Consider the following 115,343-nt stretch of genomic DNA (forward strand, 5'->3'; position numbering starts at 1 on the left):
TGCCATGGCAGTAGACCCTAGTGAGGTCATGATTGCATTTGAAGACATGATGAAGAAAAAGATCGTCATGCCGGCGCACTTCCTGAGAGAATCTGGAGAACCTCAAGGTGGAGCGTTCGCCCATTTCTCGGATGCTGCTCAACGATTAGGCGTGTATACGGCCGTTGACTATGTAGATATCCTAAAAGAATTGATCAATGATTGGAAAATCGACCAAGTTTCCGGATTGAATGAACAAGGTGAGAAAGCTCGCGACTATCTCATGCGCCTACCAGATCGCTTATTGCGCCTGGCCGACCGCATGAAAGTCCCAGAGAAACAATATAACTTCAAGTGGATCTATTAATCCCTTGATTCAAAACCCAAAAGAGACCGCAGATTGCGGTCTCTTTTGGGTTTTGAGATATTTATTTGAACCAGGATCAAAGGGATGGGAGGATGGACCAAGATCATGGTATGAATATGGCTTCCTAGCCTATTTTGTGCCTCAATTCCGTCGGGGCGAATCGCATTTGCCCGCTTCATATTTTGAATAAACAATAGGTTTTTATTTGCGTACATATCTGCACATTTGGTTTCCGCCACGATGTCATTCTGGCGAAGGAAGGATCTCGGAACTATATAAAAATCCAATTTTGAAATCATTAAGTATTACAATGGCGTACAGGTCCTCAATCTTCGATCGAGAATGACAGGCAATTTTGGGAGGAGAACCGTACAGATTCCTCACTGATCGTTCAGAATCAAAATGCGCTAAAGAGGGATTCAGAGTGAAACGAAGAATCTATTGTTTTAATTTTTTTGAGATGGTTGTCATTCCGAAATCGTAAGATGAGGAAACCATTTCAAATAAAGAATGGATAGGTCCTAGACCCTTCGGGGAAAGCCCTCAGGGTGACACAAAAGATTTATTGAAAAACATTTCACCCACGCTTTGGGTTGGCCCAAAAACAAACCACCCTTCTACAAAGATTTCACCCCCTCTGGGGGTTTTAAAATTCTAAAAGCATCCATCCTTCCAAAGGAAGCCCTTTAGCCCCCCGGCTCATTTCCAATGGCGGAAAAATGGAATGAATGCCGTTGCCCGGTGCGATGGGATTGGCCTTGGAATGCTTCCTCAAGATCATCCCATCAAAAGGGAGGATATTGAGGAAGATATTCCTGACATCAAGGCATTCTTTTCATGTGAAGTGGATGGTGCGAAAAGCCATCTTAAATGAGCCGAAGCGTTTTGGTTACTTTTGCGCCTCAAAAGTAACGAAGAGAATTGGTATCCGTGAGCTCCTCCGTCGGTTTGGTTACTTTTCCGCGAAAAAGTAACGAATACCCCCCTTCTATCTTATTTATTACAGAGTTTATTTGAATTCCCTTTCGCAAATCCGTAATTTCAAGGCACATTACCTGGAATCACATAACATCAATACATGAAACCCAAATTTGACCGCATATTAAGTCAACTTGACAATGAAGTGTACAAATTCCGACACTTTAGCGATCAATTGTTTTCAACGAACTTCCATTTTCATAAAGAGATCCAAATTAACTATATACAAGAGGGTTCTGGGCAACGTGTGGTTGGGGACAATATCTCCAATTTTGAAAAGGATGAACTTACGCTTTTGGGGTCCAATCTACCACATGTATGGTACTCCAATCCATCCAGCCATCCAGATGATAAAAAGGCAATATCCATCACCTTGTTCATTGATGTGGACAAATGTTTATCCCTATTGGATCCCCTGCAAGAAACCCACTCCCTGCGGAATTTCTTTGATAAGATGGATCGGGGCGTAATGTTTCTGGGTAAAACAAAAAAAGAACTGACCAAGCTACTTTTTGCCATCAATGAAGCAGAAGATCTGCAGAGGACCATCTATTTCCTGCAGCTGTTGGAACGCTTGATCAAGGCGGAGGACTTCCGATATATATCGAGCTCATCCTATAGGAACCGGTATTCAACCCAAGAATTTAAGGGCAATCAGGTAGATCACATTATCCGTTTTGTACTAGAGAACTACAATAAGGAGATTAAACTGGATGAGGCAGCGGAGATGGCGAGCATGACTAAACAGGCCTTTTGCCGTTTTTTCAAAGCTAGGACCCAAAAAAGCTTTATACAATTCGTCAACGAAACCCGAATCAGCATCGCTTGTCAAGAGATTTTAAAAACCGATAGCCTGATCAGCAATATTGCCTATGATTGCGGTTTTTCAAGCCTATCCAACTTCAACAAGATATTCAAATCGATCAAGGGTGTTACGCCCCGACAGTATAAGGATCGGTTAATGGGAAGGCTGGAAGCTTAATTTCCCGTAATCAGAACTCCACAAGTGCCTTTATTACCATTGAATTCGGATCCAAAAGGCCTTGAAATTTATACCCAAGTTCTTCAAAACCAATTTTATGCGTAATAAAATGTGCTAGATTGATCTTTCTATTTTTCAAAAATGAAATGACCTCTTCAAAATCACTTCGATCAGCATTTCTACTGCTCATTAAGGTGGCTTCACGTTTATGAAATTCCGGATGACTGAATTGAATAGTCCCTGCTTGCAATCCTATCAAAACATACCTACCCGTATGGGCAAGGTACTGAAAACTGGAATTAATGGCCTCCAAATTACCACTAGCATCGAATACTACATGTGCCATAGTTCCCTTACTGAACTCTTGCAACTTCTCCACTGCAGAACCCGACCTCACATTGTAGGTTTCTAGTTCTTCTACCATTTTTTTAGCTGCAGCCAATCTATCCTCATGTACATCCAACAAAAGGACCTTAGCCCCTCTCTCTGTAGCAAAAATTGAGGTCGCAATCCCTATGGGCCCCGCACCAACAATGAGCACGAATTCTCTAGGCTCCAATTTTGCCCTTTTGACAGCATGCAATGCAATAGAAAAGGGTTCTACCAGAGCTAATTCTTCAGTTCTTAAGCCTTCTCCAGCAATCAAGGAACTATCAGGAACTTGGATCAACTCTTTCATTCCACCATCAATATGTACGCCGAACACCTGCAAAGAAACACAGCAATTCCCTTTCCCCTTTTGGCAAGCCACACATTCCCCACAATTAAAATAGGGCAATACCGTCACTGATTGTCCCTTTTGGAAATTAGGGTCCATTGTTTCTACGATTTCGGCTGCAATTTCATGACCTAGCACCCTAGGATAGGTAAAATAAGGCTGCGTTCCTTCAAAGGCATGCAAGTCAGTCCCACAGATGCCGATTGCCTTGACCTTTAACAGGGAATGTCCAGGTTTGATCCGATTACAGACCTCTTCTTTATATTCCAATTCTCCAGGTTTTTTACATGCTAAGATTTGCATAGATTTAGGATTTAGATTTCATAAAATTAATTATGTTTGAGAAAGGATTTTTGATCGATATTATCTTTAAATAAATAGATATTAACAAAAAAAAGCCATTCCAAAAAAACCAAAAATTTGAGTTCAATAAAATATTCATTAAACTCTGGCTCAACCATTTCATTTAAAATTTGATGTAAGTATACCACCAAGCTCCGACCTCATTCGAGACACATTCCGAATTTTCCGAACATGTCTCGAATGAGGTCAAACTGAGGTCCGAAGATTATTGACCTGGAGGAGTCAATGAAAATCGAATTTTGGAATTTTATCAATCATAATAATCATGTAATATTTCAGTCCAAATTCTTTGAAATGTTAAATATTGAGTAAATTTACTTGTTGTACTAATAGTTGTTATGCTAAAAGAAAAATTCAATCAATATTCCTTTATTCTAGACCGTACGGCTAGAAGGGTAAAGCAGTTTGCCCAGTCTTCCTTTTCGGCACATGGGATTGACCTTACTGTAGACCAATGGTCGGTGATAAAAACGCTATATGAGCAGGAGGACTTGACCCATAAAGATCTGTCAGAGAAATGTGGGAAAGACCAACCCACGATGACCAGGATCGTCGATCTATTATTGAAGAAAGGTTATGTACATCGCATTGTGCATCCTAATGATCGTAGGAGCCTGCATATTCAATTGACTGAGGCTGGACAGGCGCAAGCGAAAAGTTTAACTCCACTGGTAAAGGATTTTAGGATGAAGGCATGGGAGAATTTGACAGAAGAAGATTTCGAAAATTTCACGAGAATATTAAACACAATTTATAATAATCTAGAAACAAAATAAAAAGATATGATTACGACAGATATTTGCATAATTGGAGCTGGACCCGTGGGTCTATTCGCTGTATTTGAAGCTGGTCTTTTAAAAATGCGCTGTCATTTGATTGATGTATTGCCACAGGTTGGGGGCCAGCTATCGGAAATCTATCCACACAAACCAATCTATGATATCCCGGGCTATCCCAGTATTACCGCACAGGAATTGATCAACAATCAGATGAAGCAGAATGAACCATTCCAACCCACATTTACCTTGGGTGAGCGGGTTGATGGCTTGCAGAAGCAAGAGGATGGATCTTATATGGTAGTCGGTTCGGAAGGTACTCAGATCCATTGCCAAGTTGTGGTTATTGCAGGTGGACTAGGTTGTTTTGAACCTCGAAAACCGGAACTGCAAAACCTGAGCAATTTTGAGGGCAAGAATGTGCATTACATGGTCAAAAATCCAGAAAAATTCCGGGACCAACGCATCGTTATCGCTGGAGGTGGTGATTCTGCATTGGACTGGACCATCTTTCTGAGCGATGTCGCAAAAGAGGTGACATTGGTGCACCGCAGTGACAATTTCCGCGGAGCACCAGATTCAGCGGAGAAGGTCTTCAATTTGGCACAAACCGGTAAGATCAATCTTTTGCTATCACATAACTTACAGAGCCTCAATGGCAATGGCCATTTAGAATCTGTACTTATGACAAACAAAAGCAAGGAAGAGATTGTTGTTCAAACAGATCATTTCATCCCACTTTATGGATTGAGCCCTAAGTTAGGGCCGATTGCAGATTGGGGATTAAACATTGATAAAAATGCCATTGAGGTGGATACATTTGATTATTCGACCAATGTGGAGCGGATTTATGCCATCGGTGATATCAACACCTATCCGGGAAAATTAAAGCTGATCTTATGTGGTTACCATGAAGCAGCATTAATGGTTCAGAGTGCCTTTAAGTATGTCTATCCGGAGCAAAAACTAAGTTTTAAATACACGACAGTAAACGGTATCAATGCGTTCTAATTATGGAGAATATCATCACTATTAATGTAGAGGATCGAGACGGGACAAGGCAGGAAGTCATGGTCCCTACAGATGTAAACCTGAGCTTGATGGAAATCCTGAAAGCATCAGAATACGATATCTTGGCAACCTGCGGCGGTATGGCACTCTGTGCTACCTGTCATGTAGAAGTTCTTGAGGGGGCAGAAAATCTGCCAGAAGCGGAAGATCAAGAGCTAGATATGCTAGACACCTTACCTGATTCGGATGACAAGAGCAGGTTAGCTTGTCAGCTGAGGTTGACCGAATCGAATAATGGTTTGACCATAAAGATTAAGGGAAGTTTACAATAAGCTTCAATATAGTGTACTTACTACACTTAGTTCGCTATATTTAACTTATTGAAAACAAAGAGAATAGCACGAGTTTAAACATCAATTTCATGTTTTATCTAAATTAAATGCAAATTATTGATAAAATATGCAGGAAAATGTCAGATATTTGTGCCTTATTTTAAAATTCTTATAACAAGGAAGTATTATGTTACTAAATCGTTCTGAAAGAAACTTTCCCCGAGTTATCATAATTGGAGCTGGATTCGGAGGTGTGGAACTAGCTCGACAGCTGAAAAACAAAGAGGTGGAAGTTCTGTTGATAGACCGTAACAACTACCACACCTTTCAACCCCTGATGTACCAGGTAGCGACCGGTACCTTAGCGTCTGATTCTATTTCATTTCCATTGCGCAAGATGTTCAAGAACCAAAAGAACTTTCGTTTCAGATTGGCGGAGGTATTGAGCATTGACAGCAAAAATAAAATGGTCCACACATCGGTTGCCGACTATGATTATGATTATCTCGTGATCGCAACGGGAGCTACTTCCAACTTCTTTGGCAACAAACAGGTGGAGAAATATGCATTACCGATGAAGAACATCATCGAAGCATTAAATATCCGTAGCTATCTCCTACAGAACCTTGAGGAAGCGGTCTTGAGAAAGAACGCCTCTGATAGAGAGCGATATCTAAATTTCGTTGTTGTGGGTGGAGGTCCGACGGGAGTTGAACTTTCTGGTGCCATTGCCGAATATCAACAGCATATGTTGAAAAAGGATTATCCAGAACTATCGACCTATGAGATGAAAGTCTTCTTGGTAGAAGGAACTGGAAAAATCTTGGGTGCACTTTCTGAAAAATCATCCCGCGATGCAGAGAGATACCTGCATGAGCTAGGTGTAAAAACCATATTGAACACGGTCGTAACGGATTATGACGGTAACACCGTTACCCTTTCTTCAGGAGAACAGATCCCTACCAAAACGGTTATCTGGGGAGCTGGCGTGATGGGACAAATGCCGGAAGGTATCAACCCAGAGATTATCCAACGTGGTAACCGAATCAAAACCAACGAACAATGTATCGTGGATGGCGAAGATGTGGTATATGCCATTGGAGACGTTTCTGCCATGATCTCTGAAGAAAACCCTAGAGGTTTACCTGGTGTTGCTCCAGTAGCTCAACAGCAAGGAAAATATGTTGCAAAACATATCCTAAACAAACTGAACAACCAAGAAACAGAAAACTTCAAGTACTTTGATAAAGGTTCCATGGCCACTGTTGGTAGAAACAGAGCGGTGGTGGACATGGGAAACCTGCACTTAAAAGGCTTTATCGCATGGATGACCTGGATGTTTGTGCACTTGGTATCGATCTTTGGATTCAGGAACCGTTTGGTTACATTCGTCAACTGGTCTATTAAGTTCCTGACCAAAAACTCAGGCATCCGTCTGATTATCCATAAGTATATCCGACCTCAATCTGAACCAACCGTAAAGGGTGAAGAGGTAGCTCAGCAATAAAACAAACTATAATATTTTAGAGAAAGGTTGATCAAAAGTCAACCTTTTTTTGTGAAAGAGTATCGTTTGAACCAGGATGCCCTTCGACAGTTCATCGAGCGAAGTCGAGATTCCGCTCAGGGTACAGGACAAGGGGTTCGACTCCGCTCAGCCTCCGGATAGACCATGATTTTGATCAATTTGTCGCTGGAAAGTCTACGTTGCTGTAGGTCGTATAGGATACACCCGCCAAATACAAACCTTAATAATTTGTGCCAAACTGATGGTTTCCTCGAATTCTCTTCGTTTCTTTTGAAGCCCAAATTAACCAAACCGACAAAGGAGCTCACGGACACCAGCTCTCTTCGTTACTTTTGAAGCCCAAAAGTAACCAAAACCGACGAAGGAGCTCACGGACACCAGCTCTCTTCGTTACTTTTGAAGCGCAAAAGTAACCAAAACCGACAAAGGAGCTCACGGACACCAGCTCTCTTCGTTACTTTTGAAGCGCAAAAGTAACCAAAACGCTTCGGCTCATTTAAGGTGGCTTTTCGCACTGTCCTTCGCACATGGATAGAATGCCTTGATGTCGGGAATATCTTCCTTCAAAATTCTCCTTTTTGATGGAGAATTTTTTGAAAGCATTCCAAGGCCATTCCCATCGCGCGAGGCATCGGCATTCTTTCCATCTTTCCGCCACTGGAAATGAGCCGGGGGGCTAAAGAGCTTCCTTCGGAAGGATGGATGAATACTTTAAGAATTTTAAAACTCCTGGAAAGGGTGAAATCTTTGTAGAACCTAGATGTTTGAAATGGCCAACCCACAGCGTGGGTGAAATGTTTTTCTGTAATTTCCCTTTATTGGCATAATAACAATAAAAAATAGTTCCCTCATCTTACGATTCGGTATGACATCATTCCCATAAAAAAACAACAATAGATTCTTCGCTTCACTCTGAATCCATCTTTAACGTAATTGCGATTCTGAACGATCACTGAAGAATCTGTACGGTTCTCCCCCTCATGACCCTGTCATTCTCAATCGAAGATTGAGGACCTGTACAGCATTGCAATCCGTAATTAATTATGTCTGTAAAACTCCGAAATCCTTCCTTCGTCAGGTCGCCAACAAAGGAGGAAAGAAGGTGCAGGAAATTACATCAACGTATTCCTCAACCAATTTCTCGATTTGTTCTGTAATAATCCGAGATGTTTCGTTCCTCAACATGACAAAAAAGCGGTAACCGAAGGTGCAAGAAAACACAGCAATACGACTATTATTTATTCAAAACATGATGCGGGCTTACGCAATAAGCCCCTAAAGTTCTGGGGAATTTCCAGCGCCACATTACCAAAATGATCTTGGTCCATCCTCTCATCCCATGAATCCTGGTTCAAATCCAGATCTTGGTCTATCCTCTCATCCCATCCATCCTGGTTCAAAAACCCCAACCCCCCTAATCCCATTGCTTCCCAAAATCCCAAGGCCATCTTAATTACTTGGATATTTTATTATTCGAAAGCCAAGGTTACTTCCATTATAACCCAAGTAAAATAAATCCCTGAATTTACTGTTCGCCACATGGTCTTGATTTAAAAATGAACCTCCTTTAATAGCAGGATTTGACACAGCAACTTGACCAGGATCAACGACAGCGTTTATACTATAGGTCCTTATTTCGTCTAAGCAATATTCTATTACATTTCCATAGATATCGTACAGCCCCCATGGATTTGGTTTCAACAAGCCTACATCTTTTATTTCATAACCAGAACTTTCATCATACCATGCGTATTCCGCAAGTTCACTTTCATGGCCGGTTAAGGTTTCATGATCTTCCAGAAAGAAATAATCAGCTTTGGAGCCTGCCCTTGCAGCATATTCCCATTGCGCTTCGGTTGGGAGATCTCCACCTGCCCACTGGGCATATGCCCTAGCTCCGGCCCAAGTCACATCATAGACAGGTTTGTTTTCATTCCCTGGGACAACCTTCCATTCACCATTGTTTTTTATAAAAAAGTTATTGTTATAAATCCAAAAAATGCTTGGATTATTGGGATCCTGGACGACCGATTCGTTTAGGTCGGCATTTACATCTTTTAGGAATTCAAGGTATTGTGCAAGAGTAATCTCATATTTGCTCATCAGGAAATCTCTGGTCAGGGTTACCTGATGGGCAGGGTAAGTGCTTGTTGCAGTTCCAGGTTCGGTAGCTCCCGAACCCATGGTAAATGTACCGGCAGGGATAGGGACGAACTCTATTTCTGGGGCTTGATATGCCACAATTTCACCCGCATCAACCTGCCAATCCATCGCTGAGACCCTTTTGACCTCGACCGAACCTAGGTTGATCGTGACCTGGTATTCATATTGCTTACCGGAAACAAAATATTCGTATAAAGGCAGGTCATATTCCAAAACCTTTTCCCCGACCTTGAACCGAAATTGCTCTTGACCAACATTAAACGACTCATACATGATAGCTTCCCGCTGAGTCCCAAGGCTAATATCGGAGCTGTTTAACAAAAAAATTGAATTTAAGTAAAGTTTGTATCTCCAACCACTGGAGAATCCCACAAGGCTTATTTCGACGTCTCCTAAATCCTCAGCGCTCAAACCTTGGCCAGGCAATAGCGTGAATTTTAGCTTACTGTTCCTATGCCGTAAACTTATTGGACCAATAGGATTGTTCTTGTCGACATTGACCATTCTGAAATCGATAAGGTCCAGTTTGGCCTGATCGAGCTGATCGGTAAAGTCCATCATAAGTTCGCCATTAGAAACCTGCTGATAGGGACTGTACAGGAAGACATCTATAGCGCTACCATCTTGGGGGTAGGTTATCGGCGCACCTCCATCAGCTGGAAGCAGCTCTCCTGATTCATATATATACTTCCGGTTGTTCACCAGCGCACTATTCAGGTCCCTTGATCCGGTCGGGAGGACATAGACCCCAAATTCCTGTCCCTCGACAGGTGTAGCAACGTTCATCGCCGTGATACTGTTCGGTTTTGCCAGGACCAGTTTAAGTTCTTTGCCCTCGGATGGAATGGCTATTCCATCGTCGCGCCTACAGGAAAACAACAGCAGGAGCATGCAAAGTAATGGATAGATTATTTGATTTCTTTTAAACATAATATTGATTTGGCTATCAAAGGATTGATAATTTAAGTTAATCGAAAAGAATCGATAGGCTAATATATTAATTATTAATAAACAATAGAATGTTTATTGAGAAATTTAGTTATTGGATGGGAAATATTTATTGTTATTTAGGATTATGACGGATGTCTTTGACTAGGTACTCGATGTTCAGCCCGAAGGAAGGTAGAAAAAAAGCAAACCATCAAGTCCAAAAATATCATGGGTTTTATTGGCGTACAGTATCTTAACCTTCGGTTAAGAATGACAAAACTTTAGGGAGAAGAACCGTACAGATCCCTCACGAAATGTTCAGAATCAAAATTACACAAATTCGTATTCTTGCTCCTTGGGGTAGTTCCGCTTTGTTTTTTCATTAACTTAATGACAACCCCAGAAGTTGCGAAATCTTTGTAGAAAATGAATGTATTTAGGGTTAAGAAACTCCTAGGGGGACAGCTTTGTAGAATTTAGATGTTTTGTATAGCCAACCCACAGCGTGTGTGAAATATTTTTCAATATATCTTTCTCAGGAGAAAAAATGGTTTCCTCATCTTACGATAGCGGAATGACAAACAACTCCAAATAAAATAAAAAAAAATAGATTCTTCGTTTCACTCTGAATCCCTCTTTAGCGCATTTTTATTCTGAACGATCAGTGAGGAATCTGTACGGTACTCTATAAAAAATGGCTGTCATTCTTTACCGAAGGTAAAGGACCTGTACGTCAAAGCAAGTACTGATAGTATAGTTCCGAGATCATTCCTTCGTCAGGAAGACAGCTAGAGGGAAAGCGAAGATGCAGGAAATTATGCCAATACAATCATTGTTTGTATAGTTCCGAGATCCTTCCTTCGTCAGGAAGACAGCTAGAGGGAAGCGAAGGTGCAGGAAATTATGCCAATACAATCATTGTTTGTATAGTTCCGAGATCCTTCTTTCGTCAGGACGACAGCTAGAGGGAAAGCGAAGATGCAGGAAATTATGCCAATACAATCATTGTTAGTATAGTTCCGAGATCCTTCCTTCGTCAGGACGACAGCTAGAGGGAAAGCGAAGATGCAGGAAATTATGCCAATACAAACCTATTATTTATTTTATTTATTCAAAACAAAATGCGGGCTTATGCAATAAACCCCTACAGTCCTGGGGAATTTCCAGTGTTATATTGCCAAAATGATCTTGGTCCATCCTCCCATCCTCGTCGGGTGAGCGGAGCCGAACCCAATCCTGGTTCAAATCCAGATCTTGGTCTATCCTCTCATCCTCGTCCTCTGAGTGGAGACGAAGGGCATCCTGGTTCAAAAAACTACCCCCTTCCTTTCGTTAAAAAATGTTAACAAATCCTTCTTTGTGTACGAAATAAAATCCGACTGCGTTATAGTATTAAAGAAAAGCAAAAGAGTAAAAGAGTATATAATTTCATAATTTAGGTTAATAATTGGTTTGGTAAAAATCCTAAGCTTCCCCAGCTCAGGATTTTTTATTGAAATGGCTTTTAAGTCACCTGAATATGGTCTGATGTTCGATTCAATTTCCTATTTTTGATATCCCCATAAAAGAAAGAAGGAAATCATGACAAATAAAGAGATAGCTAAGGTTTTTAAATTGTGTTCGCAATTGATGGAATTGTACAACGAGAATCCATTTAGGACAAAAGCAATGGCCTCGGCATCTTTTCGGATCGATAAATTACCTTTTGCGGCGAGCCAATCTGATCTTGAAACCCTAAGTGAACAACCTAATATCGGTAAGAGTACTGCTGAAAAGATCATGCAAGTCATTACTACGGGTACTTTTCCAGACTTGGACAAACTCCTTGCAAAAACTCCAGAGGGCATTTTGGAGATGCTTAAAATCAAAGGCTTGGGACCTAAGAAAATCCAGGTTATCTGGAATGACCTGGAAATTGAATCGGTCGGAGAGCTATACTATGCATGTAATGAAAACCGGCTGATTGAAGCCAAAGGTTTCGGTCTGAAAACTCAGGAGGACATTAAAAAAGCCATTGAATTTTCGATCGCCAATCAAGGTTGGTTCTTATTTGCCAAGGTTATGCCGTCGGCGCTCGAAGTCATACAACATTTTGAGAAAGCTTTAGCACTGGCTCCCATCAGTTTTACTGGAGACTACCGCAGGAAATCAGAAGTTTTGCAACATGTGCAAATATTGATCGCAGCAGAACCAGCGGCAATTCATCAAGCGATCAAAAGTTTAGCATATGAGTTTGACATCAATAAAGAAAACCAAAGGATCAGTTTCAAGGACCAAAATGGAATTCCATTTGAAGTATTGTCCTGTGAAGCAGAGCAATTTGCCAAGAACCTTTTGATAAGCACTGGTTCGGAGGAACACATCAAACAATTGGAAGAAATCGGCGAGATCCAGAATTTGGAATCGGAAAATGAGATCTATAAATCTTTAGGATTAGCCTATATAGAACCTGAATTGAGGGAAAGTGGAAATGTGATCGAACTGGCAAAGGCCAATAAACTACCCAACCTGATCACTTACGCAGACCTTCAAGGATCATTGCACAACCACTCGACCTATAGTGATGGTGTACATTCTTTGAAAGATATGGCTTTGTATTGCAAGGAAGAATTAGGATTGGAATATTTAGGGATTTGTGATCACTCCAAGACAGCAGTTTATGCCAATGGCTTGAGTCTGGAAAGACTGGAACAGCAATGGGTTGAAATTGATGAATTGAATAAAAAATTAGCTCCCTTCAAAATCTTTAAAGGAATAGAATCGGATATCCTTTCAGATGGATCTTTGGATTATCCAGACGAAGTCTTAGCTAAGTTTGATTTTGTGGTGGCCTCCATCCATAGTAATTTAAAAATGGACCAAGACAAAGCAACTGATCGTATTATCAAGGCCATTGAAAATCCATATACCACAATTTTAGGTCACCCAACAGGACGATTATTATTATCTAGAGCGGGTTATCCTTTGGACTTCAAAAAGGTAATCGATGCCTGTGCTGCCAATAAGGTCGTTATTGAAATAAACGCCAATCCATTGCGACTGGACCTTGACTGGAGATGGCATCAATATGCGTTAGAAAAAGGCGTGCTTCTATCTATCAATCCAGATGCCCACAGAAAAGAAGGCTTTTTGGATATGGAATATGGAGTTTATGTTGGACGAAAAGGCGGTTTGTCCAAAGAGATGTGCTTAAATGCCTTTGATCTTCAAAAAATCGAAGAATATTTTAAAAACAGAAAGAAACATTAAAACCTACTTTATAAGACCGTTATGATAAGAACAAAATCAATTTTCCTCGGCATGTTATTATGTGCTGCAAGCTATTCAGCAGAAGCACAATTGATGAAGGCCAAAGAATTATATAGCAAAGCCGATTCATTACGTGGAGAATTGACTGCATTGCGCACCTGCTATGATATCCAATACTACCATTTGGACGTTAAAGTGGATATCGACAATAAGTTTATTTCAGGGAGTAACCTATTTAAGTTTGAAGCTGTTGAACGTTTCAACAAATTACAGTTTGACCTATTTGATAACCTTTCCGTAGACAAGGTAGAATACAAAGGCAAGAGTCTTCCCTTTACAAGGGAATACAATGCCGTCTTTGTTGATTTCCCAGAATATATAGAAAAAGGAAAGGTCGATTCTTTTACGGTTCATTATTCTGGAAATCCTATTCAGGCGACTAGAGCTCCTTGGGACGGCGGCTTTGACTGGAAAAAGGACAGTAATGGAAAACCATGGGTTGCTACGGCTTGTCAAGGCTTGGGTGCCAGCGTTTGGTGGCCAAATAAAGACCATCAATCGGATGAGGTAAAGAGCATGTTGATATCGGTGGCTGTACCAAATGGGGTCATGAATGTATCTAATGGAAGATTGGTCAAGACAGAAAAACTGAAAAATGGATATACCAAATATCATTGGAAAGTAGAGAACCCGATCAACAATTACAATGTGGCCCTTAATATTGGGGATTATACGCATTTCAAAGAAACCTATGCTGGAGAAAAAGGTCCACTATCTGTTGATTACTATGTCTTAAAAGAAAACGCAGGCAAGATCGATCACTTAAAAAAGAATGCGAATGAGACACTAAAGGCTTTCGAGCATTGGTTTGGACCTTACCCTTTTTATGAGGATGGGTACAAGCTTGTGGAAACGGCGCATTTAGGCATGGAGCATCAGAGTGCAGTTGCCTATGGCAATAAATACCAAAACGGATATTTAGGTAGAGACGGATCGAGAACCGGTTGGGGCTTGAAATGGGACTTTATTGTGGTCCATGAATCGGGGCATGAGTGGTTTGGCAACAATATTACTTCGAATGACCTTGCTGATATGTGGATCCATGAAAGTTTCACCAATTATTCAGAAGCCCTATTCATTGATTTCTTTTATGGAAAGGAAGCCAGCCAAGCCTATGTTAATGGCAACCGTCGCGGGATCCAAAACGATAGTCCTATCCAAGGACCATACAACGTAAATAAAGAAGGTTCAGGGGATATGTACAACAAGGGTGGTGTTTTGCACAACATGATACGGACCATGATTGATGATGATGACAAATGGCGTAATATCCTACGCGGATTAAACAAGAAATTTTACCATCAGACGGTTGATTATGGCGATATCGTAAATTATATGAGCAAAGAGTCTGGCATCAACCTCGATAAAACCTTTGAACAGTTTGTACAGACGAAAAGCATCCCGACTTTAGAGGTCATAGAGAATAGTCCAGGTGTCTTTATGATCCGTTGGATATCAGAAGTAAAAGATTTTCAAATGCCGGTCCATATCTTTGATAAGGACGGAAAAAGATTGAGAATAGACCCAACAGACAAATTTAAGGTGATGAGGTTGGATGGATTAACGAAGGAGAACTTTAAGGTGGATACTTATAATTATTATATTGGTACTACAATACAATAAAATAAGCCTAATTTCGTTCACAATATCATATTTAAAAATTTGAATATTTTCATCGACAAAAGATGTTTTTTTATAAGTAATGCTTTCATAAAAAACCATTTTTTTTCATTAGGTTTGCAATTAAATTACAAATAATACTTACACATCTAAATGGGGCTTTTTAATTGGTTTACGCAAGAAGTTGCAATAGACTTGGGAACAGCTAACACCCTAATCATTCACAATGATAAAGTAGTAGTAGATGAACCCTCAATTGTAGCATTTGACCGCACAACAAATAAGGTGATCGCAATCGGTCGTCAGGCAATGCAAATGGAGGGTAAAACTCACGACAATATAAAAACGGTAAGACCATTGCGTGATGGTGTGATAGCAGATTTCACAGCTGCTGAGCATTTAATCCGCGGTATGGTTAAGCTTATCAACAAAGGTAAGAGCTGGTTTTTCCCATCCTTACGTATGGTGGTATGTATTCCCTCGGGCATAACAGAGGTCGAGAAACGTGCTGTTCGTGATTCGGCAGAGATTGCTGGAGCGAAAGAGGTTTACTTGATCCATGAACCTATGGCAGCTGCTGTGGGTATCGGTATCGATGTGGAAGAACCTGTAGGAAACATGATCATCGATATCGGTGGTGGTACCACTGAAATTGCCGTGATTGCCCTTTCAGGAATTGTTTGTGACCAATCTATCCGTGTTGCGGGAGATAACTTCGATTCAGACATTGTTCAATATATTCGTCGTCAGCATAATATTATGATTGGAGACCGTACAGCGGAGAAAATCAAGATTGAAGTTGGCGCAGCATTACCAGAATTAACAGATCCACCTGAGGATTTCGCGGTTCAAGGTCGTGACCTAATGACTGGTATCCCTAAACAGATCACTGTATCCTATACGGAAATTGCGCACTGTTTAGACAAGTCAATTTCTAAAATTGAGGAAGCTATCTTAAAAGCATTGGAGATCACTCCTCCAGAACTATCTGCTGATATCTATCAAACAGGTATCTATCTGACAGGCGGTGGCGCCTTACTTCGTGGATTGGACAAACGTATTCAAGCGAAAACAAAACTTCCTGTTCACGTTGCGGAAGACCCACTTCGTGCAGTAGTTAGAGGAACTGGGATTGCACTTAAAAACATTGGACGTTTTAAGTTCTTAATGCAATAACAAATAATTAAAAAAATTTATGATTACGCGATATAACGTTCCTATAATGTTATATCGCGTAACTATTAAAAGAGAACAATAATGAAGAACCTTTGGCTTTTCTTGGTTAGATATAATGCCTTTTTTTGGTTTATTCTCTTTTTTGTTGCTTCTCTCCTATTGGTTGTCCAAAACAACAGGTACCAACGCTCAGCCTTTATCAATTCTTCCAATGTAGTCGTAGGATCATTTTACGATAAGTTGAATTCTTGGAAAAGCTATTTGGCGCTTGAAGAAACCAATAAAAACCTGGCGCTGGAAAATTCAGAGCTCAGGAAACAACTTCAACATTATCTTTTGACCGACACCTTGGATTCTGTACAGATCAATGATTCCATCGATATGAACAGGTACCAGTTCACGATGGCAGAGGTCGTTAACAACAGTGTACACCAGAAAAGTAATTTCATTACGATCAATAAAGGCTCATTGGCAGGCATTCAGAAAGGATTAGGTGTCATCACTTCCAATGGTGTTGTCGGTATTGTCCTGAATGTATCAGCACATTTTAGTACCATTCAATCTTTATTGCATCCAGATACCCGGGTTTCAGTGACCATGGATACCACAAATGTCTTTGGATCTTTGGTCTGGGGAAATACAACCGACCCGCAGTTTGCCATAGTCAAGGATATCCCAAACCATCTTAAAGTCCAAAAAGGACAAAAGATCTACACGTCAGGGTTTTCCCTGTTTCCGAAAGGTATTGAAATTGGATCGGTGGAGGAAACTGGTATAAGTTCAGGAGGCTCCTTCCTGGACATCAAGATTAAATTGAGGACGAATTTCAGCAATCTAAACCATGTGTATGTGGTGAAGGATCTGCTGGAGAATGAAAAAAATGAATTGGAAGCCGTAACGGAGGATAATGATGGGTAAGGTGATAATTTTCAATATTATTCGATTTATTGTATTGATCGCGATGCAAGTTGTATTGTTCAAGAATATTGGATATTATAACTTAGCGACTCCTTTTCCGTATATCCTGATCATCTTTTTGTTACCCATCGGTACACCAAACTTTGTATTGTATGTATTGGCCTTCCTAACAGGACTAACCGTAGATGCCTTTTATGATTCGATAGGTGTGCATGCTGCAGCCTGCGTAGCCCTGACCTGGTATAGGATATTTTTCCATAGAATTACCTTGGACGTTGATGTTCAGGATTCCTTTGAAACTCCTTCATTAGGCAATATGGGCGCCAAATGGTTCCTTTCCTATATTTCTATCGGAACGTTGATCCACCATTTCGTTCTTCTGCATGTAGAATATTTTAGTTTCTCAAACTATTTAAGCACGCTACTGAGCATATTACTAAGCAGTATTTTTACTATCTTGTTAATCATATTGATTAGTATACTTATTTACAAAAGAAAATCTCGCTTATTAAGTAATTAATAATTACGGTCTTATTCTCATGAACAATAGTTATTTCAACCGTAAATTCGTTATCCAAGGAATCTTCATTGCTATTGCACTCGTTATTGTAGCAAGACTCTTCTATATACAGGTCATCGACGACAAATACCTTCTTTCAGCCAACAACAACGTCATGCGGAAAAAGATCATCTATCCCGCACGAGGTGTTATTTTAGACCGGAATGGTAAAGTCTTGGTCCAGAATGAACCTGTTTATGATATCATGGTTACCCCTAGGGAAGTCAAGGATCTGGACACCCTGTTGCTATGTGACCTATTAGGGATCGACACGGTTGATTTCAATGTACGGATGAGAAAGGCGAAAGCACATTCACCCTATCGGGCATCACAATTTATGAAGCAGGTTTCATCGACTGTCTATGCCAAATTTCAGGAACACCTGTATAAGTTCAGGGGTTTCTACCCTCTGAACCGTACCGTTCGTAGTTATCCTGATAGTATTGCCGCGCAGTTTTTGGGTTATATCCAGGAGGTGAATGAAAGAGATATTGAAAAATCGAATGGCTTTTATCGCCCTGGAGATTATATTGGAGCATCTGGAGTAGAACGTGCCTATGAAGAACTTTTGAGGGGTAAACGTGGGGTGGAAAACCAAATGGTTGATGCCCTGAACAGACCTCAGGGTAGTTTTATGGATGGTAAATATGACACCCTTGCTGTTACAGGGGATGGACTTGTTTCTTCCTTGGACAAAGACCTTCAGATATTGGCTGAAAAGCTGATGAAAAACAAACTAGGTTCTGTGGTTGCCATCGAGCCTTCCACGGGTGAAATCTTGAGTTTTGTAAGTAGTCCATCTTACAATCCAAATATGATGGTTGGACGTGAATTAGGAAACAATTACATGAAATTGTTGAATGATGAAACCAAACCTATGTTTATCCGTCCCATTCAAGCTTCTTATCCTCCGGGTTCCGTTTTTAAGGTTGTCTCCGCATTAACAGCCCAGCAAGCTGGTGTGATCAATGATCAGACTGTGTTTTATTGTCCAGGTGGATATCGCTATGGTGGTGGACGTGCGATAATGCGCTGTACTCACGTTGATGGAGCAACCGGACTGGTAAAATCCATCAAGATGTCCTGTAATACCTATTATGGGTATGTATATGCCAAAATGATCGACAGCAGAGGTATGAGCGGTCCGAAAGCCTATGACCTCTGGAAGGAAGCATTGGGAAAATTTGGTCTCGGCCATAAATTGGGGATAGACCTTCCAGGCGAAAAACCGGGACTTGTACCTACATCAGACTTTTATACCAAAAGATATGGGAGCGGAAATTGGAGATCTAGTTTTAATATCTCCTTATCTATCGGTCAAGGTGAACTAGGGATCACCCCATTGCAAATGGCCAACATCATGGCCATTGTGGCAAATCGAGGATTCTATTACCGCCCCCACCTCATTAAGGGAATTGGCGAAAAGCAGATCGTGAAGGAAGAATTTACAGAGAAGATCTCTGCTGGTGTTGATGCCAGACACTATGAGCCTGTCATTGAGGGAATGAGCCAAGCAGTGAACCAGGGTGGTACCGGCGCGGCCTCAAGAATAGCTGGAATTGAGATGTGCGGAAAAACGGGTACCGTTCAGAACCCACATGGTGAAAACCACGCCGTATTCTTTGCTTTTGCACCAAGGGATAATCCTAAAATCGCCATTGCGGTTTTCGTAGAGAATGCTGGTTATGGAGGTACATGGGCGGCTCCGATCGCGAGTATGATGGTTGAAAAATACCTGAAGGATACCATCTCCTTGCCTAAATATATTCAGGACAGGATCTATAATGGTAACTTAATGCCGAAGCCAAAAGTGAAGAAAGAGGAAAGCATCAAAAAGGACAGTACTAAGAATAACAATAAACCACAAACGGTACGTACCGCAGCAGTAGACCCAAAGAAAAAAACGGAATCTGCGGTATTAGTGCACCATAGCCAAGTGAGGAGAAACCATGAATAACCTACATAAGAAAAGTTTTTTCGGTAGAATTGATTGGTTGACCATTGGATTGTGGTTGGCTTTATGTTTGATCGGTTGGTTCAATATCCACGCTGCAGTATACGATGCTGAGAATCCAGGTTTATTTAATCTGGCGACCAACTACGGAAAGCAATCCATTTATATCTTTACGGCACTGATCATTGGTATCTGTATCCTGATCATTGATTCCCGATTTTTCATATCCTCGGCCCCTATTATCTATATCATCGTCATTCTGCTTTTGGTGGCTGTATTGGTGGTTGGTCGAAATGTTGGGGGTAACCAGGCATGGATACCTTTAGGTAGTTTTAGGTTGCAACCTTCTGAGTTTGGAAAGTTGGCAACCTGTCTATTGTTGGCCTATTACCTCAGTAACCAGACGAACAAAAACCCCAATATGAAGACCTTGTTCATAGGTGCATGTATTGTATTGTTTCCTGTTGCTTTGGTTATGTTGCAACCTGATACGGGTTCTGCCTTGGCTTTCTTTGCCTTGATCTTTGTGTTCTACAGGGAAGGTTATGTGAGCACTGGATTATTGATCATTGGTGGATTGGCGATTTTCTTGTTCGTCTTGGCATTATTGGTCAATCAATGGATCCTGATCGGTATATTGGCCTTGGTCTGCGGATTTTTCGCCTTTATGATGCGCAAAAAACGAAAGAACCTGATCAATATGGCGATCCTATTTGTGGTTTCCAGTGTGTATGTGCTCTGCGTGGACTTCGCTTATGAGCAAATCCTACAACCGCACCAAAGAAACCGTATCGACATTATCTTGGGCAAAATGGATGACCCCAAAGGTCAAGGTTATAACTTGAACCAATCGATGATTGCCATTGGTTCCGGTCAGCTTTTTGGAAAGGGCTATCTCCAAGGTACCCAAACCAAATATAACTTTGTGCCGGAACAAAGTACCGACTTTATTTTCTGTACGGTGGGTGAAGAATGGGGTTTTGTAGGTTCTGTGGTACTGATTTCGATCTATGTTGCCTTGCTGGTAAGACTTGTGAATATTGCGGAAAGACAACGTACCGCCTTCGCCAGGATCTATGCATACGGGGTAGCTTCTATCCTATTCTTCCACTTCTTTATCAATATCGGAATGACCATCGGAATCGTCCCTGTAATTGGTATCCCATTGCCTTTTATTAGTTATGGAGGATCCTCATTATGGTCCTTTACCATATTGTTGTTTATTCTGTTGAAGTTTGATTCGACAAGGAAAGGGACGGGGTAGCTTATATTCTCTCTAACACCAATCTTATTGCCTTATCAACAATTTCTTGGGGATTGTTACTAAAAGATTCACTCACTCGACTGGCAAGTATTGCGTTGATGGAAATGGCATGGTGACCAAACATATTACTGAGCGCATAGATCCCCGCAGTTTCCATTTCTAGATTGGTGATGTTTCTTCCTGAGATTTCAAAACTGTTGGCATTCTTGATGAGGTCCGGATAGATATTGTTGGACCTTACATTCCTGCCCTGGGGGCCATAGAAACCTGGGGCTGTCATGGTTATTCCCTTTGGAAGGTCGAATGCAAATTGATCCAAAAGCTTTTGGGACGCCCGGCCTACATAGGGTTTGAATGTTAGGCTATCAAAGTGCTTGACTACGGCATCCTGCAATTGGACTTCGGGCTCGGTATAAGGTTTTCTATAGTATTGCATTAAGGTATCGAATCCTATTGCAAATTCGGAAGCTAATACGGTACCCATGGAAATATTCCCTTGAATAGACCCGGAGGTTCCAATTCGGATAATATCTAAGGATTTGATTTCAGGCTTTAGGGTTTTGGTCTGGAAATCGACATTGACCAAAGCATCCAATTCATTCAGGACGATATCAATGTTATCTGTTCCAATCCCTGTAGAAATAACGGTGATCCTTTTTCCATTGACGGAACCAGTATGGGTAATAAATTCTCGTCTTCCTTTTTTGATCTCGATATCATCGAAGTATTTGGAAACTTCGGGAACACGGTCAGGATCTCCGACGAAAATTACAGTATCAGCAATATCAGATGGCAATAAATTCAAATGGTAAATACTTCCATCGGAATTAATAATTAGTTCAGAATCGTTAATCATATGGTTCGCAAGTAATTGATCTCTACCCCCTCAATCTTTTCCATTCTCCCGATCACTTCATTTACCTGTAATTTACGGATTTCGAAGGTAATTTTACAATTTGTATCAAAATCTTGACTCAAAACGACTAGATCTGTTTCCTTAACAATCCGCATGACATCATTCATCTGTAGGTAATCGAACTTCAATTCGTAGACATCATTTACGGTCTTTTCCACGACTTCTGCTTCTGCAAGGGCTTCTTGGGTTGCTGTCTTATAGGCATTGATCAAGCCTGGTACTCCCAATAAGGTTCCTCCAAAATAACGAACGACCACCACCAGGATATTTGTGACATCCATGGAGAGCAAAACATTCAATATAGGTCTCCCTGCAGTCCCTGAGGGTTCTCCATCGTCATTTACCCGGAACACTGCACGGTCTGGGCTAAGCCGATAGGCATAACAATGGTGGCGGGCTTTGGGGTGCATGGATTTCAATTCAGCGATAATATCCTTAAGCTTACTTTCGTCCTTGAGGGGATAGGCATAGGCGATAAACTTGCTTCCCTTGTCCCTAAAAATTCCTTCTGAAGGTGCTTCAATAGTTTGGTATGTATCTTCGAATAAACTCACAGCAATGCAATTAATAAAACTGAAATAATGGCCAAAAATAGCCCAATTTTATTGTAAACGCTAAGTTTCTCCTGAAATAGTATCACTCCTGCCATCGCTCCCACCGCAATCACGCCAATATTCATCCCTGTGAAAACTAGGGATGGACTATCAGGCAGTGCTTTGTGCGCTTTCATGTAAAAGACTATGTTTCCAAAATTAAAAACGCCTAATATAGCGCCGTAAAGGAGGGATTTTTTGTCAAAGTCCTGTTTTTTGACAAATAGGAGGTAAACTAGAAAGAGCAATGCAAATCCTAAAGCCAGGGTAAATACTATCCAAAGGGAGGACATGTAGGTTATCTGGCTGTTTAAGGCTATCTGCTTGAAAAGAATATCAATGATACCCATCCCGAAGAACACCAACAAAGGGTATATCCAAATTTGCTTTCCCTGAACTCGATCATTCTTATTCCAACCTATAGAAAACACGATAGCAAGCAATCCTACTGCGATACCAATAAACTTATTGGCTGCAAATTCTTCATTCATCCAGAAATAGGCTGCTAACAATGGAATAAATAGGGATAATCGCTGAGCAACCTCCGTTTTGACAATTCCTCCATAACGGATTGAAAGGGCCAGACATATGAATATAAAGGGTAAAAGGAACCCCAAAGGAACATAGATAGCCCAAGGAAGGTTGGAAGTCCAAGGAACAATTTGGGGTTTCAGCACCAGATAGGTTAGGAAAAGTGCAATGGGATAATTCCAGACCAGGAGTTGTAAGTAGTTCACTCCACGCTGTCTGGCCAATTTGATAATGATGGCAACAGTCACTGAACAGAGAACCGAAATGAGGATATAATGCATTTTTGTACTATTCTTCGAAATGCTACAAATATATCCTTTTCTAGATAGCAAATAGAGTAGGAAAAGGATCAATCAAGCATTGAGAAATCAGAAATTGCTTCAAAACATCATTTTTTTGACTGAGAAATGAGCTGATTTTTGTTAAATTTTTAAATATTTTTTCACCATTTTTTAGCGCTATTTTTTGGCGTTTTTTAGGCTATTTTTTATACGAATTTTATAAGTCAAAATTTTAACAAAACCACATTAATTTGTTTTAAAGGCATATTTTAATATATATATAGACATATTACTCATAATTTACGACTATTTTTTAGGCTATTTTTATCGTAAATTTTAATGTATTTTTACGCTATTTTTGATTAGTTTTTATAGCATAAAACAATATTTTTTAAAAAATATTTTGCACTTAAATAAAGAAGCTCTATATTTGAAAACAAATAAACGGGAAATGAACATACAATATACATATACCAACTTTTGGTTCTTTTATTTTAAAGATAAGAGCTGGGACTAGTATATGGTATTTAGAAAATATTGAAGGGTCCCAGCTGAAAAGTTTGGGACCTTTTTTTTGACAAAAAAGTAAAGCATAATAAAGATAATGAGTGAGAAAATAAAGATTGCCATCCAAGGAGTAAAAGCTTCATTTCATGAGGAAGCTGCCTATAAATATTTCGGCAAGGACATAGAAACGCTTGAATGTTCATCATTTAAGAAAACATGTGACCTCCTGAAGCAAGGAAAAGCAGACTATGTCGTGATGGCGATTGAAAATTCAATTGCGGGAAGCATTCTACCTAATTACAATCTTTTAAGGGACTACCGCTTTCATATCATCGGCGAAGTTCATCTTAATATCCAACAGCATCTTTTGGCATTGCCTGGAGTTAAAATTTCAGATGTACAATTTGTCGAGTCCCACCCTATTGCCATTAGGCAGTGTGATGAGTTCCTAAGTGATCACCCTGAGTGGACCATCAAGGAAGGAATGGATACGGCAGCTTGCGCCAAAAAGATCTTGGATGAGAAATTGACCCATACCGCCGCTATCGCAAGCGAAGCCGCCGCAAAACTGTATGGTTTAGAGATCTTGGAAAAGAGAATTGAAACCAATAAAAAGAATTCTACTCGCTTCCTGATCCTTTCAAACGAATTAGAAGAGCAGAAAAATGCTAACAAAGCTTCATTATCTTTCCAGACTTCCCATGCTATTGGTGCATTAGCGATGGTCTTACAATGCTTTGCTGAACAAAATGTCAACCTGAGCAAAATACAATCCATGCCCGTTGTCGGCAGAAGAAATGAATATGATTTCTATGTGGATGTGGAATGGAAAAAACAAGCTGACTATGATGCTGCCATCCGTAAGGTCCTGAAGCACACCGTGAACTTCAGCATCATGGGTGAATACCTGAAAAACGAAAAGATCTAAATCAAAAAATAATTTAACAAGTAAATAATCAAACTAAAATACAATGAAACATTCATTAGACATTCTCCCTTTAAAATCTTGGTTGGATACAGGGGATAAACCTTTAATCATTGCCGGACCATGTAGTGCTGAGACAGAAGAGCAAGTGGTATCTACAGCACATTTATTAGCCAACACTGGAAAAGTGAATGTTTTGCGTGCAGGTATCTGGAAACCTCGTACTAGGCCAGGAGAATTCGAAGGAATTGGCAGCATCGGTTTGGAATGGATGAAGAGAGCTAAAGAAGAAACCGGCTTGTTGACCGCAACAGAAGTAGCTACGGCAAAACATGTTGAGGAAGCATTGGCCGCTGGAATTGATATTTTGTGGATTGGTGCTCGTTCTACTGCGAACCCATTTACAGTTCAAGAGATTGCAGATGCATTGCAAGGTGTTGATGTTCCTGTATTGATTAAAAACCCAGTGAATCCAGACCTTTCTCTATGGATTGGTGCATTGGAACGCGTAAATAGAGCTGGAATCAAGAAATTAGCTGCTATCCACCGTGGATTCTCTTCTTTCGAAAAGACAGCTTTCCGTAATGAACCAATGTGGGATATCGCTATCCAATTGAAAGCGATCGCTCCTGAATTGCCTATCATCAATGACCCTAGCCATATCTGCGGTAACCGTGAATTAATCCCTTACGTTACGCAAAAAGCAATGGATATGGATATGCAAGGTTTGATCATCGAGTCGCATATCGATCCTTCAGTTGCTTGGACAGATGCTAAACAACAGGTTACCCCTGCAGCTTTGTCTGAATTATTGGATAATGTAGCTGTACGTAAGCCTGAATCTAACAATCCTGCATTCGAAGATAAATTAGCTGAATTGCGTGGACAGATCGATAAGTTGGATGACCAAATCATCAAACAGATCGCTGACCGTATGAAAATTGCTGAGAAAATCGGAGAGTTCAAAAGAGATAACAATGTAACGATCCTTCAGATCAACCGTTGGGATGAAATCGTTCAGAAACGTATTCAATTAGCGAAGGCCCTTAACCTAAGCGAAGAGTTTACTTCAAAATATTTAGAGTTGTTGCATAACGAATCGATTCGTAAGCAAAACGAGGTTATGAACACTAAACCGGTTGCGGAGGCTTAAGAATGACGGCGAAAAGCTTAATTTTAACCCACCCTTCGCAAGAAATTAAAGGCACGGTTCAACTTACTGGTTCAAAATCAGAGAGCAACCGTGCTCTTATTATCAGAGCATTAAGTAAAGGTGCTGTACGCGTTGAAAATCTTTCTGAAGCAGCTGATACCGTAACTTTAAATGCTGCCCTGAACCAAGCTTCTAATCCCAATCCTGGAATCAACAGCATCGATATCGGTCCTGCAGGTACCGCAATGAGGTTCTTGACTTCTTACCTGAACTTGATCAAAGGAAACTTTATCTTAACGGGAACTGAAAGGATGCAACTGAGACCTATCGGGATTCTCGTGGATGCCCTAAAGGACCTGGGTGCTGATATCCATTATGAAAACAAGGCGGGTTATCCACCATTAAAAATTGAAGGTGGAATGATTCAAGGCAAAGAACAAATTTCAATTCAAGGTAATATCAGTAGCCAGTATATTTCTTCGCTATTGCTGATCGCTCCTTCCTTAAAGAAAGGTTTGATCATTGATATTATAGGCGAATTGACTTCTAGGCCGTATGTAACCATGACTTTGGAAATGCTGAAGGAATGTGGAATCCAATACAATTTTGAAGATAATAAAATCCAAATTGCTAAACAGGATTTTTCTGAGTCAGTGATCTATGTTGAACCAGATTGGAGCGCAGCTTCATATTGGTACTCTATCGTTGCTCTTTCCCAAAACGGGGAAATTGTATTGCCTGGATTAAAAGAACATAGTTTGCAAGGCGACATGGCAATCATTGAAATCATGACGCATTTTGGAGTGGAGTCAAGCTTTGAAAAAGATGGTCTCCATTTGAAAAAAGTGGACAGCAAGTCTGAAAAACCTTTATTCGACTTTAAAGAATGTCCTGATCTAGCTCAAACAGTTGTCGTTATTGCTTCAGCTTTAAAAAAGGACGTTTCATTTACAGGGTTAGAAACCTTGAAAATCAAGGAAACAGATAGAATCCTTGCCTTACAGACTGAAATCGGTAAGTTCGGAGCAAAACTGATCGCAGATGGTGAAACTTATCACTTGAAGACCGCTGATGTACAAGATCCAGGAAACCTTACAATAGCAACCTATGAAGACCACCGCATGGCAATGGCTTTTGCTCCACTAGCATTAGTATTCAATCAAGTTACCATTGAAGAACCTATCGTGGTTGAAAAATCATATCCTATGTTTTGGCAGCATCTAGAAGAACATGGCTTCCAAATCACTGAAAAATAATATTATTATAAGCTAAGCAATTTTCATATCTATTTTTATATATTTACGGGCATTATCGAATTATGGCAGGAAATACTTTTGGAGATTTATTTAAGATAAGCACTTTCGGGGAATCACATGGAAAGGCAATTGGGGTGATAGTGGATGGATGCCCAGCGCTGGTTGAAATTGATGAAGAATTCATTCAATCAGAATTGGACAAACGCCGCCCTGGCCAATCCAAGATCACAACCCAAAGAAAAGAAAGCGATACTGCACAAATTCTATCCGGTACTTTTGAGGGAAAATCTACAGGCACGCCCATTGCCATCGTAATTCCAAATGAAGACCAACGCTCTAAGGACTATTCTCACATTCAAGATAAATTCAGACCCTCTCACGCAGATTTCACCTATCAAATGAAATACGGCATCCGCGATTACCGTGGTGGTGGTCGGTCATCAGCAAGAGAAACTGCAGCTCGTGTAGCAGCAGGAGCAATTGCAAAATTATTCTTGAAACAATACGGAATCGAAATATTTGCCCATGTTTCTGCCGTAGGGAATATCCAAGCTCCTAATCTGGAGCTAAATGATTTAAATGGATTGTTGGAAACCAGGGAGAGCAATATCGTAAGATGTGCTGACCCTGCCAGTGCTTCCGAAATGGAAGAATTCATCAATCAAGTCCGTAAAAATGGAGACACAGTTGGGGGTGTTATTTCCACTGTCATCAGAAAGGTTCCAGTCGGACTTGGAGAGCCAGTATTCGACAAACTTCATGCAGACCTAGCCAAGGCAATGATGAGTATTAATGCTGTTCATGGCTTTGAATACGGATCGGGATTTGAAGGTTCAAAAATGTTAGGCTCAGAGCACAACGACATCTTTGTAAAGGAAGATAATCAAGTAAAAACATTAACCAATTTTTCAGGAGGTATTCAAGGAGGCATTTCTAATGGAATGGATATTACTTTCCGCACTGCATTTAAACCTGTTGCTACGATCATGCGTGATCAGAACACAATAAATGAAGAAGGAAACGAAACAACCATTTCAGGAAAGGGACGCCATGACCCTTGTGTTGTACCTCGTGCAGTTATTATCGTGGAAGCCATGGCTGCCCTTGTAATAGCTGACCATTTATTAAAATATAAGGCCTATTTAAAGAATGCAGAATAGCAATTATATTCTTTCATGTGATATTGGCGGGACACATATCACTTCAGCGATCGTTGAGAAGGATTCTTGGAGAATTCTTAACGAAACCATTACCCGTTCGCATGTAAATTCATTGGAAAATGCTAAATCGATTTTTCTTGACTGGACCACTAACATGAAATCCTGCCTAGAAAAAACTGATTTAGAAGTAGTTAACATTGGAATTGCTGCTCCAGGCCCCTTTGATTACGATAAGGGAATTGCCCTCATGAAGGGTCAATCAAAATACGATAGTATTTATAATATCAAAGTTACTGAGCCTATTTTAGAAGGACTTGGTCAACAAGATTTCAAAATTCTATACATCAATGACGCTGCTGCCTTTCTACAAGGCGAGGTCTTTGGATGTGGATTAGACCATAAAGAAAGAATTTTAGGAATTACTTTGGGAACAGGTTTAGGGAGCGCAGTTTGGAGTCAGGGAGAGAAAGCATTCGATGCTGATCTTTGGGATACGGTCTATAAGGACTCTATCTTTGAAGAATACCTGGTAACAAGATGGTTTGTAAAGCGATTTGAGGAATTAGCAGGATTTAAGGAAAGCGGATTAAGGGAGATCCTTGAAAAACATGCTGAAACCAAAGAAGTAACTCAATTGCTTTCAGAATATCAGGAACACTTACTGCGTTTTATGGAGTTTTTTAGCCAAAAGCATGATTGCAAGTCCTTTGTAATTGGCGGGAACATTGTAAAGGCTTGGGACCGTATTTTCCCAGACAAATCTGTACTGGAAGGATTTGAGGTTCAGATTGGTCAATACCAAGAGCATGCAGCGATTATCGGAGCGGCATCCCTATTCTCAAACGGTATATAATATTCAGGAACATTTCCTCCTAGAAGATAGGAGGAAATGTTGTTGGATTACTGTCAGACATCATTTGATAAGCCGTTTCCACGACATCATCAACAGCTGGTTTAGTAAAATAGTCACCATCAGAACCGTAAGGCGGACGATGAGCTTTTGCAGTCAAGGTTTTAGGTTGTCCATCCAAATGGTAATAACCACCTTGTTTTTCCAATATTTCATGGGTGATATAAGAAGAGGCTCCTCCAGGGAAATCTTCATCCACCACTAATAATCTATTTGTTTTCTTTAAGGATTCAACGGAAATCTTGTCTCTATCGAACGGTTGCAAACATTGAGCATCAATGATTTCTATGGAAACACCCAATTTATCCAATTCCAAAGCAGCTTCTTGCACAATCCTAAGTGTTGATCCATAAGACACTACCGTAATATCAGCACCTTCCCTTATCTTTTCAGCTTTCCCAATCGGAACGGTAAATTCACTGATATTGACCGGCATTTTCTCTTTCAATCTATAGCCATTCAGACATTCTACCACTACTGCAGGTTCATCGGATCTAAGAAGCGTATTATACATTCCAGCAGCTTGGGTCATGTTCCTTGGCACACAGATATGCATTCCTCTCAAACCGCCCAAAAGCACTGACATCGGTGATCCAGAATGCCAAATACCTTCCAATCGATGACCACGGGTCCTTACGATCAAAGGAGCTCTTTGCCTTCCTTTTGTTCTATAACTCAAACTCGCTAAATCATCGCTGAGAACAGGCATTGCGTAAATCAGATAATCCAAATATTGAATTTCAGCAATAGGCCTAAAGCCACGAACAGCTAAGCCTATCCCCTTTCCAATTATTGCAGACTCCCGAATTCCGGTATCGAAGATCCTCTGGCTCCCAAATTCTTCTTGCAAGCCTGCGAATCCTTGATTTACATCACCAATCTTACCAACATCTTCTCCGAATGCCAACAGTCGCGCATCTTTATCAAAATTAGCTTTGAAGCAAGCATTCAGTACCTCACGACCATCCACTATAGGAGAATCCTGATCAAATTCAGCAGGAACGGTTTCCACTAACAGTGGAGAATATTTAGTATCAACGAATAGCTTATCGTTAAATCGATCATGGTTAATTTTCTGTTTTTCGCGGAACCAGGATATCAACTCTTCTTTCCCTAAAACATCCACTCCACGAAGCTCCCTAATGACGCGTCTGACATTTACATAAACCTCCTTAAGAGAAGGCTCTGTAGTCGACAACAAGGTTTTTAAAGGTATCTCAGCAGCATGATGATTGATCCCTTCCAACTTAGCAATAGCTTCCTGTAGGTCCACCTGAAGCGTTTTTCTATAATCTGCCCAGGCACGTTTCTGTTCTTTCCTCACGAAATCCTTTGCTTCCGAATCGAGAGCTGCCAATTCTTCCTCGGTAGCCATTCCAGAATCTATCAACCAATCCCGCATTTTCTTATTGCAATCAAACTCGGTTTCCCATTCCAATCGTTCATGGCTTTTATAGCGTTCATGCGATCCGGAGGTGGAGTGACCTTGCGGTTGGGTCATTTCGACAACATGCACCAGGCAAGGTTTACTGTTGTTTCTGGCAAAATCCGCAGCTTTCTCATATACCTCGCAGAGACCGGCATAATCCCAGCCTTTCACGCGAAATATTTCAAATCCAGGACCAGCTTCATCCTCCTGAAAACCTCTCAGCAGAGCAGAGATATCACCTTTGGTGGTTTGGATTTCATTAGGAACGGAGATTCCATAACCGTCATCCCAAATGGAGATCACGACAGGCAGTTGCTTCACACCGGCAGCATTCACCGTTTCCCAGAACACCCCTTCCGAGGTCGCGGCGTTTCCTATCGTACAGAAAACCACCTCTTGTCCATCATTGCTAAACTTATCTTTATGGGAGAGATTAGGATTGTTTTTATAAAGTTTCGATGCCAATCCTAAACCAAGGATCCTTGACATCTGTCCACCGGTGGTGGAAATATCAGAAAAGCAGTTAACCTGCTTGGTTTGGTCGATCCACTCACCGTCCTCATTCAGAAGAGGCGTGGCGAAGTGGGCCACCATTTGTCTTCCCGCAGAAGATGGATCCGCTTCTACATCAGGATTAGCATACAATTGCGAAAAGAAATTATAGACATTGCTGATCCCTAGGGCGAAAGCCAAAGTTTGGTCCCTATAATACCCTGATCGCCAATCCCCAGGTTTAAAAACCTTGGATAGAGCAATCTGAGCCAATTCCTTACCATCTCCGAAAATTCCAAATTTAGCTTTGCCTGTAAGCACTTCCTTTCTTCCCAATAGACTGACAAATCGGCTTTGCGTGGCTAGTTTATAATCTTCTATGAGTACCTGGCGGAATTCCTCGTAGCTTATTTTTGATGTATTATATTGCACTGATCGTGTCGTATTTAATTCTGACATTAAAGTGGTTCCTTTTTTAACAAAAATAAGAAAATAAACGAGTTTATCTTACCCTAATTGTCCTTTAAATCCCATCATTTTTGAATAAAACACTTTACATTAAGACAATAATCCTTACTTTTAGCCGTATTTTCAAAGGACTTATGAGTAACATACATTTTTTTGATGCTAATGCGGGATCCGGGAATTTAGGAGATCTTGAAAAAACACTAGTCATTAACAACCTGCTAACAATCCCTTTAGAAAAGAGGAACAATGATTGGGTAGCGGAGTTTATCGATAATATTGCTGAAGCAAACCTAGCGGTATCCGAACCAGAGATCATCATGAGTACGGAGGGCTTTCCCTATTTCAACCTTCGTTCGGTAGAACCGGGAGAGAACTTCCAAGCCTATGTCATTAAGAATAAATTAGGCAACCTTTTACAGAATGGTTTTGGGGTGGCATTGAATACCAGGAAAGAAAATCCTGACTGGATGTTCAGCTATGGAGATTTATTGAACTATGCCTTGCGCCATGAGTTTTATACCGACGAGCACCATTTCTCGATAAACAACCAAGATTTTGTAATCGGCAGTGATGAAGAGCTTTTGGTCGGACAACCAGCCCAAGAGATTTTACCTGATTATGCACGTCGTCAGATCCGCGAATTCCTACAGTATTCAGGAGTGAAGAACCCGATGGTCATGTTGATCGCTAGAAATTATACGGATGAAGAGAAGGTCACACAAGATCTTGTATTCAACATCACTCCAAAAAACTTTTCGAACGAAAAAGAGTACAAACAAGCGATGAATACCATTTCTTGGTTTTTACCAAAACACTACTCCTTGGTTGGCTTAGAAACAGAATCCGTGGATTCTGGTTTCCAACCATTATAATATTGATGGTGAAGGCAGGGATACCCTACCTTCACCTTTTACCAGACTCAGAATTTACAAATTACTACATCTAGATTTTGCCCCTTCCAAGGCAAGATCCAATATTTTTAACTATGTTTTTATTTAATGTTAGGGTTTATGGCATAATGATCAACGAACGTAATGAAGTTTTGATTAGCGATGAACGAACGGAGAATGTATCCTTCACTAAATTCCCTGGTGGCGGGTTGGAATATGGAGAAGGATTGATCGATGCATTAAAAAGAGAATATCTGGAAGAAACCGGGATGGAAGTTGAGGTCATCAAGCATATTTACACCACAGACTTCTATGAAAAATCAAGTTTTAATGATAGTCAAATTATTTCCATATACTATCAAGTAGAGCAAAAAAACAGCGTAGAATTAAACATTAGGACAAAATCTTTCGACTTTACCGAAAAATCCCTAGAAGGAAAACTACAAGCGTTTAGGTTAATTCCTTTAAACGAACTGCAAGAAAATGACTTAACATTTAAAACTGACCAGGTTGCGTGGGTTGAATTTTTAAAAAGTACAGATAAAATTCAATTATAATATAAATGTTGCAACTTTTATTTGATTTTATAATAAAAGGTTTTTACTTTTACAGTGGGTCTTGGAGATAGACTGAAGTCTAGTCTAAGATCTATGTTTTGAAAACACCTAGTTCTATAGGGTTTTATTAATAGTTAGTGTGATTTTAAGGCGATACTCCCCGTATCGCCTTATTTATTTATACCCCCCGCACATCCTTTACTGAGCTACGTCTCCCCTAGAATCATTAAACCTTGTTACAAGAACCCAAATAAGCCTCTGGGGACACAAAAAAAGCCTTATCCATTAAATGATAAAGCTTTTTGAAAACCTTTAAAGTTTTTTAACCCGAAACTGTCTTTTTTACTTTCCTTTTTAGAACACTTTTTAATTCATTTTGGTTATTTAATCCAACATAAGGATTAGTCAAAACTAAGCGCTCCTTGAAGTTCAATGGTAGATCATTCAGGGATTTATCATCATCAAGGATCAAGACTTCCTCCGGTTTTAATTTATACCTGCTAATCCAATCAATTATCTCCGTTTTTCTACTGACCGTTGAAGTAATTATTTATAAACATACCTTGACTTGAACAGTCTTATATCCAATAACTATTCTGGGCAATAAATTCTTCAAATCTATCCCTTGTCAACTCTTCAAATTCTTGCAAAACAGAATAATCTGCCCTCCTATCTCAACAGATAAGCCAATAATATCACTATTGCTCCGCCGATGATAATGATCCATTTATTGATCCCACCACCATGAGCACCCTCTTGGCTCTTAAATTTATAGTCCCTTTTAAATTTATTATCGTCCATGTTTTCCTTTACTTTTAATATATGATGCTTTTAATATTCAATTTACATAAAATTATTCGTGATGATAGGGTTCACCTCTCATTATCGTATAGGCGCGATAGATCTGCTCCACAAAGAACAATCGGACCATCTGATGGGAGAAAGTCATCCTAGACAGCGATATCTTCGCATTGGCGCGCTGATAGACTGACTCATCAAAGCCATAAGGGCCACCGATCATAAAAACCAAATGTGTCACACTGGATACCATTTGCTTCTCTAAAAACGCAGAAAACTCAACGGAGGTATATTCCTTTCCTCGTTCGTCCAGTAGGATGATAAAATCCTGGTTACTGCAATTCTTAAGCAATAGCTGAGCTTCTTTCTCTTTCTGCTGGCTTTCACTTAAGTTCTTGGAGTTTTTGATATCAGGGATGGTCACAATCTGAAAGTTCACATAATGTTTCAACCTTTTTGTATAGATCTCAATCCCCTTCACAATATGTTGGTCATCTGTCTTCCCGATACAGATCAGCGTAATTTTCATTGGCAATGAATTAATTGAATTACAAAAATAAGATATTAAGTCTGTTCCCGAGGGAGAAGCTCACAAAAAAAGCCTTTGATCCATGACCAAAGGCTCTTATTATAGAATTAAATAAAATTATTTATTTGCAACTAAGGTAATGTCGAAGTTGATTTCTTTAGAGATCAAATCATCAGATTTTCCTTCATAAGTTACACCCCAATCAGCTCTAGTGATGTTGAAATTAGCAGTAGCTTTCACTGCAGTTTCAGTAGATTCAACAACTTTTGCATCAAATGTAATGTTCTTGCTAACACCTTTGATAACCAAGTTACCAGAAATGTTCAGGTCTGCATCTGTCGCACCTGGTTTAACCTCAGTTATCGTGAAAGAAGCTTCAGGGAATTTTTCTGTTGCAAAGAAATCATCAGACTTCAAGTGTCCATCCAATTTTCCTTTGAACTCACCTTCTAGGTCAGTCGATCCAATTGTAGTCATATCCAATACTACATTAGCACCAGTTAATTTACCGTTATCAACGTTTACTGTACCAGATTTAACAGTTACTGTACCTGTATGTTTACCGGTAACCTTTGTACCCGTCCATACTACTTTGGATGCAGCTGTATCAACTGTATAGGCATCTCCTGTTACTTCAGTTTGTGTGATCGAAACTGAATCCTTGGTTTCAGCTTTTTTACCTTCTGGGTTTCCAGCGCATGAAGCCAATACTAATGCCGCAACTGCTGATAATAATGTGATTTTTTTCATCTGTGTGTTTGAACAATTAATTTGAGTACAAAATTATATAGACTTAGTAGATTATCCAATTCTGATTCCTTTTTTAACAATAGGCAGACAATTCAGGTTTAATGCCCAGCTGGCTGTGCCTCAACCCTTCTGATGTCTGCACCTAATGCTTTTAAGCGTTCCTCGATATGCTGATAACCTCTTTCTATCTGCTCGATATTATAGATTACGGACTTACCTTGTGCCGATAATGCAGCAATTAATAATGATACACCAGCACGGATATCTGGAGAGGTCATCTCAATTCCACGAAGTTTATTTTGCTTGTTCAAGCCGATAACCGTCGCACGGTGAGGGTCACAAAGAATAATCTGTGCTCCCATATCGATCAATTTATCGACGAAGAACAACCTGCTTTCAAACATCTTCTGGTGGATCAATACATTTCCTTTGGCCTGGATCGCTGTCACCAAAACGATACTCAAAAGATCCGGTGTAAAACCTGGCCATGGAGCATCAGAAATGGTCAATATCGAACCATCGATAAAGGTGTCGATTTCATAATTCTCTTGAGCAGGGATAAAGATATCATCACCTCTCAACTCAAACTTGATTCCTAAACGGGAAAATACCGATGGAATAATCCCCAATTCCTGGAAACATACATCCTTGATGGTGATCTCAGACCCAGTCATGGCAGCTAAACCAATGAAAGAACCGATTTCGATCATATCTGGAAGCATTTTATGGCTTGTGCCACCTAATTGCTCAACACCTTCAATTGTCAAGAGGTTTGAACCGATCCCAGAGATCTTAGCTCCCATCCTGTTCAACATCTTACATAACTGTTGAAGATAAGGCTCACATGCAGCATTATAGATCGTGGTTACCCCTTTTGCAAGAACGGCAGCCATCACGATATTGGCCGTACCCGTAACTGAAGCCTCATCCAATAGGATATAGGTCCCCTTCAACTGGGTTGCATCCACATTGAAGAAATGGTTCTCTGCATCATAGACAAATTTAGCCCCTAACTTTTCAAAACCTAAAAAGTGGGTATCCAGACGGCGTCTACCGATCTTGTCACCTCCAGGTTTAGGGATAGCAGCCTTTCCAAATCTTGCCAACAATGGCCCAACGATCATGATCGATCCGCGTAGGCTTCCCCCTTTTTTCTTGAACTCCTCCGATTGAAAATAATCTATATTGATATTCTTAGCCTCAAACTCATAGGTATCGTCACTGATTCTGTTTACTTCGACACCCATTGCTGCCAAAAGATCGATCAGTTTATTGACATCCTTAATGTCGGGGATATTGCTAATGGTCATTTTCTCAGCAGTCAATAGTACTGCAGAGATAATTTGTAATGCTTCGTTTTTTGCTCCTTGCGGAACGATTTCTCCTTTTAATGGTTTGCCACCGTAAATTTCAAATGCATTCATAGTTTTTTCATATCAACCATACCTCAGGAATGATAATGCCCAAAGGTCTGTTCAATTCATATCAAGCCCACATGAAAAAAGCAATTGTCCCGTTGCGATTCAATTGCTTTCTTCATCCGGTCTTATTTATAACTTTTTTTCTGTCTGTTATTGTTGTTGTTATTGTTGTTCGAGGGCCTCTTATTGTTATTGTTGTTGTTATTGTTGCTCCTCTTGTTGTTATAGCTGTTTTGCGGCTTGTTCTGCTGCTGATGGCCAGTGCTGCTGCCTGAGGATTTAACACGGTTCCCTGGAGGCGGAGTTTTGAAGTCTAGCTTGGTCAGGACTGTATCGCCCGGAAGAACCAATTCTCCATGCGACAAAGTCTTCAGGTCCTGAAGGATTTGATCATCCGATACAGAATCTTTATTCCAAGTCAGGTATGCCATTTTCATGAAATTGGCAATGCTCAGGGTCATTTTCAATCTAGCTTCTGGATTGCTGATGTTCAATGTTTTATTGATCATGTCCTCCACCGTATGACCATAATGTTTGAACCTGATATTATGGTTCGGGTATTTTAGAGGCTCCGGTTTATGGTGGATATTCTCCTTGGTAGGAATGGGATATGGGGAATCCACATCGATCTTAAAGTCCGAAATAATATAGAGATGATCCCAAAGTTTATGCTTAAAATCAGATACATCACGTAGATGTGGGTTCAATACCCCCATCATATCGATGACAACCTGGGCTAAGCGGTTTCTTTCTTCCCTATCTGACAGCGTACAGATATAGTCGACCATATTCTGTACATTTCTGCCATATTCTGCCAAAATTAATTTTGGTCTAGTGCTGTTATAATCAAAAATCATATGTTTATTTTGCTTTAACCCTATAAAGGCGTTAAATATGTAATTCTAAATTGGGTATCAATTTACTATTCTAAGCTTGGCAAATTTAAGCAACAATTGCTTCTGTCCCAACTCTTTGAAGAAAATAGTTGCTTTTATGTCCGGTTTGTTTCCCTCAAGGTTAATTACCTTACCAAAACCGAAGCGTTCATGTTCCACTTCCATACCGACCTGCAAACCTGAAGTATCCGATGGTGCAAAGTCTGCACTCGGCTTATGGGCCTTCGGCAAAATCGATGTGGTCTTTATCACTTTTGGCTTAGGCTTCGAGAACACATCACCGCCGGAATTGCCTTCCTTACGCTGCCATTGCACTCTTTCCGAACCAAAATCATCGTCCATCATCCCGCCTCCACGTGGTTTGAAGTCAAGGTCTAGGCAACTTGGATTCAGTTCATCCAAGAACCTGCTCGGCTCACAATTGTTCAAGGTTCCCCAACGGTACCTCGATGTCGCATAGGAAATGTGCAATTTCTTCTCTGCTCTTGTAACGGCAACATAAAACAACCTCCGCTCTTCTTCCAGTTCCGATCTCGAATTCAGGGAAAGTTGCGATGGAAACAGGTTTTCTTCCAGCCCCACGATGTGAACCACTGGAAACTCCAGCCCTTTAGAAGCATGGATGGTCATCAATGAAACCGTGTCCGCATTCGGATCCTTATCCTTGTCATCATTGGTCAATAGGGCAATGTCCTGCATAAAGACATCCAAACCTTTTTCTTCCAGATCTTCTCTTTCCGAAAACTCCTTGATACCGTTCAGTAACTCCTGGATATTCTCATATCTTGCAAGTCCCTCAACAGATTTATCCTCATAGAGATCCTTCAGTATTCCAGAATGCTGCGCGATATGCATCGCAGTATCAAATGCGGTATTGGTTTTTGCAGTCGCCTGGAAACTCTGGATCATCAATCCAAAATTGGAAACCGAGGCAGCGCTTCTACCGTCCAGGAACATTTGGGAATTCGCCACTACATCCCACAAACGCAATTGCTGTTGATCGGCAGCAACCATGATCTTTTCAACCGTTGTATCGCCGATCCCCCGACGTGGATAGTTGATCACACGTTTCAGGGCTTCCTCATCGTTCGGGTTGAAGGTCAGCCTAAAATAAGCAATTAAATCCTTAATTTCCTTACGTTGGTAGAAGGAAGTTCCACCATACAATTTATAGGGGATATTCAATTTGCGCAAAGCCTCCTCCAGCGATCTGGATTGGGCATTTGTACGATAGAGAATAGCGAAATCTTTATAGTGCAATCCTTTCAGGGATTTTTCCTGAGAGATGGCCTCTGCCACGATCTTCCCTTCCTCATTGTCTGAAAAGGCGCGGCTAACCTTGATTTTCTCCCCATCCTCATTATCCGAGAACACGTTCTTTTCCAATTGATTCTTATTGTTCGCAATAATGCTGTTGGCAGCATTCACGATCATCTTGGTCGAACGGTAGTTCTGTTCTAATTTGAAGACCTTCACATCCGGATAATCCTTCTGGAAATTCAGGATGTTCTGGATATTGGCACCCCGGAAGGCATAGATACTCTGGGCATCATCCCCTACCACACAGATATTTTCATTGACCGCAGCCAATCTCTTCACGATCAGGTACTGCGAAAAGTTGGTATCCTGGTACTCATCCACCATCAGGTATTTGAACTGATGCTGGTATTTATGCAGTACGTCCGGATATTTATTGAGCAGCACATTGGTCTTGAAAAGTAAATCATCAAAATCCATCGCTCCAGCACGGTAACAGCGTTGCGCATAGGCCATATAGATCTGGCCCAATTGCCCTCTTCCGTTAGACTGGTCTTCGGCAAGGATTGCCTCATTCTTATTATATTCCTGTGGGGATATTAAATTATTCTTCGCTGATGAAATCCTTCCATATACATGGTTTACGTTATAGAGCTTGTCATCTAGGTTCATTTCTTTCAAAATGGTCCTCAACAAACTCTTCGTGTCATCTGTATCATAGATGGTAAAGTTCTTGGGATATCCCAAAAGTTCTGCTTCGACCCGCAAGATTCGCGCAAACACTGAGTGGAATGTACCCATCCATATATTTTTGGCTTCAGAGCCGACCACTTTCATGATACGCTCACGCATTTCCTTGGCAGCCTTATTGGTAAAGGTCAGCACAAGGACATTGAAAGGATCTACTCCTTTTTGTATCAAATGGGCTACTCTATAGGTAATTACACGCGTTTTTCCAGATCCCGCTCCAGCAACAATCATTACTGGACCTTCTGTTTGTTCAACTGCGGCTCGTTGTGAGGGGTTCAGTCCTGCTAAAAAATCCAAAATACTCTCCTAAATTTATCTTATGTAATGCCTCAAAAATGGGGACTCAAATTTAATAAAAATAGGCATACTATTTTAGAAAATTATCCACAGGGACAAGAAGATAGCAAAAACCTAATCGATTTGATCGAGCAATTGCTGAAATCGTTGCATAAACAGTCCCACATGGTATCCATCGACCAAGGCATGGTGCGCATGTAACGAAATCGCCATCGTTTTTTTTCCGTCACGATCCATTAACTTGGCAAAGGATATCTTCGGACAGGAATCCGGATAATTGAAATTCCTAGCATGAGAAAGCGAGCTAAAGTCTACCCAAGGCAATGCAGAACAATGCACCTCATTGATCCTGGCCCCACTCAGATCTAAGCCAGAAGAAGCCTTCACTTTTTCAACAGCGATATCTGCTCCTTCCAAAAACTTAGCCTCATCTTCATGAAAATCGATATACGAAAAACCAAAGGTGTTATCTGACCTTAACACCGTGCTGGAGATATGGACCTGATCATAGAGATAGAGTTCTCCAGCATCGATCCTAAGCCTGAAATTATCAATTTCATTCATGGCCTTCAACGCTCGGTACAGATAGTACATAAAGAAAGACTGTGATTTCTGCTTGGCCTGTTGGTAGGCAATACTTAGGTCCAACTCGGCCGTAATCCCATGGAACGGTTCGGGAAACTGCGAAAAGAATTCAAAGTGCTCTCTTCGTGCCCAATTTTCTACATCAAATTTCTTTCTCATATTGCGACAAAACTAATCATTACTCTTTTTTCCGAAAAACGATTGTGGATAATTCCCTAACAAAAACCAAAACCTCCATAGAAGGTTTCAAACTACTAAAGGTTTTTTACATTTGTCCTATAATCATCATAACCATAGATCATGAATAATAGATATGCTTTCCTCATACCACTTTTGGCACTCAGCTTACTTTTTTCCTGTGCTACACAACGGGAGATCCCCAATTCATTTGTCAACCTGAAAGAACAGATTCCAAATCTTGAAATCGACTTAAGGTATTATGGAAGCCATAACTTCCTGGGAAGACCGGTAAAAGGCTATGAAGCCAACAAGGTATTTATCAGCAAAGAAGCCGCCAGTGCATTGGTCCAGATCCAAAAAGAACTGAATGCACAAGGTTTAGGTATCAAGGTTTTTGATGCCTATAGACCGCAACAGGCAGTAAATAACTTTAAGGAATGGGCTTTGGATATTGCCGACACGGCAGCAAAAAAAGAATTCTATCCCGATGTGGACAAACGGAACCTGTTTAAATTGGGTTACATCGCCGAAAAATCTGGCCATAGCCGCGGCAGTACCATCGATCTAACCATCATTAACCTGAAAGACAAAAAAGAACTGGACATGGGAACCGGCTTCGACTATTTCGGCGAACCCTCTCACCATGATTACAGCAACCTCAGTCCTCAACAAAAAGCAAACCGAAAACTACTTAAGGACATCATGGAAAAACATGGATTCAAATCCATTGAAGAAGAATGGTGGCATTATACCCTGAAAAATGAGCCCTTCAAGGATCAGTATTTTGATTTTAAGGTAAGGTAGGTTTGAGCTTGTTTTTGAACCAGGATTAAAGGGATAAGAGGATAGACCAAGATCTGGTTTGAACCAGGATTAATGGGATGTGAGGATGGACCAAGATCATGGTTTGAACCAAGATTATGATCAAAATATAGTTGGAAAGTCCAGCATACTGTAGGGACGTATTGCATACGCCCGCCATATACAAACCATCAATAAACACCCATTTTGGGGTAAGCTCATATTCAATTTTTCAAAAAAAAGCACCCTTTTGGGTGCCTTTATATTTTCTTTTCATGATGCGGGTGTATGCAATACGCCACTACACTGTTTTTCGAGTTCTAAAACGGCGCATCATCTGGCATATCATTCATTCTGGATGGCATGGTTATACCTCCGCCGAAGTCGCCGAAATTACCTGATGGTTGGATTGCATTGCCCATTCCACCGCCGAAATCATTGAAGCTTCCGCCTTCAGGACCCATTCCGGAGAAATCATCCTCAAGATCGACGAACTTCACATATTTACCTACGAAGCGTAATGGTACAATACCCGTTTCACCGTTACGGTGTTTGGAGATAATTACCTCTCCCACCCCGACAGTGGAACGGCCTTCCTCATCTTCCAACAATCCATAGTACTCTGGACGGTAAAGGAACAGTACCATATCGGCATCCTGCTCAATTGATCCAGACTCACGTAAGTCGGATAGCATCGGACGCTTACTGTTTCCTGGTCTAGACTCTACCGCACGACTTAACTGCGATAAGGCCAAAACTGGAATGTTCAATTCTTTCGCTACTGATTTTAGGGCACGTGATATACTACCGATCTCCTGTTCACGGTTTCCGCCACCTTTACCATCGGCTTTACCATGCATCAGCTGCAAGTAATCGACGATTACCATCTGTATATCATACTGAGCCTTCAGACGTCTACACTTAGCGCGGAATTCAAACACGTTCAGTGCCGGTGTATCATCAATAATCAAAGGGGCTTCAGTCAAACGACCGATCCTAGAGTGCAATTGCTGCCATTCATGGTCGGCGAGATTTCCTTTTTTCAGTTTCTCCTGTTCAATCTCCGTTTCACCAGCGATCAAACGATTCACCAACTGTACGGATGACATCTCCAAGGAGAATACGGCTACCGCTTTATTATGGTCAACTGCTGCATTTCGCGCTACGGATAATACGAATGCCGTCTTACCCATTGCAGGACGAGCCGCAATAATAACCAAGTCAGAAGGTTGCCATCCGGAGGTCATTCGGTCCAATGCAGTCAGACCAGAAGGAATACCGGTCAAGCCATCTGTCTTCTCACGCAGGGATTCCAGTGAGGAAATTGCTTCACGCATGATATCGTCCATCTTTCTGGAATCTCTTCGCAGGTTGTTTTGGGCAATATCAAAAAGTGATTTCTCCGCATGGTCCAATAGGTCGAAGATATCCGATGTTTCATCATAGGATGAATTGATGATTTCCGTAGAGACCTTGATCAATTCACGCTGAATATATTTTTGTGAAATAATACGGGCATGGTATTCAATATTGGCCGCTGATACCACACGGTCTGTCAACTGCGTGATATAATAGGCACCACCTACCATTTCCAACGCTCCCATTTGGCGAAGTTCTGCCACTACGGTCAAGATATCGATCGGGGAAGTCTTCTGGAAGAGGTTATAGATAGCCTGAAATATCTTCTGATGCGACTCTTTATAGAACGATTCTGGCTTCAGGATATCGATGACTTCACTTAGTGCATTTTTCTCCAACATCAGGGCACCCAACACTGCCTCCTCTAAGTCCAATGCTTGTGGAGGGAGCTTGCCTAATCCGGAGACTAAGTTATTTAAGCTCGTTCTTTTCTTGTTGAAATTTGCACGACTAGGTTGTCCTGACGTACTGTTGTTAAATTCGTTTTCTAAAGACATACTAAAAAATATTTCTCGGCTTGATTCACCCTGTTTTCAAGGATAGGGTAACAAATGTAAGAAAAATAAAAGTCGCCCTACCATCAAGTTTTGAACAGTAAAATTTAGGTGCTTCAACAATCATGCAATAGCAGTTGTAAAACAGGGACTAATAATTAACATCAAATGTGAAGAACCTGTTAATAACTAAATATACGCATTAAAAATCAAGCCTTTACCCGAATGTGGATAAGATAGACCGTTGTGAATAACCTACACGAAAGGGTCATTCAAACAGTTATTTTAAGGCCTTTTACCCTCTTCAATTCATAGTCAGCGAGTTAAGCTCCTTCAGGTAGTCTTTAAGTTTATGAAAGCATTCCGGGTATCCGTAATTTTTGGTCTTTTGTTGTATATTTGTTGTGTATCAAATAACGCATCTACGGAAAATCCAGACCTCAATTCTGGAAAAAAGTATGAAGCCAAGTAAAATAAATTTCAATAAAATGAGGACAGTTTTAATCACTGGAGCCAGCTCTGGAATCGGAGAAGCTTGCGCCCTGGAATTGGCAAAAGAAAATAAATACAGGTTTCTTTTATGTGCCAGAAGAGTTGAAAAACTGGAAGAATTGATCCAAAAAATCAAAACCATCAACCCTAATACCGAAACCCATAGCTTTAAATTGGATGTCCGCAATGCGGAAGAGGTAGAAACCACCCTATCCAACCTTCCAGCAGCATGGAAAAAAGTCGACATCTTGATCAACAATGCAGGACTCAGCCAAGGTTTGGATTCCATCCAAGATGGACAGATTGGCGATTGGGACCGCATGATCGACACCAATGTCAAAGGCTTACTATATGTCAGCAAATTTGTCATTCCTTTGATGGAAGGCAGCGAACAGGCTCATATCATCAACATGGGATCCATTGCCGGCAAAGAGGTCTACCCCAATGGGAATGTCTATTGCGCAACGAAACATGCCGTAGACGCTTTGACCAAAGCGATGCGCATTGACCTCCTAGCCAAAGGGATCAAGGTCAGCAGTATTGACCCAGGCATGGTTGAAACCGAATTCTCTGAGGTGAGGTTCCATGGCGACAAGGACCGCGCAAAATCAGTTTACAAAGGATTGACTCCACTATCGGGACAGGACATTGCAGAAATCGTCTCTTTTATCCTTTCCAGACCCAAACATGTCAATATCAACGACCTGTTGGTTATGCCAACGGCTCAGGCAAACGGAACACTAGTTATTAGAAAATAAACAAATCATATATGTCATTAGAAGCAAAAATAACCCAAGATATCAAAGCGGCCATGATCGCAAAGGACAATGTTAGATTACGTGGACTGCGTGCCATCAAAGCGGCAATCCTATTGGCTAACACTGAAAAAGGCCATAGCGAAACATTGTCCGAAGACGCCGAAATCAAGGTCTTACAGAAATTAGCAAAACAACGCAAGGAGTCTGCCGAAATCTATCAGCAACAGGACCGTAAAGACCTATACACCATCGAAATCGAAGAATTGGAAGTTATCGAAGAGTTCCTTCCAAAACAATTGGACCGTGAGGCAATAGAAAACGTTGTGAAAGGCATTATTGCTGAAACAGGTGCTTCATCGATCAAGGATATGGGTAAGGTCATGGGCGCGGCAAACCAGAAACTTGCTGGTCAAGCTGATGGCAGAACGATTTCTGAAGTCGTAAAATCACTATTAAGCTAATCCATATATGGACTGGAGAATAAAGTCCTTTTCAGAATTAGACTCCCTGGAACTCTACAAGATTTTGCAGCTCCGGATCAATGTCTTTATGCTGGAACAAGATTGTCTTTATCCCGAATGTGATGATAAGGACCTCAAAGGGAAACATCTCTTTGCGATGGACCAAGATACCTGCATTGCTTATGCCAGGTTATTGCCCCCTGATGTCTCCTATCCGAAATGCAGTTCCATTGGAAGAGTGGTGGTCCATGCAGACTATCGGAAGCATCAATACGGTCAGCTCCTGATGAACAGAGCCATTGAACAGATCAAAATGGACTATCCAGACCTCCCTATCCGAATAAGTGCACAGGAATACCTGAAACGATTCTATACCGGTCTAGGATTCCAGATTGAGAGCGATGTCTATCTGGAGGACAATATCCCCCATTTAGAGATGGCTTTATATCCATAAGACTTGATGCATTGCAGTTCATAAAAAAGCCCTCGATGTTAATCATCGAGGGCTTTCTATATTAATGATAAAATTTTATCCAATTTGTTCCGGTATTACCTTCTGCTTTGGCATTACCCTTGTTCGAGGCATATTCGGAATTTTCAAAATATGTCTCGAATAAAACTAAACTGAGGTCAATAAAAATAGCCAAAAAAAAGGCTTTTTTTATCCATCAGATTATCTTGCTTTTACGGGACGTTGGCCAAAATGCCTATCTCTTTCAAAGGTCGACATATGCCTTTCTTTTTTTGCAGGATAGATATCATCCAAGGTAATCATAATACCAGTTTCTTCAACTTCTCCAAACTCATTGTTCCTAGCTGTTCCAAAAACACGCATGGTCGGTGAAAGATTCATATAGGTATTGATCAATGGAGGAATATTCTCATCCAGTTCCCTAACTTTGGCATTCAGCACTTTATAACCTTCCTTATAGTCCAGACCGTCAAAAATGCCTTCATGTTTGGTGATATCAGTTTTATAACCTAAATAAAGATCCTTTACAGGTTCTACCAAATTGTCAGGATCTGGAAAATAATGATTCATGAAATAGATCAGCAAATCCCTAGCTTCCTGATTATAATGCGGATACATGGTCACCTTTCCGAACAGGTATTTCACGTCCGGATTGATCAGGACCAATGCCCCAAGACCATCCCAAAGGTTATCCAAGGAGAAAATTCCCTTTCTATTGTCGATTGCCGGTTGGTATTTGGGTTGAACCCAAGAACGTCCCAATTCAATGGTATAAGGCAGGAAATCTTTTTTGAATTTTTCGGAAAAGTCAAAATAATGTGCTGTTGAAAGGTGAATTTCACCATCCTCAGCCGTTGCTTGATCACATTTTATCACGCGGTACCCAGCAATGATTTCTTCATCTTCTGGATTCCATGCGATCAGTTGATCGTAATTATGTTTAGAAGTATCGTTTTCGTCAATATCAAGAGGTAGACCTGTACCGCCGCCAGCTCCCCTAAAGGTCAGCTCTCTCAATCTACCAATCTCGCGCATTATATGAGGTGCGGTATGATAGTTCACTAGATAGACCTCATTACTGCCGTTATTGGTATAACGGACAAAGGCTTCCTTAGTAAGTTCTTTCTTGATTAGATCTCTATCTACCGGTTGAATTATTTCTTGCATAAATTATTTTTTACCATGAGCCATGGCATAAACCATTTCTTTTACTTCAGCTGCCCATTGACGTTCATTCTTACTGGTGTCAAAATGGGTATAGGGAATCTTCTCCCCAATCCTGATAGTTATGTCCTTTCCTCTTTGGGAGAACATCTCATCAGGTAAATATAACATTTCAATATTTGCTTTTAATCCTATTTTGTGTCTTATTCTTGATAGGTTGTAAAAGAAATTCGAGTTACGTCCTTCAATATAGACAGGAACGATATCTTTTTTATATTTTTTGGCTTTCGATATAAAGCTTTTTTTCCACTCGAGGTCTACGATCTCCCCTTTAATCTTCCTTGAGACAAGTCCAGCAGGGAAAACAAGCAAAGCATGGTCCGATGCATAGGCATTCTCAATTGCAGCAATAGCTGTTTTACTTTGACTACCGACTTTATTTACAGGAACGAATAAGGGTTCGAGGTTGCGGACATTCATCAGAATGTCATTGACCAAAAATTTCACATCTTTTCTATACTTCCCGATGGCCTGCATAAAAGCTACCCCATCTAAACCACCTAAGGGGTGATTGGAAGCAAAGATGACACTTTCATCTAAAGGAATATGCTCAGCGCCTTCCAAATGTACGTTAACCTTCAGCTCTTTTAATAATGAGTCTACAAAATCTAATCCCATGTCATCATGATACGTTCTCATGATGTAGTTTATCTCATCTTCGTGGATTGTCTTTGTTAAATAACTCAATAATGGCTTGGGTATCCATTTGGCTAAACCTGGACTTTTCTTTCGTATTACTTCCCTGATTTCAATAAACTTCTCTTGCTTTTGTAAGCTCATATTCTATAATACACTTTTATAAAAGTTTTGTAAAATTACATAATTAGTTTTAAGATGACTAAAACATCTTTTTATTTTATATCAAAATAATATTTTCACTACCTTAGCGATAATCGCATATTTAAACTAAAATTAAACGTTTTGCGTTTATTGTAGTTTAATAAATAAAAGGTTTCATGTATATCGGTGAAAACATATCAACGCTCTATACCGAAGTTCACCCGAACGATACGGTTGCTTTTTCGTTAGATAAAGTCAATGAGCTGCATTTCCATCAACTTCCTGTAGTTAAGGGCAAAGAATACCTCGGGCTTATTACCGAGGAGGACCTGCTATCGGCTGAAGATGAGGAAACTTTGATCAAGGAACTGAAACTTACCTTTCCATTTATCTATCTATACGATTATCAGCACATCTATGATGCCCTACAATATCTGGAGACCTATCAGTTTGACCTCTTGCCTATTGTCAACAAGCAAAAGGAATATGTTGGGGTCATTACCCAGAAAGATCTATTGAGATCGGTCAACCAAACGATCTCCAACCAGGATAAGGGCGCGATCATCGTCCTAGAGATGGAAGATCGGGACAATAGTTTGACCCATGTGGCCCATATCATAGAATCTGAGAACAGCAAGATTTTGAATACGGGAATCAGACCGATTGAGAATTCCAGCAAGGTTGAACTCACCATCAAGGTCAACAAAAACAATATTTCCTCAGTCTTGGCCTCTTTATGGAGACATGACTATGTGGTAAAAGCGACCTTCAACGATGGCTCTGATCAGAATGATATCCAAGAAAGATATAATCTTTTAATGAACTATTTGAACATTTAATTCTTAGAATTTTTCAACTTTGCGCAAAATATTATCAAAAGCATGAAAGAGCTGTCCATAGCAGTATACGGTCGAGAGTTTAACCAATCCGTGATTGGATATGTCATTGAACTATTTACCTACCTGCGTGAAAAGAATGTGCAAGTTTACATCCATCAGGATTTCCACAGTTTCCTTAAGCGCTTATGCAAGCTAGATTTTACCTTTAAGAAATTCAAGTCCCATAAAGATCTTCCTGCCGACATTGCCTTTATGCTCAGCCTAGGGGGCGATGGTACCATGCTCTCTGCCGCAACGTTGATCAAAGATTCAGGTATTCCATTGGCGGGGATCAATTTCGGCCGTTTGGGATTTTTGGCGAATATCTCCAAAAACCACATGGAGGAAGCATTGGACCAAATCCTTTCCAACAATTATCAGATCCAAAAACGTGCCTTGTTACAGGTAGAAAGTTCGGATGGTACCTTTATAAAGGGGGAGGATTTTGCACTGAACGATATTACGGTCTTTAGGTCGGACTCTTCCGCCATGATTACGGTACATGCAGTTTTGGACAATGAACTGTTGAACTCTTACTGGGCTGATGGTCTGATCATCGCGACCCCAACGGGTTCTACAGCTTATTCCTTAAGCTGCGGCGGCCCCATCATAATGCCTGGCAGTGGGAATTTTGTGATTACCCCTATTTCTCCACACAATTTAAACGTACGTCCTATCGTGGTGAACGAGAATATGCAATTGCGTCTTGAGATAGAGAGCAGGACAGAGAAATATATTTTGAGCTGTGATTCAAAAAGCCATACCTTGAGTACCAAAACCAGCTTATTGATCACAAAGGCACCTTTTAGTATAAACCTTATCCGATTGGCAAATGACCAATATTTTGGCATCTTGCGTGAAAAATTGCTCTGGGGTATCGATGTCCGAAATTATTAATAGGAGCTTCTATTCACTTTAATTCAATAAAATTTTTACAGGGATAATCTTAAAACCTGTATCTTTACGATAAAATCTGAAACTATTGGGACCAACATTCGAGATGAAAAGCGAATCAATTTTATTTTTTAATTCATTTGCAATCATTCCTATCATAAAAAATTTAGGACAAAAACTGCTTGGCCTCCTGATTGGATTACTTAACCTACATCATCAACTCCTTCTAGATTTACGATGCTTGATTGGCGATTCTGGATTTCCAGAAAGTCGAGTGGCATGGTCTGGATTAGGGTCGACACAAAACTATTCAAGCATAAATGAAATTATCTAATGAGTTTTAAAGATAAGATAGATAAAAACAGATTACCTCAGCATATTGCCATCATCATGGACGGCAATGGCCGTTGGGCAAAGGAAAAGGGCGAGCTTCGTGTCTTTGGCCATAAAAACGGCGTTACTGCAGTCCGTGAAGCATTGGAGGCATCTGTTGAAATAGGCCTCAACTATTTGACCTTATATGCCTTTTCCACCGAGAACTGGAACAGACCGCAATTTGAGGTAGATGCCTTGATGGAACTCTTAGTAAACTCATTGAACCAAGAACTACCCACTTTCCAAGAAAACAATATCCGTGTCAACAGTATTGGCCGCATGTCCGACTTACCTGCCCATTGTCAGGTGACGCTTCAATCTACCATTGAACAAACCAAGAACAATACTGGCTGTACATTGACCCTTGCCTTGAGCTATGGATCCCGCCAAGAGATCCTGGATGCGACAAAAACGATCGCTGAAAAAGTTAAAAAAGGTGAAATTTCCGTAGATGACATCAATGAAGAAATGTTTAGCAACAATCTTTATACACATGGCATCCCCGACCCTGACCTATTGATCAGAACCAGCGGTGAAGAGCGCATTAGCAACTATATGTTGTGGCAAATAGCCTACTCTGAGCTGTTTTTCCTCCCTATCATGTGGCCTGAGTTTTCTAGGGAAACTCTATTTGAATGTATTTACCTATATCAAAATAGAGAAAGAAGATTTGGGAAAACTAGTGAACAATTATAAGAAATCATTACTTTTGCAACATTTTAATTTCGACAGGCTTACTGTCAGAAATTCGTAATATTTCTTTTAACAAAAATTAACAAGACTTTGCTGTACTTTAGCAGACATAATAAAAAGTAGATGAAGCGTATAATTAAACTTTCTATTTTACTCACCTTCTTAATTTGCAATTTCGCGCAGGCTCAGATAACAGGAAATAGGCCTTTGAATTTGAACAATCCAGATGACATTACTTATTTGGACCCTAAAAACTATGTTATCGGTGGAGTAACCGTTACTGGAGCACAGTACCTAGACTCCGAAGTCCTCGTCACCATCTCCAAATTATCAGTTGGGCAATACATCGAGGTTCCTAGCGAACAAACATCAAATGTAATCAAGGATTTGATGGCGCAAAACCTATTTGAAGACGTTCAATTATATGCTACCAAAATCCAAGAAGAAACGATCTTCCTTGAAATCAGGGTGGTGGAAAGACCACGATTGACCAGGATCGACATCAATGGACTGAGCAAATCGCAAACAGAGGAAGTCCGCAAGCGGTTAAATACCAATGCCGGTAAAATTGTCAATGACAACCTCCTATTAACGACCAAAGCCACTATCGAGAAATTCTTAAGGGAAAAATCCTTCCTTTATCCTGATATCAAGATTACGACGAAACCTGACTCTGCTCAAGCAAACAACGAAATTGTCGTGGTGGATGTGGAAAGAAATAAAAAGATTAAAGTCAACAGCATCAATTTCACTGGAAATGAAGAATTCAGCAATAAGCAGTTGACTAAATTCATGAAAGGTGTACGTCCTAGAGCATGGTTCAGAGTATTCGGACCTGGGAAGTTCAAGGATGATAAATATGAGGAAGCAAAAACAAACCTGGTTGCCAAAATGCAAGACAAAGGTTTCCGTGATGCTCAAATCTTAAAAGATACCGTAAGACGTCATGACAACAACGAAGTTGCCATCGACATCGATGTATATGAAGGTCCTAAATATTACGTAGGTAATATCTCATGGTCAGGAAACTCAAAATTCAAAGACTCTACCTTAAATATCCTATTGGGTATCCAACACGGTGATGTTTACAGTGAGGAAAAATTAAACTCCAAATTGAGTGGTCCGACCAGGAACTCGGATGATATCGCTGCGATTTACCAAAACGACGGTTACTTAACATTCAGTGTTCAACCGGTGATCAAACGTATCTACCAAGATACCATCGATCTGGAAATCCAGATGTTTGAGGGTAAGCAATATACGATCAACAATGTAATCCTGAAAGGTAATGATGTGACGAACGACCGTGTTGTCCTACGTTCTATCTATACCAAGCCGGGTCAAAAATATTCGCGTGAGCTATTGGTAAGAAGTGTTCGTGAGATTTCCCAATTAGGGATGTTTGATGAGCAGAAGGTTCAACCTATGCCGACCAACCTAAACTACGAAGAAGGTACGACAGACATTGAATTCTCGGTGGCTGAAAAACCATCCGATCAGGTTGAGCTATCCGGAGGTTATGGTGCTGGTCAGGTAATCGGTACATTGGGTCTGACCTTTAACAACTTCTCTACCAGCAATTTCTTCAAGAAAGAATCATGGAAACCACTTCCAAGAGGAGACGGACAGAAATTGAGCATCCGTGGACAGACTTCAGGAAAACGCTATCAATCCTATAGCTTCTCCTTCTCAGAGCCATGGTTAGGTGGTAAGAAACCTATTTACTTTGGTTTGAGTGCCTATATCTCGAATTCACAATTACAACGTTATAACTATTTGGAAAACCGTTATGAGGATTATGAGGGTATCCCTAAAATCCAGATGCACGGTGTGACTGCGACATTGGGTAAACGTCTTCAATGGCCAGACAACTATTTCCAGATCAACAGTTCATTGTCTTACCAACGTTACTTCTTGGATAACTATGGTGGTATCTTCGTTTTCTCGGATGGTACAGCATACAACATCAACTTTACCCAAGAGATCAGCCGTAACTCTATCGATGCGCCGATCTATCCTACTTCTGGTTCACATATCAAGTTCTCGGTTCAATTGACGCCTCCATATTCAATGTGGAACAACATGAACTATGAAACTGCTCCAGACAATGAAAAGTATAAATTCACGGAATACCATAAATGGAAATTTGATTCCCAATGGTATACCAAGATCGCTGGTAAATTGGTATTGAAAGCACAGGCGCAGTTTGGTTACTTAGGAAATTACAGCTCACAGGCACCAATTTCCCCATTTGAGCGTTTTAAATTAGGTGGTGATGGTATGCAAGGGTTTGACTTCTTACAAGGATCTGAGATCATTGCGATGCGTGGATACGCGAACGGCGCATTGATTCCAGCATCTACAGGAAGCAACCAACAAGGTATCGCCATCCAGTCTGGTAGCCCGATTTATGCGAAGTACCAGATTGAATTACGTCACCCGATCATGTTAAATGACCAAGCAACGGTATTTGCCTTGGCATTTGCTGAAGCAGGTAACACTTGGAACAAATTTGATGAAGTAAATCCATTCAAGGTTCGTCGTTCAGTAGGTGTTGGTGCACGTATCTTCTTACCGATCTTCGGTATGTTGGGTATTGACTACGGTCATGCATTGGATCCAATCCCTGGATTGACTACGGATCGCTGGAAACAAAACTTCACATTCAGTATAATCCAAAATATGGGTGGGTTCTAATTAAACTTTTTAATAATTAAATTGTCTTAAACATAGAATTTAAAAAATAATATGTCGATGAAAAGAATAGGAATATTAATCGTGATGTTAACCATGTTGGGTTCAGTTTCGTTTGCCCAGAAATTAGCATATGTAGATTCAGAATATGTCATGAAACATATCCCTGAATATAATTCAGCTCAGAAGCAATTAGATGATCAATCTAAGGTATGGCAAGCTGAGGTTGATAAGCAATACGCAGAAATAGAACGTATGTATCAATCCTATCAAAAGGATCAGGCGAACTTAAATCCAGATATGCGCAGACGCCGCGAGGACGAGATCGTAAATAAAGAAAAGGCCGTAAAGGAATTCCAACGCAGCAAATTTGGTTTCGAAGGAGAACTTTTCAAACAACGTGAAAACTTGATGAAACCTATACAGGCTCGTGTTAGCAAAGCTATCCAAGATGTAGCAGCTGCAGGTCAATTTGATTTCATTATGGATAAAAGAAGTGAAAATGCGTTCCTTTATGCCAATCCAAATTTGGATAAAAGTAACGATGTTATCACGAAATTAGGGTTGAAACCTAATCCTTATTTAGCGAACTAATAATTTTTATTATAATTGCGAACTAATTTATTATTTAACATAAAACAAAACAAGAATATCCTTATATCCGAAAATATAAGACTAACAAAAAAAGCATGAAAAATTTATTGAAAAGTGTAGTATTAGCAACAGGAATTTTATTGGCGGGTAACGCAGTAAATGCACAACAAAAAATTGGACATATCAACACAGCTGAAATTGTTCAGTCTACCAATGAGTTCAAAGCTGCTGAAGGTCAAATGCAAACCTTACAAGAGACTAAGCAAAAGGAAATTCAAGGTATGATCAGTGAGTACCAAAAGCAACAAAACAATGCGAACGAGAAATTGAGAAACCGTAGTGAAGCGAACAAAGAAACTGTAGATGCAGAGGTTCAAACTATCGCTAACACTATGCGTGAAATGGAAACTCGTATCCAAAGTGTTCAACAAGCTGCACAAGAAGAAATTGGCAAAAAACAACAAGAATTATACGCTCCTATCGAGCAAAAAGTAATGACTGCTATCAATGCTGTAGCTAAAGAAAAAGGCTATGCATATGTTTTTGACATCTCTTCTGGTAGTGTTCCTTACTTCCAAGGTGGTGACGACTTGACTGCAGACATCAAAACTAAATTAGGTGTTTCTGCTACTGCTGCACCAGCTGCTGCTCCAAAGAAATAATTCCGAAAGCTAAAGGATAAAAAAAAGATCAACCCCTGGGTTGATCTTTTTTTATTTCCATCCGATTGGATCGGGAATGATCATCTTATAGATTTCCTTTTTTCATTTCATCCATGGCAAAATTGGCTGCACGAGCTGTCAAGGCCATAAAGGTCAGGGAAGGGTTTTGTGTGCCGGTCGAAGTCATGCTGGCTCCATCCGTGACAAAAACATTCTTACAGTCATGTACCTGATTCCATTTGTTCAGAATGGAAGTTTTAGGGTCGTTCCCCATCCTCGCTCCTCCCATTTCATGGATATCTAATCCTGGGTTCTGCTGACTGTTGTGCTGACTGATATTCTTCGCACCTATATAATCTAACATCTCCGCTCCTTGATCCAGGAAGTCTTGCATGCTCTTTTGGTCATTATCGTCATAGCCAACATTAAAGATGAGCTGCGCCATACCGTATTTATCTTTAAGGTCAGTACTTAAACGAACATGGTTTTCCGCTTTTGGAATGGTTTCACCTTGCATCATCATACTGATCCCCCATCCACCTACTTCAGACAGGCTATCTTTAAAGTCCGCCCCTACTTGCATCTCACTACTTCCTCCACGGCCACGATATGCACCAAAGAAAGAGGCATAACCGCGAAGGAAGTCCATTTCCTGTTTCTTCACATTCCTGAAGTTGGGAATAATTGGTTGTGTAGGTCTGCGACCGTAATAATACATATCCTCAAAACCATCAATGTTCGCAGAAATTGAACCCAGGTAATTATGGAAAGCGATATATTTACCAAGTAGACCCGAGTCATTACCTAAACCATTTGGAAACCGCTTGGAGGTCGAGTTCAATAAAATCTGGTTACTTGCGATGGTAGAAGCATTCACAAAAATCACCTTCGCGAAATATTCGGAAGTTTTCTGGGTTTCGGCATCAATTATCCTCACTCCTGTGGCTTTCTTTTGGTCCTCACTATAGATAATAGATTCCACGATGGAATTAGGCCTGATGGTTAAATTTCCTGTTTTAGCGGCCCATGGCAAGGTAGATGAATTGGAACTGAAATAACCGCCAAAGGGACATCCCCGTTGACACATGGTCCTGTTCTGGCACTTGGTCCTTCCCTGTGCGATATGGATTGGCTGAGGGTCTGTAATATGGGCACAGCGCCCAGCAATGACCTGCCGATCCTTATACTTGCTCGGTAATTTCTTTTGGATCATCTGTTCCACCGCATTCAGGTCAAATGGAGGAAGAAATTCACCATCGGGCATGGCTGCATTGCCATCTCGATTTCCTGAAACTCCAATGAATTTTTCTACGTGACTATACCAAGGGGCAATATCGGCATATCGGATAGGCCAATCTACGGCAAATCCATCCCTGGCAGGCCCTTCAAAATCATGATCGCTCCATCGCTGTACCTGTCTTGCCCATAACAGCGACTTACCGCCTACATGATACCCCCTGATCCAATCAAAGGGTTTTTCCTGCACATATTCCTGATCCTTGTCCTTGGTAAAGAAATGCATGGCATCCTCATTGAAGGCATAGCATCTGGAGGCAATAGGATTCTCCTGTTTAATTTTAAGTGGCACCCGATTATGATGATCAAATTGCCAAGGATCCATATAAGCAGTTGGATAGTCCTTGACATGCTGCACATCAAAACCACGTTCCAAGACTAAGGTCTTGAAGCCTTTTTCACAGAATTCTTTTGCTGCCCATCCTCCGGAGATCCCCGATCCAATGACGATAACATCAAAGTTGTCGTTACTATTTGCCATCTCTTGATTGTTTGTAAGATTTTAGCCTGTACCCAAAATAGCCTGAATGATCAGATATTCACCATATTTGACACAGGAAGCTTGTTTTTTAAGGTTGATAATAGCTTGCAATATACAAAATGGGGCTTAATTATCAGGGCTATTTGTTGTATCAATTATTATACTTAACTTGATTTTCAGGCTCTTAATCATTATTGAATCCTGTCAATTATTTTTAATCTTTCTAAATAATTTATTATGCATGCATAGTATAATCTGATTAATTATATTTGTTAACCTAAGTATTAAACTATGATAAGTCAACTCATTTTTGGTATTATCTTACTGGCGGCCTTGGTCTTATTTTACAGGAATGCGAGTAAAATCTATAGAAATATAAAGCTAGGTAAATCGGTTGATCGCTTTGACCAGCCTGGAGAACGCATCAAGATCATGCTGTTGGTAGCTTTTGGACAGAAGAAGATGTTCAAGCGCCCCATTCCAGCTTTGCTCCATTTATTTGTGTATGTAGGTTTTGTCATCATCAATATCGAGATGCTGGAAATCGTGATTGATGGGTTATTTGGCACCCATCGTGTATTTTCAGAAGCATTGGGCGGACTATATGATTTCCTGATTTTCTCGTTTGAGATCTTGGCATTCTTGGTTTTGATGGGATGTGTGGTCTTTATGATCCGCAGAAATGTGCTGAAGGTCAAGCGCCTGAATCAAAGCGAACTGAACAATTGGCCAAAAACGGATGCCAACCTGATCCTTACAGCAGAGATCTTATTGATGGCTGCCTTTTTAACGATGAATGCTGCAGACCTAAAATTACAGGTCCTTGCAGTTGATGGCTATCATGCAGTGGGTTCCTTTCCAATCAGCTCCTATTTAGTTGGCATCCTTCCGGATTCGCCGGAGGTATTGATTGGGATTGAAAGATTCTGCTGGTGGTTCCATATCATTGGGGTCTTGGCTTTCCTGAATTACTTACCGATCTCCAAACATTTACATATCCTATTGGCATTCCCCAATACCTATTTCAGCAGATTGGAACCAAAAGGCGAGTTCAACAACATGCCATCTGTGACCGAAGAGGTGAAAGTGATGTTGGATCCTAGTCTCCCGCCCCCTACTGGCGAACCAAGCCGATTTGGGGTCAAGGATGTTCAGGACCTGACCTGGAAGAATCTTTTGGATGCCTATACCTGTACGGAATGTGGCCGTTGTACATCGGCATGTCCTGCAAATATGACCGGGAAATTGCTGTCACCTCGTAAGATCATGATGGATACCCGTGACCGTATAGAAGAGGTTGGAAAGAATATAGACAAGAATGGAAGCTTTGTAGAGGATGGAAAGGCTTTATTGGACACTTATATCAGTAGAGAGGAGATTTGGGCCTGTACGAGCTGTAATGCCTGTGTGGAGCAATGTCCAGTCAACATCAATCCATTGGAGATTATCATAGGACTAAGGCAGTATGCCGTGATGGAAGAATCTCAGGCCCCATCCAGCATCAATAACATGTTCTCTAACTTAGAGAATAACGGTGCGCCGTGGAAATATGCACAGGCAGACCGTGCGAATTGGGCAAATCAATAATATTTAAAATCATGGAAAATCAATTACATATACCTACCGTTGCAGAGTTAGTTGCCAAGGGCGAAAGCCCAGACCTGTTGTTCTGGGTTGGCTGTGCAGGAAGTTTTGACGAACGTGCGCAGCGTATTACCAGGGACATCTGCAAGATCCTCCAACATGTAGGCATCAAATATGCCATTTTAGGGACCGAAGAAAGCTGTACCGGCGATCCGGCAAAGCGTGCAGGAAATGAGTTTTTATTTCAGATGCAGGCAATGATGAACATCCAGGTACTGGATGGTTATGAAATCAAAAAGATCGTTACGGCCTGTCCGCATTGTTTCAATACCATCAAGAATGAATATCCAAGCCTAGGTGGCCATTACGAAGTGATCCACCATTCGCAGTTGATCCAATCCTTAATCGACGAGGGTAAACTGAGACCTGCCGATGGCCATGAATTTAAAGGGAAGAAGATCACCTTCCATGACCCTTGTTATCTAGGACGTGGGAACGGGGTATATGAGGCCCCTCGCAAAGCACTAGAGGTACTGGATGCTGACCTTGTGGAACTAAAACGCTGTAAATCGAACGGTTTGTGCTGTGGTGCTGGTGGCGCCCAGATGTTCAAGGAACCTGAAAAGGGTAACAAGGATATCAATGTAGAGCGAATTGAAGACGTCATTGAATCCAAAGCGAGCATCGTTGCTGCCGCATGCCCATTCTGCATGACCATGTTGAGCGATGGTGTCAAAGTAAAAGAAAAAGAACAGGAAATCAAGGTGCTGGATATTGCGGAGATTACGGCAAAAGCCAATAACCTGTAGGGAAACATAATGGGCCAGTAGTAAGGCCTAAAAAATCCCCTTTGTTGATAATCAAAGGGGATTTTTTGTTGGGTTTAATTTAGGGGAACAAAAAAAAGAAGCTATCTAAGCAAGATAACTTCTTCTATCATTTTCAGGGTGCCCAGGAGCAGATTCGAACTGCCACACCCAATAGGGCGCCACCCCCTCAAGATGGTGCGTCTACCAATTTCGCCACCTGGGCTTAGACATCGCAAAAATACTCTTTATTTTGATTTTTGCAACGAATTTAGACCTTTTCCTTCTTCAGATTTTTATTGATCAATGTTTGGATTATTCCATCAGCCAGACCGATACGTGGCGCCATGATATTCTTCAGGTGCCCTACTTTCATTATGGTCAAAAAGATCTCGGAGGCCGGAATAATAACGTCAGCCCTATCTTGCTTTAATTCAAGCACATTGATCCTATCTTTCAATGAATAAGAGTTCAGGTATACATATAAAGCTTTCAGTTTCGCATATGAAATTGGCTTATCAGCTTTTTCATTAGCTAAACGAGATAGCTTGTTGATGTTACCTCCACTTCCTATACCATAAATATTCTTATACCCTTTGGTAATGTTCTTCACCCATAACTTCATATCATCCCATGTCTCCGGACTATCTTGATTATCCAAGATACGGATAGTACCTAGGTTAAAGGATCTAGAAGCCACCAAGTCACCATTGGCGAACAATGATATCTCGGTACTACCGCCACCTACATCGATATATAGATAAACCTTATTTCTGTCCATGCTGGTATGGCTATGCACATTGTATATGATCTGGGCCTCTATTGCCCCATCAATGATATCAATGTCCACGCCTGCTTCCTTACATGCCTTGACAACATCCTTTCCATTGTCTGCATCACGCATGGCAGATGTAGCGCAAGCCATATAATCGGAAACCTTATAGACATCCATGAGGTTCCTGAAAGCACTCATGGTCTTGATCATGCTCTCAAATTTTCCTTCAGAAATATGTTGATGTATAAAGGCGTCGTCTCCCAATCGAAGGGGAACCCGAAGTAAAGTGTTTTTGTTAAATGTGATTTCGTTCTCTCTTACAATAATATCGGCAATCAACAGGCGGACTGCATTTGAACCGATATCAATAGCGGCATATCTCACGTTATATTAGATTTGAAAAGTTTAACAATGTTAAAAATCCTAAATTAACTAAATGTAAACTTTATATTAAATAGAAGTTTTATTTATTTGGTCCTAGAATCTCTAACTGCCAAAGAATTTGGTCTTTAGTGACAAAGTAAGGTTCATCTTCCCGAATTGTGCGATAGACTTCATCGAATAATTCCATGTAATTCCCTAATTCAGCAGGAACAAACCTAGAAACCAAATTACCTTCTTCATCCGGACTGGTCAAGACCCCTTCCATTCCTTCAGGCTCGATTCCATAGGCAGGATTGTTAGGGAGCATCCCATCGATCAATTGTGCTTCTTGCACGTCGGTTCTATTTTTGATGAAACTACCCTTGGTGCCATGGAGCACAAAACTAGCTTGAGGATTGGCCACTAAAAGACTAGCTGTGATATACACATTCAAGCCAGAGGTATAATTCAGGATAATACAACCATAGTCATCCACAATGGAACCTGGCCTATAAACGCCCCGAACCTTGGTCATCGCTTTAGGCTTGCCAAATAAGGAAATAGCCTGGTCAAGTAAGTGTGAACCGAGGTCGTAAATGACCCCTGATGCTGGGATTTTAGTTTCTTTAAACAGCTTTGGACCCAACTCTGGTTTAAAGCGATCAAAGCGAATGTGCAATTCGATAGGACGCCCAACCTCATTGTTCTCTATGACCTTCTTCAGTGCCAGGAAATCGGTATCAAAACGGCGGTTATGGAAAGGTAAGATATGTTTTCCCATATCATTTGCCACCTTAAAGAGCACATTTGCTTCCGGTGCAGTTGGTGCAAAAGGCTTTTCGATCAGCACATGTTTGCCGGCCTTCAGAGCTTTTAACGCGAACTCAACATGGGTATCGTTGGGAGTGTTGACAATGACCAATTCAATCTCAGGATCGTTGATCAAGTCGTCTACTGAATCATAGCTGATGATATTTGGGTATCTATCCTGCGCCAATTTCTTGGATCGCTCTACAATTCCTCTTAATTCGAAGTTTGGGTTAACCTCTATAAATGGCGCATGGAATACCCTTCCGGACATTCCATACGACAATATACCTGTAACTATTTTGTTTTCTGTCATTTATCTTTGCTTAGTGATGCGCATGGGCATCTGCTTTACCACCTACGGCAGTAAACAACTGAGCAACAGTTTCTGTTTGGGATTGTGCAAAATCACGCAAATCTTTATTGGTATTACGAGAAAGTCTTCTGAATTGTTCTTTTACCAAAGCAACTTGATGTTGGATATGGCTTAAGTACTCCTGGTCAGAATAAACTTTAGCATGTTGTAAAGCCAAAGGAGCTGCAGAATCTGCGATAGTAGAATCATTAACAACAACTGGAGCTTCATTCGGTTCAACGGCAATATTTTCTTGGCCTTCACCTGTGAATTTCTCCGTTCCTAGGATTGGGAAATCAACATGGTATTTAGTCGCCAATGAATCCATTTGAGGAAGGATATCAGAGAAAAATTTAGCAGCTTTTGCGGCAGCATCTTTCGCCTGTGCATTACCCACTGTAGCTACATGCTCTGCGTAGGATACCTCATAAGGTGCGATGGACCCTACTTGTCTGAAGAAAGCATACGCATCACCATCAACCAATGTCGTATGTGTGTATTTCAATTGGTTTTCATCAGCCGTTTTGAAAACACAAGAAGATAAAGAAGTACTTGCAAGAACTGCTGCAACTAATAATGTATTTAATTTCATCGCTTTATTATTTTAAAAACACACAAAAATAAAAAAATATCCCTATTAATGCCTATTTCTATCTAATTCAAAATCAATCTAAGCTAAATTTCTTCCTGCATTCACCACTCCATAAATGGTACGGCCAATTAATTTGCGGTATGTTTCTGCTTTAGACTCTTCCATTTTCTGCTTTTCAAGCAAACGGATGGCATAATGCTGGATAATCAACAATGGAAGGATAATTTTTTCTCTTTCTAAAATAGAAGCTCTTTCCACTGGATAATTTTCCATTAATTCTTTCATGCCGGTCAGTTTTAACAGATATTTCTTGGTTAAATCGAACTCATCTTTCAACATTGTCCAGAATTCACCAAATCTTGCATCGTCTTTCATATAGGACGTGATATCAAAATTGGACTTTGTCATGGACATCATACAGTTGTCGATTACCGTATTGAACATACCTGAAGTTTCGTACAGGTTCTTCACATATGACCAAAGGTTATTGTCCTCTGCCCATTGCAAAGCCGAACCTACACCAAAGAATCCAGGGATATTCTGTTTCAACTGGCTCCATGAAGTCACAAAACTGATGGCACGAAGGTCTTCCAACCTCAATTCCCTACCCGAATTTCTCTTCATCGGCCTGCTGGAGATATTCATGCTGGATAGTGATTTCAATGGACTTAAGGTTTCCAGATATTTCAGGAACAAAGGATGATGCCTTAATTCCAAGAATTTCTGATGGCTCTCTGCTGCCATGCGATCGATTACATCTTTCTGCTTTGCTGTCAATGTATCGCCTACCCTTTGCTGCAGATCAGAGATCAAACCTGCATGTAGCAATTGTTCAATATTATATTTTGCAGAATCCAACGAGCCATACTGACTACTGATGGTCTGACCTTGGATCGTCAATTGAATGTGGTTGTTTTCGATCTCCTTACCCATGGAAGCATAGAAACGCTGGGTTTTACCACCGCCACGCGCTGGAGGGCCACCACGACCGTCGAAGAATATCAGATCCACATCATACTCCCTTGAAATGGCTGTCAATTCGATCTTAGCTTTATAGATCGACCAGTTGGCCATCAGGTAACCGCCATCCTTGGTGCTATCAGAGAAACCCAGCATAATGGTCTGTTTGTTTCCTCTTTTCTTCAGGTGAGCAGCATACACGGGATTTGAATATAAGCTGCGCATTACGTCGGCTGCATGCTTCAGATCATCAACGGTTTCGAATAGAGGAACAAAATCCATGGTTAGATCTTTCTTGGTCCAGCCCTCCCATAGGAATAGCTGCATCAAGCCCAAGATATCGGATGCCTGTTGGCAATTGGAAATTATAAAGCGTTGAACAGCTCTTTCACTTCCTGTGGATTGGATTTCCTTTATCAATCGGATAACCTTAATGGTATCTTCGACAAGTGGATCTATGCCATCTTGCAATTCTAGGTTTGCTTCGGTGAATTTGATGTGTTTTTCCTTCTCTTCTTCCGAGCCTTCAATCTCTTTTAGTTTAATTCCCGTCTCTTTTGGATAGGTTTTTACCAACCAATCAAAGGTACTACGCAAGGCACTGCTGTCTTGGCGGATATCTAAAGTCGTGAAATAGCAGCCGAAAGTTTGGACTTTTCGTCTCAAATCTTCCACGATCTCTACAAACAGTCCGTCATGGTTTTCTTTCAGAACGCGAATGATCTCGGTCAGGTTGTGCAAGATCCTTTCTGTTTCATCAACAGGTTTATCACTTGGGTTGAAACTGTTTTCATAGAACAGCTCTTGTAGCTCTTCCATGTACTGTTCCACCCCACGGAAGGTAATCCTTCTTTTTACGATCCTGAAATCACGATAATAACATCTAAAGAGAATGGTTCTCAACAGATTTGCCACCTTTTTCGTGCTTTCCCAGGTCACATTTGGATTCCCGTCACGGTCGCCACCTGGCCAAAATCCTAACTCGATAAGGTGATTGACATCCTTAGGATTGATTTCCAGCTCATCTTCTATTTTAGCTTCGATTCCCGATGCAACACTATAAAAGACGTTTTCAAGGAACCAAGCCAAACTGATGGCCTCATCCACCGGAGTCGGACTTTGCTTATTGATAAATGGTGTTTTCCCTAATTGCTGAAGCAACAGGTGTATGGTTGGAATATCGTTTTTCTTGAGTTCATCAATCAGGTCATTGATGATGGACAGCACTGGACCAGGATAGAACTGGGTCGGGTGTGCGGTCAAAACTAACCTAACGGACATATCCTTTAATCTGGAAACGACCTGTTTCTTTAATTGGGGATTTGTCTGGGCCAGATTGAAAATGGATTCCAATCCGCCGGTTTCATCGCTTTTTCCAACGGCCTTGAAGGCAGAATCTTCCACCGCATCAAATAAAACAACCTGACGTTCTATATATTGAACAATGCGAAATAACAAGTCTAGACGGTCATCTTCCTGAACGTACTGCTCATATTGACCGAAGAAACTATCGATGATAACCTCAGGCGATAAATGCTCCTCCACTCCTTTTTCACAATGGGTCGTAAAAAATGGTAGGATAGTCCCCGTATGCTTTACCCTTTGAAAGGGCAAAGTCAAGAACAAACTTTTATATAAATCGAACCTCGTGAGGACTTCATTCTGAAAAGCTATTGTCTTTTGGCTTAATCTCATAGTAAGTAACGTATCTTGATTTTTGATAGTTGATTTGTGAACAAACACAAATATATCATTTTAATATCTTTTTAAGTAACTAATTGTATTATTTACACTAACTAAACAAAAATATTGCTATTTTGATAATGCAGGCTATGTGTTTAAATATGGAAACTTTAAAATCAATCTCATATTTCCTCAGTTTAAGGAACGGATCATTAATATTTTCACGACATGGGTTCAATCGCTTGGATAATTAAAGATTTTATTGAATTTCATGCATTTTACTCCATTATTTAACCACTGCTTACGTATCTTTGTTTCGACAAAACATGAAAAAAACCAAAGAATTAAGCAATTTCTTCTACAGTCAGTATTTTGCTGACGGTCTTCGCATTACCATTGGTTGTGTTGTTCCCATTTTGATCTGTGCCTCTTTGGGCAAATTCCTCTTGGGAACCTATATTTCTTTGGGGGCATTATTAGTGGGACTTTCCGACACACCTGGAGCTCCATCGCATCGCAGAACGGGGATGATCGCTTGCTTAATCGTATGTATCCTGACCCAGTTCATCACCTTTTTAGCCAATGGGAATATTTGGATCATGGCTGTCGTATTGGGCTTTCTTTGTTTTACCTATTCCATGTTTGCCGTCTTCAATGCACGAGCAGCCACCGTTGGATCGATGGGGATCCTGATCATGCTGATCTATGTCGATGATGTGAACAGCTTCCAAGAGGAAATCATGCTCCTCTTCTATTTCTCCCTAGGTGCTATTTGGTATATGCTCATCAGTTTCTCGATTACCCAGGCTAGACCCTATCGATTGGCCCAACAGGAGCTTTCAGAAACCATTAGGCACGTAGGTGATTTCATTAGACTTCGCGCAAATTTCTATGATATAAATAAATCTATTGATGAGAACTATACTAAACTCATCGACAAACAGATTGAAGTACATGAGCATCAAGAAAATGTGCGGGATCTCCTTTTCCAAAGCAAAAGGTCCATTAAGGACACCACCAAAATTGGCCGGTACCTGACCTTGACCTTTAATGATGTAGTAGATCTATTTGAACAGTCCATGACCACGCATTATGATTATGAATTGATCAGAAAGGAATATGGTCATACGGGTATCTTAAAGGATTTTAAGCACCTGTTGCTTAAGACAGCAAACGAATTGGACCACCTTGCCTATCAATTGAATGCCAATCGTGTCCCAAAGCCGCTGTACAATTTTAAGGAGGATATTGAAAACATCATGCGCTCCATCGATGCGCTCGAGAAAAAAGAAAATATCAATAGTATCCCGCTGAAAAAGATCTTGATCAGCGTGAGGAACATCAGCATTTTTATCCATAATATCTATAATTATGCGGTTGTAAGACCGAACAACATCAAGAAACAGGAAATCGAGGAAGCATCTAAGTTTATCCAAACCGAACATATTGACTTGAGAAAATTGAAGGATAACCTTTCCTTCAATTCAAGTATTTTCCGACACGCTCTACGGATGGCTATCGTAATGGCCATTACCTATGTCGTTTTCAATCTGGATTTTTTCAATATCGGCACTATGGGAAGTTATTGGATATTACTGACCATTATGGTGATCTTGAAACCAGGGTTCGGATTGACCAAAGAAAGGAACTTCCAACGCCTCTTGGGGACTATCATAGGGGGAATCATAGGCGCAATAATCTTGATGACCGTACATTCGGAGGTGGCCAGGTTTGTTATTTTGATATTCTTTTTCTTGATTGCCTATAGCCTATTCCGAGTAAATTATATTATGGCAGTCATGTTCATGACGCCATACGTCTTGATTATGCTGAGCTTTTCAGGACTCAACACTTTTGAGGTTGCTAAGGAAAGGATTTTCGACACTTTCCTGGGTGGTATGATCGCCTTCTTATCGAGTTATATTATTTTTCCAAATTGGGAAAGTTTCCAGGTCAAGAACAATATCAGGCAATTGTTGATTGCCAATTATAAATACCTCGCTCAGGCGGTTAGGATTTTATCAGGCGAGGAGATCACGGTGACCAGCTATAAGCTTTCGCGGAAGGAACTCTACATTGCTTCTGCCAATATGGGTTCTACATTCCAGAGAATGCTCTCTGAACCTAAATGGAGGCAAAAGAGCACCAAAGAGGTCAATAGATTGGTTATCTTAAACCATATCCTTTCCTCCTATGGAGCCACCTTGCTAACGCAATTAACGGAAGCTACAGATACTAACTACACCAAGGAACACTTGACACTCTTGAAAAAGGTGCTTCAGAATGTCAGCAAATCTATCGAGGCTGTTCCCATTAAAGGTGCAGATGAATTTATTCCTGTAAGTGATTTTCCCGAGATTACGCCTGAAACGTTGAACCCCGTGGAAACCAAATTAATTACAGAACAATTGCAATTTTTAAATAAAATTTCCTCAGATTTATACAAATCTACCTTGGATGTGATGGAGAAAGAAAGCGCTATCCATCCTGGACAAATAGAAATGGCTAATGGACAACTTAATTGATGTATTGATAGTAGGCGGAGGTCCGATTGGGATCGCCTGTGGAATTGAAGCAAAGAAAAACAACTTAAGCCATGTAATCATTGAAAAGGGCTGTTTGACAAACTCCCTATACAATTATCCGATCAACATGACTTTTTTCTCCACCTCGGAGCGATTGGAGATCGGCGACACGCCTTTTGTCACAACAAACCCCAAGCCCAGACGTGCAGAAGCTTTGGAATATTATCGTCGGGTAGAAAAGAAGTTCAATTTAAAAACCCATCTATTTGAAGAGGTATTGACCATCAACAAAATTGATGGCACTTTTCAGGTCACTACCACCAAATCGATCTATAGAGCCAAAAATGTAATCGTAGCTACAGGTTTTTATGATATCCCAATGTACCTCGGAGTACCGGGTGAAGGTTTGGATAAGGTAAGGCACTATTATGATGACCCTCATTATTATGCTAACCAAAAAGTTATTGTCGTTGGAGCCAGCAATTCTTCCATTGATGCAGCACTTGAAACCTATAGAAAAGGTGCAGATGTTACATTGATCATCAGAAGCAAGGAAGTAAGTCCAAGGGTAAAATATTGGGTCCGCCCAGATATCGAGAACCGCATTGCAAATGGAGAGGTTAAGGTCCATTACCGATCAAATATTGTAAGTATCGGGGAAAGAGAAGTTCAGGTCTCGACTCCGAAAGGACTGATCAGTATCGAAAATGATTTTGTTTTGGCTCTGACAGGCTATCGACCAAACTTTGAATTCCTTGAAAAGGTCGGTATCGATGTTCCTACAACGGCACCTTGTATTCCCGCCCATAATCCCGAAACGATGGAAACAAACGTAGAAAACCTCTATCTGGCTGGAGTCGTTTGCGGAGGATTGAACACGCACCTATGGTTCATAGAAAACTCTAGGATCCATGCTCACCTCATCGTGAAAAATATTGTGGAAAAGAACCTAAACTCTTAGGCCATTGATAAAGATTTTTGCCAATTTTTTCTGAAGGTTCAGGATATAATCAAACTCTTCTTTGGATGGTGGCAGGAAAAGATTCTTAAATTCCTGAAGGATACCTATACGCATCCCCAATAAAGAAATCAACAAGATCTTGGCGGTTATTTCAATTTCTTCGACTTCGATCTCTTTGGTCTCCAAACCTTTTCTCAAAACGAGGCAGACCTGTTTGATTTCCTTTTCGAACAGAGAAGGTAAAATCGCTTCGATATCTGGTGGCATCTCATTTCTTAGCGAATAACTGAATTCGAACAGATTAAAGTTGTCTTTGATAATGCGTAATCTGGTACAGAGGAAAGCATCCATAGCTTCATTGACACTTTTGGATTGGGAGATTTTTTCCGTGGTTTCATTCACGATCTCATCAACCGCCATTTCAAATACTGCGGCGTATAATCTGTTTTTATCCGGAAAGTAATAGTAAAGTAAGGCTTTAGAAAATGATAGATCTTGGGCAATCTCTGCCATGGTCGTTTTTGCTAATCCATAATGTGCAAATCTACGCTTTGCCGCCTCCAATATCTTCACCCTTTTCGCATCTGCATTTTTTGCCATACACAATAAAATTAGTTTATAATTTGCCGTTTACCTATCTTTACAGCCTTGTAAACTAAGATAGATTAATTTTTCGAACTTTTAAAGGATTCGGTCAAAAAAATGAAAAACGCGACTCAAGAGAATAAATCCCTAAAAAACCTAAATACTTTTGGTATTGAGGCCATGGCAAATCAATATATTAAAGTAGAAGATGAGCAGGTTTTAAAAGACTTATTTTCTGCAGGAGCTTTTGAAAACGAATTTTTCATCTTAGGCGGTGGAAGCAATGTACTTTTCACCAAAGACTATCCAGGACTCATCGTCCATGTGGCCAATAAAGGGATACAACATTTCATTGAAGGAAACCAAGTATTCGTCACTGCTGCTGGCGGAGAAGTTTGGAACGACCTCGTTTGGTACTGTATAGACCATGATTTCCCAGGTTTGGAAAACATGGCCCTGATTCCAGGAACAGTTGGCGCATCCCCTATCCAGAACATCGGCGCCTATGGACAGGAATTGATGCATATCTTCTATTCATGCCGTGCATTTGATTGTAAAACTGGGGAGTTTATCACTTTCAACAATGAAGATTGCCGATTCTCCTATCGTGACAGTATCTTCAAAAGGGATTATAAGGGTAGATTCATTATCTGCAGTGTGACCTACAAGCTTGAACTGTTTGGAAAGATCAACACGAGCTATGGAGCCATTGAAAGCGAATTGGAGAAAAGGGGAATTCGTGCTCCAAGCATCAAAGATGTCGCAGAGGTGGTATCCTATATCCGTGTTGAAAAACTTCCTGATCCTTCCACTATAGGCAATGCAGGCAGTTTTTTTAAAAATCCAATTGTCGCGAAAGCACAATTTTCAGAACTTCAAAAACAATTTCCCGATATCGTACATTATACCATGGACCCCGACCATGAAAAGCTTGCGGCAGGTTGGCTGATAGAGCAATGTGGCTGGAAGGGAAAATCGGTTGGACAGGTTGCCGTGTGGAAAAATCAGGCTTTAGTCCTCACAAACATCGGAAAAGCATCGGGTAATGAAATATTTGAAGTATCGTCTACTATTGTGGACGATGTCAATACACAGTTTGGTGTACTTTTAGAACGTGAAGTAAACATACTATAAAAGTTTTCCACATTTTCGTGACTCCGATATTTTTTTTATTATAAAACAATAATCATTGATTATAATACAATAAAAGGCGATACAGGTTTTTAATCTACTTTCGTATTGCGAAAATTCCTTCTACTAAAATATCGATATCCACAATTTTATTAATTTACTGCACAAGAATTGTACATAGTAGCGTAGAAATATTATGGCTTAATAATTTTTTCGGTTGTTCAGCTTAAATCAGGCTCTTGCCTGAAACACATCGCATCATTTAACTATACTATAATCGCTAATTGTATGAACAAGATCGAATTTAACTCACTAGTTGTTAAGCACTCTGAATCACTTCGAAGTTATGCCAGAAACTTCACCCGTGATCATGAAGATGCTAACGACTTAGTACAGGACACCTTACTAAAGGCCGTCACGTACTTCAAGAACTTCAGGGACGGAACCAATTTGAAAGGTTGGCTTTACACCATTATGAAGAACACCTTTATCAATAATTACCGTCGCATAGTAAAAACGAATTCCTTTATCACAAAGGAGGAAGAAATTTCACAAATTAACCTAGTTGTATCTGCAGCAAAAAACAATGGTGAAAACAAATTCATCATGGAAGACATCAACTATGCTCTTTCCAAGTTATCCGATGAATATTATGTTCCTTTCACCATGTATTTCGAAGGTTATAAATACCATGAAATATCTGACCATTTGCAGATTCCAATAGGAACAGTAAAAACAAGGATACATGTAGCAAGAAAGTCCATGAAAAAGACACTTACTGCATATAAATTCAAAGAGAATTAATTCTCTTTAAGCATCCGAAAAAAAATATTATTAAAGGTTTAGGTAGATTAAGCCATATTCCCTTAAAACTTTTACGCTAATTTAAGGGAAGCCTAAAAAGAAATTCGAGATAAGCTTATTCGCTTATCTCGAATTTTGAAAGTTTTACAAACTCCTGAATACGCTCCGAAATTTCTTCACTGCTCAGATTCTGCAATCTTTCTGTTCCGAATTTCTCCACACAGAAGGAAGCCAAAGCAGATCCAAAAATAATCGCGTTCTTCATATTGGTAAAATTAACGGACTGTAACTTTGCTAAATATCCGATAAAACCACCTGCAAAAGAATCTCCAGCTCCTGTTGGATCAAATACATCTGCTAATGGTAATGCAGGCGCTGAAAAGATTTGGTCTTCCCCAAACAACAAAGCTCCGTGCTCACCTTTTTTAATGATCAGGTACTGAGGTCCCATCTGAAGGATCTTCTCTGCTGCTTTCACCAATGAGTACTCTCCAGACAATTGTCTTGCTTCCGCATCGTTAATTGTCAACACATCAACTTTCTTCAACACCTCTTTCAACTCATCTAATGCCACATCCATCCAGAAGTTCATGGTATCCAATACCACTAACTTCGGTTTCTTATCCAAACGTTTCAAAGTTGCCATCTGTACCGCTGGGGTCAAGTTTCCCAACAACAGATATTCACAGTCTTGATAAGAAGCAGGGATTTTAGGGTCAAAATCAGCCAATACGTTCAGTTCAGTGATCAATGTATCACGGCTGTTCATATCATTATGGTATTTTCCAGACCAGAAGAAAGATTTTCCTCCAGGAATAACCTCAATACCTTCAACATTGATCCCTCTTGATTTGATGATGTTTAAGTTATCATCTCCAAAGTCTTCACCAATTACAGAAATTAATTTAACATCTGGGAATAGATAAGATGCTGCTAATCCAGCAAATGTTGCTGCTCCACCTACGATTTTATCTGTTTTACCAAATGGGGTTTCAATGGCATCAAAAGCAACTGTTCCAACGATTACTAAACTCATGGATATAAATTATGTTATAAAAAAAATGCCGGCGATTGGCCGGCTGTTTTATCTTGCTCCTGAAGCTGGGCTCGAACCAGCGACCCTCTGATTAACAGTCAGATGCTCTAACCAACTGAGCTATTCAGGAATTCGAATTGATAAGGTTGCCCTCATCTTCAAAGTGGTACAAAAATAGGTTTTTAATAATTAATACACAAACAAAAAATTGAAAATTTATTAATAAAAAGCCTTTCAATACGTAATCCACTCATATCCAACGAAAATTATCTTATCAATTCGATCGACTAAATATAACGATTGACTAAATTCTCTAGGAATTCTTGTTTTCCACTTCTCATTTCTGGCTCACCGTTCTCTACCGCATAGCTTCTCAGATCCTCTAAAGTCAATTTGCCTTGTTCATACTCCGCTCCTTTTCCTTTGTCAAAACTTGCATAACGATCCTTACGGATTTTTTTGAACTCAGATTTCTGAAGGATATTATCTGCTGTAACCAATGCTCTGGCAAAGGCATCCATCCCGCCAATATGAGCATAGAACAAATCTTCTGGATCAGTTGAATTTCTTCTGATCTTCGCGTCGAAGTTCACTCCACCGCCTTGTAAGCCTCCTGCTTCCAAAATAATCAACATCGCTTCTGTCAATTCATTCAGATCATTTGGGAATTGATCGGTATCCCATCCGTTTTGGTAATCCCCACGGTTGGCATCGATTGAACCTAACATTCCTGCATCCGCTGCAACCTGTAATTCATGTTGGAAAGTATGACCGGCTAATGTTGCATGGTTAACCTCAATGTTCAATTTAAAATCATCCAAAAGATCATATTGCCTTAAGAAGCTGATAACCGTCGCGGAGTCATAATCATATTGATGTTTTGTTGGCTCACATGGCTTCGGCTCAATAAAGAATGTTCCTTTGAAACCATTTTTACGGGCATAATCTTTTGACATATGTAGGAATTTTGCCAAATGCTCCTGTTCGCGTTTCATGTTGGTATTCAACAAGGACATATACCCCTCTCTACCACCCCAGAACACATAGTTTTCACCTTTTAGGGCTATTGTTGCATCTAAAGCTGCTTTCACTTGAGCCCCAGCATGCGCCAAAACATGGAAATCAGGATTGGTGGAAGCCCCATTCATATAACGATGGTGACTGAAAAGATTGGCTGTACCCCATAACAACTTAATTCCACTTTCTTTTTGTTTTTCCTTCGCATATTCGACGATTGCCGCCAGATTGGAATCATTTTCATTGACATCATTACCATAGTCCACCAAATCTACATCATGGAAACAGTAATATGGCAATTGCAATTTCGTCATAAACTCAAAAGCGGCATCCATCTTATCTTTTGCGCGATCTAGTGTTTTCGATTTTTCATCCCAAGGAAAGAAATGGGTCTGCCCACCAAAAGGATCCGCTCCGTTTCCATTGAATGAATGCCAATAGGCACATGCAAATTTAAAATGCTCCTCCATAGTCTTTCCGCCGATTACTTTTTTAGCGTCATACCAGCGAAATGCCAGTGGATTATCGGAATCTAAGCCTTCGTACTTAATTTGCCCGATATTCTTGAAATACTCTTTTTCTCCAATTAAAACTTTCATATTTATAGTTGATTATAATTTCTGTAATAAACTTTTCTTCCAATTTGCATAGAGGTCATTATAGATATCCTTATGCTGAGGTTCGATGGTCTTTATCTTTTTCAAGCCCGAGAAGGCCTCTTTTTTATCTTTATACAGCTGTGCTCCAATTCCCGCTCCTAATGCCGCTCCAACGCTTCCGTCATTCTCATAAAGTTCGACTGGTACATTGGTTACACCAGCAAAGGATTGCTGAAACACAGGGCTCAGGAACATATTGGCATAACCGGCCTTAATAACCGTAGGACGGATTTCATTTTCCTTAATGATATCTAAGCCATAACGAAACGAATGGGCTATCCCTTCTTGGACGGCACGCCAAATATGGGAAGCGTCATGTCGCACAAAGTCGAGATTCTCAACATGCCCATTGACAGTTTTATTGTTCAGCATGCGTTCAGCACCATTTCCAAATGGCAATACAACAATCCCTTCAGAACCAATAGCAACTTCAGCAGCTTTTTGGTTTATCTGATCGTAATCCAGGCCTTGAGCTGTCAGCTTTTTGATCCAACTATTTTGGATACCGGTTCCATTAATACATAATAGCACACCGATATTACTTTGTTCTTTACTATGGTTGACATGGGCAAAACTGTTCACCCTTGATTGCTTATCAAAAATCAAATGGTCCGCAACAGCATAGATCACACCGGAGGTGCCGGCCGTTGCTGCGACTTCCCCAGCATCAATTACACCTAGTGACAATGCATTATTAGGTTGATCCCCCGCTTTATAGCTTACTATAGCCTTCTCCGATAGCCCTAATTCAGTGGCTACAGCCTTATCGATGGAACCATAGTTTGAAAAGATTGCTTGCACCTCAGGAACTAAAGACTGATCTATACCATAATAATCCAATAAAGTATCTGATAAGGTGTCTTTTTCGAAATCCCAAAGAATGCCTTCAGAAATGGAACTCGGATTAGAATTGATCTGCTTAGTCAGGCACATACATAGAAAATCGCCTGGAAGCATAAACTTATGAACCCTTTCATACAATTCAGGCTCATTGTTCTTTACCCAGGACAGTTTTGATGCCGTAAAATTACCAGGAGAGTTAAGATGCGATCTTAGAAAACCTTTAGGTTCCAAGGATTGGAAAGCCTCGTTTCCAATTTCCACTGCCCTACTGTCACACCAAATAATGGAATTGCGCAGTACTTTCTGGTCCTTATCAACCAGCACTAGGCCATGCATTTGATAGGCAATTCCAATGGCAGCGATATCCTTCGGATCATATTGACCACTAGCATTGGCTTTCAATATGGCTTTCTTGGTATTTTGCCACCAAAGTTCAGGGTCTTGTTCAGCCCAACCTTTTTGCTGCGAAATGATTTCAGATTCCGTCTCTGGATATTGGGCAGAAACAATTCGTTTCCCGGTCTGTGCATCCAACACGGAAACTTTAATAAAAGAGGTCCCTAAGTCAATCCCTAGTAATAGCATAAATTGTTTATAATGGATAAGTTGATTCCACAATATAATTATTTTTAAAATAAGACCTATACTCTATTATGAAATCATGAAAAGCACAGTTTTATCAACGCCCTTCCAAACCTATAGCTAAAAACATACAAAACCCTGATAATCAACCAAAAAACACCTCATTCATTCACTCTTTTCAACTATAACGTTTTCGTAAATAAAGATATAACGGTTTAGCTAAGTCAGTTACTTTATTGGTTATTATTGTGATATAAACCATTACAGATCATTCATTATCTAACTCCATTTTCCGCTTCCTAAGCCTATTTACCAAGCTTTCGAAATGGAAAATGAATTGTAAACCTTAAACTCTTTAAATTATGACAAAACAGTATGTTTTACTCATCCTATTCTCGTTTTGGATGATTCTGCTCTCTGCAGACCCCTGTTTTTCACAGCAAAACCAAAACCTCATACGAGGGACCGTCAAATCCACGGATGGCACTCCTGTTGAAGGAGCCAGCATCATGCAGACAGGTACAAAAAATGGAACCTTATCTGATGGAGACGGAAAATTTGAACTGGAATTAACAAACGGTACTAGAGGATCCCTGACAATTACCCACACGGGCTTCAATACACAGACCGTTTCAATCAACAGTCAAGATTTACAGATTTCTTTGCATCCTAAAGCAGAAGACTTAGATGAAGTCGTTGTAGTAGGTTATGGTACTCAAAAACGAAAGGACCTTACTGGTGCCGTTGCTTCTGTACAAGCCGAAAAGCTTGAAAAAGAAGCCCCTAGGTCGGTCCAAGATCTATTGAGAGGAAATGCTGCAGGTATTGTAATCAGCCAAGGAAATACAGCGAAGGGCGACGCGGATCTTCTAGTAAGAGGAAGAGGAACCCTAAAAGCTGGCGCTAGCCCACTCAATGTAGTAGATGGGGTTATCTTTGATGGAACATTTGCTGATATCAACCCAAATGACATTGCTTCCATCGATATCCTAAAAGATGCAAGTGCAACTGCAGTTTATGGTGCTAGAGCAGCAAATGGCGTCGTATTGATCACTACCAAACGCGGTGCTTCCGGTAAACCAACCATTACGTTGAATGGCAATTTTGGCTTCGTAGAAAACTCCTACATGCCAAGGGTCATGAATGGACAGGAATTCCTAGCCTATCGTTATGATTATGAAATGGGTAAAAGAGCCCAAGATTACCACGACAAATATCCTGAAATGTTTGTGGATCCAAGAAAATTGACAAATGTGGATCAATTGGCATGGTATAACTATGACCAAAAAGACCCTGCAACAACCGTAACGGAAGAACAATTGATCCGCTCTTGGTTAGCAAGGTTAGAAATGAGATCTCCAGAAATTGAAAATTACCTGATTGGGAAAGAAACAAACTGGCAAGATCAAGTTTTTCACAAAGGAATCCAGCAAGATTATACAGCAAGTATTTCCAATAAAACGGATAACCTAAACTACTATTTCTCCCTTAACCATGTAGATCGCGAAGGCTTTATCGTTGGAAACCGGTTCAAGAACTTCAGGACCAGGATCAACTTGGAATCCAAGATCACCAACTTCTTAAAAGTTGGAACCAACGCCAACTTTGCTGCCAGAAACGAAGGTTTCCTACAGGCAGATTGGGGGCAATCAGCAATTATTCCTCCATATGGGTCTAACAATATCGATGATCCAAACAGCCTTTATAGAAGATTGCCTACTGGCGATGTTACTCCAGTAAACCCATTCTTCGATAATATGTTTAGAGACCGTGTGGATCGCTATAACACTTTAAATGCAACTCTATACGGCGTTATCACATTACCTTATGGATTTGAAATCCAATCCAACTTTACGCCATCATTCATCTGGAGAGAATACTACAATCACGATTCTTCCCTGAACCCAGAATGGGCAGCTAAGGGCGGAACGGCGGAACGTTCCTTCTTCAGGACCTACAACTGGCAGATTGACAACGTCCTGCGTTGGAAAAAAGCCTTTGGAGATCACAACTTTGAGGTTACTTTACTTCAAAATGCTGAAAAAGGTCAATATTGGAGAACCAAAGCTACAGCTTCCAACTTCGTTCCTAGCGATATCTTAGGCTGGCATAGAATACAGGCCGGAACGGTTCCTTTGAATGAAAGTGATGACACTTACCGCACTGGAGATGCCTTAATGGGTCGTTTATTCTACTCTTTCAAAGACACCTACCTTTTCACCGCATCGGTACGTCGTGACGGTTATTCTGCATTCGGTTCTCAAAACCCTCGTGCAACCTTCCCTGCACTGGCCTTCGCATGGAATTTCACGAATGAGAAGTTTATGGAAGGAACTAAATCTTGGTTAGACTACGGAAAACTAAGATTGACTTGGGGAAGAAATGGTAACCGCGATATCCCACAGTATGACGCACTTTCTGATATGACCTCAGGCTTACATCCATATATCGACTCCAAAGGAAATGTTTACCTAGGCTCACAATTGTATGTGAACCGCATGGCCAACCTGGGGCTAAAATGGGAAAACAAAGCCTCTTATAACTTAGGTTTGGATTTCGCGATGTTCAAGAGCCGCCTATCTGGTGCAATTGACCTGTACACCGCAACAACCCATGACCTATTAGTTGACCGCGAACTACCTGAAATCATTGGTTTCAGCAGCGTTGCAGCCAATTTAGGAGAACTTAAAAGCCATGGTATCGACGTGAGCTTAACTGGAAACATTATCCAAAAAGAAACCTTTAACTGGTCTTCTAACTTCATTTTCATGCTAAATCGCAGAAAGATCGTAACCCTTTATGGCGACATGGTGGACATTAAAGATGATGCCGGCAATGTTATTGGCCAGAAAGAAGCTGATGACATCAAGAACAGATGGTTTATCGGACAAGACCCTGACCGTATCTGGGATTACGAAAGACAAGGAATCTGGCAACAAAATGAAATTGATGAAGCTGAAAAATTCGGATTACAACCTGGAGATTTCAAATATATTGACCAGAATGGCGATGGCGTGATGACTGATGCTGACCGTATCTTCCAAAGGTACAAAACACCGCGATTCCGTTGGTCTTGGAGAAACGACTTCAACTATAAAAACTTCAACCTTTCTGTGTTCATTTACTCCAATTGGGGACAAACTGATGGATTCAACCGTGCAGCAAACAACAGTAACTTCGCAGACCGAACCACTGATTATGTGATGCCTCGTTGGACTCCTGAAAACCCAATCGATGATTATGCGAGAATCGGTTCAAAGAATATCGGATCAAATTACATCAATAAGTCCTTTGTTAGGTTAGAGAATATTTCTCTTTCATACTTGGTGCCTTCCAACATCTTGGAAAAAGCAAGCATCCGAAACCTGAGGATTTCCGCTTCTGTAAGAAATGCCGCCATGTGGGCTCCACATTGGGAATTTGGTGACCCAGAAGGATTTCCTGTTCCTAGAACCTACAACCTAAGCCTTAATTTCTCACTATAACCTATTGATCATGAAAACTTATAAGAAACTATTATATATCGGCTTATTTGGAACTGCTTCCATCACCTTGATGGAAAGCTGTAGCAAAGATTGGCTAAAACCTCAACCCCTATCCTTCTATGCCCCTGAAGTAGCCCTATCTACACCTGAAGGACTCTACTCGGCACTGACCGCCTGTGAGCGGAATATGCGACATGAATTTTTTGGAGATGGCGCACCTATCCTGACCGAAATCATCCAATCGGATGTGGCTGTTGAAGGGACTACGGACAAAGCCGGTCCTCAAATGAACATGGACATCGCACTCCTACCTGATGCACAGCTTAACCATGAAAACAATACGCGTGTGGGTTGGTATTGGTATGAAGCCTACAAAGGGATCAAATATGCCAATACGGTGATCGCCAGGATAGACAATGCAACCTTTAAGGATGACGCTGAAAAGAACGCTATCCTGGGTGCAGCCTATTTCCAACGTGCTTATCGCTATTACAAATTGGTTCATCAATTTGGAGATGTCCCTTTTCTGGACTGGGAAATCAACGAGCCTAAATACGACTTCTATTCTTACGATCGCTGGAGCATCTTAAAAAGACTGAAAAAAGATCTAGAATTTGCATACCAATGGGTACCGGAAATAGTTGATCGTGGAAGGACCTCGAAAGCAGCTTGCGGAATCCTATTGATGAAAGTAGCTATGGCACTTGAGGATTTTGATCTGGCCATCAAAGTTGGAAACGAAGTAGTAGCCAAACATCCTTTGATGAAGAACAGGTTTACCGTCAACCAGAACCGACCTAATACAAACTTGATGTTTGATCTCCACAGTGTTGAAGCAAAGCTGGACATGAGCAATACCGAAGGTCTAATGTATGTAGTTGCCTATCCAGAAGCAGAGGGTTCAGCAAGAATCGAAACCATGCGTAATGCCGTTCCATTCTGGAATAATGGAAATATCAAAACACCAGATGGCCAAACAGGAACCAATGTAAACTTGGCCCCTGGCGAAACCGACCCATCCATGGACCTCAACAAATCCTATGGAAGAGGAATTGGAAGGTTGAGACCTACATGGTATTTCAGCAACTCGATCTGGAGAGCCGACAAAGAAAAGAACGACCTACGCGGCATCCACAATATGAACAGCTGGAAACGCATGGAAGACTTGAAATATAACAGCCCAGACCTAAAAGCTAAGGGAAGTCAATGGTATGGAAAAAACTTCGTCAAAAGCCCTAGTATGAGCCCAGAAGACACCATCCGTCTTTGGTTCTCATGGCCACATTACAAGGTTTTTGTACCAGATCCTTTGAGCTCCACTTGGACAGGCGGGGAAACCCCTTGGTATGTATATCGTTCGGCAGAAGTTTATTTGCTTTTAGCGGAATCATATTACTGGAAGAACCAACCTGGAATGGCTGCAAATGCGCTTAATGAAGTTAGGACAAGAGCCGGCGCAACACCTATACAGGCAGGAGATGTCAATATCGGGGAAATCCTAGATGAACGCGCAAGAGAGCTTTACTACGAAGAAAACAGGCACGTAGAATTAGTCCGGATGTCATATACCTATGCTAAGACCAGAAAGCCTTGTGAAATTTTTGGAGGAAGGGTCTACAGCCTTGAAAACATCAGCGGACCAGGAGGCACCAATTCCAACATCAAACAAAATGGGGTGAATTTCTGGTATGACCGTGTGGTAGCAAAAAGCAATTTCTACAACAAAGGCGTAAAACATAAATGGGCAGAATACAAAATATCCGTTCACCATATCCTTTGGCCGGTTCCAGCTGGAGCGATCAACACTAACCTAAAGGGAATTATCAACCAGAACATTGGTTACCCTGGCGCGGAAAGAAATGAAAAACCATTAATCGTGCCTGATGAAGGAACAGTATTGGGTCCTAAAGCAGAATAAGAGAAAATTACATGTTGAATACCATAAAATAGCAAGCAATGAAAAGAAGAACAATTATCAGATCCATCTCCTCAGTAGGGCTCGCCCTACTACTATCCGCCCAGGCAAATGCACAATCCAGCGATAGCAAAGGTTTTAAACCTCTGTTTGACGGAAAAACTCTGGCTGGTTGGAAATCCGCAGGTGGTGCAGCGCCATATACCGTTGAAGACGGAGCAATAGTTGGAAGAATGACCAAAGGAACCCCAAATTCCTTTCTGATCACGGAAAAAGAGTATGGCGACTTCATCCTTGAACTCGATATCAAACTGGAAGGAGATAAAACCAATTCGGGAATCCAGACCAGAAGCCATATCGACCCCAATGCCAACAATGGAAAAGGAAGGGTCTATGGCCGTCAGATTGAGATCGACCCTTCTCCACGCGCTTGGGCAGGCGGTGTCTATGATGAAGGAAGAAGAGGATGGATCTATCCATTGGACCTAAATGAACCTTCAAAATCGGCATACAAAAAGGATGAATTCAACCATATCCGTATTGAGGCCATCGGAAATGAACTTCGTTCTTGGGTTAATGGCGTGCCTGCAGCTTATGTTGTGGATACCGTCGATGCATCTGGCTTCATTGGTTTACAGGTCCACAGCATCCCTGCTGAATTGGATGGCAAAAAGGTATATTTCAAAAACATAAAGATCAAGACTGAAAACCTTAAACCTAGCCCATATCCAAAAGGCCAATACATAGTAAACCTTACTCCCAATGCATTAAGTGCGACAGAGCAAAAGAACGGCAGCAAATTGCTATTCAACGGCAAGAACTCCGATGGTTGGCGAAGTGTAAAGGGAGAAAGTTTTCCGGAAAAAGGTTGGTCAATCAAGGATGGCATCATCAAAGTGCAGAAATCCGATGGCGGCGAATCTACCAATGGTGGCGATATCATTACCAAGGATAAGTTCAGCGTGTTTGACCTGTCCTTTGAATTTAAACTTACACCGGGTGCTAACAGCGGTGTAAAATACTTTGTCACCTTGGCGGAAAAAACATCAGGATCTGCCATTGGATTGGAATATCAGATCTTGGATGACGCGAAGCATCCTGATGCAAAATTAGGAAGAGATGGAAACCGCACCATTGCTTCCCTGTATGATCTAATCACTTCCGATAAGGGTAGAGGTGCCACAAGACCTATTGGTGAATGGAACAGAGGCCGCGTATTGGTGGACAAGGACAACAAGGTGACCTACTACCTCAACGGTGTCAAAGTTTTATCCTATGTGCGAGGATCTAAGGAATTCAAGGATTTGGTAGCAATCAGTAAATACAAGGACTGGGATAAATTTGGAGAAGCTTCGGAAGGACATATCCTGCTTCAGGACCATGGCGACGAAGTATCGTTCCGATCAATAAAAATCAACAAAATAAAATAACCATTAGCTGTCAATAAATATGAATCATTATTTATCACGCAGGAGCTTCATCAGCAAGTCTATAATGGCAGGAGGTGCAGTTTTACTTTCCAACAGTGTACTGGGGAAAGTAAAACTTGCCAGTGCCAATGAAAGAGTTAATCTAGCCTGCGTAGGAATAGGAAATAGAGCGAACGAAATCATCAAGGAACTTTACAAAACCGGACAATGTAACATTGTCGCACTTTGCGATGTGGACATGGGCGCAAAACAAACCCAGGAAATCATCAAGATGTTCCCAAATGCGCCAAGATATCAGGATTTCAGAAAAATGTTTGATGAAATGGCCAATCAGTTTGATGCTGTTGCCATTGGAACGCCTGACTTTGCCCATTTTGCCATTACCATGCAGGCCCTGGACCAAGGAAAACACGTCTACGTGGAAAAACCTATGGCAAGAACCTTCAATGAGGTGGAGCTGATGATGCAAAAAGCTAGGAAAAACCCGAAGCTTGCCACTCAAATGGGTAACCAGGGTCACTCTGAAGCCAATTACTTTCAGTTTAAGGCTTGGAAAGATGCCGGGATCATCAAAGATGTCACCCGCATCGATGCCCATATGAATAGCCCAAGAAGATGGCATGGCTGGGATCCAAACATCACAGGATTCCCATACCCAGAAAGAATTCCGGAGACCCTAGATTGGGAAATCTGGCAAATGCAGACGCTTGGCCACCATTACAACAAAGACTTTGTAAATGGTCAATGGCGTTGCTGGTTTGACTTTGGAATGGGTGCATTAGGAGATTGGGGAGCCCATATCTTAGATACCTCCCATGAATTCCTCGAGTTGGGATTACCGACCGTGGTTGAGGCAAAATCCCTAGAGGGACATAATTCCTATTTCTTCCCCATGTCCTCGACCTTGAACTTCCATTTCCCGAAAAGAAAGAATATGCCTGCAGTGGACATCAACTGGTATGATGGACTTACAAACCTGCCACAGATTCCGGAAGGTTATGGTGTCTCAGGATTGGACCCTAACATTCCACCGCCAAGTACAGGAAAAATTGAACCCGCGAAACTAAATCCTGGAAAAATAATCTATTCCAAAGACTTAATTTTCAAAGGCGGATCACATGCCAATACCTTGTCCATCATTCCAGAAACCAAAGCCAAGGATATGGCGTCAAAACTTCCTGAAGTTCCCGCTAGTCCTTCAAACCACTTTGCAAATTTCCTGAATGCCTGCAAAGGAACGGAAAAGACCAGGTCATCCTTTGAAATCGCAGGACCGCTCAGCCAAGTCTTCTGTCTTGGAGTCATCACTCAGAAAATGAACAACAGAATTGAGTTCGACCCAAAAACCAAACAGATTACCAACGACAAGTTCGCCAATGAAATGCTTTATGGACCTCCTCCAGCAAGAGGATGGGAAGAGTATTACAAGGTGTAGTATTTACCAAATAGTATTTAGTATAAAGTATTTAGTATTTAGACTTTCCTTTATTGCGGACAAGAGTTTAGAAGAGTTACTTTTTAAGTATTTAGACTTTCCTGTATTGTAGACAAAGGTTTAGAAGAATTACTTTTTGAGTATTTAGACTTTCCTGTATTGTGGACAAAGGTTTAGAAGAATTACTTTTTGAGTATTTAGACTTTCCCGTATTGTGGACAAAGGTCTAGAAGAGTTACTTTTTGAGTATTTAGACTTTCCTTTATTTTGGACAAAGGTCTAGAAGAGTTACTTTTCAAATATTTAGTAATAATTTTTAATACTTGGATAGATTAGCCAACCTAGGTCTAAATACTAAATACTTTCTACTAAATACTTAAAAAAAAAGATCTGCAAAATATTTGCAGATCTTTTTTTTGGCTCCTGAAGCTGGGCTCGAACCAGCGACCCTCTGATTAACAGTCAGATGCTCTAACCAACTGAGCTATTCAGGAGTTTAAACCGTCCCTTTCGTTTTCGGTGATGCAATTATCGGAAGTTTCTCCGACAAGTGCAAATATTTTTTGGCGATTTATCGCAAGTTATTCAAAACCAATTAGAATTAATTAAACAGAACATCTCGCAGGATATACGTCGCGAAGCTAAAGTAGATCACTAAGCCCGTTACATCGACAATAGTCGACACAAAGGGAGCTGATGAACTCGCTGGATCCGCTCCAAACCTACGAAGTATGAATGGCAACATCGCCCCGACCAATGATCCCCAAAGAACCACACCGACCAAAGAACTCCCGATTGCCGCGCCATACAGGTACCATGCATCACCATAGGTATCCTTGAACACTTCCTCAACCCCAATTCTCATGAAACCTAAAACACCTAAGATTATCCCAAGCAGCAAACCCGAAAGGATTTCACGCTTCATAACCATCCACCAATCCCGAAGGGTCACTTCACCCATCGCCATCGCTTGAATGATCAGGGTGGATGCTTGAGAACCGGAGTTCCCCCCGCTAGACATGATTACAGGCATCAACAAGACAAGAACGGTAGTGAACTTGGCCTCGTAGTGCTGAAGGACATTAAAAGTCAACAGCTGGCCTAAAAACAGCACGATAAGCCATCCTGCTCTTTTCTTCACTAGGTGAAAGATCGAAACATCCAAATAAGGCTCATCTAAGGCCTCGGTACCCCCGATACGCTGCATGTCTTCGGTATACTCTTCATTGGCCACCCATAAGATATCATCGATCGTCACAATACCCAACATGATATCCTGTTCATCCACCACCGGAAGGGCCACTCGATTGTTCATACGGAAAATAGTCACGGCCTCTTCTTGCGGGTCATCGGCATGCAAAGAGATCAAGCGGTTGTCGATCAAGTCTGCAATTACCTTATCTGGCTCCGCCAGAAGAATGTCCTTGATCCGAACGTCATCGATCAGCTTCCCATCCGAGTCGATCACATACAAGACATCAATCGTTTCAGAAGCCGAACCGTATCGACGGATGTGATCCAACACGCGAGGCATGGTCCAATGTTCCTTGACTGTTATGTAGTCCGGAGTCATCAAACGTCCTACCGAATCTTCAGGGTAGCCAAGCAAGGACAGTGCTTCCTTTCTCTCTTCGGGAGTCAACAGAATAATGAGCCTTTTTACAACATCACCTTTCAGTTCCGAAAAGAAGGAAGTACGGTCATCCGGAGGCATCTCGTTTAAGAGCTCTCGGATCTTGGAAGCCGGTAATTTTTTGAGAATTCTTTCTTGGGTGGGGAAGTCTAAAATACGGAACACATTGACCGCTCTTTTAAGACTTAAAGTTTCTAAAAACAGGGGGCCATATTCAGGAAGCTCATCAATCAATTCTTCAACATCCGAAATATTTAGTTCGTTCAAATAATCCGCAAGCTCAGTATGATCTCCACGTTCAATCAATTGCTCAACATGTGCTACAAGCATTGCTAATTCTTCCATACGCCTCCTTTATTTTATTATCCTACATTGGTCCAAAAATCGTTTGTGCAAAAGTCGTTTTTTTTGGCATAATAATATAATTAATTTTTAATCAATAAATCCGACAACCCGGACAACTCAATAAGCATGCAACACCCACACCCGCAACATGCCATAATGTCACTAGAAAAATTTACTAGACCAACCCAATAAATCGAGATCAAATCAATGGGTAAATTCCAGTTCATAAAAATCAGGAAAATCCGGGGTTTCAAATTTTTGAAAATAAAACAGGGACGAAAACCAAGTTGGAATCCCAGCACCTGGATCTAGAAATTTTCCAAATCAAAAATCCACCCACCAGCTAACGTCAATCCTATTTTAAAAAAAGCCTTAGGAAGCGTCAAACATTTGAATTTATTAAAATTTAACCTACATTTACAAAGCAAAAAGTTAACTGAATTATTAATCGCAACTCAGTGATTTAAAGACAAAAATACACGTAAAACAGTGTAAATTATGGAAAAATCAATATGAATATTAAACACTATTAATCAACCACTTATATCTTCTATAAAAACAATCAATTAATATAACCACTTAAATTTTTACTAATATATTTAGTATATGCTAATATCACCATATTCTATAAATTATAAAAAGCTTTTTATCAGTATTTTAACTATTCTTATAATAAGTTTAAATACACATATTGTAAAATCTCAAATAATTGACAATGAACAAGCCTCTTCTAAGGTTAAGTGGAGACAGATAAATACTGAAAAATTTCAACTCATATTCCCGATGGAGTTCGAAAAATCAGCCTTGCTCCTCTCCCAACAAATCGACAGCATGATTGATTATTCCAGTCGGGATTTAAAGCGCGCTCCAAAGAAAATTTCAATAATTCTTCACGAAAATCATATTGAACAGAACGGCTATGCACAACTTGCCCCTCGAAAAGTCGAAGCATTTTCAACCCCTGGACCTGCAAGCGATAATACTGAATGGCTTCCAAATCTGATCCAACATGAGTTAAGACATGTAGCACAATTTGACAAGTTGACAGGTAGTATTCAAGGTCCATTTTTCCAACAATTGGCCTTCGCATTGTATGGTCTTCACCTACCGGCTTGGTACTTTGAGGGAGACGCGGTCTCCATAGAAACTCAATTTTCTGCCGGAGGTAGAGGCAGAAGTAGCTCCTGGTTCATGCCCCTTCGGACCAATTTGCTCTCCGGAAAAGACTACTCTTTTAGTAAAAATATACTCGGGTCTTTCCGAGATCTGACCCCCTCCTACTACCTCACCGGGTACAGCATGAACAGCTACTTGACCAACCATTTTGGCTATGGGGTAAAGGAAGAAATCATGGACAACATGAGAGCTAATTTATGGCGACCTTTTAACTTCAATTTAGCACTAAAAAAGTACAGCAATCAGAACAGCAAAAAACTCTATGACGCCACAATTTCTGAACTCAAAGAGGAATGGGAATCTTCAAAAAATGAAGGAAATTTTAACCTTATTTTTGAGGAAAACAATCGCTACCCCACGCACTATTTCCTTCCTCAAACCAACTTCTCAAAAGCAATTTTTACCCTTGTTCAATCACCCGCTTTCATCCCAGAAATCAGAAAAAGAACTGCAGATAAAGAAGAAATCATAACCAAAATTGGATACCAACTCACTCCATATTTTCATGTGAACGACCAATTTCTGGTATGGGATGAACTCAGAAAGGATGCTAGATTTGGTAAACAGACCTATAATATTATTAGGATTTTGGAACTCAAAACTGGAAAAATTGAGGACCTTTCTAAAAATTCTCGATTTTACAGCCCTATATTGAGCGATAATTCCCAAAAGGTATATACAGTCCAAGTGGACCAAAACAACTTATCTAGCCTCTTCTATATCGACCGAATTTCAAAGAAATCCTCAAAAATCATGGATTTTCCTGCAGGATTTCTTATCCAACAGCCCAGTTTGAATGCAGATGAAACAAAGATTTCAGCGATTGCCATCAGTCCAAAAGGGACAAATATCATTGAGATAGACCTCGAAACCTCCCAATTTAAGGAGCTGTTTCCTTGGTCAAACCAAGAATTCCAACGTCCCATTTACCTGGAAAATGACCTTATTTTTAAAGCTCAATTTCAAAAAATCGACAATCTTTACCGCTATTCCAGCAACGATAAGAAGCTATATATTATCTCAGATTCGCCATTCGGAGCCTTTCATCCAAGCCCCGGGAACAACCATTCCGTACTTTATAACGAGTATCAATTCAACGGATATAAAGCAGCTTTCCTTGACTCCACACAACTGATAGGACAGGAAATCACAGCGAATTTTGAGGTTCCGGCCCAGACAGACCACAGGATAAAAGCTAGTTTTGCAGGACCACAACCCGAGGAAACACAGCCTTATCAAGTAGAAAAATACAATAGCCTTAGTCATTTATTTAACTTTCACAGCCTAAGCATAAGCAGCAATAACTTCGAAAGTTTCGACAATTATAGACCTGGAATCTTCTGGATTGCCAATGATCTACTCAATACTTCTCAGCTAAAATTAGGTTATGAATACGACTTGGACATGGAAAAAAGCGTCTATTCAGCAGAGCTAACCTACCAGAAATACTATCCGAAATTCAGTTTTTCCTATAAAAACAGGGGCCAAATCGGCTATGCTAAGAAGCAAAACACGGAAAATGAGTACACAAGATTTGACTTCAGGGAACATGTTTATAGCTTGGACATGCAGATTCCCTTGAGCATTTACAGAGGAAAAACCACCTATAACTACGGCTTTAACCTTGGTACGTCCTATCAAAAACGATATGATTTAAGCTTAAATACACTGCGGGGATTTCATGATGAAATTGCCTTCCCTCTCAATTATCAGGCATATTTCAACCGTAATCAAAGAAGAAGTCAAATGGACCTGATCCCTAAATGGGGACAGAATATCAATGTTCTATACCGTCATGTACCATTCGAAAACACGTTAGAAGGCTCATTATTTGCCATCAGGACCAATTTCTATTTCCCTGGTTTCTTCAGGAACCATGGCTTCCAGGCTAGGCTATCCTACCAAAAAACTGATGGAAGATACAATGATACCTATGATATTCCAATGGTATCTGGCTATGCTCATTTCGATTCGCCGAAAGTAGAAAACACCCTTTTGATGAACTACAGGTTCCCGATCGCTTATCCCGACTGGGCAATTGGGCAATTGGCTTATATCAAACGTTTCCATGGTTATTTCTTTGCCGACTATCAAAATCTCCAGGACAGCAAGGCCGAACCTACCTCATTCGGAATAGGCCTATCAGCAGACTTCAATATGTTCAAATATGTACTTCCAGACTTTGGAGTGGGAGCTAAACTCAGCTATATCAATCAGGCTAGTGCCAAGCAGCGGTTTGTGCCAAGCTTCAGCTTGAGCTACAGCTATTAAACAAGGAAGGGGAACCAAATGGTTCCCCTTCCTTTATTTTATAGATAATATTAGTCTAAAATAGCTTTAACACCTGGAAGTGTCTTACCTTCCATGTATTCTAACAAAGCACCACCACCAGTACTAACATAGCTAACATGTTCTGTCATTCCAAATTTAGATACCGCAGCAGCTGAGTCACCACCACCGATCAATGAGAATGCACCGCGCTCTGTTGCTGCAACAACTGCATTTGCAACCGCACGAGTACCTTTAGCAAAAGTATCCATCTCAAATACACCCATTGGACCATTCCACAACAAGGTATTTGAAGCCATGATCACATCTTTAAAATGCTCAGAGGACTCAGGACCTATATCCAAACCTTGCTTATCAGCAGGAATCTCATCATTAGGACCATCATAAACATTGGCATCATTTGCAAAACGGTCAGCAATCTGAGCATCAGTTGGAAGAACCAAGTTCACGCCTTTTTCATCCGCTTTTTTCACTAATTCATTTGCCAAATCCAATTTATCTAGCTCAACCAAAGATTGACCAATTTCACCACCGCGCGCCTTTACAAACGTATAAGCCATACCACCACCAATGATCAAATTGTCAACTTTGTCCAATAAGGCCTCAATCAATTCCAATTTATCAGAAACCTTAGCTCCACCCATAATAGCTGTAAATGGACGTTCAGGTTTATTCAATACTTTCTCCGCATTTTCAATTTCCTTCGCCATTAAGTAACCAAAGTACTTGTTGTTAGGGAAAAATTCAGCAATAATAGCCGTAGAAGCATGAGCTCTGTGCGCAGTACCAAATGCATCATTAACATAGACATCACCCAATTCAGCTAATTTCTTAGCAAAATCACGGTCTCCTTTTTCTTCTTCTTTGTAGAACCTTAGGTTCTCTAACAATAAAACTTGACCTGCCTGCAAATTCTTTGCCTTCTCCACAGCATCAGAACCAATACAGTCATCTGCAAATTGTACATCAACACCTAATACCTCAGATAAGTGCTTTACAATATGTTTAAGTGAATATTTGTCGGTAGGTCCTTCTTTTGGTCTTCCTAAGTGGGACATCAAAATAACGGAACCTCCGTCTTTTAAGATCTTTTTAATAGTAGGCAGCGCACCTTGAATACGGTTGTCATCAGTAATGTTGAAGTTCTCATCTAAAGGAACATTGAAATCAACTCTTATTAAAGCTTTCTTCCCGTTGAAATTTAAATCGTCGATAGTTTTCATTTTATTTTTATTTCCGGTTGATTTTAGAGTTTAAAGATATAAAAAACTTTCATTTTTCTTTTCAATCTGTAAATCTCTACAATAATTCTAAATCTATGTAGTAATACCTTATGCAGTTCCTATAAAAGCCCATTTCTATTTTTATGAAAAGGCTGAGTGCTGGCAAGAACTGCCATGATTCAAAAAAAGCGCTGATTTCTCAATCAGCGCTTTTTATTAATATATCTCTACCAGATATGGAATCCTAGCCTGCACACCCGATTGCTGACTGATCCTTTTCAGTTCAGTCAAATATTTTACGTAGTCCCCCATCTCATCTTCTAGCATCCACATTTTTATTTTATCCCTCGAAGTAGACCATATCGAAGCAAAAGGATCTTTCGCTCTTGGATACTCCGAAACTCTATAATTCTCGATTTTTGCTTTCTTAGCAGCCGCAACAATGGCTTGGTCCAAGGTCGCTAAACGGTCCACCAATTTCAATTTCACAGCTTGTTCACCGGTCCACACTCGGCCTTGACCAATGCTGTCAACATCTGCTACTTGCATTTTCCTTCCATCAGCCACTCGCTTCAGGAATACTTGGTAAATCTTATTAACGCCACCCTGAATGATTCCTTTTTCCTCTTCCGACAATGGTCTGTCCATATCCACATCCATATCAGCAAACTTAGAAGTCTTCACCGCATCGAAATGGATGCCTAATTTATCATTGAATAATTTTTGGAAACTAGGAATCAATCCGAATACACCAATTGAACCTGTTAGGGTTGTTGGATCGGCAAAGATAGAATCCGCTGCAGCCGAGATATAATAACCTCCAGAAGCAGCATAATCACCCATGGATACTACTACAGGTTTCACTTTCTTTGTTAGATCGACCTCTCTCCAGATGGATTCCGAAGCCAAGGCAGAACCTCCCGGAGAATTTACGCGCATCACAATAGCCTTAACCTTATCATCCTGTCTCAATTCCCGTAATTCCCTAGACAATTTATCTCCACCAATCTGTCCTTCTATCCCTTCACCATCAATGATCTCTCCATAGGCATATAATACAGCTATACGGTCGCCACCTGCTTCGCCAGCACTTGCTTTGTTATTATAATCTAATAAGGAAACTACTGGAATATTTTTTTTCGCATCAATACCCAACTTGTCCTTGATTTTAGAAATCACTTGATCTTTGTACAACAGATCGGTAACAAATCCATATTTCTTGGCATCTTCCGCTTCACGGATCAAATAACCGTTTGCAATGCTTTTTAAGCTATCTGTAGATATCTTTTTAACAGCCGAAATATCGTTCAGGAAAGTACCATAAATACTGCTTAGATAAGAATTCACCTGCTCCTTATTCGCCTCGCTCATACTATTGAGGATAAAAGGTTCAACCGCACTTTTATAAGTTCCAACTTTGAGGACTTGCATATCGATTCCCAATTTATCCAATGCCTCTTTATAAAACATGACCGAAGTAGCCAACCCTCTGAAATCAAGGTTCCCTTGTGGATGCAAATAAACCTCATTAGCCACAGAGTTCAGGTAATAGCCTTTTTGGCTCATCACGTCACTATAGGCTACAATAAACTTATCCGAAGTCTTAAAGTCCAAAAGTGCCTCACGAATGGCTTTCATCGTTGCGAAGCCAGTCCCCACACTTGTCACATTAAGATAGATTCCCTTGATGTTATTGTCTGTTTTTGCTGCTTTTATCTTTGAAACGATATCATTCAATCCAATGGATTTAGACCCCGAATAGCCCGGGATATCCAGACCTTCAAATGGATTTGCTTCTGTTTTTTCTGTGATTGCATGATTTAGGTCGATTAACAGAACAGAGTTGCTAGCTGTTACAGTTTCACTCTTACTGCCCACCGAACTGATCATCATCCCAATGATTCCCATCAGGATAAAAAACATTAATATACTACTGATAATAATACCTGTAATGGTCGCAAGTACGTATTTAAAAAATGATCTCATATAATTTATTTAAGTAGTGTCCGTAAATTTAAGCTATTATTCCGATTATCATAAAACAATTCATATATTAAACTCATGAATAAAGTTTACCTACTTTTAGGGGCAAATATTGGTAATCCCAACAAACAACTAGAAGACGCAAAGGTTGAAATTGAAGACAGAATTGGAAAAATCACACGGCAATCCAAAATTTATGAATCCGAAGCTTGGGGCGTAGAAAACCAACCGGTATTTTTGAACCAGGTGATCTTGTTGGAGACTGATTTCTCCGCAAATAAAGTCTTGAATGAAATCTTGAAGATTGAAATTCTTTTGGGCAGGATCCGTGGACAACGCTGGGGATCAAGGATCATCGATATTGACATTCTATACTATAACGAAGACATTATACATACCGAAGACCTTCAAGTCCCTCATCCATATATTCAAGAAAGAAACTTTACCCTGATACCCCTCGTAGAAATAGCTGCCGACTACTCCCACCCTATTTTTAAGAAATCTAACAAGGAATTGCTGGAAGAATCAACCGATCAACTGAATGTAAAAACAATCTAACATGAACCATTATTCCATTATTAACCCCGCCTCTATCCAAGAGAACATGATGAATAACATCGAGGTCATCAAACAGATGATCCCTTTATATCTTGGTCAGGGAGTAGAAGATTTTAAGGCTTTAGAAGTCGCGATTGAATCTCAGGACCATTCAGACATCAAATCAAAAGCACATCATATCAAGCCGACCATGCAATACCTAGGTGCTACAGATTTAAGGATGAAGTTCCAGGATCTTGAGGACAAAGCTGCCGGCGAAGAACCGATGGCAGACATCCTGGATCTATTTGAAAATATCAAAAAGGATTTCCATTTAGCCATGGCTGAACTGGAAGATTATCAAACTAAACTTCACTAATTTCTTTCTCGGAGGCAAAATGTATTTTTGAGAAAACAATATAAAGAACCAAGATAATTGGCAAAGCTAAAAACTTCAGGATTACCAATAACACGACGCTGATAATCAGGAAAAGGTATTTGTATTTATTGACAACCCAACTCAAACTGCTCAGTTTCATAGAGAACAACTTTATTTCCGACACCAATAGCAAACTGGTCAGGATAGCTATGCCCAATAAAAGCCAAGTGTTCTTTAAGGCAGGATAATCTTGGAGGATAAAAGGCAAGGAAACAATAAAAAAGGTATTCATTGGCGTATTCACACCGATGAAATCCGTGCTCTGTCTCGTATCAATATTGAATTTTGCCAATCTTAAAGCCGAAAATACGGTAATGATAAAACCTAGATAAGGAAGGTATTCGTTCGAACTGGTATCTTTTAGTAGTGTAAAGATTATGGCTCCCGGTAAAAACCCAAAACTAATCACATCAGCCAAGGAGTCCAATTCCTTTCCAATCAACGATTTGACATGCAATGCTCTAGCTGACATACCATCGAAAAAGTCAAAAATACCCGAAGCTAATACACAGTAAAAAGCCAACATATACTCTTGGTTCAGGACCATGACAGTACCGATGCAACCTGAAAAGAGGTTTAGGGAAGTGATCGTATTTGGAATGTATTTCTTCATAAAAAAAGCCATCTTTTCGCAAAGATGGCTTAAAAATATCAATTTATGATGGCTTTTTAGCCATTCATGCTAATTAAAAATTCTCCGTTGGATTTAGTTCCACGCATTTGGGTCAACAAAAATTCCATTGCTTCTTGCGAGTTCATGTCGGCAAGGTGGTTTCTCAATACCCATAGGCGTTGCAATTCATCACGGTCAACCAATAGGTCATCACGTCTTGTGCTAGATGCAGTAAGATCGATGGCAGGGAAGATACGTTTGTTAGACAATTTACGGTCTAATTGTAGCTCCATATTACCTGTACCCTTGAATTCTTCAAAGATTACCTCATCCATTTTAGAACCTGTCTCTGTCAATGCTGTAGCTAAAATCGTCAATGAACCACCGTTCTCGATATTTCTAGCTGCACCGAAGAAACGTTTTGGTTTATGAAGTGCATTGGCATCCACACCACCGGAAAGGATTTTTCCTGATGCTGGAGCAACAGTGTTATAAGCACGTGCTAACCTGGTAATGGAATCCAATAAGATAACCACATCATGGCCACACTCTACCATACGTTTTGCTTTTTCCAATACGATGTTGGCAATTTTCACGTGACGGTCAGCAGGCTCATCAAAAGTCGATGAAACAACTTCTGCACGTACGCTTCTTGCCATGTCTGTAACCTCCTCTGGACGTTCATCGATCAATAAAATGATCAAGTAAACTTCAGGATGGTTTTTGGCGATTGCATTGGCAACCTCTTTCAATAAATTGGTCTTACCAGTTTTAGGCTGTGCAACGATCAATCCACGTTGTCCTTTACCGATTGGAGTGAAAAGATCCATAATCCTTGTCGAGTAGTTGCTCGGACCTAGATCCAAATTCAATTTCTCATCAGGGAACAATGGTGTCAAATAATCAAAAGGAACACGGTCTCTTACTTCAGCTGGGTCTTGACCATTGATGGCCTCAACTCTCACCAAAGGAAAATATTTCTCGCCTTCTTTCGGAGGACGGATACATCCTCTTACATTATCTCCAGTTTTCAATCCAAATAACTTGATCTGTGATTGAGAAACATAGATATCATCCGGAGATGTCAAATAATTATAGTCTGAAGACCTTAAGAAACCATAACCATCGGCCATAATTTCCAATACACCTTCATTAATAATTACGTTGTCAAAATCTGTTGGAGTGGAAGCTTTAGAAGAAGGTTCAGGAGAAGGAGTAGTTGTGGATTCTGTGGGAGTAGATTCTGCTGCTGGTTTGCTAACAAAATCCATTTTCGTTTCCTCATCATCGGCTGCCACTCTGTTTCTACCTACTGCTACAGGTTCTGCAGCTTTCACTGTACGCACTCTTTTTCTTGTTCGCTCTGCATTGGCTTTATCCGAATCAGCATCAGAAACTTCTACAGTTTGCTCTTGCTGAGACTCTTTGGCTATTTCAGAAATACGATCAATTAACTCTTGTTTTCTAAGCTTTTCAGCATCAACAATGCCTAGAACTTTCGCAATCTCGCGCAATTCAGACACGAGCTTCGTATTCAATTCATTAATATCCATTAATATTAAAATATGATTTTTAAGGATTTTTACTTTTTTTGAAATATATCTCTCAGCTAATACATAAATTTCATATGTCTTATTGGGTAACTAAATCTTTTATAGAGATTTTATACTAGCGTCCCGAAAGATAAATTAAGAACCGCCACAAAGAAAAAAAGAACTATTGTAATTTCAAAAGAAAATCAGCACTTTTTTTTATTTATAGTTTATTATATAACGTTAAGTAGCAGTAAAATGTTTTAGCAACTGCCGAAAAACTTTAGAAATCAAAAAAAAGTTCTTTATTTGTACGATTAAATCATAAAGTTAGACATTTTTTTTATGAATAACCAACAAACAAACACCAATTACCCAGCTCTTTACACCTTAATCGTGGTGTTTTTTTTCTGGGGATTTATCGCAGCTGGAAACAGTGTATTTATTCCGTTCTGTAAAAATTACTTTCACTTAGATCAATTTCAATCTCAACTTATTGATTTTGCTTTTTACTCGGCCTACTACATTGGCGCTCTTCTTCTCTTTATTTTCGGAACCATTTCTGGAAAAGACCTCGTAGGAAAATGGGGCTACAAGCGAAGTATAGTCTATGGCCTTTTGTTCTCGGCATTAGGTGCCGCAGCAATGATCGTCGCTGTAGAAGTCAATGTGTACACGGGAATGTTAATAGGTCTATTTATTGTTGCATTAGGTTTCTCCTTGCAGCAAACCGCAGCAAACCCATTTGCAGTGCTATTGGGCGACCCTAAAACTGGGGCATCTCGGGTGAACCTGGGGGGCGGTATCAACTCTTTCGGTACCACTATCGGACCATTGATCGTTGGATTTGCACTATTTGGTACCTTCGAAACCATTTCCGATGCTGAAATCGCTAACCTTCCCCTAAACAAAGTCGTATACCTTTATATAGGTGTGGGTCTTCTTTTCGTATTGGCAGCTGGTTTATTCCATTTCTCTAAGAAAGTTCCGGCAGGTTTCAACCTGGAACAGATGGAACCCGCTAACAAGGCGAGGACAACATTGATCATTATGACCATTTTGTTGCTATGTGCTTTTATCCCTGTATTTACCAGTTACAAATCTGACACTGCCCTTCATATCCTAGACCTAAAGGAACAAGCGGCTAACAACAATAACCAAGAGCTTTTAGCACAGATTAAAGACCTTTCACATGGTTTGGAAATCAAACGTATGCTATGGTTACTGGGTGCTTTGGCCGTAATTGTTTTCGGTCTTTTGTTCTCTTATAATAGTGCCAAGAAAAATCCTGAAGGTTGGGGAGCCATGAAATATCCACAATTGGTTTTGGGTATGTTGGCCTTATTTATCTATGTAGGGATTGAAGTTGCTATCGGTAGTAACCTAGGTGAACTTTTGACTTTGGAAGAATTCGGCAACCTGCAATCTTCGCAGATTACTCCATACGTTTCCATGTACTGGGGCGGTATGATGATCGGTCGATGGGCAGGCGCGATTACAGCGTTCAACTTGACAAAATCTAAGAAAAAATTACTGACTATCATCGTTCCTGTCATAGCTTTCACCATTATTATCGGGGTGAATTCACTTGCTGGATTCGACATGTCCGTTCTATACTATTTCATTATCTGTGTGGCATTACAGATCGCTGCATTCTTCTTGAGTAAAGAAAAACCTGTCCGTACCTTGATCATTTTCGGAACTTTCGGGCTATTGGCCATGATCGTTGGTTTGATGACATCAGGCACGGTAGCAATCTACTCCTTCCTAGCTGGAGGTTTAGCTTGTTCTATCATGTGGGGTTCCATCTTTAGTCTTTCGATCGTAGGATTAGGAAAATACACCGAACAAGGTTCGGCATTCTTGGTGATGATGATTTTAGGTGGTGGTATCATCCCTCCTATCCAAGGAAAGCTTTCGGATATCATTGGTATTCACAACTCTTACATTGTTCCAGCGGTTGGTTTTATCTACATCATCGTCTTTGCGGTACTGGTTCGCAAATTCTTGTCTAAACAAGGAATTGCAATTGACGAAATTGAAGCCGAAGGAGCTCACTAATGCTAAACTAATTGTAAAAAATACACTAAGTATTTTTCGCGTTAAAATAATTTTAAAAACCTTATAACCAATGAGTTATAAGGTTTTTATTTTTAATCAAGGCCCTAACCTTCCTAAATTATTTCAATATATCAAATAAAAATTCTTATTTTTATTAATAAATACCGTATTTTGGGATTTAAACTTAGAACAATACCATTGTAAAACGAAAAAACAAGTTACTTTAAAACTAAATTTATAAATAATGATAATAATTGCAGATGGAGGGTCTACAAAAACAAACTGGTGTTTGCTAGATGATAACAACAAGAAGATTTACTTCAACACCGAGGGTTATAACCCATATTTTGTAGATAGCGAATACATTATTGCATCCCTTAAAAAAGGACTACCTCAAGATATTCCATTTGAAAAAATCAGCGAGGTAAATTATTATGGTGCTGGTGTACACAATGAAGAGAAGGCAAAAATTGTCGAAGATGCGATCCAGGCAGTGTTCCCAAATTCTAAAGTTGAAGTTGGTCACGACCTATTAGCTGCTGCACGCGCTTTATTAGGTACTAACCCTGGTTTTGCTGCAATCCTTGGAACGGGTACTAACACTTGTATATACGACGGAAAAGACATAACTCACAATATTGATTCAGCTGCCTACATCCTAGGTGACGAAGGTTCTGGTAGTTTCATCGGTAAGAAGCTTTTGGTAGATTTTATCAGAGGTCTAATGCCTAAGGATGTTGCTGAGGCATTCTTTAATGCTTACAAACTTACTCCTGATGAAATCATGGACAACGTATACACAAAACCTTTAGCTAACCGTTTCTGCGCTAGCTTCAGTAAATTTGTATACGACAATAACGTAAATATCGAATACACTCGCAAAATCGTTGACGATGCATTCGAAGCTTTCTTCAATAACCTTGTGAGCAAATACCCTGATTACCAATCTTACACTTTCAACTGTATCGGTTCTGTAGGTTACAACTTCAGAAACGTACTGGAAGAAAAAGCTACTCAATATGGAATGAAAGTTGGAAAAATCTTGCGTTCTCCTATTGACGATTTGGTACAGTTCCACATCAACAGATCAAAAAGCGTTGCTTAACCTATAGCAGCCTGAACATAAAAAAGCCCAATTGCTAGCAATTGGGCTTTTCTTTTGATATATCTCTTTTAGAGCTCTACCGACTCACCGATCTTTGGCAAGGCCAAGTACACCTCTGACTCGTTAAACTTCTTCTTTGCTTCCTCATGATTAATCGTAATTGGAGGAAAAGAATCATAATGCATTCCGATCACATTATTGCAGTTCACAAATTCAGCTGCAATCACGGCATCATCCACATCCATGGTATAATGGCCACCAATAGGCAACAAGGCCCAATCAATCTTATGGCGTTCCAATAACTTCATTTCCATGGTCAATGCGGTATCTCCAGCAAAATAAATGGTTTTGTCTTTCAAAAAGAACACATAACCTACCGGAAAACCTGCATAAGCACCATCTGGAGTGCTATTGCTATGTGCGGCATAAACCATCTTCACCTTCCCAAAAGGAAGGTTCAAGGTTCCACCCAGATTATATTCGATTACTTTATCATCGGGTACACCTTGTTTTCTCACCCATGCAGCTGTTTCTACAATGGTTGCAACAGTGGCCCCACTTTGTTGTTGGATACTGAACATGTCGGCCACATGGTCTTGATGGCCATGGCTCAGGAAAATGTAATCAGGATTGATCTTACTGATATCCACAGCCTTCGCCAAAGGATTATAACTGATGAATGGATCCATCAAAACCTTGGTCCCATCAAAATCAAACTCCACACATGACTGTCCGTAATATGTTGCTTTCATTTCTCTTTTATTATTTACCAAATAAGTTGCCTAAACCTCCTAATCCACCTAATAGGTCCTGTGAGGCTGCTTGCATTTCAGTTTGACTGATACTTTCAGCCTGAACCAAAGCCTTATTCAAGGCAACAACCAATAGCTCTTCAATTTCCTCTTTATCTGCATCCTTAAAGAATTCAGGGTCGATCTGAATTTCTTTGATCTCCTTATTGGCCGTGGATATTACACGGACCTTGCCGCCCTCTGCTTCTCCCGATACGGAAATATGATCCAATCTTGCCTTGATCTCCTGTGCCTTTTGCTGTGCTTCAAATAACTTATCAAACATAAATACTCCTTAAATTTTAAACCCCAAATTACAAATTATTTATGAATCTCGACAATTGCTTGGCTCTTTTGAGCAGCTTGTTTACCTTTGTAGGATAATTGTCTATCATAATGATTCAACTAAAACACTATACCGCAATAGCAAACGAATTACAAGAGTCTGAGCCCGAAAAATTCGAGCAACTTGAGGAAGAAATCAATATCATTATCCATAAATTAAAGTTCATCCATATTGAAAACCGACCGATGGTCGAAATTGTGGACCTTTCAAAACCTACCACAGACCCAACTTATATCGAAGAACTGAGCGAAATCGCTGGAGCTCAGAACAACCCCTTGGTAAAAGAGCCTGAAAACACCGAAATCCTGATCTTTATCAACGACAATCCTGCTTTCCTAGGAACACTGCCAGATTTATTGAACGAGCAATACAGCGACTATAAAGCCGTTAAAAACAACAATGTCTTTATTATTCAAAAGCCTGATTTTGGAAAACGCAAAGGAGACTTTTTATTGGATACAGAAATTTTCGCTGAAATTATCCAATCAAAATATTTTGTATATGGACATGAAGGAAACCATTGGATCAAATTTGATCTTTAATCCTGAAACTCCATAAAAAAGGTCGCTTCTTGAATTAGAAGCGACCTTTTTTTATTCGAACTGAAATTATATATATTTCTTTCTTAAGATAGCATATAGCTTATCCACAGTCTGTGGTTTTGAAGCCCAGTTATTCTTCAGCGAATAGTTAGACTGCAAAAAGGCATCTGCTTCTGCAAAATTATCAAATCTGTTCAGGAGTTCAATCGCTTCAGAATAAGCTAAGCTATAGCCATTGAACAGGTCTTTAATAAACAGGAGTTTATCATTTAGGCTCACTGCAACCTTAAGGTCTGCAATGCGGTCACTACTTTTATCTTGGGAAGTATTGAACTGATTTGCATTGGTCAATCCAGCCTTTTTTTGTTGCTGGATCAATTCGTTCAATGTCAATGGACGGCTAGGTTTAACTTCCGCCTGTTTTGCCAAATCATTCAAGGAAACGACCTCTTCCGGTTTATCTTCCTCAATCTCGATTTCCTTCTCTTCAATTACGACCTCGTTAACGGTAGGTTCAGCATCAGCTTTCACTTCCTCCCTGTTTTGCTCCTCGACATTCTTTTTATCTTCTTCAGCTTCATCTGCAGATGCTACTGAAGTATAACCTGAAGAGGCGGTATGGACAGGATTGGATGATATATTGAAATTTTTGAAATCAGATACTTCTTCAACGGGTTCAGCTTCTTCCTTCTCTTCTTCCCTAGCCTCAGCCTCTTTTGGATCTTCTACCAATTCCTCTTTCTCATCTTCTATTATTTCCCGGTTTTCCTCGTTCGATTTCTCTGCATAAGTGGTCGATTCAGGTTCCTCTTCATCATATTCCTCGACAAAAGGTTTCCTTTCAGTTTCAGGTTCTACGGCTTCAACTTCTTGGATCTCTTCTTCCACCGGTTGCTCATCAGCCTCATGCTCATCGTGTTCGATCGCTGGCGTAAAGGTTTTTTCCTCTTCCTGCACTACCCCTGCACTCGCAGAAGCCAATAAATGAGTCGGTTGAGTCTGTAGCGATGCTAAGGCTTCGATATGTGCTGCCAAGTATTTCGCCTGAGCAGCCAACAACAATATATCTGCTTTTTTGCTTGCTAGATTCTTCTTGTCTAGCCCTGCATAATGCTCATTGATTTCTACCAAAAGATCCCCAATTTTCCCTAAAATATCCTGATCTGAATAAGCCATGTTTTATGTGTATAGATTGAAATTAATTCTATTATTAAATGTGATATAAAAAAATAAACAAACTGATTGACACCTCGTTTACGCTTTTATCCTATCTCCTTAAACCAAAAATAAGATTAAATTTCGATATTCGTAAGCTATATTAGCTAAGAATTTCATATTATATGAAACTTCTGAAATCAGGTTTTTAGTATAAAGTTTTATCAAAATGATGTTGTTTTCTGAACATAATTTCCCCAACAGAAGAGGTCCCATTGGTAGTATCGAAGTGATCTGTGGGTCTATGTTTTCTGGCAAAACGGAGGAACTGATCCGTCGGATGAAAAGGGCTCAATTTGCTAAACTTCCAGTAGAAATTTTCAAACCTGAAATCGATGTGCGTTATGGCATAAATGAAGTCGTTTCCCATGATAGCAACTCCATTCCATCCACGCCAGTATCGCATTCTTCAGCCATCCTGCTCTTAAGTGCCGATACCAAGGTAGTAGGAATCGATGAAGCCCAATTCTTTGATGAGGAACTCCCTAACGTCTGTGTAGAATTAGCAAACCGTGGTATCCGAGTGATCGTGGCAGGGCTGGATATGGATTATCTAGGAAAACCCTTCGGACCCATCCCTAGCCTGATGGCCATTGCCGAAGATGTAACCAAAGTCCATGCTGTCTGTGTTAAATGCGGCGCTCCGGCTAACTATTCCTACCGTCTCCAACAAAATGAATCCCGTGTCCTTCTCGGTGAAAAAGAAAGCTATGAACCTAGATGTAGGTCTTGCTATTTTGGATTAGATAGGAATTAGACATAAGACAATAGACATAAGACATAAGACAATTGTCCATCCCTAAATAGGGTTGACCGTTTTTATACTTTTCTCATTTTCATCAAATATTCTCCATCTCTGCCATAGGTTGAGCCAAGATAACCCGTCAGAAAGTTCTTTTGTCTGATGTCTAATGTCTTGTGTCTAAATCTTATAAAAACAAAAAAGACGCCTTGGAGCGTCTTTTTGTTTTTATAAGATTTGTGATGTTATCACCTTATCAAGTGGTGTAACTTTCGAGCGGTATCGGTGTGCTAGTTTACCATCTTTTCCGATCAGAAATTTCTCGAAGTTCCAATTGATATCACCTTTGAAGTCTGGATTTTCGGTTTCTGTTAGGTATTTGAACAAGGCAGTTTGCTTATCACCTTTTACATCTACCTTTTCAGAAAGGATGAAGTTCACCCCAAAATTCTTTTCACAGAACTCAGCGATCTTTTTATTGTCTCCGTATTCCTGGTTTCCAAAATTATCAGAAGGGAACCCGATAACCACCAGTTTATCTCCATATTGTTCATGTAGCTCCTGAAGCTCTTTATACTGCTTGGTGAAACCACATTTAGAAGCGGTGTTGACTATCAAAAGTTGTTTTCCTTTGAAATCAGCGAGATCTACTTTCTTTCCATCAATGGATGTGAAAGAAAAGTCATATACGGTAGGCTGTTGGAACAGCATAGTATAAAACATTATCATGGCCATGATCATAATCTATATATTTTTAAAGTTGAACATTCAGCTCTCTGTCCACTACATAATGGAACAGCTCTTCAATTGGGCTACTCAATATCTTGCCCACACGAACACCATGCAAAGAACATACCTCTCTTAAGTGAATATCAAAATAATAGGCAATTCTCCCAACAAAATGACATTCAAATTCCCAAAAGTTCGGGTATGTCATGATATTGGTCCTTACAAATTCGTCAAAACCATTTCTCAGGAGATTATCGATATAGGGATGTTGTCTATTCTGTCCCATAAATTCGGCAAAAGATGCCAAATAGGCATTGGGTCTATCCCTTTGATACACATTCTTGATGATGATATCTTTTGTGATGTGATGCGTCTCCTTAAAGATCCTTGCCAAATCCCTTGGCATGGTCTCATAGAGATAGGCAGTAATCAACTGTTTTCCAAACCAGGCACCAGAACCCTCATCCCCAAGCACATAGCCATTACCATGCAAACTTGCCGACAGTTTCTCCCCATCATAGAAACTGATATCAGAACCAGTTCCCAGATTGGAAATCAATCCTTTTCCAGCTCCAAAGGTTGCATAGGCAGACCCTAACAGGTCGCTTTCAACAGAAATAAAGGAGGATGGAAAAATTTGGGTCAGGGCATTGGATACTAATTCACGGCGGTCAGGAGTAGAACAACCTGCTCCGAAAAAATAGACCTCATGAACTTCTTTTATATATGGGATAATTTCGGGAACCTCAGTCAAAATTGCCGCAATCTCCTTCTCGCTTACGAAGAAAGGATTTAAACCTTTGGTACTGAAACGTAATGGTTTGCTATCTGGAAGATGGAGCATCCAATCTGATCGTGAGGATCCGCTATCTGCAACTAAAATCATATGCTACTAAATGTCATCATCTCAAATATACAAATTCCAAGAGAATAAAAATCGTTTTCTCGATTTAAACAAAAACGAGTATTCGACATTAAAATACACCCCTTTGACAGGACCAACCGGATAAGATTGCAAAAGCTCTAGACTGTAATATTATTGTGAAGGTCCTGCATTAGATCGATCTTTCTCCAATGAATCTGCAAGCGATTCTTATCTTTAACCTATAAATTATTACCTAATAAAATTATGAAGAACTCAATGAACCTCATCCGGTTACTGATGTTTTCCTTTGCTTTTATTCAGATGGTATTTGCCCAACAAATAACCAGTCCGAAAGAGCACTTTGGATTCCAGATTGGTGATGACTACCAATTGGCAACATTTACTGAAACTGAACAGTATTTCAAAAAATTGGACCAACAATCTGATCGATTGTTATACACGGTCATCGGCAAGACCGAAGAAGGCCGTGACCAATGTATGCTGATCATTAGTTCTCCGGAAAACTTAAAAAATCTGGAAGAATTCAAGAACATCTCGACAAAACTTGCCCATGCTGAACTGTCTGAAGAGGAAGCTCGTGCACTGGCCCAAAAAGGCAAGAGCATCGTTTGGATCGATGGTGGCCTTCACTCCAATGAAGTGGTAGGAACGCACCAGCTTATCCAAACTGCCTACCTGCTGGCTTCATCCAACGACCTTGAAACGAAGAACATCCTGGAGAACAGCATTGTCCTCATGGTGCATGCCAATCCAGATGGGCAAGAGTTGATCTCTAACTGGTACATGCGTGAAAAAACTCCTGAAAAAAGATCGGGCAACTATGTCCCTGTCCTTTACCAGAAATATGCAGGACATGATAATAACCGCGACTTTTTTATGCTGAACCTCAAGGAATCCCAAAACATGGCTAGACAGCTGTTTGTTGAATGGATCCCTCAGATTATGTACAACCACCACCAAACTGCACCAGCAGGTGCCGTGGTAGCAGGCGCACCCTATAGAGATCCGTTCAATTATGTATTTGACCCAATCTTAATGTCTGGAATCGATGCCTTGGGAGCCGCAATGTCTTCTAGGTTGAATGCCGAAGGCAAACCCGGATATACGGCAAAAGACGGTTCGGTATTCTCGACCTGGTATAATGGTGGCCTGAGAACGACCACCTATTTCCACAACATGATGGGACTGTTGACCGAAATGATCGGCAACCCAACTCCATTCGAGATCCCACTTGTTCCAAACCGCTTGATTCCGAATAATGACACCCAAAACCCAGTGATTCCGCAGGTATGGCATTTCCAACAATCAATTGATTATTCCGTATCCTTGAACTACGCAGTCTTGAACTATGCCAGCCGCTATAAGGATGAAGTCCTGTACAACATGTTCAGGATGGGCAAGAACTCCATAGAGCGAGGTTCTAAAGACTTCTGGCCACTTTCACCTAGCAAGGTAGCTGTAATCGATACAGCCTTTCAACAAGCCAAGAGAAAGGACCCTAAAATCGAGAACAACCGCGAAGCAGAAAGAAAATTATTGGGCAGCCTCTTCGAGAACAAATCCCTTCGTGACCCTCGCGGATTTATTATCCCTGCGGATCAGGCTGATTTTGTAAAAGCTACTGATTTCGTGAATGCATTGATCCAAAATGGTATCGATATCCAACAGGCAACAGCGGACTTCACGGTAAACGGCAAGAAATATGCGAAGGATTCCTATATCATCAAGACTGACCAAGCTTTCCGTCCACATATCTTAGATATGTTCGAGCCGCAAGATCACCCTGATGACTTTCAATATCCAGGAGGCCCTCCAATTCCGCCTTATGATGCTGCAGGCTGGACATTGGCTTACCTGATGGATGTAAAATTCGACCGTATCCTGGAGGACTTCAATGGTCCATTCCAAAATTTGACGAATGGAAAGGTCATCCAATTGGCAGAACTTGCTAAACCTAAAGGTAAATACCTAAGACTTCCCGCAACAATCAACGAATCCTTCCGCGTAAGCAATGACTTGCTTAAACAAGGAAAGAATGTTTGGCGAGATGAATCAAATGGGGATATCTATGTTGAAAACAATGCGAACGTGAAATTGATCTTCCCTGCGGAGGCCAGCAATAGCTTACCAAAACAAAACAAGAAGATCAAACTTCTACGAATAGCGCTATGGGATACTTATGGCGGGAGCATGCCTTCCGGATGGTTGAGGTTCCTGATGGAAAAATATCACTATAATTTTGAGGTCATCTATGCACCAGATATCGACAAGGGTAACCTGAATGCAAAATATGATGTCATTATCTTCCCTGGAAATTCTATTCCTAGGTTCAATAGCAATCCAAATGCATCTTCCTACTATGGACGTATGCCAGCAGAGGCTCCAGAAAATATCCCTTCTCCATTTAAAGAAAGATGGGGTCGCTTGACCGAACAGAAATCAATACCTGTATTGAAATCATTCTTGGAAAACGGAGGTAAAATCGTAACGATCGGAAGCAGTTCTGATTTGGCCGAACATCTGGAATTAGGTGTAGAAAACCATTTGGTAGATGCCCAACACAAGGCTTTAAAGAGAACTGAGTTTTATACCCCTGGATCTGTTTTGACAGCAAAAGTTGCAAAAGGATCTGCCAGCACTTGGGGCTATAATGATGAAATAGATATATATTACAGCAACGACAACTTGTATAAGATCAAAAATACCAATATCAAACCATTGATGTGGTTTGATTCGGAGAAGGTCCTAAAGAGTGGGTGGTCATGGGGACAGAAATATTTGAAGGATGGAGTTATTGCATTTGAAGCGCCAGTAGGCAAAGGTAAACTGGTATCTTTTGGAAATGACATTAATTTCCGCGCGCAAACCCATGGAACTTTCAAGCTATTGTTCAACCAGCTGCAGTAAATTAAATCAACATAAATTTTAAGGTCATATCTCCACAGATATGGCCTTTTCTTTTTATTAGTAACATAGGCTGCTGTTCAAAATCCATTTTTTATGCGGGGTTGCAATTGACCTTATTCGAGACATATTCGGAATTTTCGCAAAATGTCTAAACCAGTATACCTTATTTACTCGAATCATTCCCGAATCATTCTCGAATGAGACCCGAATGAGACCAAGAGAAAGTGACAAGAAGAAATAGAGGAAACGGAAGTAAGCAGGAGGGATTTTTTAGGCCAGGAATAATATTGGTGGTAAACCATAAAGAAAGGCAAAGAATATTAGTTCATTGCCTTTCTTATGTTAATTATCTTTTAAATATCGTTTTTCGCTGCCTCGATCAATTCGGAATAGAAAGCGGTTTCTGTACGGCCATCTGCTCGGACCTGTTGCGGAATAAAGCTTTGTGCAGTTTGACCAGGAATGGTATTGATCTCAATAAAATAGAATTTATCGGTGTCATTTTGGATAAAGAAATCCACACGGACCATACCTTTACAATTCAATCGAACATAAACTTCACGGATAATGGCATCCGCCCTATCCTTTTGTTCTTGGTTAAGGTCGGCAGGTGTGATCTCTTGGGTCAACCCTGGAGTGTATTTGGCTTCAAAGTCAAAGAATTCCCTGGTCGTGATCACCTCTGTTGCCGGAAGCACCTGAAGCTCTCCTTTGGAGTCCCTAAAGATCCCTTGGGAGAATTCTCTACCTTTTACAAACTCTTCGACCAATACTTGCATACCGGTTCCTTCTGCATCGTATGCTTCATCTAAGGCCTTAGGAAGTTCCTCCCAGGTATTGACCTTGTTCATTCCGATACTGCTACCTCCAGCATTTGGTTTTACAAATAAGGGAAGAGTTAATTTTTCTTTGACCAGGTCGAATGCCTTTGGTCTGTCGATATCAAATAAAAGAACCGATTTTGCGACGTTCAATTCTGCAATGTCCTGGATAATAGCCTTGGTATAACCCTTGTTCATTGTCAAGGATGAGGTCAAAGCGCCACAAGAAGTATAAGGCAATCCAACCATATCTAAATAACCTTGTAACCTTCCATCCTCGCCCGGGCTACCGTGCAAAATGATAAAGGCCACGTCAAAACGTAGCTTTTCGTTATTTATGTTCAAAGAGAAATCTTGACGATCAATTTCGTGTTTTTGGCCGTTCTCATCCGTATAGGCCCAGCTATGCAATGTAATATCAATAAGATACACATCGTATTTTTCTTTATCGATTTGGGAATAAACAAACGCTGAACTTTTATAGGAAATTTCAGCCTCTCCAGTATAACCACCCGTAATTAATGCTACTTTAGTTTTCATATGTAATAATCGAGAAGCAAATATAATTTGAGATACGAGGAAAAACGAATATTTTTGCCTTTATATTAGCAGTATTTGCGGGAATTTGTAAAATTGGAATTAATATTGTTAATAGGATATTCAAAAAAAACACATTAATAGATGTCGAAGTTCTTTTTATACTTGAGAACGAGTGCTTTCAGGAAAAACTTAATTGCAGGGCTCATTTTCATTGTCATTCTTTTTATTTTAGTTTATTTCGGATTAAAGATCTACACTAAGCATGGTGATTCTCAAGAGGTTCCTCTATTGAAAGGCTTGAACATCAGTGAAGCTTTGAACGTATTGGACAAGGCAGGATTAGAGGTGGAAATCGATTCCATCTACCAAATGGATGCGAAACCAGGATTGGTGATCGACCAGGATCCTGACCCTAAGACGCATGTAAAAGGTGGTCGTACGATTTATTTGACCATCATTACCCAGTCTGCACCTGAAATTGCCTTCCCAGAAGTTATTGATAAAACATTTATCGAGGCATCTGCTATCTTAAAGAACCATTCTTTAAAGATTGCGGATACCGTCTATAGGAATGACATCGCTAGAGATGTGGTATTGGATGTAAAATTTGCCGGCCAACCGATCCGTCCGGGACGTATGGTTCCTAAAGGATCCAAAATCAGCTTGATCTTAGGTAATGGTCGCGGAGACGATGAGGTTGAAATCCCTGTATTGATTGGATTGAACCTGACTGAGGCCAAATTTGCACTGGCAGGAAAAGGCTTGACCTTGGGTTCTGTTTCTTTTGACGGGAACTCAAATGATACTTTAGGATCAGTGGTCGTAAAACAAAACCCAGATACGAGTGCGAAGATTATTTCCATAGGCAATGCCATCCATGTTACCCTAGGTAAACCGGCAGAACCAACTCCAACACCTACTATTCCACAAAACCCATAACATGGCTGAGAACAGAAATAAAAGAAAAGGATTAGGGATTGTACTTATCATTATCTTATTGATAGTGTTGGTAGCTGGATGGATAGGATATCAGGCGTTTATGGCACCAAGTATTGCCAGCGATGAGGATTACTTCTACGTAAAAACCGATGAACCTTATGCGAGTGTGATCTCCAGGATCGAGTCGGAAGGTATAGTAAAAAACCCAACCTATTTCAAGTATGCGGCGAAAGCTATGGATCTGGAAAGCACCGGCATTAAGGCAGGCCGCTACAAAATATCGAAAGATATGAGCAATCGCCGATTGATCGGGAACTTGCGTGGCGGTTATCAGGATGCTGTAAAGTTCAGGTTCCAAAATATACGATTGAGACAGGATTTTGCAGGATTGCTGGGTAGAGATTTTGAAGCGGATTCCCTGACTTTCATCAATCTGTTGAATGATGAGAAGTTAGCAGAGAAATATGGTTTCAATAAAGAGAATTTCTTCAGCATGTTCATTCCAAATACCTATGAAATCTATTGGAATACCAAGCCTGAGGAGATCATCGATCGTTTTTCAAAGGAATATGAGAAATTCTGGAATGCAGAGCGGAAAGCAAAGGCAGATTCTTTGGGAATGACCATACAAGAGGTGAGCACCTTAGCTTCTATTGTAAAAGGTGAAGCCCTGCATGTGGATGAAATGCCAAAAATTGCAGGTCTTTATATCAATAGATTGAAGAAAGGGATGCTATTGCAGGCGGATCCTACGGTGATCTTTGCCAATAATGACTTTACTATCCGTAGGGTATTGAACAGGCACCTGACCATTGACAATCCATATAACACTTATCGTTTCAAAGGCCTTCCTCCGGGACCGATCATGATGCCAAGTATCGCCTCTATCGATGCGGTATTGAATTATGACCATCACCCCTATATCTATATGTGTGCGAAGGATGATTTTTCAGGATACCATTTATATGCGGAAACAGTTGCTGAACATTTGATCAATGCGCGTAAATTCCAAAAAGCTTTAGACGCCAGAAATATCAAGAAATAGTATGTTTCATTATCAGCATCAGATCAGGGTTCGTTACGCAGAGACAGACAATATGGGTTATGTCTATTATGGAAACTATGCGACCTATTATGAAGTTGCCCGTACCGAAATGTTAAGGAGCACGGGGATTTCCTATAAACAGCTCGAGGAAATGGGCGTGATGTTGCCTGTGATCGAATTGAGCTGCAAATTCAACAAAGCAGCGAAATATGATGATTTAGTAACCATAAATATTTATATTAGAGAAAAACCAGGAATAAGGATTAAATTTGAATATGAGCTGTTTAATGAATCTGGAGAGCTGTTGAATACAGGTTCTACCCAACTGGTATTTGTTGATATGGAACGAAACAGGCCTTGCAAACCTCCACAGATTTTCATGGATAAGATGGCTCCATTTTTTGGAGAATAATGAAAAAAATTCACCAACATCTTCTGTACGTTAAGCCGTATGACAGATTTATCGAGTGGACCAAATCAGCCACCTTACCGGGATTTGGAAAATTACCGCTCTATACTGTCATGGTATTTTTCTTTCAGGAGATCGCTCGGGAATCCATCATCAATAAAGCCTCTTCCCTAGCCTACAACTTTATGTTGGCGGTATTTCCTGGAATTATTTTCCTTTTTACGCTGATCCCTTACATTCCTGTAGACAATTTTCAGGAACAATTGATGGAACTGATCCAGTTGGCTCTGCCAAACAATGCATACGAAATCCTGGAAACTACCTTAGAAGATATCATCAAGAGACAGAACAGTGGCTTGTTATCTGCCGGTTTTGTACTCTGTACATTTTTTGCGACCAATGGTATGACGACCCTGATGATGAGCTTTAATAAAGCATCCTTATCCAAAGAGTCCAGAACTTGGTTTCAAAGACGAATTGTAGCCCTAGCCCTATCCCTTGCCATCGTATTGGCCCTTGCCGTAGGAATTGCACTTTATGCCGGTTCAAACTACTTGATCAATTACCTGAAAACCCATATCGATTATGACCTGAAATGGTTTTGGGCATTTGCCATTAAAGTTGCTCAATGGATTATTTTATTTGGTATCTATTTTTTTACAGTGAGCCTTATTTATAAGTTTGGACCAAGTTCGACAAAAAAATGGAAGCTATTTACGCCCGGTGCAACCTTGGCTACGATATTGGCCATGTTGTCTTTTTCATTTTTTACCTTCTATATCAATAACTTCGGTGCGTACAACAAATTATACGGTTCTATCGGAACATTGATCGTCGTGATGATCTGGATGTACATCAACGCCCTGATCTTGATCATAGGTTTCGAATTAAATGCCAGTATTGCGCTTTCAAAGCAAAGCATTAAAATTGTTAAGCCGCGAGTATACAACTCATTTAAACCAAACAAAATTTAATTTATTATAAATTTATTATTATTGTAATCGTATTGAGTATTTTGTTAGCTCAGATCAACGATTAGACCGGAAAAACTTACCGATGGAAGACAAGGATTTACAAAAGCGGAACAAGCGGAACCAGAACGTCAGAAATATCCTGTTGAGTTCAATAATTATATTGTTCATCACTTTTGTTGTCTTTTTTATCTTCTCCTATATACAGTACAAGAGCATACAGAACAAAATCCAGAACATTTACACTTCTGTAAACAGTGACCAAAATAACTTTACAGAATTACTGACCATATTCAGCGAGGCAGAAGACCATTTCAGGTTATTCTCCATTACCTATAATATCAATGACTATAATTCCTACCGTTCTAAACTGATAACCTTAAAGTCGGCGGTCGATTCATTGATCAAAGTACGAAGTGAGGAGTCCAAAACGTTTAGTGATAAAAATTACCATGGTCGCAAGCTGGAAGACCTCCTGCCTAAATACAGTCAGTTGAACAGCAAATTGGATTCTATCTTGGTCGCTTCAGAGACCCTGAAGACCTTTAATATCCAAGCGAACAATGAAACGAACATCAGCATCCCACGTCCTAAGGAACCTGCACCGATCGTTGCCAATGAGCCGAAGAAAGTCGTAGTCAAGAAGAAATCATTGTTAAAGCGGATCTTCCAAAAAGGGGATGATACCATTACGGTGGAAACAGGTACGCCTACGCATACCCAACAGGTAACTGAGCAGAACGCGAACCTGAAAAACATCATCAAGCAAGGCAATACGCAAGCTGAGAACAGGCTTAAAGAACTGAAACAAACCCTGACCGATATCCGGAAAAACGAAAGGTCACTTTTGGCAGATAACTTTACCCTATTGCACTCTGCCAATCAGCTGATCCGGATCATCCATGAAGAGCGCATACAGATCCAAAGAGACAAGACCGACCATGAGTTGAGCATCTTAATCGCTAGGACCGATACCTTCAAATGGCAGATCATTATATCCCTGACCTTTGTCTTTATCGTGATCTGTATCTTGGTTTATTACCAATTCTTTACCAACTACTATGAGCGTAAATTATTGGATGAACGCGTTTACGCCTCCAAATTGGCAGAACAGAAAACAGATATCCTGGCGGAGATTACCCATGAAATCCGGACCCCTATCAATTCGCTGATCGGCATCGTGGATCTATTGAAGAGCCGCAAGGACCTTTATCAGGCCAACGACATCCACTTGTTGGAATCGGCCTATACGAATATTACGGCGACCTCCAAAACCATCAATGATATCCTGAACCTGAGCAAAATAGACCAACAGAACAGCATTGAGGCCATTCACTTTGATTTCGTTGACCTGCTGATCGATGTGGTAGAAACCCATCGCAACCATGCCGAAATGAAAGGGATAGAATTGGCGTATGAGCTGGACAAAAATCAGCCAACGGTGATTTTCTCGGATGAATTTAAGGTCCGCCAGATCATGAGCAACCTGGTGAGCAACGCGATCAAATACTCGAATGGCGGAAAGGTGGTGGCTAGCGCGATCGTAGATGACCAGAGCAACCTGATCTTTAAGGTATCGGATCAAGGCCAGGGAATCCCTGATGCCCTGAAGAAGAACATCTTCAAGAAATACTATACGGTCAATAAGTCCAATAAGGTAGAAGGTGGCGTTGGATTAGGGCTATATATCACCAAAAATATTGTCAGCACATTAAAAGGAAAGATAAACTTTAAAACGAATGCCGGTCAAGGCACCACCTTTAAGGTAGAGATCCCTATTCCTAAACCGAAATTCCGTCGGAAGACCTCGTTGAACATTGAGAAAATCAGCGATTTTTCCAAGGATCTAAGTTGGCTAATCGTGGATGATAACGCCTTGAATTTACTGTATTTAAAGCAGTTCTTCTCGTTACATACCCATGTTAAGACAGCAACCAACGGAAAAGAGGCCTTAGAGATATTGAGCAGGTTTCCGATTGACGTTGTTGTTACCGATATCAACATGCCGGTGATGACCGGTGACGAATTATTGGCTACCGTAAGGGCGAACCCTGCCTACAACTCGGTTAAAATAATAGCCACATCTTCTGATAATGAGCAGGTTAAGAAGCTGGAGAAGGAGAGACAGGTCTTATTTGACGGAATTTTGATCAAGCCATTTAACGAGCGGAAACTGACCGAAGTGATTGTAAAAACGATCTATCCTATCTTTGAGGACAGCGACGAGTTACGTCAAGAATCCTAAACTTTTCAATCTTTTTAAACTTTTTTACATCTAAACTCTTGTAAATAAAAGTTTTTCGTATCTTTGCAATCCCTACATTGTAGGGAAAAGGAGATTATTAATTAATGGCAAAAAAACAAGAAGCAGAAAAAGAGTTAGCGGCAAAAAATGCAGAGCTACAAGGTGCTGACACAAAAGTTGTGAAGGACACTGAAAAGATTGAGTCTGAGGCAGATTCAAATTTAATCGATGAGATTAAATCAAACACTTGGAGTACTCCATCAGGAGACTTCGACTGGGATCTTGATGAAAAAGCTTTTGGTAACTACAGTGATGCGGAACGTACTAAACTAGAAGAGCAGTACGCTGGCACATTCAACCAAATCAATCAAGGTGAGATTATTGAAGGTATCGTTGTATCTATCAATAACAAAGATGTTGTTTTAAACATCGGTTTCAAATCAGACGGTCTAGTAGCATTATCTGAGTTCCGTGACTTACCTGACTTAAAAATCGGTGATACGGTTGATGTATTTGTTGAATCGCAAGAGGATGCAAATGGTCAATTAGTATTATCACGCAAACGTGCTAAAACACAAAAATCTTGGGAAGAGATCAACGAGGCTTTGGAGAACGACAAAGTTATCGATGGTTTTGTTAAATCACGTACAAAAGGTGGTTTAATTGTAGACATCAAAGGTGTTGAGGCATTCTTACCAGGATCTCAAATTGATATCAAACCTATCCGTGACTATGATGTTTACGTAGGTAAAACTATGGAGTTCAAAGTTGTTAAGATCAACCATGAGTTCAAAAACGTAGTTGTATCACACAAAGTATTGATCGAAGACGATTTGGAAAACCAAAAATCAGAGATCGTTGCGAAATTGGAAAAAGGACAAGTATTGGAAGGTACTGTTAAAAATATCACTGACTTCGGTGTGTTCATCGACTTGGGTGGTGTTGACGGATTACTTCACATTACAGACATCTCTTGGGGCCGTATCGAGCATCCAAAAGAGGTGTTGGCTTTAGACCAAACTATCAACGTTGTAGTTCTTGACTTTGATGACGAGAAAAAACGTATTGCATTAGGTTTGAAACAACTTTCAGAGCACCCTTGGGAATCTTTAGACAAGAACTTAGAAATCGGTTCTAAAGTAAAAGGTAAGATCGTTACTGTAGCTGACTACGGTGCTTTCTTAGAAATCATCCCAGGAGTAGAAGGATTAATCCACGTTTCTGAAATGTCTTGGTCTCAAAACTTACGTTCTCCACAAGAATTCTTGAAAGTAGGTGACGAAATCGAAGCTGAAATCTTGACTTTGGACCGTGAAGAGCGCAAAATGAGCTTAGGTATCAAACAATTGACTCCAGATCCTTGGCAGAACATCACTGAACGTTACCCAGTTGGTTCAAAACAATCAGCAGTTGTTAAGAACATGACTAACTTCGGTGTATTCGTTGAGTTAGAAGACGGAATCGATGGTTTAATTCACATTTCTGACCTTTCATGGTCTAAGAAAGTTAACCACCCTAACGAATTCACTAAAGTTGGTGAAAGATTAGAGGTTGTGGTATTAGAATTAGACGAAGAAAACCGTAAGCTTTCTTTAGGTCACAAACAATTAGAGGAAAACCCTTGGGATACTTTCGAAACAATCTTCACTGAAGGTTCAGTTCACGAAGGTACTGTAATCAAAGTTGGTGACAAAGGTGATATCGTAGCTTTACAATATGGTGTTGAAGGATTCTGCCCTAACAAACACTCTGTAAAAGAAGACGGTTCAGCATTGAAAGTTGACGAAGTTGCTGAATTCAAAATCATTGAATTCAACAAAGAAAACAAACGTCTAGTGATTTCTCACTCTCGTATTTGGGAAGATGCTAAAGCTGAAGCTCGTATCGAAGAGTTCAACGCTCGTAAAAAAGAAGCTAAAACTGCTAACGCAGCAGTGAAAAAAGTTAAAGATTCAGTTGAGAAATCAACTCTAGGTGATCTTGACGTATTAGCTCAATTGAAAGAGCAAATGGAAGACGACGAGAAAAAATCTAAATAATTTTAGATTACTCTAAATACTTCGAAGCCCCGATTTTACAATCGGGGCTTTTTTTGTTTATAGATTTGAGATGGGAGATATGAGATGTGAGATATTGGAGAATATTTATTTCTTGAATGTAGCTTAAGGGATTTAGGTTGTGAGATTAGTGAATGTAAAAGATTAGATGTAGATGTTCCAAGACTTATTACATTTTGCATATCTTTAACTTAAGAAGTTTAATATCTCAATACTCATATCTCATATCTATATACCCATGAGAACAGCAGCATTAATCAGTACCGATGAGGCCCTCAAATTGATCAATGAGGAGAATGCCATAGTCTTGGATGCGACCATCGATAAGGTCAACCAGAAGATGGACAACGATAATCTGGAACTGTTGCCCAACAGTTTGTTTTTGGATATCGAAGGTGCGTTTTCAGATCATCATAGTCCATTTCCACATACGATGCTTTCGGCACAGCTATTCAGCAAGGAAGTACAGAAGTTAGGCATCAATCAGGATTCGACATTGATCATCTATGATCGCTGGGGAGTCTATTCAAGTCCGCGTGCTTGGTGGATGTTGAGGTATATGGGCTTGGATAAGGTTTATGTGCTGAACGGTGGACTGCCGGCCTGGAAAGCGGCAGGATTGCCCATCGAACATCAATATACTGAAGCTATGGTCTTAGGCAACTTTAAAGCGAAGCCAAATTATGAATGGTTCATCTCGAAAGATGAACTGGTGGAGCGCTTAGGCGATGATGATATCAGCATTACCGACGCGAGATCTTCTGGAAGGTTCCATGGAACTGCTCCAGAACCGAGACCTGGATTGCGTTCAGGGCATATCCCCGGATCAAAGAACCTACCCTTTGACCTGGTACTCGATGGCATAAAATATCAGGAGAAGGAAGAACTACAGCGACTGTTTGAAGGGAAGATCGATTCCGCTAAGCAAAATATCTTTACCTGCGGCTCAGGCGTATCGGCAGC

General features: G+C 40.4%; 94 protein-coding genes and 3 tRNA genes (2 of these 97 cut by a window edge). 56 read left to right on the plus strand and 41 right to left on the minus strand.

What is annotated here, in order from left to right; translation table 11 throughout:
• The 3 genes from NLF99_RS09945 to NLF99_RS09955 form a co-directional block, all read left to right on the plus strand.
• A protein-coding gene (locus tag NLF99_RS09945) for an acyl-ACP desaturase (protein ID WP_185214157.1) crosses the window boundary here: on the plus strand, positions 1 to 346 show its end. The gene continues 647 nt to the left of window position 1, outside the view; 346 of the gene's 993 nt are visible here — the last part of the coding sequence; its start codon lies off the left edge, out of view; it ends in the stop codon at positions 344 to 346.
• A 724-nt stretch (positions 347 to 1,070) separates the two neighbouring features.
• Positions 1,071 to 1,220 (plus strand): hypothetical protein, encoded by a 150-nt coding sequence (locus tag NLF99_RS09950; protein ID WP_254528035.1) that lies wholly within the window; start codon positions 1,071 to 1,073, stop codon positions 1,218 to 1,220.
• 204 nt (positions 1,221 to 1,424) lie between these two features.
• A complete protein-coding gene (locus NLF99_RS09955) occupies positions 1,425 to 2,306 on the plus strand; it encodes an AraC family transcriptional regulator (RefSeq protein WP_254528037.1) in 882 nt (293 codons plus the stop codon).
• Between the two features lie 10 nt (positions 2,307 to 2,316).
• On the opposite strand, the gene NLF99_RS09960 is transcribed toward NLF99_RS09955, so the two are convergent.
• Positions 2,317 to 3,327 (minus strand): zinc-binding alcohol dehydrogenase family protein, encoded by a 1,011-nt coding sequence (locus NLF99_RS09960; RefSeq protein ID WP_254528039.1) that lies wholly within the window; start codon positions 3,325 to 3,327, stop codon positions 2,317 to 2,319.
• 398 nt (positions 3,328 to 3,725) lie between these two features.
• Here NLF99_RS09960 and NLF99_RS09965 point away from each other — a divergent pair, with 398 nt between their 5' ends.
• The 4 genes from NLF99_RS09965 to NLF99_RS09980 all read left to right on the plus strand — a co-directional run bounded on the left by NLF99_RS09965 (position 3,726) and on the right by NLF99_RS09980 (position 7,013).
• On the plus strand, positions 3,726 to 4,163 hold the full coding sequence (locus NLF99_RS09965) for a MarR family winged helix-turn-helix transcriptional regulator (RefSeq protein WP_254528041.1): 438 nt from the start codon (positions 3,726 to 3,728) through the stop codon (positions 4,161 to 4,163).
• A 6-nt stretch (positions 4,164 to 4,169) separates the two neighbouring features.
• A complete protein-coding gene (locus tag NLF99_RS09970; RefSeq protein WP_185214152.1) occupies positions 4,170 to 5,174 on the plus strand; it encodes an NAD(P)/FAD-dependent oxidoreductase in 1,005 nt (334 codons plus the stop codon).
• 2 nt (positions 5,175 to 5,176) lie between these two features.
• Positions 5,177 to 5,506 (plus strand): 2Fe-2S iron-sulfur cluster-binding protein, encoded by a 330-nt coding sequence (locus NLF99_RS09975; protein ID WP_254528044.1) that lies wholly within the window; start codon positions 5,177 to 5,179, stop codon positions 5,504 to 5,506.
• Between the two features lie 187 nt (positions 5,507 to 5,693).
• On the plus strand, positions 5,694 to 7,013 hold the full coding sequence (locus tag NLF99_RS09980; protein WP_254528046.1) for an NAD(P)/FAD-dependent oxidoreductase: 1,320 nt from the start codon (positions 5,694 to 5,696) through the stop codon (positions 7,011 to 7,013).
• 1,259 nt (positions 7,014 to 8,272) lie between these two features.
• Here the strand turns inward: NLF99_RS09980 and NLF99_RS09985 are convergent.
• Both NLF99_RS09985 and NLF99_RS09990 read right to left on the minus strand, forming a co-directional pair.
• Positions 8,273 to 8,482 (minus strand): hypothetical protein, encoded by a 210-nt coding sequence (locus NLF99_RS09985; RefSeq protein ID WP_254528048.1) that lies wholly within the window; start codon positions 8,480 to 8,482, stop codon positions 8,273 to 8,275.
• Between the two features lies 1 nt (position 8,483).
• A complete protein-coding gene (locus tag NLF99_RS09990) occupies positions 8,484 to 10,127 on the minus strand; it encodes an SUMF1/EgtB/PvdO family nonheme iron enzyme (protein ID WP_254528054.1) in 1,644 nt (547 codons plus the stop codon).
• A gap of 1,581 nt (positions 10,128 to 11,708) precedes the next feature.
• Between NLF99_RS09990 and NLF99_RS09995 the strand changes: the two genes are divergently transcribed.
• The 7 genes from NLF99_RS09995 (at position 11,709) to rodA (ending at position 20,927) form a co-directional block, all read left to right on the plus strand.
• A complete protein-coding gene (locus NLF99_RS09995; protein WP_254528055.1) occupies positions 11,709 to 13,376 on the plus strand; it encodes a DNA polymerase/3'-5' exonuclease PolX in 1,668 nt (555 codons plus the stop codon).
• A 21-nt stretch (positions 13,377 to 13,397) separates the two neighbouring features.
• Complete coding sequence (locus NLF99_RS10000; RefSeq protein WP_254528056.1) at positions 13,398 to 15,059, plus strand: M1 family metallopeptidase; 1,662 nt, start codon at positions 13,398 to 13,400, stop codon at positions 15,057 to 15,059.
• 150 nt (positions 15,060 to 15,209) lie between these two features.
• A complete protein-coding gene (locus NLF99_RS10005; RefSeq protein ID WP_093098220.1) occupies positions 15,210 to 16,232 on the plus strand; it encodes a rod shape-determining protein in 1,023 nt (340 codons plus the stop codon).
• Between the two features lie 81 nt (positions 16,233 to 16,313).
• Positions 16,314 to 17,150 (plus strand): rod shape-determining protein MreC, encoded by an 837-nt coding sequence (gene mreC, locus NLF99_RS10010; RefSeq protein WP_185214001.1) that lies wholly within the window; start codon positions 16,314 to 16,316, stop codon positions 17,148 to 17,150.
• A complete protein-coding gene (gene mreD, locus NLF99_RS10015) occupies positions 17,140 to 17,670 on the plus strand; it encodes a rod shape-determining protein MreD (RefSeq protein ID WP_237219514.1) in 531 nt (176 codons plus the stop codon). The genes mreC and mreD overlap by 11 nt, the downstream gene beginning before the upstream one ends.
• A gap of 19 nt (positions 17,671 to 17,689) precedes the next feature.
• Positions 17,690 to 19,666, plus strand: a complete 1,977-nt coding sequence (gene mrdA, locus NLF99_RS10020; protein ID WP_185214002.1) for a penicillin-binding protein 2 — start codon at positions 17,690 to 17,692, stop codon at positions 19,664 to 19,666.
• Positions 19,659 to 20,927, plus strand: coding sequence for a rod shape-determining protein RodA (gene rodA, locus NLF99_RS10025; RefSeq protein WP_185214003.1), 1,269 nt, complete (start codon positions 19,659 to 19,661; stop codon positions 20,925 to 20,927). Before mrdA ends, rodA begins: the two co-directional genes overlap by 8 nt.
• Position 20,928: 1 nt before the next feature.
• Here the strand turns inward: rodA and NLF99_RS10030 are convergent, their stop codons facing one another.
• The 3 genes from NLF99_RS10030 to NLF99_RS10040 are packed head-to-tail and all read right to left on the minus strand — an operon-like array spanning position 20,929 to position 23,248.
• Complete coding sequence (locus NLF99_RS10030) at positions 20,929 to 21,783, minus strand: nucleoside phosphorylase (RefSeq protein WP_254528058.1); 855 nt, start codon at positions 21,781 to 21,783, stop codon at positions 20,929 to 20,931.
• On the minus strand, positions 21,780 to 22,397 hold the full coding sequence (locus NLF99_RS10035) for a YigZ family protein (RefSeq protein ID WP_254528060.1): 618 nt from the start codon (positions 22,395 to 22,397) through the stop codon (positions 21,780 to 21,782). The genes NLF99_RS10030 and NLF99_RS10035 overlap by 4 nt, the downstream gene beginning before the upstream one ends.
• Positions 22,394 to 23,248: an EamA family transporter gene (locus NLF99_RS10040; RefSeq protein WP_254528062.1), complete on the minus strand. Its 855-nt coding sequence runs from the start codon at positions 23,246 to 23,248 to the stop codon at positions 22,394 to 22,396. Before NLF99_RS10040 ends, NLF99_RS10035 begins: the two co-directional genes overlap by 4 nt.
• 604 nt (positions 23,249 to 23,852) lie before the next feature.
• On the opposite strand from NLF99_RS10040, the gene NLF99_RS10045 reads away from it, so the two are divergent.
• The 5 genes from NLF99_RS10045 to NLF99_RS10065 all read left to right on the plus strand — a co-directional run bounded on the left by NLF99_RS10045 (position 23,853) and on the right by NLF99_RS10065 (position 29,102).
• A complete protein-coding gene (locus NLF99_RS10045) occupies positions 23,853 to 24,683 on the plus strand; it encodes a prephenate dehydratase (RefSeq protein ID WP_185214007.1) in 831 nt (276 codons plus the stop codon).
• A gap of 43 nt (positions 24,684 to 24,726) precedes the next feature.
• A complete protein-coding gene (locus NLF99_RS10050) occupies positions 24,727 to 25,833 on the plus strand; it encodes a chorismate mutase (protein ID WP_185214008.1) in 1,107 nt (368 codons plus the stop codon).
• A 2-nt stretch (positions 25,834 to 25,835) separates the two neighbouring features.
• On the plus strand, positions 25,836 to 27,089 hold the full coding sequence (gene aroA, locus NLF99_RS10055; RefSeq protein WP_254528063.1) for a 3-phosphoshikimate 1-carboxyvinyltransferase: 1,254 nt from the start codon (positions 25,836 to 25,838) through the stop codon (positions 27,087 to 27,089).
• 62 nt (positions 27,090 to 27,151) lie between these two features.
• On the plus strand, positions 27,152 to 28,249 hold the full coding sequence (aroC, locus tag NLF99_RS10060; RefSeq protein WP_254528072.1) for a chorismate synthase: 1,098 nt from the start codon (positions 27,152 to 27,154) through the stop codon (positions 28,247 to 28,249).
• Positions 28,239 to 29,102, plus strand: a complete 864-nt coding sequence (locus tag NLF99_RS10065) for an ROK family protein (protein WP_254528074.1) — start codon at positions 28,239 to 28,241, stop codon at positions 29,100 to 29,102. Before aroC ends, NLF99_RS10065 begins: the two co-directional genes overlap by 11 nt.
• 19 nt (positions 29,103 to 29,121) lie before the next feature.
• On the opposite strand, the gene NLF99_RS10070 is transcribed toward NLF99_RS10065, so the two are convergent.
• Positions 29,122 to 31,539: a thiamine pyrophosphate-dependent enzyme gene (locus tag NLF99_RS10070; RefSeq protein WP_254528075.1), complete on the minus strand. Its 2,418-nt coding sequence runs from the start codon at positions 31,537 to 31,539 to the stop codon at positions 29,122 to 29,124.
• Between the two features lie 143 nt (positions 31,540 to 31,682).
• On the opposite strand from NLF99_RS10070, the gene NLF99_RS10075 reads away from it, so the two are divergent.
• A complete protein-coding gene (locus tag NLF99_RS10075) occupies positions 31,683 to 32,420 on the plus strand; it encodes a hypothetical protein (protein WP_185217594.1) in 738 nt (245 codons plus the stop codon).
• 113 nt (positions 32,421 to 32,533) lie between these two features.
• Positions 32,534 to 32,995: an NUDIX domain-containing protein gene (locus NLF99_RS10080; protein WP_254528076.1), complete on the plus strand. Its 462-nt coding sequence runs from the start codon at positions 32,534 to 32,536 to the stop codon at positions 32,993 to 32,995.
• Between the two features lie 322 nt (positions 32,996 to 33,317).
• Here the strand turns inward: NLF99_RS10080 and NLF99_RS19800 are convergent, their stop codons facing one another.
• The 8 genes from NLF99_RS19800 to NLF99_RS10110 form a co-directional block, all read right to left on the minus strand.
• The gene (locus NLF99_RS19800) at positions 33,318 to 33,545 is read right to left on the minus strand and encodes an HAD domain-containing protein (RefSeq protein ID WP_368041468.1); all 228 of its coding nucleotides are present in this window, start codon (positions 33,543 to 33,545) and stop codon (positions 33,318 to 33,320) included.
• Positions 33,546 to 33,664: 119 nt separating this feature from the next.
• Positions 33,665 to 33,796 carry a hypothetical protein gene (locus NLF99_RS19710; protein WP_262890811.1) on the minus strand — a complete coding sequence of 44 codons (132 nt, stop codon included), beginning with the start codon at positions 33,794 to 33,796 and terminating at the stop codon, positions 33,665 to 33,667.
• Positions 33,797 to 33,848: 52 nt separating this feature from the next.
• Positions 33,849 to 34,322 (minus strand): 23S rRNA (pseudouridine(1915)-N(3))-methyltransferase RlmH, encoded by a 474-nt coding sequence (rlmH, locus tag NLF99_RS10085; RefSeq protein ID WP_254528077.1) that lies wholly within the window; start codon positions 34,320 to 34,322, stop codon positions 33,849 to 33,851.
• 117 nt (positions 34,323 to 34,439) lie between these two features.
• Positions 34,440 to 35,072: a YceI family protein gene (locus tag NLF99_RS10090; protein ID WP_185214016.1), complete on the minus strand. Its 633-nt coding sequence runs from the start codon at positions 35,070 to 35,072 to the stop codon at positions 34,440 to 34,442.
• 98 nt (positions 35,073 to 35,170) lie between these two features.
• Positions 35,171 to 36,496, minus strand: coding sequence for a UDP-N-acetylglucosamine 1-carboxyvinyltransferase (gene murA, locus NLF99_RS10095; RefSeq protein ID WP_185214017.1), 1,326 nt, complete (start codon positions 36,494 to 36,496; stop codon positions 35,171 to 35,173).
• 122 nt (positions 36,497 to 36,618) lie between these two features.
• Positions 36,619 to 37,350, minus strand: a complete 732-nt coding sequence (locus tag NLF99_RS10100) for a DUF4290 domain-containing protein (protein ID WP_185214018.1) — start codon at positions 37,348 to 37,350, stop codon at positions 36,619 to 36,621.
• A 57-nt stretch (positions 37,351 to 37,407) separates the two neighbouring features.
• A complete protein-coding gene (locus NLF99_RS10105; RefSeq protein ID WP_185214019.1) occupies positions 37,408 to 39,693 on the minus strand; it encodes an ATP-dependent helicase in 2,286 nt (761 codons plus the stop codon).
• Between the two features lie 114 nt (positions 39,694 to 39,807).
• Entirely contained in the window at positions 39,808 to 40,437 is a 630-nt protein-coding gene (locus NLF99_RS10110) for a CatA-like O-acetyltransferase (protein ID WP_254528078.1), read from the minus strand.
• Between the two features lie 141 nt (positions 40,438 to 40,578).
• On the opposite strand from NLF99_RS10110, the gene NLF99_RS10115 reads away from it, so the two are divergent.
• A complete protein-coding gene (locus NLF99_RS10115; protein ID WP_254528079.1) occupies positions 40,579 to 41,262 on the plus strand; it encodes a M15 family metallopeptidase in 684 nt (227 codons plus the stop codon).
• 317 nt (positions 41,263 to 41,579) lie between these two features.
• Here the strand turns inward: NLF99_RS10115 and dnaB are convergent, their stop codons facing one another.
• On the minus strand, positions 41,580 to 43,175 hold the full coding sequence (dnaB, locus tag NLF99_RS10120; RefSeq protein ID WP_185214022.1) for a replicative DNA helicase: 1,596 nt from the start codon (positions 43,173 to 43,175) through the stop codon (positions 41,580 to 41,582).
• A 485-nt stretch (positions 43,176 to 43,660) separates the two neighbouring features.
• Between dnaB and NLF99_RS10125 the strand changes: the two genes are divergently transcribed.
• Genes NLF99_RS10125 through NLF99_RS10135 form a run of 3 tightly spaced genes read left to right on the plus strand, consistent with a single transcriptional unit; the run spans position 43,661 to position 45,337 of the window.
• Positions 43,661 to 44,422, plus strand: a complete 762-nt coding sequence (locus tag NLF99_RS10125; RefSeq protein WP_254528081.1) for an SDR family NAD(P)-dependent oxidoreductase — start codon at positions 43,661 to 43,663, stop codon at positions 44,420 to 44,422.
• 11 nt (positions 44,423 to 44,433) lie between these two features.
• Positions 44,434 to 44,883: a GatB/YqeY domain-containing protein gene (locus NLF99_RS10130; RefSeq protein WP_254528083.1), complete on the plus strand. Its 450-nt coding sequence runs from the start codon at positions 44,434 to 44,436 to the stop codon at positions 44,881 to 44,883.
• Between the two features lie 7 nt (positions 44,884 to 44,890).
• Positions 44,891 to 45,337: a GNAT family N-acetyltransferase gene (locus NLF99_RS10135; protein WP_185214025.1), complete on the plus strand. Its 447-nt coding sequence runs from the start codon at positions 44,891 to 44,893 to the stop codon at positions 45,335 to 45,337.
• 219 nt (positions 45,338 to 45,556) lie between these two features.
• Here the strand turns inward: NLF99_RS10135 and NLF99_RS10140 are convergent, their stop codons facing one another.
• Positions 45,557 to 46,522 carry a GNAT family N-acetyltransferase gene (locus tag NLF99_RS10140; protein WP_185214026.1) on the minus strand — a complete coding sequence of 322 codons (966 nt, stop codon included), beginning with the start codon at positions 46,520 to 46,522 and terminating at the stop codon, positions 45,557 to 45,559.
• Between the two features lie 3 nt (positions 46,523 to 46,525).
• Positions 46,526 to 47,359 carry a 1-acyl-sn-glycerol-3-phosphate acyltransferase gene (locus NLF99_RS10145; RefSeq protein ID WP_185214027.1) on the minus strand — a complete coding sequence of 278 codons (834 nt, stop codon included), beginning with the start codon at positions 47,357 to 47,359 and terminating at the stop codon, positions 46,526 to 46,528.
• A gap of 176 nt (positions 47,360 to 47,535) precedes the next feature.
• Here NLF99_RS10145 and NLF99_RS10150 point away from each other — a divergent pair, with 176 nt between their 5' ends.
• The 6 genes from NLF99_RS10150 (at position 47,536) to NLF99_RS10175 (ending at position 54,149) form a co-directional block, all read left to right on the plus strand.
• Positions 47,536 to 48,198, plus strand: a complete 663-nt coding sequence (locus NLF99_RS10150) for a CBS domain-containing protein (RefSeq protein WP_185214028.1) — start codon at positions 47,536 to 47,538, stop codon at positions 48,196 to 48,198.
• A 42-nt stretch (positions 48,199 to 48,240) separates the two neighbouring features.
• Complete coding sequence (locus tag NLF99_RS10155; RefSeq protein ID WP_308214528.1) at positions 48,241 to 49,134, plus strand: NAD kinase; 894 nt, start codon at positions 48,241 to 48,243, stop codon at positions 49,132 to 49,134.
• 330 nt (positions 49,135 to 49,464) lie between these two features.
• Complete coding sequence (locus NLF99_RS10160) at positions 49,465 to 50,202, plus strand: isoprenyl transferase (protein ID WP_185214029.1); 738 nt, start codon at positions 49,465 to 49,467, stop codon at positions 50,200 to 50,202.
• Positions 50,203 to 50,322: 120 nt separating this feature from the next.
• Positions 50,323 to 52,896 (plus strand): outer membrane protein assembly factor BamA, encoded by a 2,574-nt coding sequence (gene bamA / locus NLF99_RS10165; protein WP_254528084.1) that lies wholly within the window; start codon positions 50,323 to 50,325, stop codon positions 52,894 to 52,896.
• Positions 52,897 to 52,953: 57 nt separating this feature from the next.
• Positions 52,954 to 53,487: an OmpH family outer membrane protein gene (locus NLF99_RS10170; RefSeq protein ID WP_254528085.1), complete on the plus strand. Its 534-nt coding sequence runs from the start codon at positions 52,954 to 52,956 to the stop codon at positions 53,485 to 53,487.
• A 107-nt stretch (positions 53,488 to 53,594) separates the two neighbouring features.
• Positions 53,595 to 54,149, plus strand: a complete 555-nt coding sequence (locus NLF99_RS10175; RefSeq protein WP_254528086.1) for an OmpH family outer membrane protein — start codon at positions 53,595 to 53,597, stop codon at positions 54,147 to 54,149.
• 85 nt (positions 54,150 to 54,234) lie between these two features.
• On the opposite strand, the gene NLF99_RS10180 is transcribed toward NLF99_RS10175, so the two are convergent.
• Entirely contained in the window at positions 54,235 to 55,926 is a 1,692-nt protein-coding gene (locus tag NLF99_RS10180) for a GMC oxidoreductase (RefSeq protein ID WP_254528088.1), read from the minus strand.
• 291 nt (positions 55,927 to 56,217) lie between these two features.
• Here NLF99_RS10180 and NLF99_RS10185 point away from each other — a divergent pair, with 291 nt between their 5' ends.
• Together NLF99_RS10185 and NLF99_RS10190 are read left to right on the plus strand one after the other, a co-directional pair.
• A complete protein-coding gene (locus tag NLF99_RS10185; protein WP_254528091.1) occupies positions 56,218 to 57,513 on the plus strand; it encodes a (Fe-S)-binding protein in 1,296 nt (431 codons plus the stop codon).
• Positions 57,514 to 57,524: 11 nt separating this feature from the next.
• Complete coding sequence (locus tag NLF99_RS10190) at positions 57,525 to 58,319, plus strand: (Fe-S)-binding protein (protein WP_185214035.1); 795 nt, start codon at positions 57,525 to 57,527, stop codon at positions 58,317 to 58,319.
• 139 nt (positions 58,320 to 58,458) lie between these two features.
• On the opposite strand, the gene NLF99_RS10195 is transcribed toward NLF99_RS10190, so the two are convergent.
• The 5 genes from NLF99_RS10195 to NLF99_RS10215 all read right to left on the minus strand — a co-directional run bounded on the left by NLF99_RS10195 (position 58,459) and on the right by NLF99_RS10215 (position 63,863).
• A tRNA-Leu gene (locus NLF99_RS10195) sits at positions 58,459 to 58,542 on the minus strand.
• A gap of 45 nt (positions 58,543 to 58,587) precedes the next feature.
• Positions 58,588 to 59,475, minus strand: a complete 888-nt coding sequence (locus tag NLF99_RS10200; protein ID WP_185214036.1) for an exopolyphosphatase — start codon at positions 59,473 to 59,475, stop codon at positions 58,588 to 58,590.
• Positions 59,476 to 59,554: 79 nt separating this feature from the next.
• Positions 59,555 to 60,577, minus strand: coding sequence for a Gfo/Idh/MocA family oxidoreductase (locus NLF99_RS10205; RefSeq protein WP_254528097.1), 1,023 nt, complete (start codon positions 60,575 to 60,577; stop codon positions 59,555 to 59,557).
• Positions 60,578 to 60,587: 10 nt separating this feature from the next.
• A complete protein-coding gene (locus NLF99_RS10210; protein ID WP_185214038.1) occupies positions 60,588 to 61,208 on the minus strand; it encodes a hypothetical protein in 621 nt (206 codons plus the stop codon).
• A gap of 78 nt (positions 61,209 to 61,286) precedes the next feature.
• Positions 61,287 to 63,863 (minus strand): phosphoenolpyruvate carboxylase, encoded by a 2,577-nt coding sequence (locus NLF99_RS10215; RefSeq protein WP_185214039.1) that lies wholly within the window; start codon positions 63,861 to 63,863, stop codon positions 61,287 to 61,289.
• 314 nt (positions 63,864 to 64,177) lie between these two features.
• Between NLF99_RS10215 and NLF99_RS10220 the strand changes: the two genes are divergently transcribed.
• Positions 64,178 to 66,376 (plus strand): FUSC family membrane protein, encoded by a 2,199-nt coding sequence (locus tag NLF99_RS10220; RefSeq protein WP_254528098.1) that lies wholly within the window; start codon positions 64,178 to 64,180, stop codon positions 66,374 to 66,376.
• Positions 66,360 to 67,337, plus strand: coding sequence for a YpdA family putative bacillithiol disulfide reductase (locus NLF99_RS10225; protein WP_185214041.1), 978 nt, complete (start codon positions 66,360 to 66,362; stop codon positions 67,335 to 67,337). The genes NLF99_RS10220 and NLF99_RS10225 overlap by 17 nt, the downstream gene beginning before the upstream one ends.
• Here NLF99_RS10225 and NLF99_RS10230 read toward each other — a convergent pair.
• Complete coding sequence (locus tag NLF99_RS10230) at positions 67,326 to 67,937, minus strand: TetR/AcrR family transcriptional regulator (RefSeq protein ID WP_185214042.1); 612 nt, start codon at positions 67,935 to 67,937, stop codon at positions 67,326 to 67,328. The genes NLF99_RS10225 and NLF99_RS10230 overlap by 12 nt on opposite strands.
• 102 nt (positions 67,938 to 68,039) lie before the next feature.
• Here NLF99_RS10230 and murB point away from each other — a divergent pair, with 102 nt between their 5' ends.
• Positions 68,040 to 69,056 carry a UDP-N-acetylmuramate dehydrogenase gene (gene murB, locus NLF99_RS10235; RefSeq protein WP_254528100.1) on the plus strand — a complete coding sequence of 339 codons (1,017 nt, stop codon included), beginning with the start codon at positions 68,040 to 68,042 and terminating at the stop codon, positions 69,054 to 69,056.
• 285 nt (positions 69,057 to 69,341) lie between these two features.
• Complete coding sequence (locus NLF99_RS10240; protein ID WP_185214044.1) at positions 69,342 to 69,857, plus strand: RNA polymerase sigma factor; 516 nt, start codon at positions 69,342 to 69,344, stop codon at positions 69,855 to 69,857.
• 115 nt (positions 69,858 to 69,972) lie between these two features.
• Here NLF99_RS10240 and NLF99_RS10245 read toward each other — a convergent pair whose 3' ends face one another.
• From NLF99_RS10245 to NLF99_RS10260, 4 genes are all read right to left on the minus strand, one after another.
• Complete coding sequence (locus tag NLF99_RS10245; protein WP_254528102.1) at positions 69,973 to 70,893, minus strand: PfkB family carbohydrate kinase; 921 nt, start codon at positions 70,891 to 70,893, stop codon at positions 69,973 to 69,975.
• A gap of 56 nt (positions 70,894 to 70,949) precedes the next feature.
• Positions 70,950 to 71,023: transfer RNA gene (locus NLF99_RS10250), tRNA-Asn, on the minus strand.
• A gap of 157 nt (positions 71,024 to 71,180) precedes the next feature.
• Positions 71,181 to 72,509: a xylose isomerase gene (gene xylA / locus NLF99_RS10255; RefSeq protein ID WP_185217608.1), complete on the minus strand. Its 1,329-nt coding sequence runs from the start codon at positions 72,507 to 72,509 to the stop codon at positions 71,181 to 71,183.
• Between the two features lie 12 nt (positions 72,510 to 72,521).
• Entirely contained in the window at positions 72,522 to 73,997 is a 1,476-nt protein-coding gene (locus NLF99_RS10260; protein WP_254528104.1) for a xylulokinase, read from the minus strand.
• A gap of 359 nt (positions 73,998 to 74,356) precedes the next feature.
• Between NLF99_RS10260 and NLF99_RS10265 the strand changes: the two genes are divergently transcribed.
• From NLF99_RS10265 to NLF99_RS10280, 4 genes are read left to right on the plus strand one after another with little or no spacing between them, the layout of a single operon-like run.
• Complete coding sequence (locus tag NLF99_RS10265) at positions 74,357 to 77,479, plus strand: SusC/RagA family TonB-linked outer membrane protein (protein WP_254528106.1); 3,123 nt, start codon at positions 74,357 to 74,359, stop codon at positions 77,477 to 77,479.
• 10 nt (positions 77,480 to 77,489) lie between these two features.
• Positions 77,490 to 79,397, plus strand: a complete 1,908-nt coding sequence (locus tag NLF99_RS10270) for a RagB/SusD family nutrient uptake outer membrane protein (RefSeq protein ID WP_185214049.1) — start codon at positions 77,490 to 77,492, stop codon at positions 79,395 to 79,397.
• Between the two features lie 38 nt (positions 79,398 to 79,435).
• Complete coding sequence (locus NLF99_RS10275) at positions 79,436 to 80,824, plus strand: DUF1080 domain-containing protein (RefSeq protein ID WP_254528108.1); 1,389 nt, start codon at positions 79,436 to 79,438, stop codon at positions 80,822 to 80,824.
• 19 nt (positions 80,825 to 80,843) lie between these two features.
• A complete protein-coding gene (locus tag NLF99_RS10280; RefSeq protein WP_254528110.1) occupies positions 80,844 to 82,259 on the plus strand; it encodes a Gfo/Idh/MocA family oxidoreductase in 1,416 nt (471 codons plus the stop codon).
• A gap of 417 nt (positions 82,260 to 82,676) precedes the next feature.
• Here the strand turns inward: NLF99_RS10280 and NLF99_RS10285 are convergent.
• Both NLF99_RS10285 and mgtE read right to left on the minus strand, forming a co-directional pair.
• Positions 82,677 to 82,753: transfer RNA gene (locus NLF99_RS10285), tRNA-Asn, on the minus strand.
• Between the two features lie 107 nt (positions 82,754 to 82,860).
• Positions 82,861 to 84,237, minus strand: a complete 1,377-nt coding sequence (gene mgtE, locus NLF99_RS10290) for a magnesium transporter (protein WP_185214112.1) — start codon at positions 84,235 to 84,237, stop codon at positions 82,861 to 82,863.
• A 783-nt stretch (positions 84,238 to 85,020) separates the two neighbouring features.
• On the opposite strand from mgtE, the gene NLF99_RS10295 reads away from it, so the two are divergent.
• A complete protein-coding gene (locus NLF99_RS10295) occupies positions 85,021 to 87,684 on the plus strand; it encodes a hypothetical protein (RefSeq protein WP_254528113.1) in 2,664 nt (887 codons plus the stop codon).
• Between the two features lie 50 nt (positions 87,685 to 87,734).
• On the opposite strand, the gene pgk is transcribed toward NLF99_RS10295, so the two are convergent.
• Positions 87,735 to 88,925 carry a phosphoglycerate kinase gene (pgk, locus tag NLF99_RS10300; protein WP_185214114.1) on the minus strand — a complete coding sequence of 397 codons (1,191 nt, stop codon included), beginning with the start codon at positions 88,923 to 88,925 and terminating at the stop codon, positions 87,735 to 87,737.
• Between the two features lie 216 nt (positions 88,926 to 89,141).
• Positions 89,142 to 90,911, minus strand: coding sequence for a signal peptide peptidase SppA (sppA, locus tag NLF99_RS10305; protein WP_254528116.1), 1,770 nt, complete (start codon positions 90,909 to 90,911; stop codon positions 89,142 to 89,144).
• Between the two features lie 75 nt (positions 90,912 to 90,986).
• Between sppA and folK the strand changes: the two genes are divergently transcribed.
• Together folK and NLF99_RS10315 are read left to right on the plus strand one after the other, a co-directional pair.
• On the plus strand, positions 90,987 to 91,466 hold the full coding sequence (gene folK / locus NLF99_RS10310; protein ID WP_185214116.1) for a 2-amino-4-hydroxy-6-hydroxymethyldihydropteridine diphosphokinase: 480 nt from the start codon (positions 90,987 to 90,989) through the stop codon (positions 91,464 to 91,466).
• A 1-nt stretch (position 91,467) separates the two neighbouring features.
• Positions 91,468 to 91,824 carry an Hpt domain-containing protein gene (locus tag NLF99_RS10315; RefSeq protein WP_185214117.1) on the plus strand — a complete coding sequence of 119 codons (357 nt, stop codon included), beginning with the start codon at positions 91,468 to 91,470 and terminating at the stop codon, positions 91,822 to 91,824.
• Here the strand turns inward: NLF99_RS10315 and pssA are convergent.
• Positions 91,811 to 92,497, minus strand: coding sequence for a CDP-diacylglycerol--serine O-phosphatidyltransferase (gene pssA / locus NLF99_RS10320; RefSeq protein WP_237219515.1), 687 nt, complete (start codon positions 92,495 to 92,497; stop codon positions 91,811 to 91,813). The two genes, NLF99_RS10315 and pssA, sit on opposite strands and share 14 nt — an antisense overlap.
• A 56-nt stretch (positions 92,498 to 92,553) precedes the next feature.
• Entirely contained in the window at positions 92,554 to 94,050 is a 1,497-nt protein-coding gene (gene rho, locus NLF99_RS10325) for a transcription termination factor Rho (protein WP_185217615.1), read from the minus strand.
• A gap of 324 nt (positions 94,051 to 94,374) precedes the next feature.
• Here rho and NLF99_RS10330 point away from each other — a divergent pair, with 324 nt between their 5' ends.
• A complete protein-coding gene (locus tag NLF99_RS10330) occupies positions 94,375 to 96,090 on the plus strand; it encodes an MFS transporter (protein WP_185214120.1) in 1,716 nt (571 codons plus the stop codon).
• Between the two features lie 244 nt (positions 96,091 to 96,334).
• Positions 96,335 to 97,195: an N-acetylglucosamine kinase gene (locus NLF99_RS10335; RefSeq protein WP_185214121.1), complete on the plus strand. Its 861-nt coding sequence runs from the start codon at positions 96,335 to 96,337 to the stop codon at positions 97,193 to 97,195.
• Between the two features lie 68 nt (positions 97,196 to 97,263).
• Here the strand turns inward: NLF99_RS10335 and NLF99_RS10340 are convergent, their stop codons facing one another.
• Together NLF99_RS10340 and NLF99_RS10345 are read right to left on the minus strand one after the other, a co-directional pair.
• Positions 97,264 to 97,947 carry a metal-dependent hydrolase gene (locus tag NLF99_RS10340; protein ID WP_254528118.1) on the minus strand — a complete coding sequence of 228 codons (684 nt, stop codon included), beginning with the start codon at positions 97,945 to 97,947 and terminating at the stop codon, positions 97,264 to 97,266.
• Between the two features lie 10 nt (positions 97,948 to 97,957).
• Positions 97,958 to 98,272, minus strand: a complete 315-nt coding sequence (locus NLF99_RS10345; RefSeq protein ID WP_185214123.1) for a YbaB/EbfC family nucleoid-associated protein — start codon at positions 98,270 to 98,272, stop codon at positions 97,958 to 97,960.
• A 110-nt stretch (positions 98,273 to 98,382) separates the two neighbouring features.
• On the opposite strand from NLF99_RS10345, the gene NLF99_RS10350 reads away from it, so the two are divergent.
• Positions 98,383 to 98,874, plus strand: a complete 492-nt coding sequence (locus NLF99_RS10350) for a hypothetical protein (RefSeq protein ID WP_185214124.1) — start codon at positions 98,383 to 98,385, stop codon at positions 98,872 to 98,874.
• 66 nt (positions 98,875 to 98,940) lie between these two features.
• Here the strand turns inward: NLF99_RS10350 and NLF99_RS10355 are convergent, their stop codons facing one another.
• Entirely contained in the window at positions 98,941 to 100,050 is a 1,110-nt protein-coding gene (locus NLF99_RS10355; protein WP_254528120.1) for a hypothetical protein, read from the minus strand.
• A 211-nt stretch (positions 100,051 to 100,261) separates the two neighbouring features.
• Here NLF99_RS10355 and NLF99_RS10360 point away from each other — a divergent pair, with 211 nt between their 5' ends.
• Positions 100,262 to 100,846, plus strand: a complete 585-nt coding sequence (locus tag NLF99_RS10360) for a thymidine kinase (RefSeq protein WP_185214148.1) — start codon at positions 100,262 to 100,264, stop codon at positions 100,844 to 100,846.
• Between the two features lie 213 nt (positions 100,847 to 101,059).
• On the opposite strand, the gene NLF99_RS10365 is transcribed toward NLF99_RS10360, so the two are convergent.
• The gene (locus NLF99_RS10365) at positions 101,060 to 101,566 is read right to left on the minus strand and encodes a glutathione peroxidase (RefSeq protein WP_237219516.1); all 507 of its coding nucleotides are present in this window, start codon (positions 101,564 to 101,566) and stop codon (positions 101,060 to 101,062) included.
• Positions 101,567 to 101,585: 19 nt separating this feature from the next.
• The gene (locus NLF99_RS10370; RefSeq protein WP_185214126.1) at positions 101,586 to 102,446 is read right to left on the minus strand and encodes an N-acetylglucosamine kinase; all 861 of its coding nucleotides are present in this window, start codon (positions 102,444 to 102,446) and stop codon (positions 101,586 to 101,588) included.
• A 243-nt stretch (positions 102,447 to 102,689) separates the two neighbouring features.
• On the opposite strand from NLF99_RS10370, the gene NLF99_RS10375 reads away from it, so the two are divergent.
• Positions 102,690 to 105,353, plus strand: coding sequence for a M14 metallopeptidase family protein (locus NLF99_RS10375; RefSeq protein ID WP_254528122.1), 2,664 nt, complete (start codon positions 102,690 to 102,692; stop codon positions 105,351 to 105,353).
• Between the two features lie 353 nt (positions 105,354 to 105,706).
• Here the strand turns inward: NLF99_RS10375 and NLF99_RS10380 are convergent, their stop codons facing one another.
• Positions 105,707 to 106,714 (minus strand): D-alanine--D-alanine ligase, encoded by a 1,008-nt coding sequence (locus tag NLF99_RS10380; protein ID WP_254528124.1) that lies wholly within the window; start codon positions 106,712 to 106,714, stop codon positions 105,707 to 105,709.
• A gap of 141 nt (positions 106,715 to 106,855) precedes the next feature.
• Here NLF99_RS10380 and NLF99_RS10385 point away from each other — a divergent pair, with 141 nt between their 5' ends.
• The 7 genes from NLF99_RS10385 to NLF99_RS10415 all read left to right on the plus strand — a co-directional run.
• Positions 106,856 to 107,653: a PASTA domain-containing protein gene (locus NLF99_RS10385; RefSeq protein ID WP_185214129.1), complete on the plus strand. Its 798-nt coding sequence runs from the start codon at positions 106,856 to 106,858 to the stop codon at positions 107,651 to 107,653.
• Between the two features lies 1 nt (position 107,654).
• Entirely contained in the window at positions 107,655 to 108,698 is a 1,044-nt protein-coding gene (mltG, locus tag NLF99_RS10390) for an endolytic transglycosylase MltG (RefSeq protein WP_254528126.1), read from the plus strand.
• Between the two features lies 1 nt (position 108,699).
• On the plus strand, positions 108,700 to 109,110 hold the full coding sequence (locus tag NLF99_RS10395; RefSeq protein WP_185214131.1) for a thioesterase family protein: 411 nt from the start codon (positions 108,700 to 108,702) through the stop codon (positions 109,108 to 109,110).
• Positions 109,110 to 110,081 (plus strand): YihY/virulence factor BrkB family protein, encoded by a 972-nt coding sequence (locus NLF99_RS10400; RefSeq protein ID WP_185214132.1) that lies wholly within the window; start codon positions 109,110 to 109,112, stop codon positions 110,079 to 110,081. Before NLF99_RS10395 ends, NLF99_RS10400 begins: the two co-directional genes overlap by 1 nt.
• An 82-nt stretch (positions 110,082 to 110,163) precedes the next feature.
• Positions 110,164 to 112,323: an ATP-binding protein gene (locus tag NLF99_RS10405; protein WP_254528128.1), complete on the plus strand. Its 2,160-nt coding sequence runs from the start codon at positions 110,164 to 110,166 to the stop codon at positions 112,321 to 112,323.
• A gap of 104 nt (positions 112,324 to 112,427) precedes the next feature.
• Positions 112,428 to 114,362 (plus strand): 30S ribosomal protein S1, encoded by a 1,935-nt coding sequence (gene rpsA, locus NLF99_RS10410; protein ID WP_185214134.1) that lies wholly within the window; start codon positions 112,428 to 112,430, stop codon positions 114,360 to 114,362.
• Between the two features lie 256 nt (positions 114,363 to 114,618).
• Positions 114,619 to 115,343: the 5' portion of a sulfurtransferase gene (locus NLF99_RS10415; protein ID WP_254528130.1), read on the plus strand. 106 nt of this gene lie beyond the right edge of the window; the window shows 725 of its 831 coding nt (coding positions 1-725); the start codon lies at positions 114,619 to 114,621; its stop codon lies off the right edge, out of view.

Source organism: Sphingobacterium sp. LZ11T8 (assembly GCF_024261425.1).
Classification (GTDB): domain Bacteria; phylum Bacteroidota; class Bacteroidia; order Sphingobacteriales; family Sphingobacteriaceae; genus Sphingobacterium.

Excerpts from the sequence above, each read along its gene's own strand:
- NLF99_RS10135 (WP_185214025.1), top strand. The coding sequence starts at position 44,891 with ATGGACTGGAGAATAAAGTCCTTTTCAGAATTAGACTCCCTGGAACTC.
- mreD (WP_237219514.1), top strand. The coding sequence starts at position 17,140 with ATGATGGGTAAGGTGATAATTTTCAATATTATTCGATTTATTGTATTG.
- NLF99_RS10090 (WP_185214016.1), bottom strand. The coding sequence starts at position 35,072 with ATGAAAAAAATCACATTATTATCAGCAGTTGCGGCATTAGTATTGGCT.
- NLF99_RS10030 (WP_254528058.1), bottom strand. The coding sequence starts at position 21,783 with ATGATTAACGATTCTGAACTAATTATTAATTCCGATGGAAGTATTTAC.
- NLF99_RS10125 (WP_254528081.1), top strand. The coding sequence starts at position 43,661 with ATGAGGACAGTTTTAATCACTGGAGCCAGCTCTGGAATCGGAGAAGCT.
- NLF99_RS10380 (WP_254528124.1), bottom strand. The coding sequence starts at position 106,714 with ATGAAAACTAAAGTAGCATTAATTACGGGTGGTTATACTGGAGAGGCT.
- NLF99_RS10205 (WP_254528097.1), bottom strand. The coding sequence starts at position 60,577 with ATGACAGAAAACAAAATAGTTACAGGTATATTGTCGTATGGAATGTCC.
- NLF99_RS10155 (WP_308214528.1), top strand. The coding sequence starts at position 48,241 with ATGAAAGAGCTGTCCATAGCAGTATACGGTCGAGAGTTTAACCAATCC.
- NLF99_RS10230 (WP_185214042.1), bottom strand. The coding sequence starts at position 67,937 with ATGGCAAAAAATGCAGATGCGAAAAGGGTGAAGATATTGGAGGCGGCA.
- NLF99_RS10185 (WP_254528091.1), top strand. The coding sequence starts at position 56,218 with ATGATAAGTCAACTCATTTTTGGTATTATCTTACTGGCGGCCTTGGTC.
- NLF99_RS10280 (WP_254528110.1), top strand. The coding sequence starts at position 80,844 with ATGAATCATTATTTATCACGCAGGAGCTTCATCAGCAAGTCTATAATG.
- sppA (WP_254528116.1), bottom strand. The coding sequence starts at position 90,911 with ATGAGATCATTTTTTAAATACGTACTTGCGACCATTACAGGTATTATT.
- dnaB (WP_185214022.1), bottom strand. The coding sequence starts at position 43,175 with ATGTCTTTAGAAAACGAATTTAACAACAGTACGTCAGGACAACCTAGT.
- NLF99_RS10130 (WP_254528083.1), top strand. The coding sequence starts at position 44,434 with ATGTCATTAGAAGCAAAAATAACCCAAGATATCAAAGCGGCCATGATC.
- NLF99_RS10140 (WP_185214026.1), bottom strand. The coding sequence starts at position 46,522 with ATGCAAGAAATAATTCAACCGGTAGATAGAGATCTAATCAAGAAAGAA.
- aroC (WP_254528072.1), top strand. The coding sequence starts at position 27,152 with ATGGCAGGAAATACTTTTGGAGATTTATTTAAGATAAGCACTTTCGGG.
- NLF99_RS10065 (WP_254528074.1), top strand. The coding sequence starts at position 28,239 with ATGCAGAATAGCAATTATATTCTTTCATGTGATATTGGCGGGACACAT.
- NLF99_RS10375 (WP_254528122.1), top strand. The coding sequence starts at position 102,690 with ATGAAGAACTCAATGAACCTCATCCGGTTACTGATGTTTTCCTTTGCT.
- NLF99_RS10405 (WP_254528128.1), top strand. The coding sequence starts at position 110,164 with ATGGAAGACAAGGATTTACAAAAGCGGAACAAGCGGAACCAGAACGTC.
- xylA (WP_185217608.1), bottom strand. The coding sequence starts at position 72,509 with ATGAAAGTTTTAATTGGAGAAAAAGAGTATTTCAAGAATATCGGGCAA.
- NLF99_RS10050 (WP_185214008.1), top strand. The coding sequence starts at position 24,727 with ATGAAACATTCATTAGACATTCTCCCTTTAAAATCTTGGTTGGATACA.
- rpsA (WP_185214134.1), top strand. The coding sequence starts at position 112,428 with ATGGCAAAAAAACAAGAAGCAGAAAAAGAGTTAGCGGCAAAAAATGCA.
- NLF99_RS10345 (WP_185214123.1), bottom strand. The coding sequence starts at position 98,272 with ATGTTTGATAAGTTATTTGAAGCACAGCAAAAGGCACAGGAGATCAAG.
- NLF99_RS10395 (WP_185214131.1), top strand. The coding sequence starts at position 108,700 with ATGTTTCATTATCAGCATCAGATCAGGGTTCGTTACGCAGAGACAGAC.
- NLF99_RS09980 (WP_254528046.1), top strand. The coding sequence starts at position 5,694 with ATGTTACTAAATCGTTCTGAAAGAAACTTTCCCCGAGTTATCATAATT.
- bamA (WP_254528084.1), top strand. The coding sequence starts at position 50,323 with ATGAAGCGTATAATTAAACTTTCTATTTTACTCACCTTCTTAATTTGC.
- NLF99_RS10340 (WP_254528118.1), bottom strand. The coding sequence starts at position 97,947 with ATGAAAGCAACATATTACGGACAGTCATGTGTGGAGTTTGATTTTGAT.
- NLF99_RS09965 (WP_254528041.1), top strand. The coding sequence starts at position 3,726 with ATGCTAAAAGAAAAATTCAATCAATATTCCTTTATTCTAGACCGTACG.
- NLF99_RS10315 (WP_185214117.1), top strand. The coding sequence starts at position 91,468 with ATGAACCATTATTCCATTATTAACCCCGCCTCTATCCAAGAGAACATG.
- folK (WP_185214116.1), top strand. The coding sequence starts at position 90,987 with ATGAATAAAGTTTACCTACTTTTAGGGGCAAATATTGGTAATCCCAAC.
- NLF99_RS10225 (WP_185214041.1), top strand. The coding sequence starts at position 66,360 with ATGGACAACTTAATTGATGTATTGATAGTAGGCGGAGGTCCGATTGGG.
- NLF99_RS10365 (WP_237219516.1), bottom strand. The coding sequence starts at position 101,566 with ATGGCCATGATAATGTTTTATACTATGCTGTTCCAACAGCCTACCGTA.
- NLF99_RS10295 (WP_254528113.1), top strand. The coding sequence starts at position 85,021 with ATGGAGTTCGAAAAATCAGCCTTGCTCCTCTCCCAACAAATCGACAGC.
- NLF99_RS10400 (WP_185214132.1), top strand. The coding sequence starts at position 109,110 with ATGAAAAAAATTCACCAACATCTTCTGTACGTTAAGCCGTATGACAGA.
- NLF99_RS10160 (WP_185214029.1), top strand. The coding sequence starts at position 49,465 with ATGAGTTTTAAAGATAAGATAGATAAAAACAGATTACCTCAGCATATT.
- NLF99_RS10335 (WP_185214121.1), top strand. The coding sequence starts at position 96,335 with ATGATAATAATTGCAGATGGAGGGTCTACAAAAACAAACTGGTGTTTG.
- pssA (WP_237219515.1), bottom strand. The coding sequence starts at position 92,497 with ATGAAGAAATACATTCCAAATACGATCACTTCCCTAAACCTCTTTTCA.
- NLF99_RS10370 (WP_185214126.1), bottom strand. The coding sequence starts at position 102,446 with ATGATTTTAGTTGCAGATAGCGGATCCTCACGATCAGATTGGATGCTC.
- aroA (WP_254528063.1), top strand. The coding sequence starts at position 25,836 with ATGACGGCGAAAAGCTTAATTTTAACCCACCCTTCGCAAGAAATTAAA.
- NLF99_RS09990 (WP_254528054.1), bottom strand. The coding sequence starts at position 10,127 with ATGTTTAAAAGAAATCAAATAATCTATCCATTACTTTGCATGCTCCTG.
- NLF99_RS09955 (WP_254528037.1), top strand. The coding sequence starts at position 1,425 with ATGAAACCCAAATTTGACCGCATATTAAGTCAACTTGACAATGAAGTG.
- murB (WP_254528100.1), top strand. The coding sequence starts at position 68,040 with ATGAAAAACGCGACTCAAGAGAATAAATCCCTAAAAAACCTAAATACT.
- NLF99_RS10145 (WP_185214027.1), bottom strand. The coding sequence starts at position 47,359 with ATGAGCTTACAAAAGCAAGAGAAGTTTATTGAAATCAGGGAAGTAATA.
- NLF99_RS10350 (WP_185214124.1), top strand. The coding sequence starts at position 98,383 with ATGATTCAACTAAAACACTATACCGCAATAGCAAACGAATTACAAGAG.
- NLF99_RS10110 (WP_254528078.1), bottom strand. The coding sequence starts at position 40,437 with ATGAGAAAGAAATTTGATGTAGAAAATTGGGCACGAAGAGAGCACTTT.
- NLF99_RS10260 (WP_254528104.1), bottom strand. The coding sequence starts at position 73,997 with ATGCTATTACTAGGGATTGACTTAGGGACCTCTTTTATTAAAGTTTCC.
- NLF99_RS10075 (WP_185217594.1), top strand. The coding sequence starts at position 31,683 with ATGAGTAACATACATTTTTTTGATGCTAATGCGGGATCCGGGAATTTA.
- NLF99_RS10190 (WP_185214035.1), top strand. The coding sequence starts at position 57,525 with ATGGAAAATCAATTACATATACCTACCGTTGCAGAGTTAGTTGCCAAG.
- NLF99_RS10275 (WP_254528108.1), top strand. The coding sequence starts at position 79,436 with ATGAAAAGAAGAACAATTATCAGATCCATCTCCTCAGTAGGGCTCGCC.
- NLF99_RS10215 (WP_185214039.1), bottom strand. The coding sequence starts at position 63,863 with ATGAGATTAAGCCAAAAGACAATAGCTTTTCAGAATGAAGTCCTCACG.
- mrdA (WP_185214002.1), top strand. The coding sequence starts at position 17,690 with ATGAACAATAGTTATTTCAACCGTAAATTCGTTATCCAAGGAATCTTC.
- rodA (WP_185214003.1), top strand. The coding sequence starts at position 19,659 with ATGAATAACCTACATAAGAAAAGTTTTTTCGGTAGAATTGATTGGTTG.
- NLF99_RS10220 (WP_254528098.1), top strand. The coding sequence starts at position 64,178 with ATGAAAAAAACCAAAGAATTAAGCAATTTCTTCTACAGTCAGTATTTT.
- murA (WP_185214017.1), bottom strand. The coding sequence starts at position 36,496 with ATGAATGCATTTGAAATTTACGGTGGCAAACCATTAAAAGGAGAAATC.
- NLF99_RS09950 (WP_254528035.1), top strand. The coding sequence starts at position 1,071 with ATGAATGCCGTTGCCCGGTGCGATGGGATTGGCCTTGGAATGCTTCCT.
- NLF99_RS10045 (WP_185214007.1), top strand. The coding sequence starts at position 23,853 with ATGAGTGAGAAAATAAAGATTGCCATCCAAGGAGTAAAAGCTTCATTT.
- NLF99_RS09985 (WP_254528048.1), bottom strand. The coding sequence starts at position 8,482 with ATGGCCTTGGGATTTTGGGAAGCAATGGGATTAGGGGGGTTGGGGTTT.
- NLF99_RS10210 (WP_185214038.1), bottom strand. The coding sequence starts at position 61,208 with ATGAAATTAAATACATTATTAGTTGCAGCAGTTCTTGCAAGTACTTCT.
- NLF99_RS10005 (WP_093098220.1), top strand. The coding sequence starts at position 15,210 with ATGGGGCTTTTTAATTGGTTTACGCAAGAAGTTGCAATAGACTTGGGA.
- NLF99_RS10150 (WP_185214028.1), top strand. The coding sequence starts at position 47,536 with ATGTATATCGGTGAAAACATATCAACGCTCTATACCGAAGTTCACCCG.
- NLF99_RS09995 (WP_254528055.1), top strand. The coding sequence starts at position 11,709 with ATGACAAATAAAGAGATAGCTAAGGTTTTTAAATTGTGTTCGCAATTG.
- NLF99_RS19710 (WP_262890811.1), bottom strand. The coding sequence starts at position 33,796 with ATGGACGATAATAAATTTAAAAGGGACTATAAATTTAAGAGCCAAGAG.
- NLF99_RS10115 (WP_254528079.1), top strand. The coding sequence starts at position 40,579 with ATGAATAATAGATATGCTTTCCTCATACCACTTTTGGCACTCAGCTTA.
- NLF99_RS10070 (WP_254528075.1), bottom strand. The coding sequence starts at position 31,539 with ATGTCAGAATTAAATACGACACGATCAGTGCAATATAATACATCAAAA.
- NLF99_RS10240 (WP_185214044.1), top strand. The coding sequence starts at position 69,342 with ATGAACAAGATCGAATTTAACTCACTAGTTGTTAAGCACTCTGAATCA.
- NLF99_RS10180 (WP_254528088.1), bottom strand. The coding sequence starts at position 55,926 with ATGGCAAATAGTAACGACAACTTTGATGTTATCGTCATTGGATCGGGG.
- mgtE (WP_185214112.1), bottom strand. The coding sequence starts at position 84,237 with ATGGAAGAATTAGCAATGCTTGTAGCACATGTTGAGCAATTGATTGAA.
- NLF99_RS09975 (WP_254528044.1), top strand. The coding sequence starts at position 5,177 with ATGGAGAATATCATCACTATTAATGTAGAGGATCGAGACGGGACAAGG.
- NLF99_RS10355 (WP_254528120.1), bottom strand. The coding sequence starts at position 100,050 with ATGGCTTATTCAGATCAGGATATTTTAGGGAAAATTGGGGATCTTTTG.
- rho (WP_185217615.1), bottom strand. The coding sequence starts at position 94,050 with ATGGATATTAATGAATTGAATACGAAGCTCGTGTCTGAATTGCGCGAG.
- mreC (WP_185214001.1), top strand. The coding sequence starts at position 16,314 with ATGAAGAACCTTTGGCTTTTCTTGGTTAGATATAATGCCTTTTTTTGG.
- NLF99_RS10100 (WP_185214018.1), bottom strand. The coding sequence starts at position 37,350 with ATGATTTTTGATTATAACAGCACTAGACCAAAATTAATTTTGGCAGAA.
- NLF99_RS10330 (WP_185214120.1), top strand. The coding sequence starts at position 94,375 with ATGAATAACCAACAAACAAACACCAATTACCCAGCTCTTTACACCTTA.
- NLF99_RS10080 (WP_254528076.1), top strand. The coding sequence starts at position 32,534 with ATGTTTTTATTTAATGTTAGGGTTTATGGCATAATGATCAACGAACGT.
- NLF99_RS10270 (WP_185214049.1), top strand. The coding sequence starts at position 77,490 with ATGAAAACTTATAAGAAACTATTATATATCGGCTTATTTGGAACTGCT.
- rlmH (WP_254528077.1), bottom strand. The coding sequence starts at position 34,322 with ATGAAAATTACGCTGATCTGTATCGGGAAGACAGATGACCAACATATT.
- mltG (WP_254528126.1), top strand. The coding sequence starts at position 107,655 with ATGGCTGAGAACAGAAATAAAAGAAAAGGATTAGGGATTGTACTTATC.
- NLF99_RS10170 (WP_254528085.1), top strand. The coding sequence starts at position 52,954 with ATGAAAAGAATAGGAATATTAATCGTGATGTTAACCATGTTGGGTTCA.
- NLF99_RS09960 (WP_254528039.1), bottom strand. The coding sequence starts at position 3,327 with ATGCAAATCTTAGCATGTAAAAAACCTGGAGAATTGGAATATAAAGAA.
- NLF99_RS09970 (WP_185214152.1), top strand. The coding sequence starts at position 4,170 with ATGATTACGACAGATATTTGCATAATTGGAGCTGGACCCGTGGGTCTA.
- NLF99_RS10000 (WP_254528056.1), top strand. The coding sequence starts at position 13,398 with ATGATAAGAACAAAATCAATTTTCCTCGGCATGTTATTATGTGCTGCA.
- NLF99_RS10040 (WP_254528062.1), bottom strand. The coding sequence starts at position 23,248 with ATGCATTATATCCTCATTTCGGTTCTCTGTTCAGTGACTGTTGCCATC.
- NLF99_RS10245 (WP_254528102.1), bottom strand. The coding sequence starts at position 70,893 with ATGAGTTTAGTAATCGTTGGAACAGTTGCTTTTGATGCCATTGAAACC.
- pgk (WP_185214114.1), bottom strand. The coding sequence starts at position 88,925 with ATGAAAACTATCGACGATTTAAATTTCAACGGGAAGAAAGCTTTAATA.
- NLF99_RS10385 (WP_185214129.1), top strand. The coding sequence starts at position 106,856 with ATGTCGAAGTTCTTTTTATACTTGAGAACGAGTGCTTTCAGGAAAAAC.
- NLF99_RS10360 (WP_185214148.1), top strand. The coding sequence starts at position 100,262 with ATGTTGTTTTCTGAACATAATTTCCCCAACAGAAGAGGTCCCATTGGT.
- NLF99_RS10265 (WP_254528106.1), top strand. The coding sequence starts at position 74,357 with ATGACAAAACAGTATGTTTTACTCATCCTATTCTCGTTTTGGATGATT.